99 protein-coding genes, 1 tRNA gene, 3 pseudogenes and 1 riboswitch (2 of these 104 only partly in view) are annotated in these 115,343 nt (G+C 69.7%); of the genes and pseudogenes, 55 read left to right on the forward strand and 48 right to left on the reverse strand.

All coding sequences use genetic code 11. The annotated features are described in order from the left end of the window. A protein-coding gene (locus tag ACFO6S_RS07930; RefSeq protein WP_378415727.1) for an ABC transporter substrate-binding protein crosses the window boundary here: on the reverse strand, positions 1–189 show its 5' end (the start). 1,026 nt of this gene lie to the left of the window's left edge; only the first 189 of its 1,215 coding nucleotides appear in the window; its start codon is at positions 187–189; the stop codon falls past the left edge of the window. 230 nt (positions 190–419) lie between these two features. On the opposite strand from ACFO6S_RS07930, the gene ACFO6S_RS07935 reads away from it, so the two are divergent. Both ACFO6S_RS07935 and ACFO6S_RS07940 read left to right on the forward strand, forming a co-directional pair. Next, positions 420–941, forward strand: coding sequence for a nuclear transport factor 2 family protein (locus ACFO6S_RS07935; RefSeq protein ID WP_378415729.1), 522 nt, complete (start codon positions 420–422; stop codon positions 939–941). 124 nt (positions 942–1,065) lie between these two features. Beyond that, a complete protein-coding gene (locus ACFO6S_RS07940; RefSeq protein ID WP_378415731.1) occupies positions 1,066–2,208 on the forward strand; it encodes an oxidoreductase in 1,143 nt (380 codons plus the stop codon). Positions 2,209–2,334: 126 nt separating this feature from the next. On the opposite strand, the gene ACFO6S_RS07945 is transcribed toward ACFO6S_RS07940, so the two are convergent. Then, positions 2,335–2,943 carry a hypothetical protein gene (locus tag ACFO6S_RS07945; protein ID WP_378415733.1) on the reverse strand — a complete coding sequence of 203 codons (609 nt, stop codon included), beginning with the start codon at positions 2,941–2,943 and terminating at the stop codon, positions 2,335–2,337. A 171-nt stretch (positions 2,944–3,114) separates the two neighbouring features. On the opposite strand from ACFO6S_RS07945, the gene ACFO6S_RS07950 reads away from it, so the two are divergent. Beyond that, positions 3,115–3,879 carry a histidine kinase gene (locus ACFO6S_RS07950; protein WP_378415735.1) on the forward strand — a complete coding sequence of 255 codons (765 nt, stop codon included), beginning with the start codon at positions 3,115–3,117 and terminating at the stop codon, positions 3,877–3,879. A 105-nt stretch (positions 3,880–3,984) separates the two neighbouring features. Here the strand turns inward: ACFO6S_RS07950 and ACFO6S_RS07955 are convergent. Beyond that, a pseudogene (locus tag ACFO6S_RS07955) lies at positions 3,985–4,056 on the reverse strand (hypothetical protein); the annotation flags it as partial. A gap of 1,203 nt (positions 4,057–5,259) precedes the next feature. Then, positions 5,260–5,640, reverse strand: coding sequence for an LGFP repeat-containing protein (locus tag ACFO6S_RS07960; RefSeq protein WP_378415737.1), 381 nt, complete (start codon positions 5,638–5,640; stop codon positions 5,260–5,262). Between the two features lie 83 nt (positions 5,641–5,723). Between ACFO6S_RS07960 and ACFO6S_RS07965 the strand changes: the two are divergent. After that, positions 5,724–5,897 (forward strand): annotated as a pseudogene (locus ACFO6S_RS07965) (response regulator); the annotation flags it as partial. A 62-nt stretch (positions 5,898–5,959) separates the two neighbouring features. Here the strand turns inward: ACFO6S_RS07965 and ACFO6S_RS07970 are convergent. Further along, entirely contained in the window at positions 5,960–7,387 is a 1,428-nt protein-coding gene (locus ACFO6S_RS07970) for a sensor histidine kinase (protein WP_378415739.1), read from the reverse strand. Positions 7,388–7,395: 8 nt separating this feature from the next. Continuing rightward, positions 7,396–8,112, reverse strand: a complete 717-nt coding sequence (locus ACFO6S_RS07975; RefSeq protein ID WP_378416115.1) for a response regulator transcription factor — start codon at positions 8,110–8,112, stop codon at positions 7,396–7,398. Between the two features lie 112 nt (positions 8,113–8,224). Next, positions 8,225–8,289: riboswitch (guanidine-III (ykkC-III) riboswitch) on the forward strand. A gap of 16 nt (positions 8,290–8,305) precedes the next feature. Between ACFO6S_RS07975 and ACFO6S_RS07980 the strand changes: the two genes are divergently transcribed. Together ACFO6S_RS07980 and ACFO6S_RS07985 are read left to right on the forward strand one after the other, a co-directional pair. Further along, complete coding sequence (locus tag ACFO6S_RS07980; RefSeq protein ID WP_378415741.1) at positions 8,306–8,620, forward strand: DMT family transporter; 315 nt, start codon at positions 8,306–8,308, stop codon at positions 8,618–8,620. 79 nt (positions 8,621–8,699) lie between these two features. After that, positions 8,700–9,491, forward strand: a complete 792-nt coding sequence (locus tag ACFO6S_RS07985; protein ID WP_378415743.1) for an ABC transporter — start codon at positions 8,700–8,702, stop codon at positions 9,489–9,491. Here ACFO6S_RS07985 and ACFO6S_RS07990 read toward each other — a convergent pair. The 4 genes from ACFO6S_RS07990 to ACFO6S_RS08005 all read right to left on the reverse strand — a co-directional run bounded on the left by ACFO6S_RS07990 (position 9,488) and on the right by ACFO6S_RS08005 (position 11,158). Further along, a complete protein-coding gene (locus ACFO6S_RS07990; protein WP_378415744.1) occupies positions 9,488–10,234 on the reverse strand; it encodes a dienelactone hydrolase family protein in 747 nt (248 codons plus the stop codon). The genes ACFO6S_RS07985 and ACFO6S_RS07990 overlap by 4 nt on opposite strands. A gap of 80 nt (positions 10,235–10,314) precedes the next feature. Further along, positions 10,315–10,737: a tail fiber domain-containing protein gene (locus ACFO6S_RS07995; protein ID WP_378415746.1), complete on the reverse strand. Its 423-nt coding sequence runs from the start codon at positions 10,735–10,737 to the stop codon at positions 10,315–10,317. Between the two features lie 11 nt (positions 10,738–10,748). After that, positions 10,749–10,910, reverse strand: coding sequence for a hypothetical protein (locus ACFO6S_RS08000; protein ID WP_378415747.1), 162 nt, complete (start codon positions 10,908–10,910; stop codon positions 10,749–10,751). A 176-nt stretch (positions 10,911–11,086) separates the two neighbouring features. Beyond that, positions 11,087–11,158: transfer RNA gene (locus tag ACFO6S_RS08005), tRNA-Thr, on the reverse strand. Between the two features lie 177 nt (positions 11,159–11,335). Here ACFO6S_RS08005 and ACFO6S_RS08010 point away from each other — a divergent pair. From ACFO6S_RS08010 to ACFO6S_RS08045, 8 genes are all read left to right on the forward strand, one after another. Continuing rightward, on the forward strand, positions 11,336–12,232 hold the full coding sequence (locus ACFO6S_RS08010; RefSeq protein WP_378415748.1) for an FAD binding domain-containing protein: 897 nt from the start codon (positions 11,336–11,338) through the stop codon (positions 12,230–12,232). A gap of 1 nt (position 12,233) precedes the next feature. Then, a complete protein-coding gene (locus ACFO6S_RS08015; protein ID WP_378415750.1) occupies positions 12,234–14,960 on the forward strand; it encodes a molybdopterin-dependent oxidoreductase in 2,727 nt (908 codons plus the stop codon). A gap of 9 nt (positions 14,961–14,969) precedes the next feature. Next, a complete protein-coding gene (locus tag ACFO6S_RS08020) occupies positions 14,970–15,941 on the forward strand; it encodes an antibiotic biosynthesis monooxygenase (protein WP_378415752.1) in 972 nt (323 codons plus the stop codon). Further along, on the forward strand, positions 15,938–17,047 hold the full coding sequence (locus tag ACFO6S_RS08025) for an XdhC family protein (protein WP_378415754.1): 1,110 nt from the start codon (positions 15,938–15,940) through the stop codon (positions 17,045–17,047). The genes ACFO6S_RS08020 and ACFO6S_RS08025 overlap by 4 nt, the downstream gene beginning before the upstream one ends. After that, on the forward strand, positions 17,044–17,595 hold the full coding sequence (locus ACFO6S_RS08030) for a nucleotidyltransferase family protein (protein WP_378415756.1): 552 nt from the start codon (positions 17,044–17,046) through the stop codon (positions 17,593–17,595). Before ACFO6S_RS08025 ends, ACFO6S_RS08030 begins: the two co-directional genes overlap by 4 nt. Positions 17,596–17,625: 30 nt before the next feature. Beyond that, a complete protein-coding gene (locus ACFO6S_RS08035; RefSeq protein WP_378415758.1) occupies positions 17,626–18,216 on the forward strand; it encodes a PepSY domain-containing protein in 591 nt (196 codons plus the stop codon). 36 nt (positions 18,217–18,252) lie between these two features. Continuing rightward, the gene (locus ACFO6S_RS08040) at positions 18,253–18,660 is read left to right on the forward strand and encodes a nuclear transport factor 2 family protein (protein WP_378415760.1); all 408 of its coding nucleotides are present in this window, start codon (positions 18,253–18,255) and stop codon (positions 18,658–18,660) included. A 92-nt stretch (positions 18,661–18,752) separates the two neighbouring features. Beyond that, positions 18,753–19,229, forward strand: coding sequence for a hypothetical protein (locus ACFO6S_RS08045; protein WP_378415762.1), 477 nt, complete (start codon positions 18,753–18,755; stop codon positions 19,227–19,229). Here the strand turns inward: ACFO6S_RS08045 and ACFO6S_RS08050 are convergent. From ACFO6S_RS08050 to ACFO6S_RS08060, 3 genes are all read right to left on the reverse strand, one after another. Further along, positions 19,226–20,167 carry an alpha/beta fold hydrolase gene (locus ACFO6S_RS08050; protein WP_378415764.1) on the reverse strand — a complete coding sequence of 314 codons (942 nt, stop codon included), beginning with the start codon at positions 20,165–20,167 and terminating at the stop codon, positions 19,226–19,228. The two genes, ACFO6S_RS08045 and ACFO6S_RS08050, sit on opposite strands and share 4 nt — an antisense overlap. 4 nt (positions 20,168–20,171) lie before the next feature. Next, entirely contained in the window at positions 20,172–20,327 is a 156-nt protein-coding gene (locus ACFO6S_RS08055) for a hypothetical protein (protein ID WP_378415766.1), read from the reverse strand. Between the two features lie 313 nt (positions 20,328–20,640). Beyond that, positions 20,641–21,498 (reverse strand): DUF6597 domain-containing transcriptional factor, encoded by an 858-nt coding sequence (locus ACFO6S_RS08060; RefSeq protein WP_378415768.1) that lies wholly within the window; start codon positions 21,496–21,498, stop codon positions 20,641–20,643. Positions 21,499–21,556: 58 nt separating this feature from the next. Between ACFO6S_RS08060 and ACFO6S_RS08065 the strand changes: the two genes are divergently transcribed. The 5 genes from ACFO6S_RS08065 (at position 21,557) to ACFO6S_RS08085 (ending at position 25,219) form a co-directional block, all read left to right on the forward strand. Then, complete coding sequence (locus ACFO6S_RS08065; protein WP_378415770.1) at positions 21,557–21,925, forward strand: VOC family protein; 369 nt, start codon at positions 21,557–21,559, stop codon at positions 21,923–21,925. Between the two features lie 341 nt (positions 21,926–22,266). Further along, a complete protein-coding gene (locus ACFO6S_RS08070) occupies positions 22,267–23,088 on the forward strand; it encodes a CPBP family intramembrane glutamic endopeptidase (RefSeq protein WP_378415772.1) in 822 nt (273 codons plus the stop codon). 50 nt (positions 23,089–23,138) lie between these two features. Then, entirely contained in the window at positions 23,139–24,296 is a 1,158-nt protein-coding gene (locus ACFO6S_RS08075; RefSeq protein WP_378415774.1) for a sensor histidine kinase, read from the forward strand. Then, positions 24,293–24,961 carry a response regulator gene (locus ACFO6S_RS08080; RefSeq protein WP_378415776.1) on the forward strand — a complete coding sequence of 223 codons (669 nt, stop codon included), beginning with the start codon at positions 24,293–24,295 and terminating at the stop codon, positions 24,959–24,961. The genes ACFO6S_RS08075 and ACFO6S_RS08080 overlap by 4 nt, the downstream gene beginning before the upstream one ends. Positions 24,962–25,006: 45 nt before the next feature. Beyond that, positions 25,007–25,219: a GNAT family N-acetyltransferase gene (locus tag ACFO6S_RS08085; RefSeq protein ID WP_378415777.1), complete on the forward strand. Its 213-nt coding sequence runs from the start codon at positions 25,007–25,009 to the stop codon at positions 25,217–25,219. Positions 25,220–25,384: 165 nt separating this feature from the next. Here the strand turns inward: ACFO6S_RS08085 and ACFO6S_RS08090 are convergent, their stop codons facing one another. Further along, positions 25,385–28,561: a multicopper oxidase family protein gene (locus ACFO6S_RS08090; protein WP_378415779.1), complete on the reverse strand. Its 3,177-nt coding sequence runs from the start codon at positions 28,559–28,561 to the stop codon at positions 25,385–25,387. A gap of 167 nt (positions 28,562–28,728) precedes the next feature. Here ACFO6S_RS08090 and ACFO6S_RS08095 point away from each other — a divergent pair, with 167 nt between their 5' ends. Together ACFO6S_RS08095 and ACFO6S_RS08100 are read left to right on the forward strand one after the other, a co-directional pair. Beyond that, a complete protein-coding gene (locus ACFO6S_RS08095; protein ID WP_378415781.1) occupies positions 28,729–29,103 on the forward strand; it encodes a nuclear transport factor 2 family protein in 375 nt (124 codons plus the stop codon). 1 nt (position 29,104) lies between these two features. Next, positions 29,105–30,562: a threonine/serine exporter family protein gene (locus tag ACFO6S_RS08100; protein ID WP_378415783.1), complete on the forward strand. Its 1,458-nt coding sequence runs from the start codon at positions 29,105–29,107 to the stop codon at positions 30,560–30,562. On the opposite strand, the gene ACFO6S_RS08105 is transcribed toward ACFO6S_RS08100, so the two are convergent. The 5 genes and pseudogenes from ACFO6S_RS08105 to ACFO6S_RS08120 form a co-directional block, all read right to left on the reverse strand. Further along, a complete protein-coding gene (locus ACFO6S_RS08105) occupies positions 30,559–30,792 on the reverse strand; it encodes an MbtH family protein (protein WP_378415785.1) in 234 nt (77 codons plus the stop codon). The genes ACFO6S_RS08100 and ACFO6S_RS08105 overlap by 4 nt on opposite strands. Continuing rightward, positions 30,789–32,162: a lysine N(6)-hydroxylase/L-ornithine N(5)-oxygenase family protein gene (locus ACFO6S_RS08110; protein ID WP_465269190.1), complete on the reverse strand. Its 1,374-nt coding sequence runs from the start codon at positions 32,160–32,162 to the stop codon at positions 30,789–30,791. The genes ACFO6S_RS08105 and ACFO6S_RS08110 overlap by 4 nt, the downstream gene beginning before the upstream one ends. A 115-nt stretch (positions 32,163–32,277) precedes the next feature. Continuing rightward, entirely contained in the window at positions 32,278–36,741 is a 4,464-nt protein-coding gene (locus ACFO6S_RS21265; RefSeq protein ID WP_417715000.1) for an amino acid adenylation domain-containing protein, read from the reverse strand. A gap of 75 nt (positions 36,742–36,816) precedes the next feature. After that, a pseudogene (locus tag ACFO6S_RS08115) lies at positions 36,817–49,158 on the reverse strand (amino acid adenylation domain-containing protein); the annotation flags it as partial. Positions 49,159–49,245: 87 nt separating this feature from the next. After that, complete coding sequence (locus ACFO6S_RS08120) at positions 49,246–50,046, reverse strand: alpha/beta fold hydrolase (protein ID WP_378415791.1); 801 nt, start codon at positions 50,044–50,046, stop codon at positions 49,246–49,248. A 122-nt stretch (positions 50,047–50,168) separates the two neighbouring features. Between ACFO6S_RS08120 and ACFO6S_RS08125 the strand changes: the two genes are divergently transcribed. The 4 genes from ACFO6S_RS08125 (at position 50,169) to ACFO6S_RS08140 (ending at position 53,849) form a co-directional block, all read left to right on the forward strand. After that, a complete protein-coding gene (locus tag ACFO6S_RS08125) occupies positions 50,169–51,107 on the forward strand; it encodes a methionyl-tRNA formyltransferase (protein ID WP_378415793.1) in 939 nt (312 codons plus the stop codon). Between the two features lie 121 nt (positions 51,108–51,228). Continuing rightward, complete coding sequence (locus tag ACFO6S_RS08130; RefSeq protein WP_378415795.1) at positions 51,229–52,122, forward strand: bile acid:sodium symporter family protein; 894 nt, start codon at positions 51,229–51,231, stop codon at positions 52,120–52,122. Between the two features lie 104 nt (positions 52,123–52,226). Beyond that, positions 52,227–53,135 (forward strand): tyrosine-protein phosphatase, encoded by a 909-nt coding sequence (locus tag ACFO6S_RS08135; RefSeq protein ID WP_378415796.1) that lies wholly within the window; start codon positions 52,227–52,229, stop codon positions 53,133–53,135. 321 nt (positions 53,136–53,456) lie between these two features. Continuing rightward, the gene (locus ACFO6S_RS08140; protein WP_378415797.1) at positions 53,457–53,849 is read left to right on the forward strand and encodes an AMIN-like domain-containing (lipo)protein; all 393 of its coding nucleotides are present in this window, start codon (positions 53,457–53,459) and stop codon (positions 53,847–53,849) included. A gap of 259 nt (positions 53,850–54,108) precedes the next feature. On the opposite strand, the gene ACFO6S_RS08145 is transcribed toward ACFO6S_RS08140, so the two are convergent. The 5 genes from ACFO6S_RS08145 to ACFO6S_RS08165 form a co-directional block, all read right to left on the reverse strand. Continuing rightward, positions 54,109–55,608, reverse strand: a complete 1,500-nt coding sequence (locus tag ACFO6S_RS08145; protein ID WP_378415799.1) for an HNH endonuclease signature motif containing protein — start codon at positions 55,606–55,608, stop codon at positions 54,109–54,111. Positions 55,609–55,728: 120 nt separating this feature from the next. Further along, a complete protein-coding gene (locus tag ACFO6S_RS08150; protein WP_378415800.1) occupies positions 55,729–56,586 on the reverse strand; it encodes a hypothetical protein in 858 nt (285 codons plus the stop codon). After that, positions 56,583–57,386: a MerR family transcriptional regulator gene (locus ACFO6S_RS08155; protein ID WP_378415802.1), complete on the reverse strand. Its 804-nt coding sequence runs from the start codon at positions 57,384–57,386 to the stop codon at positions 56,583–56,585. Before ACFO6S_RS08155 ends, ACFO6S_RS08150 begins: the two co-directional genes overlap by 4 nt. A 60-nt stretch (positions 57,387–57,446) precedes the next feature. Then, positions 57,447–59,201, reverse strand: a complete 1,755-nt coding sequence (locus ACFO6S_RS08160; protein WP_378415804.1) for an ABC transporter ATP-binding protein — start codon at positions 59,199–59,201, stop codon at positions 57,447–57,449. Continuing rightward, positions 59,198–60,919 (reverse strand): ABC transporter ATP-binding protein, encoded by a 1,722-nt coding sequence (locus ACFO6S_RS08165; RefSeq protein WP_378415806.1) that lies wholly within the window; start codon positions 60,917–60,919, stop codon positions 59,198–59,200. The genes ACFO6S_RS08160 and ACFO6S_RS08165 overlap by 4 nt, the downstream gene beginning before the upstream one ends. A gap of 138 nt (positions 60,920–61,057) precedes the next feature. Here ACFO6S_RS08165 and ACFO6S_RS08170 point away from each other — a divergent pair, with 138 nt between their 5' ends. Together ACFO6S_RS08170 and ACFO6S_RS08175 are read left to right on the forward strand one after the other, a co-directional pair. After that, on the forward strand, positions 61,058–61,228 hold the full coding sequence (locus ACFO6S_RS08170) for a hypothetical protein (protein ID WP_378415808.1): 171 nt from the start codon (positions 61,058–61,060) through the stop codon (positions 61,226–61,228). Positions 61,229–61,274: 46 nt separating this feature from the next. Then, on the forward strand, positions 61,275–62,735 hold the full coding sequence (locus ACFO6S_RS08175) for an alpha,alpha-trehalose-phosphate synthase (UDP-forming) (protein ID WP_378415809.1): 1,461 nt from the start codon (positions 61,275–61,277) through the stop codon (positions 62,733–62,735). A gap of 77 nt (positions 62,736–62,812) precedes the next feature. Here the strand turns inward: ACFO6S_RS08175 and ACFO6S_RS08180 are convergent, their stop codons facing one another. The 12 genes from ACFO6S_RS08180 to ACFO6S_RS08235 all read right to left on the reverse strand — a co-directional run bounded on the left by ACFO6S_RS08180 (position 62,813) and on the right by ACFO6S_RS08235 (position 74,843). Beyond that, positions 62,813–63,373 (reverse strand): h domain protein, encoded by a 561-nt coding sequence (locus ACFO6S_RS08180; RefSeq protein WP_378415810.1) that lies wholly within the window; start codon positions 63,371–63,373, stop codon positions 62,813–62,815. After that, a complete protein-coding gene (locus ACFO6S_RS08185; RefSeq protein WP_378415812.1) occupies positions 63,370–63,942 on the reverse strand; it encodes a hypothetical protein in 573 nt (190 codons plus the stop codon). The genes ACFO6S_RS08180 and ACFO6S_RS08185 overlap by 4 nt, the downstream gene beginning before the upstream one ends. A gap of 242 nt (positions 63,943–64,184) precedes the next feature. Beyond that, entirely contained in the window at positions 64,185–65,603 is a 1,419-nt protein-coding gene (locus ACFO6S_RS08190) for an MCE family protein (protein WP_378415813.1), read from the reverse strand. Next, positions 65,600–66,838 carry an MCE family protein gene (locus tag ACFO6S_RS08195; protein WP_378415815.1) on the reverse strand — a complete coding sequence of 413 codons (1,239 nt, stop codon included), beginning with the start codon at positions 66,836–66,838 and terminating at the stop codon, positions 65,600–65,602. Before ACFO6S_RS08195 ends, ACFO6S_RS08190 begins: the two co-directional genes overlap by 4 nt. After that, on the reverse strand, positions 66,835–68,118 hold the full coding sequence (locus tag ACFO6S_RS08200) for an MCE family protein (RefSeq protein WP_378415816.1): 1,284 nt from the start codon (positions 68,116–68,118) through the stop codon (positions 66,835–66,837). Before ACFO6S_RS08200 ends, ACFO6S_RS08195 begins: the two co-directional genes overlap by 4 nt. Next, entirely contained in the window at positions 68,115–69,173 is a 1,059-nt protein-coding gene (locus ACFO6S_RS08205) for an MCE family protein (protein WP_378415818.1), read from the reverse strand. Before ACFO6S_RS08205 ends, ACFO6S_RS08200 begins: the two co-directional genes overlap by 4 nt. Beyond that, positions 69,170–70,198 (reverse strand): MCE family protein, encoded by a 1,029-nt coding sequence (locus ACFO6S_RS08210; protein ID WP_378415820.1) that lies wholly within the window; start codon positions 70,196–70,198, stop codon positions 69,170–69,172. The genes ACFO6S_RS08205 and ACFO6S_RS08210 overlap by 4 nt, the downstream gene beginning before the upstream one ends. Further along, positions 70,198–71,376, reverse strand: a complete 1,179-nt coding sequence (locus ACFO6S_RS08215; RefSeq protein ID WP_378415822.1) for an MCE family protein — start codon at positions 71,374–71,376, stop codon at positions 70,198–70,200. The genes ACFO6S_RS08210 and ACFO6S_RS08215 overlap by 1 nt, the downstream gene beginning before the upstream one ends. A gap of 4 nt (positions 71,377–71,380) precedes the next feature. Continuing rightward, a complete protein-coding gene (locus ACFO6S_RS08220; RefSeq protein ID WP_378415824.1) occupies positions 71,381–72,232 on the reverse strand; it encodes an MlaE family ABC transporter permease in 852 nt (283 codons plus the stop codon). 3 nt (positions 72,233–72,235) lie between these two features. Continuing rightward, positions 72,236–73,000, reverse strand: coding sequence for an MlaE family ABC transporter permease (locus ACFO6S_RS08225; RefSeq protein ID WP_378415826.1), 765 nt, complete (start codon positions 72,998–73,000; stop codon positions 72,236–72,238). Between the two features lie 602 nt (positions 73,001–73,602). Next, on the reverse strand, positions 73,603–74,511 hold the full coding sequence (locus ACFO6S_RS08230) for a 3-oxoacyl-ACP reductase (RefSeq protein WP_378416117.1): 909 nt from the start codon (positions 74,509–74,511) through the stop codon (positions 73,603–73,605). A 140-nt stretch (positions 74,512–74,651) separates the two neighbouring features. Then, positions 74,652–74,843, reverse strand: a complete 192-nt coding sequence (locus tag ACFO6S_RS08235; protein ID WP_378415827.1) for a ferredoxin — start codon at positions 74,841–74,843, stop codon at positions 74,652–74,654. 225 nt (positions 74,844–75,068) lie between these two features. Here ACFO6S_RS08235 and ACFO6S_RS08240 point away from each other — a divergent pair, with 225 nt between their 5' ends. The 5 genes from ACFO6S_RS08240 (at position 75,069) to ACFO6S_RS08260 (ending at position 80,278) form a co-directional block, all read left to right on the forward strand. After that, on the forward strand, positions 75,069–76,244 hold the full coding sequence (locus ACFO6S_RS08240; RefSeq protein WP_378415829.1) for an acyl-CoA dehydrogenase family protein: 1,176 nt from the start codon (positions 75,069–75,071) through the stop codon (positions 76,242–76,244). A gap of 69 nt (positions 76,245–76,313) precedes the next feature. Then, complete coding sequence (locus ACFO6S_RS08245) at positions 76,314–77,432, forward strand: acyl-CoA dehydrogenase family protein (protein ID WP_378415831.1); 1,119 nt, start codon at positions 76,314–76,316, stop codon at positions 77,430–77,432. Between the two features lie 15 nt (positions 77,433–77,447). Then, complete coding sequence (locus ACFO6S_RS08250) at positions 77,448–79,070, forward strand: long-chain-fatty-acid--CoA ligase (protein ID WP_378415832.1); 1,623 nt, start codon at positions 77,448–77,450, stop codon at positions 79,068–79,070. 198 nt (positions 79,071–79,268) lie between these two features. Continuing rightward, positions 79,269–79,622, forward strand: a complete 354-nt coding sequence (locus tag ACFO6S_RS08255; protein ID WP_378415834.1) for a PadR family transcriptional regulator — start codon at positions 79,269–79,271, stop codon at positions 79,620–79,622. Further along, entirely contained in the window at positions 79,619–80,278 is a 660-nt protein-coding gene (locus tag ACFO6S_RS08260; RefSeq protein WP_378415836.1) for a hypothetical protein, read from the forward strand. The genes ACFO6S_RS08255 and ACFO6S_RS08260 overlap by 4 nt, the downstream gene beginning before the upstream one ends. 126 nt (positions 80,279–80,404) lie before the next feature. Here the strand turns inward: ACFO6S_RS08260 and ACFO6S_RS08265 are convergent, their stop codons facing one another. After that, a complete protein-coding gene (locus ACFO6S_RS08265; protein WP_378415838.1) occupies positions 80,405–81,520 on the reverse strand; it encodes an NAD(P)H-dependent flavin oxidoreductase in 1,116 nt (371 codons plus the stop codon). Next, on the reverse strand, positions 81,520–83,166 hold the full coding sequence (locus ACFO6S_RS08270) for an acyl-CoA synthetase (RefSeq protein WP_378415840.1): 1,647 nt from the start codon (positions 83,164–83,166) through the stop codon (positions 81,520–81,522). Before ACFO6S_RS08270 ends, ACFO6S_RS08265 begins: the two co-directional genes overlap by 1 nt. 79 nt (positions 83,167–83,245) lie before the next feature. Here ACFO6S_RS08270 and ACFO6S_RS08275 point away from each other — a divergent pair, with 79 nt between their 5' ends. Beyond that, positions 83,246–84,070 carry a crotonase/enoyl-CoA hydratase family protein gene (locus ACFO6S_RS08275; RefSeq protein WP_378415842.1) on the forward strand — a complete coding sequence of 275 codons (825 nt, stop codon included), beginning with the start codon at positions 83,246–83,248 and terminating at the stop codon, positions 84,068–84,070. 106 nt (positions 84,071–84,176) lie between these two features. Here the strand turns inward: ACFO6S_RS08275 and ACFO6S_RS08280 are convergent, their stop codons facing one another. Then, positions 84,177–85,136: a hypothetical protein gene (locus tag ACFO6S_RS08280; protein ID WP_378415844.1), complete on the reverse strand. Its 960-nt coding sequence runs from the start codon at positions 85,134–85,136 to the stop codon at positions 84,177–84,179. A gap of 208 nt (positions 85,137–85,344) precedes the next feature. Further along, entirely contained in the window at positions 85,345–86,385 is a 1,041-nt protein-coding gene (locus ACFO6S_RS08285) for an LLM class F420-dependent oxidoreductase (protein WP_378415845.1), read from the reverse strand. A 106-nt stretch (positions 86,386–86,491) separates the two neighbouring features. Between ACFO6S_RS08285 and ACFO6S_RS08290 the strand changes: the two genes are divergently transcribed. The 5 genes from ACFO6S_RS08290 to ACFO6S_RS08310 are packed head-to-tail and all read left to right on the forward strand — an operon-like array spanning position 86,492 to position 91,041. Beyond that, complete coding sequence (locus ACFO6S_RS08290; protein ID WP_378416119.1) at positions 86,492–87,442, forward strand: Zn-ribbon domain-containing OB-fold protein; 951 nt, start codon at positions 86,492–86,494, stop codon at positions 87,440–87,442. A gap of 13 nt (positions 87,443–87,455) precedes the next feature. Next, positions 87,456–88,523: a thiolase domain-containing protein gene (locus ACFO6S_RS08295; RefSeq protein WP_378415847.1), complete on the forward strand. Its 1,068-nt coding sequence runs from the start codon at positions 87,456–87,458 to the stop codon at positions 88,521–88,523. Continuing rightward, complete coding sequence (locus ACFO6S_RS08300; protein ID WP_378415849.1) at positions 88,523–89,698, forward strand: thiolase domain-containing protein; 1,176 nt, start codon at positions 88,523–88,525, stop codon at positions 89,696–89,698. The genes ACFO6S_RS08295 and ACFO6S_RS08300 overlap by 1 nt, the downstream gene beginning before the upstream one ends. 13 nt (positions 89,699–89,711) lie before the next feature. Continuing rightward, on the forward strand, positions 89,712–90,575 hold the full coding sequence (locus ACFO6S_RS08305; RefSeq protein WP_378415851.1) for a TIGR03619 family F420-dependent LLM class oxidoreductase: 864 nt from the start codon (positions 89,712–89,714) through the stop codon (positions 90,573–90,575). Positions 90,576–90,627: 52 nt separating this feature from the next. After that, positions 90,628–91,041, forward strand: coding sequence for a nuclear transport factor 2 family protein (locus ACFO6S_RS08310; RefSeq protein ID WP_378415853.1), 414 nt, complete (start codon positions 90,628–90,630; stop codon positions 91,039–91,041). 181 nt (positions 91,042–91,222) lie between these two features. Here ACFO6S_RS08310 and ACFO6S_RS08315 read toward each other — a convergent pair whose 3' ends face one another. Then, complete coding sequence (locus ACFO6S_RS08315; RefSeq protein ID WP_378415855.1) at positions 91,223–92,476, reverse strand: cytochrome P450; 1,254 nt, start codon at positions 92,474–92,476, stop codon at positions 91,223–91,225. Between the two features lie 174 nt (positions 92,477–92,650). On the opposite strand from ACFO6S_RS08315, the gene ACFO6S_RS08320 reads away from it, so the two are divergent. The 3 genes from ACFO6S_RS08320 to ACFO6S_RS08330 all read left to right on the forward strand — a co-directional run bounded on the left by ACFO6S_RS08320 (position 92,651) and on the right by ACFO6S_RS08330 (position 95,067). Continuing rightward, the gene (locus tag ACFO6S_RS08320; protein WP_378415857.1) at positions 92,651–93,814 is read left to right on the forward strand and encodes a steroid 3-ketoacyl-CoA thiolase; all 1,164 of its coding nucleotides are present in this window, start codon (positions 92,651–92,653) and stop codon (positions 93,812–93,814) included. Between the two features lie 7 nt (positions 93,815–93,821). Continuing rightward, a complete protein-coding gene (locus ACFO6S_RS08325; RefSeq protein WP_378415859.1) occupies positions 93,822–94,286 on the forward strand; it encodes a nitroreductase family deazaflavin-dependent oxidoreductase in 465 nt (154 codons plus the stop codon). A gap of 109 nt (positions 94,287–94,395) precedes the next feature. Next, positions 94,396–95,067 (forward strand): GNAT family N-acetyltransferase, encoded by a 672-nt coding sequence (locus ACFO6S_RS08330; RefSeq protein WP_378415861.1) that lies wholly within the window; start codon positions 94,396–94,398, stop codon positions 95,065–95,067. A 74-nt stretch (positions 95,068–95,141) separates the two neighbouring features. On the opposite strand, the gene ACFO6S_RS08335 is transcribed toward ACFO6S_RS08330, so the two are convergent. Continuing rightward, positions 95,142–96,056 (reverse strand): SDR family oxidoreductase, encoded by a 915-nt coding sequence (locus tag ACFO6S_RS08335; RefSeq protein ID WP_378415863.1) that lies wholly within the window; start codon positions 96,054–96,056, stop codon positions 95,142–95,144. Further along, positions 96,053–96,829, reverse strand: a complete 777-nt coding sequence (locus tag ACFO6S_RS08340) for an SDR family oxidoreductase (protein ID WP_378415865.1) — start codon at positions 96,827–96,829, stop codon at positions 96,053–96,055. Before ACFO6S_RS08340 ends, ACFO6S_RS08335 begins: the two co-directional genes overlap by 4 nt. Positions 96,830–96,986: 157 nt before the next feature. Here ACFO6S_RS08340 and echA20 point away from each other — a divergent pair, with 157 nt between their 5' ends. The 4 genes from echA20 to ACFO6S_RS08360 are packed head-to-tail and all read left to right on the forward strand — an operon-like array spanning position 96,987 to position 100,469. Further along, a complete protein-coding gene (echA20, locus tag ACFO6S_RS08345; RefSeq protein ID WP_378415867.1) occupies positions 96,987–97,772 on the forward strand; it encodes a (7aS)-7a-methyl-1,5-dioxo-2,3,5,6,7,7a-hexahydro-1H-indene-carboxyl-CoA hydrolase in 786 nt (261 codons plus the stop codon). After that, entirely contained in the window at positions 97,772–98,662 is an 891-nt protein-coding gene (locus ACFO6S_RS08350; protein ID WP_378415869.1) for a CoA transferase subunit A, read from the forward strand. Before echA20 ends, ACFO6S_RS08350 begins: the two co-directional genes overlap by 1 nt. Beyond that, positions 98,659–99,408, forward strand: coding sequence for a CoA-transferase subunit beta (locus tag ACFO6S_RS08355; RefSeq protein WP_378415871.1), 750 nt, complete (start codon positions 98,659–98,661; stop codon positions 99,406–99,408). Before ACFO6S_RS08350 ends, ACFO6S_RS08355 begins: the two co-directional genes overlap by 4 nt. Continuing rightward, positions 99,405–100,469, forward strand: coding sequence for an NAD(P)H-dependent flavin oxidoreductase (locus ACFO6S_RS08360; RefSeq protein WP_378415872.1), 1,065 nt, complete (start codon positions 99,405–99,407; stop codon positions 100,467–100,469). The genes ACFO6S_RS08355 and ACFO6S_RS08360 overlap by 4 nt, the downstream gene beginning before the upstream one ends. Positions 100,470–100,565: 96 nt before the next feature. On the opposite strand, the gene ACFO6S_RS08365 is transcribed toward ACFO6S_RS08360, so the two are convergent. Then, positions 100,566–100,838, reverse strand: a complete 273-nt coding sequence (locus ACFO6S_RS08365) for a DUF2277 domain-containing protein (RefSeq protein WP_378415874.1) — start codon at positions 100,836–100,838, stop codon at positions 100,566–100,568. 191 nt (positions 100,839–101,029) lie between these two features. Between ACFO6S_RS08365 and ACFO6S_RS08370 the strand changes: the two genes are divergently transcribed. Beyond that, the gene (locus ACFO6S_RS08370; RefSeq protein ID WP_378415876.1) at positions 101,030–101,575 is read left to right on the forward strand and encodes a TetR/AcrR family transcriptional regulator; all 546 of its coding nucleotides are present in this window, start codon (positions 101,030–101,032) and stop codon (positions 101,573–101,575) included. A 101-nt stretch (positions 101,576–101,676) separates the two neighbouring features. Here ACFO6S_RS08370 and ACFO6S_RS08375 read toward each other — a convergent pair whose 3' ends face one another. Next, positions 101,677–102,828 carry an acetyl-CoA C-acetyltransferase gene (locus tag ACFO6S_RS08375; protein ID WP_378415878.1) on the reverse strand — a complete coding sequence of 384 codons (1,152 nt, stop codon included), beginning with the start codon at positions 102,826–102,828 and terminating at the stop codon, positions 101,677–101,679. A gap of 10 nt (positions 102,829–102,838) precedes the next feature. Then, a complete protein-coding gene (locus ACFO6S_RS08380; protein WP_378415880.1) occupies positions 102,839–103,492 on the reverse strand; it encodes a TetR/AcrR family transcriptional regulator in 654 nt (217 codons plus the stop codon). Positions 103,493–103,532: 40 nt separating this feature from the next. Here ACFO6S_RS08380 and ACFO6S_RS08385 point away from each other — a divergent pair, with 40 nt between their 5' ends. Next, positions 103,533–104,294 carry an SDR family NAD(P)-dependent oxidoreductase gene (locus ACFO6S_RS08385; RefSeq protein ID WP_378415882.1) on the forward strand — a complete coding sequence of 254 codons (762 nt, stop codon included), beginning with the start codon at positions 103,533–103,535 and terminating at the stop codon, positions 104,292–104,294. Positions 104,295–104,411: 117 nt separating this feature from the next. Here ACFO6S_RS08385 and ACFO6S_RS08390 read toward each other — a convergent pair whose 3' ends face one another. Together ACFO6S_RS08390 and ACFO6S_RS08395 are read right to left on the reverse strand one after the other, a co-directional pair. Then, positions 104,412–105,221, reverse strand: coding sequence for an SDR family oxidoreductase (locus tag ACFO6S_RS08390; protein WP_378415884.1), 810 nt, complete (start codon positions 105,219–105,221; stop codon positions 104,412–104,414). Continuing rightward, positions 105,218–106,423 (reverse strand): acyl-CoA dehydrogenase family protein, encoded by a 1,206-nt coding sequence (locus ACFO6S_RS08395; protein ID WP_378415886.1) that lies wholly within the window; start codon positions 106,421–106,423, stop codon positions 105,218–105,220. Before ACFO6S_RS08395 ends, ACFO6S_RS08390 begins: the two co-directional genes overlap by 4 nt. A gap of 45 nt (positions 106,424–106,468) precedes the next feature. On the opposite strand from ACFO6S_RS08395, the gene ACFO6S_RS08400 reads away from it, so the two are divergent. From ACFO6S_RS08400 to ACFO6S_RS08435, 8 genes are all read left to right on the forward strand, one after another. Beyond that, a complete protein-coding gene (locus ACFO6S_RS08400; protein ID WP_378415888.1) occupies positions 106,469–108,022 on the forward strand; it encodes a FadD3 family acyl-CoA ligase in 1,554 nt (517 codons plus the stop codon). 92 nt (positions 108,023–108,114) lie between these two features. Continuing rightward, complete coding sequence (locus ACFO6S_RS08405) at positions 108,115–108,924, forward strand: enoyl-CoA hydratase (protein WP_378416121.1); 810 nt, start codon at positions 108,115–108,117, stop codon at positions 108,922–108,924. A 2-nt stretch (positions 108,925–108,926) separates the two neighbouring features. Beyond that, positions 108,927–110,087 (forward strand): acyl-CoA dehydrogenase family protein, encoded by a 1,161-nt coding sequence (locus ACFO6S_RS08410; RefSeq protein ID WP_378415890.1) that lies wholly within the window; start codon positions 108,927–108,929, stop codon positions 110,085–110,087. Continuing rightward, positions 110,084–111,040, forward strand: coding sequence for an acyl-CoA dehydrogenase family protein (locus ACFO6S_RS08415; RefSeq protein ID WP_378415892.1), 957 nt, complete (start codon positions 110,084–110,086; stop codon positions 111,038–111,040). Before ACFO6S_RS08410 ends, ACFO6S_RS08415 begins: the two co-directional genes overlap by 4 nt. Then, positions 111,037–112,167 carry an acyl-CoA dehydrogenase family protein gene (locus tag ACFO6S_RS08420; RefSeq protein ID WP_378415894.1) on the forward strand — a complete coding sequence of 377 codons (1,131 nt, stop codon included), beginning with the start codon at positions 111,037–111,039 and terminating at the stop codon, positions 112,165–112,167. The genes ACFO6S_RS08415 and ACFO6S_RS08420 overlap by 4 nt, the downstream gene beginning before the upstream one ends. A gap of 188 nt (positions 112,168–112,355) precedes the next feature. Beyond that, positions 112,356–112,703 carry a DoxX family protein gene (locus ACFO6S_RS08425; protein ID WP_378415896.1) on the forward strand — a complete coding sequence of 116 codons (348 nt, stop codon included), beginning with the start codon at positions 112,356–112,358 and terminating at the stop codon, positions 112,701–112,703. Positions 112,704–112,883: 180 nt separating this feature from the next. Next, positions 112,884–113,627, forward strand: coding sequence for an acetoacetate decarboxylase family protein (locus ACFO6S_RS08430; protein ID WP_378415898.1), 744 nt, complete (start codon positions 112,884–112,886; stop codon positions 113,625–113,627). A gap of 228 nt (positions 113,628–113,855) precedes the next feature. Next, positions 113,856–115,343 carry the 5' portion of a neutral/alkaline ceramidase gene (locus ACFO6S_RS08435; RefSeq protein WP_378415899.1) on the forward strand. It continues 570 nt past the right edge of the window, so 1,488 of the gene's 2,058 nt are visible here — the first part of the coding sequence; the start codon lies at positions 113,856–113,858; its stop codon lies off the right edge, out of view.

The following is a 115,343-nucleotide window of genomic DNA, read 5'->3' on the forward strand; positions in this document are numbered from 1 at the left end:
GGCGCTGGCCTCGACCGCGAGTGCGGAGGTCTTGGCGTTCTTCGCCAGCTGGTCCGGACCGCTGATGGCGGCGGCCACGTAGACGTTGAACTCGCCGTTCGAGCCCGCGTCTGCGCCGCCCGAACAGCCGGCCAGGGTCAGCGCGCCGACTCCGACCATGGCGAGCGTCGAGACTTTCAACTTCTTCACTTCGGACTCCTACCTCGTTTCCGGACTGGGCGTTGTGCGGCCCACCCCGGAGGGCAACTGGACGTGGCACGGACGGCGACCGGCTCGGCCGACTGACGCACCCAAGCGCTTGATTGGGCCACCAATCAAGCGCTTGATCGATCTAAGCGTATGATCTACGTCATATCAACCGGTTGACCGAGACTTAGCCCACCGGCAACCGGAAATACCGCTACTGACCAGGAGAAACCGTGAACGAAATCGGATCCGCTCCCGCCGAGTTGGCCGGCCGACTCGCCGATGTCGAGGCCATCAAGCGACTTTTCGCGGCCCGACTGCGGTGCATGGACACCAAGCAGTGGGACCTCTACGCGTCGTTCCACACCGACGACATCGTCAGCCAGTCCTGGGGCGGGCTGCCGGCGGACAAGCAGCCCAGCACTGACGGCCAGTCCAATCGCGTCGTCGGCGGCGAGGCGCTCACCCGCGCCATCAGCGGGCTCCTCGACGGCCCGGTCTTCGTGACCACCGTCCACCACGCCCACTGCCCCGAGATCGCCCTCACGTCCGCGACCACCGCGACCGGGATCTGGTCCATGGAGGACAAGCTCTGGTGGTCGGACGAGACCACCGAGCACCATCTGCACGGGTACGGCCACTACCACGAGGAGTACCGCAAGGTCGACGGGGAATGGCTGATCAGCTACCGCAAGCTGACCCGGCTGCGCGTCGACGAGACGCCCGGATTCTGGTCGTTCGTGGAGGGCCTGTGAGCTCCCCCCGGACGGCCCTCGCGAGGGCCGGCGCGTGCGTCACGCGGCTGTCCCTACCCGGCCGCGTGTCCCGCTAACCGGGATTCGACGTGCATTCAAGCCCCCCGAACGATTGGTTGTTAGCGTGACCACGACTGCATCCCCGCTCCACCAGCCCCTGCGCATCCGGGGGCTCGAGCTGCCCAACCGCATCGCCATGTCCCCGATGACCCGCACCTTCTCCCCCGGTGGGGTGCCGACCGAGGACGTCGCGCAGTACTACCGCCGTCGGGCCGAGGGCGGCACCGGCCTGATCGTCACCGAGGGCGTCGGCATCGACCACCCCAGCGCGATCGACCACCCGGATGTGCCGAACATGCACACCCCCGCGTCCCGCGAAGGCTGGCGCCGCGTCGTCGACCAGGTGCACGAGGCCGGTGGCCGGATCGTCCCGCAGCTCTGGCACGTCGGCCCCCTCTTCGGCGCGATGGTCGACCTGCCGCACATCGCCCCGATGCGCCCGTCCGGCGTGTGGGGCACGCCCGGCGTCACCTCGTACCCGCAGGAGTATGTCGACCGGGCCGTGCCGGAGACCGCCGCGATGACCGAGGACGACATCGCCGCCGTCATCGCCGCCTACGCCGACGCCGCCCGCACCTCCGTGGAGCTGGGCTTCGACGGCATCGCGATCCACGGTGGCCACGGCTACCTGCTGGACTCGTTCCTGTGGTCCTCGACCAACCTGCGCGACGACGCCTGGGGCGGAGACCTGGAGCGCCGCACCGCGTTCCCCGTCGCCGTGGTCCGCGCGATCCGGGAGGCCATCGGCGACGAGCTGCCGATCGTGTACCGGTTCTCGCAGCACAAGCAGCAGGACTTCACCGCCCGGATTGCCGAGACCCCCGAGGAGCTCGGCGCGATCCTGGGCGCCCTCGTCGACGCAGGCGTGGACGTCCTCGACGCCAGCTCGCGCCGGTTCGACGCCCCCGCCTTCGAGGGCAGCGACCTGTCGCTGGCCGGCTGGGCGAAGAAGACCACAGGGGCCCTCACCATGAGCGTCGGCTGCGTCGGTCTCGGTAAGTCGCTGCGTGACGGCCGACTGGCCGGCGGCAGCGTGGAGAGCGTCGACAACATCGACGAGCTCGAACGCCGCATCGGGGCAGGCGAATTCGACCTCGCCGCCATCGGCCGGCTGCACCTGGCCGACCCGCGGATCACGGAGACGCTGCGCAACGGCGGCCCGCTGCCGACCTTCGACCGCGCCGTGCACGAGTCCGTCCTGACCTAGGCTGCTCCGCCGCTCGCGAGTCCTTCTGGTCCCCCCTGAGGGCCAGAAGGACTCACGAGCCGGGCTGTCCGTGGTTTCGGACGAGGCCGCCGCGATCGTCGCGCGGCGGCCTCGTACGACTCGGCGCTAGATCGTGTTGATCCAGGCGACCCGGTCGGAGGACATCGATGAAGGTGTCCTCGAACAGCACGACGTAGGTTCCGGCCGAGGCACCTTGGCGGGCGTCGAAGCAGACGCTTCCCGATGCCTGCCCGCCCGGCGCCAGCTGTCCGGACTCCAGCAGTTCGTGATCGGGGCGTAGCTGGCGTCGCGGATCGCGCCGTTCGCGTCCTGCATGCTCCAGTCGTTGTAACCGTTGAAGTCGTTCTGTTTGTCGCCGACATTCTTGATGGTGACGTTGCTGCACATGTAGTCGCCGATGACGCTGCTCCCCTGCTCAAGCGGCGTCACGGTGTACGCAAGACCGTCCCGGGTAATCGTGTCGCCGGCCATCGCGGACGTGTCCTTGGCGAGCTTGCCGGGGAATTCCGGTCCGCGGTTCGCCGCGGCAGCGCCGCCACCGTCGCTCGAACCCGAACTGACGGTGGCTGTCTCGTCGCCGCCGACTGCGGAGACCATCGCAACCGTGCAGCCGCCGAAGAGCAGCACCGGGACCCCGATGACGATCCACGGCCAGATCCTGCGCTTGTTCTTCGCCGGCGGCTGCTGCGGGTAGGTCTGATTCGGGCCGGTCATCGGTGAGCTCCTTTGCGGCGGATTCGGTAGTGCTCACAGCTCACTCGACCAGCGGCCGCGGCGCCTCGTCCGATCGGGCGGAACGGGTCGTCCTTTCGGTCGGACCTCGTCCCGGAACTCCATCTTTCGGGTCCTGCCGGGCAGCCGTGGTCATTGCGTAGCCTCCACTCGGTGACTGCGAACATCGAGATCATCAGTCGCCGTGCCTGGACGACGGGCGCAGTGGCACTGAGCGTCTTCTGCACCCTGATGGCTCTCGGGCAGTCCGCCGACTCCGACAACGTCGATGGCTGGAACATCGCCGTCGGGTTCCTGCTGAACCTCGGCGCCGCCGTCGCACTGGTGTGGCGCCATGAGCGCCCCTGGCTGGTCCTCGCACTGACACTGGCTGGGCCACTGTTCTTTTCGACCGACGCCACGGCCGCGCTGATCGTGCTCTACGCGATCGCGAAGACCGAGCGGGGCGAGCGACTGGCCGCGGCGGCGATCGCGGTGTTCCTGGCGTGCGCCGCGTCGCTGACCTACGACGCCCACCGCACCCGTGACAACTCGGTTCTGACGATGGGCGCCACCAGACCGGAGGCGGGTGCGCCGAAACCGGAATGGGATATCGCACCATGGATTCCGTGGTTCGTCGCCGCCCTGCTGGTTGCGCTCGTGGTCGGCGGGGTGATGCTCAAACACACCCGGTCCGAGTTGGCCGAAGCCGAGCACAGCCGCGACGTCGCGACCGAGCAGACTTCGGTGATGCGCGACGAGGTGATCCGGACCGAGGAACGCAGCCGCATCGCCCGGGACATGCACGACACCCTCGCTGCGAGCCTGAGCCGAATCTCGCTGTTCGCCGGTGCTCTCCACGTCAACGGAGCCGACAACCAGGAAAAGGTTGCCGACACCGACTCGGTGATGCGCGAGTGGGTCAACGAGAACGGATAGCCCAGCCGACCTGGCTTCACCAGCGCAGGAGGTCGGCCATCGCGGTCGGACCGTCAGCGTGCGTAAGTACGGGAACTTCTTCCCATCCTCGCCTTTCAGCCACTCGTAGTAGCCGTCGCAGGCAAGGACGCAACGCCGGCGGGCCGCAGCGGCCTTGAACCCGGAACCGGCCTCCACAGGTCGTCACACTTGCACGGGCACTCCGTGCCGTCGGGATGAACGGCGACTGTGCAACGCTGCCAACACCAGAGCAGCCAACACCACCGGCATGTATGTAACACCAATCGAGGCTGTCGTTGATATCCGTATAAATGACCATGAGAACAGTGCAAGCAGCATCAGTGCCGCGCCCCAGACAGCTCCGCGAACGGGCATCGCAACAGGGGTCAGACACAGGATCACAGGAATTGCCAGCGGGACCAGAAGCGATGGACCGTAGTGCGCGAGGGTCGATTCTTCGCACTCAGGACCCCCTGTGCCTATTTCGCAGTCCGTGTACTGCAACATCGGCTCCGACGCCACGAATGCACTGATCGCAAAAGCGACGACCGCGAGTAGCAACCATTCGATTCGAGTCCGGTTCATAGATTGATCCTGTCATCCATAGGTAACCGCTGAAGCGAACGCTTCCATCTGGCAAGGTCACGGCACACAAGGCCGGGTGACTCAGCGGGGGTTCTGAGCACGGATCGTCGCTGACCGGCGTGGCTTTCACGTCCAGTCTCGAACATCACCTTCCGAGTCCAGCATTGTCTGTGATCGTGTAGACCGCTTCTCCACTCTCGGTAATTGAATCGACGATCGATGTGAGCCAGGGCAACTCAATCGGACCTCTGATTCGCGCTCCACTGCGCAGATCGTACTCCGAGAATCGTGGGACGTCTTGGAACGCGATCTGCGTGACCCTATTGTTGTTGATTGAAATCTGACTTCTGGGGACCCCCGTCCGGAATCTTCCATTCAGGCGTCACTTGAGGAGATCCATTCAGCGATACCGACAGTATGTCACCATTGGTCGTGGACCAAAACAACCTGTCAGCGACGGCTGCCACAGAGCCGCGTGGCGTGCGCCATGTAAATCCCGGCATTTCGAGTTCCGTTTGTTTCCGTGATGCATCATGAGTATTGATCTGGACCAGAGATAGTCCTGGCGTGCCCAATTCGGTACCTGCCGCTTCGTTAGATGCGTAAAGCGATGAAATCGTCGTCGCATCATCGGAACAGGCTGCTGCTCTCGATACCGGCCGGAAGCCTTCTTGATACTCCCATTCACCGCGTACAACGGGGTTGCCACCCGGGGGCACCTCATACAGCCAACTGCGGACTGGGTTTCCCAACTGATTGACTCGAGGCCACCGACGCGCCGCATCTTCAGATCCATCAGCACCACACGGGGGTGGTTCGTCGGTCTTCGGGTACTTGAGGAAGCCTCCCTCCCAGCCCTTCTCGGCCCACTTCTGGTTGAAGACGTTGACGACGGGATGCTCGCCCAGTGGCGGCAGACCAGTAGATCGGGCCGTTGGCAAAGAGGTTTCGGCGCCCGAACCCGTCCGGGTTGACCAACTCGCCCGATGTCGGGAGAAGCAGGAAGCTCAGGGCGCCGCCGAGGGAGTTGTACTTGTCCAAGGAACAGGCCGACGAGGCCGAGATGAAGGAGGCCCGGACGCAGAAGGCCCGGACGCAGAAGGCCCGCGTCGGTCTGCGTTTGGCGCCGGGCTGCCAGCAGTACTGGCCACCGGTATGGGAGGTGTGCGGCGCCATTGGCGAAGTGTGCGCATGGTGTCGTTGGTATTAACCCAACCCAACTTTGGGCTTCGCATCTTCCGTCCACCACCGTCCCGCATATCGAGGCCACCCGTCACCTGATGACCCTTCCGGATCCACCGCGCGTGATCGCCATGACCGCGATGGACGTCGACGACCTCGTCATCCAGGCGGTCACCGCCGGAGCCCACAGCTTCCTCTCGAAGGACGAAGCCCCCGAAACCTTCCACCAGTCGGTGCGTGCGGTGGCCGCCGACCAAGCTCGGCACCCGAAACCGAGTCGAGGCGGCACTCTCCGCATTCCGTGCGGGCCTGGTCACTTGAGCTCCGCCGCCCGTGAGTCGTCCCGGTCGGCGCGCGGCAGCAGCACCCGGAACACCGCACCCCCGGCCGCGGGCGAGTCCACGGTGACGGTCCCGCCGTGCGCGGCGACGAGGGCCGCCACGATCGACAGGCCCAGGCCGCTGCCCCCGGACTGCCGGGTCCGCGAGGTGTCCGCACGGTAGAACCGCTCGAAGACTCGTTCGCGGGCCTGCTCGTCCAGGCCGGGACCGGTGTCGACGACCTCGAGCATCGCGCGGCGCCCGACGGTGCCTACGCGCACGGTCACCGAGGCCGAGTCCGGGGTGTGGCCGAGCGCGTTGCCCACCAGGTTGGAGAGCACCTGCCGCAGCCGCGCGTCGTCACCGAGCACCTGCGGCCGGCCCGGGCCGTCCACCACCGCCAGCGTGATCTCGCGGTCCGGGCCGATCGCGCGGGCGTCGTGCACGGCGTCGGCCGCCACCGCCAGCAGGTCGACGTGCTCGCGCGCGAGCGGTCGCTGCGCGTCCAGTCGGGCCAGCATCAGCAGGTCCTCGACGAGCAGGCCCATCCGCGACGCCTCCCCCTCGATCCGCGCCATCAGCATGTCCGTGTCGGTGGTCGCGCCCTGCCGGTACAGCTCGGCGAAGCCGCGGATGGTGGTCAGCGGGGTGCGCAGTTCGTGGCTGGCGTCGGCGACGAACCGGCGCATCCGGTCCTCGGAGCGCCGCGCCGACTCCTCGGACGCCTCGGTGGCGGCGAACGCGGTCTGGATCTGGGCGAGCATCCCGTTGAGCGCCACCGACAGTCGGCCGACCTCGGTCCGCTCGTCGCGCTCGGGGACCCGGCGGTGCAGGTCGCCCGCCGCGATCGCCGCCGCCGTGTGCTCCACCTCCACCAGCGGACGCAGGCTGCGACGCACCACCAGGTAGCCCGCGACACCGAGCACGCTGAGCACCACCACACCGATCCCCACCTGCAGTCCGACCAGCCGCTCCACGGTCTGGTCGACGTCGGCGAGCCGGATGGCGACCGTGACGGTGCCCTCGGGGGTGACCGCGGTCAGCGCCCGCCAGTGTTCGTCGGGGTGCCCGACCGAGCCGACCGTGACCGGATCCGAGCCGGGGGTCGCCGGCAGATCCGGGTCGAGCGTGCCGTCGTTGATCGGCGGGTTCACCGTCCCGTCGTCGGTCACTGTGCGCACGTAGAACTGGGTGGGCGGCCGGTCCGGCCCGGCCGCGCCCGGCGGCGGCAGGGGCCGGTCCCCCCGCGGCCGGGCCCAGCCGTGCGCGGCGTCGCGCAGCGTCGTGTCGGTGCGGGCGATCAGCGAGTTCTCCAGGGCCGAGGTCACCGCGACGCCCGACGCCAACAGCCCCAGACCGGCGAGCACCAGCAGCGCGGCGACCAGGGTGAACCGCAACGGCATCCGGCGCAGGCGGCGCATCGCGGCCGCTACCTGGGCTCGCGCATGACGTAGCCGACGCCGCGCAGCGTGTGGATCAGCCGGGTGTCCCCGGTGTCCACCTTGCGACGCAGGTACGACACGTAGGACTCGACCACGCCGACCTCACCGCCGAAGTCGTAGTGCCACACGTGGTCCAGGATCCGCGGCTTGCTGAGCACCACGCCCGCGTTGACCATGAAGTACCGCAGCAGGGTGAACTCGGTCGGCGAGAGGGCCACCGGCTCGCCGGCCTTCCACGCCTCGTGCGTGTCGTCGTCGAGTTCGATGTCCGCGAACCGGATTCGCGACGGCGCGACGGCGGCGTCGCCGTCCCGGTGGGCGCGGCGCAGGATCACCCGCAGCCGCGCCACCACCTCCTCCAGGCTGAACGGCTTGGTCACGTAGTCGTCGGCGCCGAGCGTCAGACCGGTGACCTTGTCCTCGACGGCGTCCCGCGCGGTGAGGAAGAGCACCGGTGCCTCGACGCCGTCCGCGCGCAGCCGGCGCAGCAGGCCGAAGCCGTCCATGCCGGGCATCATCACGTCGAGAATCAGGGCGTCGGGCCGGAACGTCCGCGCCCGGTCCAGTCCCTCCGCTCCGGTGGACGCGGTCGCCACCTCGAATCCCTGGAAACGCAGGCTCACGGACAGCAGTTCGACGATGTTCGGCTCGTCGTCGACGACCAGCACCCGGGCTTCGGTTCGGTTGGCGCTCACGTTCCCCATCATCGCCGCGGCCCCTGTCCGTCGGCTGACGGTTCGCTGGGAACTTCCTGTGAGCCGCCCCTGGCCAGATTGCTCACAGTGGCTTCTACGGACGTGTGAGCTGTTGCTACGGTGGTGGCGTCACTCTGACACCCCGGACGAGCGCACCGTACCCGGACAGCGACAAGACGGTGCCTTGGGAGAATCAGTAACCATGGCATGGATCATTCTCGTCATCTCCGGTGTCCTCGAAGCAGTCTGGGCCACCGCACTCGGCAAGTCCGACGGCTTCAGCCGTCTCACACCCACCGTGGTGTTCGGCGTCGCGATCGCCGCCAGCATGGCCGGCCTGGCCTACGCCATGCGCACCCTGCCGATCGGCACCGCCTACGCGGTCTGGGTCGGCATCGGCGCCAGCCTCACCGTGGCCTACGCAATGGTCACCGGCAGCGAGTCCGCGTCGGTGGTCAAGGTCCTGCTGATCCTCGGCATCGTCGGCTGCGTGGTCGGGCTCAAGGTCCTGCACTGACGGGTCCTGCTCCGACGGGTGCAGCGTCTGCGCCTGTCGGAGCCCGAATCGGCCACCGGCACCGGGTTACAGTTACCGCATGAACCTGGTGGCGCTCGTCACACTGCCGGCGCGGGCGAGCCTCGCGCTCGCCGACTCCGCCCTCGGCGTGACCGCGACCGCGCTCGGCGCCGCCCGGCTGCTGTTGTCGGCGTCCGCGGGCGGCGGGGCATCGCAGGTCGGCGCGTCGGGCCCGTTGAAGCTGCTGCAGCAGGTCTCCGAACTGGCCTCCGACCAGCGGCCGCTGGGCCAGGCCATGCGCCCGGGCGGACCGCTGGACCGCCTGCTCGAACCGGGCGGCGTGGTCGACCGGCTGACCGCACCCGGCGGCACCCTCGAGCGGATCATCGAACCCGGCGGACCGCTCGAACGGGTGCTCGCCACCGGCGGCCCGGTGGACCGCCTGCTCGACGAGGACGGACCGCTCGAACGGCTGCTGGCCCCCGGTGGCCTGCTCGACCGGATCACCGCGGAGGACGGCCCGCTCGAACGCCTCACCGCCAGCGCGGGACCGCTCGAGACCCTCACCAAGGAGGGCGGCCTCATCGACCGCGCGCTCGAGGAGGGCGGCATCCTCGAGACACTGCTCGCCGAGGAGGGCGCCGTCGAACGCATCATCGCCGAGGGCGGCCCGCTGGACCAGATCGTCTCGCTCTCGGAGACGCTGGCCGCGCTGGCGCCGAACCTGGAGAAGATGAGCGACAGCATCGAACTGCTCCGCGAGACCGTCGGGGTGCTCAGCTCCGCGGTCGGGCCGCTCGGCGACCTCGCCGGCCGGCTGCCCGGGCGATGGCTCAAGGGCGGCCGCGCCTACGGGACCGAGCTGACCTAGTCCCCGGGCGCCTTCGGCGGCAACCCGCCCGGTTCCGCCGGAGGCGACGGCAGGTGGGCGTCGAGGAATGCGAATACCCGACGCCAGGCGTCCTCGGACTGCTCGGCGCCGTAGCCCATCCCGACGACCCGCAGCAGCGGCGCCGCGGGCCCGACCGGGAACTGGTTCGCGAAACTGTGGCCGACGCCCGGGTAGGTCACCACGTCCTGCGGCACGTCCAGGCGCTCGAGCGCTGTCGACAGCTTCGGCCCGGCTCCGCGCAGAATCGGATCGCGGGCACCGAAGCTGGCCACGATCGGGCAGGCCCCGTCGAGGGCTTCGTCGAGGTGCCGGGGCAGCAACCCGTAGAAGGGCACCGCGACGTCGAAACCCTTGGGCGCCATGACCAGTGCGAAACCCCCGCCCATACAGAAGCCGACCACTGCGACCGCCCCGTCGCAGTCCGGTCGGGCAAGCAGCATCTCGCGGGCGGCGTTCAGGTCGTCGACCGACCGGCCGTCACGCCGGACCAGCTCCCGGAACGTCCGCGTCACGCAGCGAACCATGCCGCCGCGCGAGTACAGGTCGGGCGCGAGGGTCACGTAGCCGCGGTCGGCGATCCGGCGGACGATGGCCCGGATGTCGCGGCTCAGCCCGAGCGCGTCGTGCACCACCACCACACCGGGCCACGGACCGGACCCCGACGGAACCTCGAGCACCGCGTCGATCGGCCCGTCGGGTGCGTCGACCGTTGATTCAGGCATCACGGATCCCGGACATCTCGCTCCTTCGCCGAAAGGACGGTGTGCGACGAAGGGTAGTGCCCGATTCAGCTGTCCGCGGCTCAAGCCTCCCGGTCGACCGATTCGACCGATTCGGACAGCGCGGCACGCAACTCGGCCAGCTCGGCCTCGGCCGCCACGAGGCGCCGGTGCAGCGCCTGGATGCTGGCCATGCAGACCCCGTTGGCGTCGACGACCGCGATGGCGCGCTCGCTCGACCCCAGCCCGAAGGTGCTGGCGAAGTCCTGCGCCATCGGGCCCAGGTGCCGTACCGAGTCGTGGTCGAACCGGTAGGTCCACACGCTGACGGGCAGCTCGGCAAGCCGGTCGAGCACCTCGTTGGCGCCGACCGGAACCGGCCGAGCGCCCCGGACCCCTCGTCTGTGGGTCAGGTGCGAGCGCAGCCAGGCAAGCGGGTGCGGGGCGGCTCCCGACTCCCGGTCCGCGGCGTCACCGCGCGCGGGAGCATTCGCCGCTTCGGTCACCACGTCCGCGGTCAGGATTCGAGCGGGCGGATGTGGTGCTTGGCGTTCTCGTCGCTGAGCAGAAGTCCGATGCCGCCGCCGAGCAGGCCGAGTCCGAGTCCGGCCGCCGCGCCGAGCAGTCCGAGTCCGATGCCGATGCCGGCACCGCCGAGTCCGATCACGAGTCCGAGCATGATTCCTCCAGAGCTACCGTCAGGACGATTGCGGAGCGACCTCGACGGCGTGCTCCGCAATGGTGGAGCACTACCCACGCTCGTCCTCGGGCCCGACGAATGCAACAGTCCGGGGGCGTGAATGCGACGAACGGGCGCCCACCGCATCAGTGCAGGTGGACGCCCGTTCCGCTCGGAGCCTCCTGTCGGGATTGAACCGACGACCTTTCGCTTACAAGGCGAGTGCTCTACCACTGAGCTAAGGAGGCGTACGCAAAGCGCGGCCAATCATATCCACCCCGCCGCGGCGCCGGTGAACCGACGGGTCCGACGGGCCGACCCGGCCGGGCGGGGAGCGAACCGGGACGACCTCGCCAATCGGCGACCTGCGCGGACCTGCTCCGATATCGTCTAACACGACGCATTCCCTTGACGGGAGCTGTCCAATGGATCTGAACACCGTCACCGAGGTCGTCCGGCGACCGTACGACCGGCCGGGCGCCCACTGGCGCGACGGGGACGCCTGGCTCGCGGGCGGGACGTGGCTGTTCTCCGTCCCCCAGCCCGATCTGCGGCGCCTCGTCGACCTCACCGCCCTCGGCTGGGACGCCCTGACGGTCACCGACGCCGGCCTCGAGATCGGCGCGACGTGCACGATTGCCGAACTGTATGCCTTTGCGCCTCACTGTGACTCGAATGCGGCCTCGCTGATCACCACCAGCTGCGAGGCCTTCCTCTCCTCGTTCAAGGTGTGGCACTCGGCGACGGTGGGCGGCAACATCTGCCTGTCGTTGCCTGCGGGGCCGATGATCACCCTGGCGGTCGCGCTGGACGCGACGTACACGCTGTGGGCGGCCGACGGGTCGCACCGCACCGTCGCGGCGGCCGACTTCGTCACCGGCGACCACCGCAACGTCCTCGGTCCCGGCGAGATCCTGCGCAGCGTCGACGTCCCCGCCGCCGCGCTGCGCAGGCGCCACACCCACCGCCGCTTCACCCTGACCCGGCTGGGCCGCTCGACGCTGTTCACGGTGGGCACCCAGACGCCGGGCACCGACGACCTGACGCTCACCGTCACCGCGGGCACCACCCGTCCGATCCGGCTGATGTTCGACTCGATGCCCGACGCCACCACGCTGCGGCGGAGCCTCGACGCGCTCCCGGACGACGTCTGGTTCGACGACCCGAACGGCGCCCCCGACCACCGTCGGCACCTGGCCCGGCACTTCGCCGAGGAGATCCGTGCCGAACTCGCGGGCACCGGCCCGCCGAGTGAACGGCACGTTCATTCGATTGGATCGAATGAACGCTTCCGTTCATTCGATGGCGGGGCGGGGTCGTGACGTGACGTACACCGTGAACGGGACGGCGTTCGACGAGCAGCCCGAGCCTGCGCAATGCCTGCGGACGTTCCTGCGCGCGCTCGGCCACCACGGCGTCAAGAAGGGCTGCGACGCGGGCGACTGCGGCGCCTGCACGGTGTGGCTCGACGGCGATCCGGTGCACAGCTGCATCACCCCCGCGTTCCGGGCGGAGGGCCGGGCGGTGACGACGATCGAGGGCCTCGGCTCCCCCGGTGACCTGCACCCGATGCAACGGCAGTTCCGCGACGCCCCGGGCTTCCAGTGCGGCTTCTGCACCGCCGGAATGATCATGACCTGCGCGAGCCTCACCGACGCGCAGAAGGCTGACCTGCCACGCGCGCTCAAGGGCAACCTCTGCCGCTGCACCGGCTACCGGGCGATCGAGGACGCCGTGCGCGGGGTCGCCGCTGTCGAGGACCCACTGCCCGGCCGCGCCGTCGGCACCAGCGTCGGCGCCCCGGCCGCCGACGACGTGGTGACGGGCCGCGCCGAGTTCACCATGGACACCGAGATCGACGGCCTGCTGCACCTGAAGGTGCTGCACTCGCCGCACGCGCACGCCCGAGTTGTCTCGGTCGACAGGACCGCCGCGCTCGCGGTGCCCGGCGTGCACCGCGTCTACACCTGGGAGGACGTGCCGCGCAGGCCCTTCACCACCGCGATCCACACCGACCACCTCGTCGATCCCGACGACACCTACATCCTCGACCGCACCGTGCGCTTCGTCGGGCAGCGGGTGGTCGCGGTGCTGGCCGACACCGTCGCGGCCGCCGAGGAGGGCTGCCGCCGGGTGGTCGTCGAGTACGAGCTGCTGCCCGCGGTGTTCGACCCCGAGGCCGCGATGGCCGACGGCGCGCCCGCGCTGCACGGATCGCACGACCCGTTCGTCCGCGATCCCGTGCACAACATCCTGCTCGAACTCCACGGGCAGGTCGGCGACGTCGAGGCCGGTTTCGCCGAGGCCGACGTGATCCACGAGGGCACGTACTCCTCCCCGCGCGTGCAGCACGCGCACCTCGAGACCCACGGGTCGATCGCGTGGATGGAGGACGGCCGCCTGCACGTGCGGACCAGCTCCCAGTCGCCGTCGATCGCCAAGGTCAAGCTGGCCCACCTGTTCGCCCTGCGCCCCGACCAGCTGCGGGTGTTCTGCAAACGGGTCGGCGGCGGGTTCGGCGGCAAGCAGGAGGTGATCTCCGAGGACCTGGCGGCCCTCGCCGCGCTGGACACCGGCCGACCGGTCTGCCTCGAGTTCACCCGCGAGGAGGAGTTCACCACGGCCTCCCCGCGGCACCCGATGACGCTGACCGTCCGGCTCGGCGCGAAGGCCGACGGCACCCTGACGGCGCTGCAGGTCCGCAACGTCTCCAACACCGGCGCCTACGGCAACCACGGCGGCGAGACGCTGTTCGCGGGCGGTGCAGCGGTCTCGATCTACCGCTGTCCCAACAAGAGGTACGACGCCTACTCCGTCTACACGAACACCGTGCCCAGTGGCGCGCTGCGCGGCTACGGCATGACCCAGCCCGCATTCGCGGTGGAGTCCGCCGTGGACGAGCTGGCGGTCGCGCTCGGCATGGACCCGCTCGAGCTGCGACGCCGCAACATCGTGCGCCCCGGCGACTCGCTGGTCGCGTTCGAGGACGGGCCCGACGACGTGGTGTTCGCGGAGGACGGGCTCGGCAGGTGCATCGACCTCGTCGACGAGGCGTTGCGGGCCGACGGGCCCGAACCGCCGGACGGCGACGACTGGCTCGTCGGAACCGGCGCTGCGAGCTCGCTGCACGAGACCGCTCCCCCGACCGAGCACCTCTCCGAGGCGTGGGCAAGCATCGGCGCGGACGGCATCTACGAGCTCGCCGTCGGCACCGTCGAGTTCGGCGAGGGCACCTCCACCGCGCACGTGCAGATCGCGGCGAACCAACTCGGGACGACGCCGTCGCGGATCCGGCTCGTCCAGGCCGACACCGACCGCACGGGATTCGACACCGGCGCGTTCGCCAGCGCGGGCCTGTTCGTGTCCGGCAACGCCGTGCTGCGGGCGACAGAAGCCCTGCGCCAGCGGATCCTCGCCTTCGCCGCCGCGCACACCGGCGTCGACGTCGCCGACTGCGCGATGGACGACGACGTCGTCGTCTGCGGCGGCACCCGCCTGTCGCTGGCCGGACTGGTGGACGCCGCGCGCGGCCGCGGCATCCGGTTCACCGCGGCACGCAAGGCGTACGGATCGCCGCGCAGCGTGGTGTCCAACACGCACGGATTCCGCATCGCCGTGCACCGGGTGACCGGGGAGATCCGGATCCTGCGCAGTGTCCAGGCCACCGACGCGGGGCTGGTGATCAACCCGGCGCAGGTGCGGGGCCAGGTCGAGGGCGGCGTCGCGCAGGGCATCGGCTTCGCGCTGACGGAGAACTTCCACGTCGACGGCTCCGGGGCGATGGTCAACCCGAACCTGCGCAACTACCGCATCCCCACCTACGCCGACGTCCCCCGCACCGAGGTGCTCCTGGTCGACTCGTCGGACTCCGTCGGGCCGATGCGCGCGAAGGGCATGGCGGAGTGCTGCATCAACCCGGTCGCCCCGGCGCTCGCCAACGCCCTCGAGAACGCGACCGGGGTGCGCTTCCGGTCGCTGCCGCTCACCCCGGAACGCATCTACGGCCGACTCGGCGGCGCGCCGGACCACCGCCCGCAGGCGCGACCGTAGGCGGGCGCGATGACGGCCGAGGAACGCACCCGGGACACCGCCACGGTGATCATCGGGCAGCGGGTTCGCCCCGGCTTCGAGTCGGAGTTCAAGGCCTGGCAGGAGGAGATCAACGTCGCCGCGTCGCACTACGCCGGCTTCCTCGGCGCCCAGATCGCCGCGCCCACCGACGTCCAGCCCGACTGGGTGGTGGTCTACCGCTTCGACTCCGTCGCCAACGTGCAGGCCTGGGTCAACAGCGCCACCCGCCAGGCCTGGCTCGACCGGGGGCAGCAGTACCTCGACGGCCCGGCCACCCAGCAGGTCATCACCGGCGGGTCCCGGCCGACCGATCAGCTGGTGACGGTGGTCGTGACCCACCGCGTGGCGCCGGACAACGTCGACGCCTTCCTCGAGTGGCAGAACCGGATGCGGCTGGCGGAGTGCAAGTTCGAGGGCTTCCGCGGCAGCGAACTGTTCCGGCCGATCGAGGGCATCCAGGACGAGTGGACCGCGCTCTACCGATACGACAACGCCTCGAACCTGTTCACCTGGCTCACCTCCGACAAGCGTCGCCTGCTCCTGGCCGAGGGCGAGCGGTTCCACGAGTTCTCCTCCCGCACCGTCGACAACTCCTTCGGCAGCTGGTTCGCGTTCGACGAGAAGGGAAACGAGGCGCCACCGCCGTCCGACATCAAGACCTCCGTCGCCGTCTGGGTGGGCCTCTACCCCACCGTCGTGCTGCTCACCCTCGCGCTGTCGCCGCTGCGGATGCCGCTCTGGCTCGGCCTGCTCGTCGGAAACCTGTTGTCCAGCTTCGCGATGACCTTCGTGACGATGCCGCACTACGTGAACCGGCTGCTCGGGCGGTGGCTTCGGCCGCCGCCGGACGTGCCGGAGTCACGCACGAATCTCCGCGGGACCGTGATCGTCGTGGCGGCAACCACGTTCTGGGCGGTCGTCTTCTACCTGGTCACCAGGCAGTTCTGGACGCTGCCGTGACGACGCGTGAGATCGTGCAGCAGGTCGCCGCCTGGCAGGGGGCCGGAACCGACTGCGCCCTGGCGACGATCGTCTGCGCGAACGGGTCGACCCCCCGTCCGGTCGGCACCGTCATGGCGGTCTCGCGGGACGGCGCGGTGGCAGGCAGCATCTCCGTCGGCTGCGTCGAGAGCGACCTGTTCCACGCCGCCGCCGAGGTGATGGACACCGGTCGGCCCGTCGTCCGCCGATACGCCGTCGGCGACGACGAGTTCGGCGGGGCGGGCCTGATGTGCGGCGGCTCGATGGCGGTGCTCGTGCAACCGGCCGGGCCCGGCGCCCTCCCGGGTCTCGCGCTGGCGGCCGACGCGGTTGCGGCCGGCCTGCCGGTCGCGCTCGGGACGGTGGTCTCGAGCGGCCCGCGCCTGGGCGGGACGGTCGTGGTCACCGCCGACTCCTGCGCCGGGTCGTGCGGCGACCGGATCCTGGACGCCGCGGTGGTGGCCAGGGCGAGGGCGTGCCTCGACGCAGGCGCCGCCACCGTGTGTCTCGATGGGCGCGGCGGGCAATCGGAAATCGTTCTGTCCGTGTTGATCTCGTCGATCATTCCGCCGCCGCGAATGCTGGTGTTCGGGGCCATGGACTTCGCACACGCGCTCACCCGGGCCGCGAAAGCGCTCGGGTACTCGGTGACCCTGTGCGACGCCCGCCCGGTGTTCGCGACCGCGGAGCGGTTCCCCGAGGCCGACGACGTGGTGGTCATGTGGCCGCACCGGTACCTCGGTCAGGCGACGATCGGCCCCACGACGGCGATCTGCGTCCTCACCCATGACCCGAGGTTCGACGTGCCTGCGCTCGCAATCGCGCTGCGGTCCGGCGCAGGCTACGTGGGCGCGATGGGCAGCCGGCGCAGCCACCTCGACCGGGTGGACCGGCTCCGCGCCGCCGGTGTCACCGATGCCGAACTCGCCCGCCTGTCCGCACCGATCGGCCTCGACCTCGGCGCCCGGACCCCGGAGGAGACCGCCGTCTCCATCCTCGCCGAGATCATCGCGCTGCGCCGGGGCGGCTCCGGTAGGCGGCTCGCCGGGCTCACCGGCCCGATCCACGATCGGAGCGCGCCGTGAGCGCGGTGCTGGGCCTGCTCCTCGCCGCGGGCGAGGGCAGGCGATACGGGTCACCCAAAGTTCTGGCACACCAGGGACTCTGGCTCCGGTACGCCGTCGACGCGCTGCGCGACGGCGGCTGCGGACGGGTACTGGTGGCGCTCGGCGCTGCGGACGCGCCGCTGCCCGGCGGCGCCGAGGCCGTGTCCGTCAGCCGCTGGGCCGACGGGATGGGCGAGTCGCTGCGCGCCGGGCTGGCCGCCGCCGCCCGGGTCCCGGATGCGCGGTACCTGGCGGTGCACCTCGTCGACCTGCCGGACGTCGACGGTCGCGTGGTGGCCCGGGTGATCCGGGCCGCCGCCGGGACGCCGAGCGGGATCGCGCGGGCGTTCTTCGGCGACCGCCCCGGCCATCCCGTCGTCGTGTCCCGGCAGCACTGGGTGCCGTTGTGCGCCAGCGCCGCCGGCGACGAGGGCGGCCGGGAGTACCTCGGACGCCAGGGCGAGGCGCTCGTCCGGGTGCAGTGCGAGGACCTCGCCTCGGGGAGGGATCAGGACGTTCACGGGTAGTCAGTCAGCCGACCGAATTGAGGAGCCACCATGACCACGAAGACCATTCGATACGCGAGCCTCGTCCCCATCGCCGCGGCGTCTGTGCTGCTGCTGGCGGGATGCAGCTCGAACGACGACGAGGCTCCCACCTCGACGAGCACCGCCATGACATCGATGTCCATGCCTCCGGGAACGGGCACAGGTACGGCGACGGCTCCGGCGGTCGCCAAGGAACAGGCCGAACAGACCGCGGTCGCCACCGTGCCCGGCGGCACGCTCGTCTCGTCCCAACTCGAGCAGGACGACGGCAGGACGGTGTGGCACGTGCACGTCCGCAACGCCCAGGGCTTGGACTACGACGTGGACGTCGACGCCGCCAGCGGCGCCGTGGTACCGGACGACGACGACCGGAACGACGAGGGCTCGCCGCCGCCTGCCACGCCGAACGCCGGAGTGACGGTCACCAAGGAACAGGCCGAACAGACCGCCGTCGCCACCGTCCCCGGCGGCACCGTCGCCCAGTCCAATCTCGAACAGGAGGACGGAAAGACCGTGTGGCACGTGCACATTCGCAACGCCCAGGGCTGGGACTACGACGTGGACGTCGACGCCGCCAGCGGCGCCGTGGTACCCGACTGAGCCGCGTGGCTCGACCCAGCGGAACGGAGCACTGAAATGGATCACGACCTGATCGACGGCGCCGGGGCGGACCTCGTCACCGTCTGCGACGACTGGTACGCGGCGATCGTCTCCAACGATGCCGACCGGATTGCCGCGTTCATGGCGGACGACTGGGTGATCGTCTCCGAGTCGGGGATCTCACCGAAGTCGCAGTTCCTGGACTACGTCAGATCGGGCGAGCTGACCCATTCCGCCATGGACCGGGCCGGTGGGGCGAGGATCCGGATCTACGGCGGAACCGCGGTGTTCACGGCGAGGGTGACCAACACCGCGCACTACGGCGGCCGACGGTTCGACGCCGACGAATGGACGTCGGACGTGTTCGTCCGACGCGACGGCCGCTGGCTGTGCGTGCTGACCCACATCACGGCGGCTCGGGTGTCGACGGAGGGTGAGCAGTGACAAGACCCATGCGACCTCGACATCTCCCGGAGGCTGACGCCCTGTGCCGCACAGCAGTTCGTCGATCGTTCGTCGCCCGGATCGCGGTATCCGTGGCGGCTCTCACGCTCCCGCTCTGCGCGGCCGCCGCGGCGACGGCGAACCCACCGCCGACGCCGACGGCGTTCCAGGTCCCGATGCGGTTCGTCGTGGGATGCGCGTTCAGCATGTTCCCGTGCTGGAACCTGCCGACACAGACGACCGTGACGCCGACGGCAGCGCCGGGTGCACCCGGCGTGGTGACCTTCGCGGCGGAGCGAGCAGCCCCGTGGTCCTACTGCTTCGACATGACGGTGAACTGGCGGAATCTGACCACCGGTACCGCCGGCACCACCACGCTCCGGATCGTGGAGCGGGACTACACCCGGGACCCCGGACCGGAGGACTGGTGCCGTTACGCCCCCGCGACGGCGGTCACCGGCGGCGGCACGGTCGCCGCGATCGCCGCCGTCGACACGGTCGTCCCCTACGGCATGTGGGGATACAAGTTTCTGGTCAACCCGGGGCTCGGCACCGTTCAGGTCCCCTAACGGCTCGGGACCTGCTCGACCACGTCGCGAATCGCGTCGATCACCAGTTGCGGTGACTCGTTGTGGACGTTGTGGCCGCTGTGGGTGTTCGTGACGTGGCGCGCACCGGGAAACACGGCAGCAAGGCGGTCCTGCGACGCGAGTTGCGCCCGCCAGAACACCTCCGGGTAGTCGGCCGGCGCATCCTCGGGAAGCCGTGCGCGGAAGGCCTCGGCGTCGAACGTGTCGCCGCTGAGCACCACGACCGGCATGGCCGGCACCGGAGCGGCAGCACGGAGCTGGTCGAATGTGGTGACGGGGTCGAACTGTTCGACGTCCTTCCACTGGGCGGTCCGCGATTCGTTGTCTCGCGCACTCAGCTGGAGGAACACCGCGAACTCGTCGGGAGTCAGCTCGCTCTGGAGGAACTCCGAGGTGCCGTCGACGAGGACAAGACCCGACACGTCGTGGGGGTAGGTGCTCGCATAGATCCTCGCGATCGGTCCCCCGAACGACCACCCGGCGAGAACGTACGGACCGGACACCTCGGCGGCCGCCAGCAGCGCATGCAGGTCGGCCGCATCGCCCTCCGGAGTGGTCGGCTGCGGCACCGGCGTGGAGGGCGTGAACTCGTCGTTCGCGCGCGCGGTTCCTGGGCGGTCGTACGAGCAGACCCGGGTGAAGGTGCCGACCTCGGGGTAGACGGCGGAATCGCTCGGCGCGGCCACACCGGACGAATCGGTCACCTCGTGCCAGGTGTCGGCCGCCGCGACGGCGCCGGGCACGAGTACCACCGTCGGAGATCCGGCGCCCCGGCACTCCAGGTACATCTGCCGGCCGCCGCCGATGTCGAATGTCCGGGCAAAGTCCGGCTGGGGCTCGCTGCCGGTCGTCTCGGTCGAACTGTTGCACCCAGCGAGCAGCATCGTGGCAGCGAGAAGAGCACCGACGAAGCGCATCACATCAGCGTGTCACACCGTCGCGGACCGCGGAACGGTGTGCGGCGAACGCCCCTGGGTGATTGGCCCGGAGATTCATCTCTGCGAAGGCGACCGTCCGATCGATCCGGCACTGCCGGGTCTCCGGCTTCTTCTCCGCTGCAATCCATTCCAGAATCAACCGCTTCGACGACGGCGGGAACTTCTCGAAATCTGTCCGGGCCCTCGCCGACAGCTATCGCCGGCTGGGATCCTTCGAAGCCGCCCGTGAACACATCGACGCCGCCCGGGAGCGCTCGTCTGCGCTGTCTCCCGATTCATATGGGAACTCATTCGTGCGGCGATCGACGAGGTGACCACGGCCGTCGAGAACCAGGAGACCGCGGTCCTCGCTTCGGCCCTTCAACGGCTGCGGTCGACGGCGTAGTTGCTGTGGTCAGCAAAATGCAGCGAGACGTTTCAGCAAGCGATGGCGATGGCCGCACGAAATCCGCCTACTTCGCCCGCCTGTAGCGGCTCGGCGGAAGGCCCACCAGGGCGGTGAAATCCCTCGTGAAATGAGCCTGGTCGTACCACCCGTGCTGCAGCGCGAGGTCGGTCAGCGCCCCGTCAAAACCACCGTCGAGGGCTTCGACGACGTCATGCATCCGATAGCGGGCGAGGACCCACTTGGGCCCGACGCCGACGTAGTGCAGGAAGTCGCGCTGCAGCGTCCGAGCCGAGACACCATGCCGTCTCTCGAGGTCGGCCACCGAGAGGATCGACCGGTCCTCGAGCATGTCCGCGACGACTCGCAGCACCCGGTGATAGCGGGCGTCCTGGGCCGCTCGTTCCGGGAACCCGTCCTCGACCGCGCCCGTGCCCGCCTCGACATCACCCGCCAGGTCCAGGGCCGCGAGCGCCGCCACGATCGCCTCGGACACGATCGGCCCGGCGCCCAGGGTGCGATTGGTCCAGGCCTTCGCCGACTGACCGGTGAGCGCCGCCAGCCCTCCCGGTCGGAACCGAAGCCCCGCGACCCGCCCGCTCCCCCGGATCTCCACGTCGAACCGCCGCGTCACGACGCCGGTCACAACGACCTCTTCGCCGGCGAGTTCGGGCCGCGGGTGGTCGCCGCGCTCTACCGTGAGCGAGCAGGTCGGGTGTGGCAGGACCTCGCTAGCGAACGACGCCCCCTCGGGCAGGTCCCAGCGCAGGGACCAGTAGTTCTCCACCCAGTGCGACACCCGGGGCGACGCGGGCCAGCGCCGAAGCTGGACGTGCTCCGCCAACCGCTCCGGTCGCAGGATCCCTGCGAACGTCGCCGTCGGTGCCGCAACAGGCGGTTGTGGCGGGTTTGTCCTATCGGGCACCCACCCAGCCTAGGCACGCTGGGTGACACGCAACCGATCCGACGAAGGAGCCCTTCACATGGCCGTCGCCACCCTCAAGATGCTCACCCTCGACAGCTCCGGCGCGAGCCGCGACGCCGCCTTCTGGTCGGCCGTCCTGGGCTGGGACGTCGCCGTCGAAGGCGACGGCTACGCGATGCTCACCGGCCCCGACCACGCCCTCGGTTTCGGCACCGTCCCCGACCACCGGGCCCCGGGCTGGCCCAACGAGAACGGCACGAAGCAGTTCCACCTCGACCTCGCCGTCGACGACCTCGACGCTGCCGTAGCCGAGTGCGTCAAACTCGGCGCGACCCTGCCCGACGAGCAGCCCGGCGAGACCTGGCGCGTCCTCCTCGACCCGAGCGGACACCCGTTCTGTCTCACCAAGGCCGAGAACTGGGGCTGAGCGGGCGTCAACTACTCGCGACCGCTCACCCCGCTCGCCGCAGTGCCGGCACCGCTCGGCTAGCACCTGTGCCAGTACTCGTCTGCAGGAAACAGCACTCGGGTCCGATCGGCCGTCCGCGAGATCGGGCAGCGACTGTGGTGCCGCGACACCACTGCCGGCGGACCGGTCCCGTACTCCGGGTCGTCCGCCAGCCACCGCGCCGCCACGCTCGCAGGTAGCGTGCACGCCACCCCGAGACGGTCGCATGGGCTACAGCCTTTCCGTTCACCATGTCGTGAAGTGGAGGCATGACCACTGCTTCGACCTTTCGGCCATCGGCAACCGTCCTCGATTCGTCCGTGCGCGCACGTGGGGTTCTCTGGTTCCTCGTTCTCGCGTTCGGGGCTTCCTGGATTCCGTGGGCAGTCGTGTGGGCCGCCGGCTACTCGCTCGACGACCCAGTCGTCCAACTGCTCACCGCCGCGTTCGTGCCCGCCGTCGCCGCGATCGTCACCCGCCGGTGGATCACTCGCGAAGGGTTCTCCGATGCGGGGCTGAGGCCCCGACTGCGTGGGGCGTGGTCGTCGTACCTGATCGCCGCGCTGCTTCCGGTAGTGGTTCTCGCGGTCGCGTTGGCAGTGGCCGCGGTGACGGGCGTGTGGGACGTCGCGGCGTGGAACTTCGGGCGGGACGACCTGACCTTCGTGGCGATCGCGGTGGTGGTCCCAATTGTGGCTGCGCCCGTGTTCTGGGGAGAGGAGTTCGGCTGGACCGCTTACCTGCGGGATCGTCTCGTTCCGGGCAGGCCGTTCGCAACGACGGTCGCGACCGGCCTGATCTGGGGTGTGTGGCACTGGCCGCTGCCCTGGGTGGGGTACTTCGGCGCCGGCGGTACCGCCACCGATGCGGTCGTGGCGATGCTGATGTGGCTTCCGTTGTCGGTGCTGCTGGAATTCGTGATCGGTTGGCTGTGGAGTCGAAGTGGGTCCGTGTGGCCGCCCGCAATCCTGCACGGCGGCAGCAACCTCGTCGTGGCCGTCGGTCTCGAGCGTTTCGTGGATCCCGGTGCCAACGCGAGTGCCATTACGCTTCTCATGTGCGCCGCCTACGTTCCCGTCGTCCTCCTCATCGTCGGGACGACGCGGGTCCGTCGGCGTGCGACGATCGGGGCCGAGCAGTGAGGGGTGGCGTGTCGGCGGCACTGCGGTCTGGTCCTCGGTACCTCCGCACCGTGTGGCCCTGGCGGTCGTTGGCCTGCCTCGCCACCGCGGGCGTCCTCTCGGTTGCCACCGTGATCGGCATCCTCCCTGTCGTGCTGTTGGGCATGACGCGTCGACTGCGGACGGCGTTGTGGGAACCGATGCTTCGCGCGCACAGCGCGCGACTGCGGCTGGTCGATCGGTCGATCGCTGACCGTGTGGACGCCGAGGTCACGGCGTCCGCGAACGAGGAGCGACTGCCGACGATGCGGCATGTCGCGTACGTCCTCGGTGCGACGATCTCCGGCGGCGTCGCCACCCTCCTGGCGATCTTCGGCGTCACGATCGTGGGGATGCTTCTGGCCGCGCCCGTGGTCATCCGCGACGACCACTTCGACCTCGGCGCATGGACTGTCGAAACCAGTTCGGGTGCCTGGGGTCTGGCCCTGGCCGGGGCGGTCGGCGCGGCGCTGCTGTTGGTGGCCGGCGGCGCCTGGGCCACGTTCGAGGCGTCGATGGCCCGTCGCCTCCTCGGGTCCGATGCCGATCCGTGGCGTCTCGAAGCGGCCCGCCTCGAGACGACCCGTTCCGCACTACTCGACGCAGAGGGCTCGGAGCGGACGCTCCTGGAATCGGAATTGCACGACCGGGTACAGCACCGACTGGTTGCGCTGTCGATGAACCTCGGACTGGCCGAAGCAGCCGACTCGGACGGGCCGACGGGCCTGCTCGCCGCCGATGCTCACCGGCAGGTGGACGAGACGCTCGCGGAGTTGCGGGCCGTGCTGCGCGGCTACTCGCCGCGGGCATTGATCGAGCGGGGCCTCGCCCCCGCGCTGACGGATCTGGTGGCAGACTTCCCGCTCGAGGTGACCATCGCGCTCGACGGTGTCACCGGCGCGAGGGAACGACTGTCGCCTCCGGTCGAGCACATGTCCTACGTGCTGGTGTCCGAGACGCTGACGAACGCCGTGCGACACACACAGACTCGACATGTCGCCGTTCAGGGTGACCGCGTCGGGGACATGTGGCTGTTGACCGTCACCGACGACGGCGCGGGCGGCGCACACATCACTGCCGGTGGCGGCCTCGACAGACTGCGTAGTCGTGTCGGCGCTCTCGACGGAAACCTTTCTGTGACAAGTCCTGTCGGGGGTCCCACGACAATTCGGATGGAGTGTCCGGTGTGAGTCCGACCGAACGGCCGCTGCGGATCGTGCTCGCAGAGGACAGCCCACTGCTTCGGGCCGGCGTGGAGAGTGTGCTGGCGTCCGCCGGACACGTGGTGTGCGCGGGTGTGGCGGATGCGCAGGGGCTCCTCCACGCGTGGGAGGCGCACCGACCGGACCTCGTGGTGACCGATGTCCGGATGCCGCCGACCAACACCGATGACGGACTACGCGCGGCGGCGGCACTCCGCCAGCGCGATCCGGACCTCCCGATCGTCGTACTGTCCCAATACGTCTCGGTCGCCTATCTCGACGAGTTGCTCGGCGACGACACCGCACGGGGCGGCGTGGGATACCTCCTGAAGGAGCGCGTCGGACATGTCCGTCAGTTTCTCGACGCCGTCGATCGGGTTGCTCGTGGTGAGACCATCGTCGATCCCGACGTCGTCCGGGCCCTCGTCAAGGCCGCCCGCAGCCGCACGCCGCTGGCGGTTCTCACAGACCGCGAGCGGGAGGTCCTCTCACTGGTTGCCGAGGGACTCACCAACCCCCTTATCGCGCAGCGGTTGACGGTGTCCGAAGCCGCCGTGCGCAAGCACGTCGGGTCCATCTTCTCGAAGTTGCCGCTGCAGGACGGTGACAGACGGGTGCAGGCGACGCTCATCTACCTACGGTCGCTGGGCTGACGAAGAGCGGCGCGGCCGGTCAACGCCGACCTGAGCCTTCCCCCGTTGACGCAGTCCTTGGACGAATTGACGAGCGAGCTGTCCCAGCCCGAAGTGACCGCAATCGGGTTGCGCAGCGATGCCGACCGCCTCGTCGCTGCCGTGCGCGTGTTCCTCCCGTCGACCGATTCGCATACGGCTGAGTTGAGCAGGCTGGTCGTGGCCCCGGATGCGCAGGGGCGAGGGTTGTGCAGTCGGTTGCTCGAACTCGTGCGCTGAGCGCTGCGAAAGAGCTCTTCTCTCCCACGCATTCCCGCATCTGAGCTGGCTCTTCGCCTCCCGCCACTCTGCGTAGGGCACTGACTGGATTACTCGACTGGCACAACGATTCACATCGTGCGCCGCCACCGTGCCGTGAGCACAGAACCTCAACTCGTCGGGACGCTACCGACCGCCCAGCGGAACCGATCCAACCGCTGCAAATGGCGAAGGAAGCGCACCCACCGCCGTCGGCACCACCGTCGTCGCCTGCGGATCCGCCCGGCCCAGCTCGATCTTGCGCACCTCGGCGCCACCCGCACCCCCGCCACTGACCAGTAGGTCCGCGCCGGTGGTGGTGCTGGTGGTGGCCACCTGCACGCCGCCACCCGCGAACGGCTCGAACGAGGCGATCTGCCGGAAGTCCACCGTGCCCGAGTGGTGGTCCGGGCTCTCGGTGTACATCCCCGGTTCGCCGTCGAGGCGCGACCCGCTCGAGAACGCCCGGACCGTGCCCGCCCCGCCGGCCATGCCGGTGACGATGCTCTTCGCGCCGCCCTCGGCGCCGGCCACCCAACCCGTCGCGAGCGAGACACCCCCGGTGTACCCCTCGTCGAAGGCCAGGAACTCCGACGTCACCGTCGGCTCCCCCGGGCCGCCGCCACCGATCACCGGCCCGCCGTGTGAGCCGTGCCCGCCCCTCGCCGACGCGGCCGCGGTCGGCTGGAACAGGTCGTACCGAAACGTCTTCACCCGCGGCGCCTCCCCCGGCCCCGGCGCCGTGACGATGCTCGCCCGGCCCGAGACGGTGTCCACCAAACCGGTGGCGAGGGTGACCCCGGCCGCGGACCCGGGGTAGGGCGCGAAGCTCGCGAACACGTCCGGCGCCGTTCCATGCTCCGCCTGCAGCGTCGAGGAGAACACCTTCACCTGCGACGGGGTTCCGGGGCCTGCCCCCACGATGATGTTGTCGGCCAGGGAATTTCCGTCGATGTCGGCGCCGGCGACGCTCACCCCGCCGCGGAGGTCCTCGTCGAACGGCGCGAACCGCGCCAGCTCGGCGGTGAACGGCCCGTCGTCGCGATCGGCGCCGTCGTAGACGGCCACCTCCGGCGAGGCACCCGCACCGGTCCCGGCCACCAGGTCGAGCACCATGTCGCCGTTGACGTCGGCCATCGCCACCGCCGGGGTTCCCTCGAAGGACGGGAACGGCACGACGGCCGCAATCACCCTGTCGCCGTTGCCGTCGTGCACCCGCACCGTCGCGGGGGTGCCCGCCGACCCCGGCACCGCGACCGCGTACGTGGACACCTCCGGGATCACGCTGACGAGCGCCATCAGCCCGTTGTCCTCGTGGTTGAGGCGGTGACAGTGGATCACGAAGGTGCCGGTGTACTCGGTGAACTTGGTGCGCAGCGTCACCGAGGCCGGCTCGAGGGCGGCCTCGTTCTCGTCGGTAACCGGCGCGGGCACGTTCACGTTGTCCATCCCCCACGGCTGCACGCCGGTCCTGGTGCCCGCCACCGGGTCCACAATCTCCATCACCTGAAAGTCGTTGACGTGGATGTGCATCGGATGCTCGTCGTTGTTGAGGTTGGTGATCGTCCACTCCTCCACCGAATTCAGCCTCGGCTGGATCAGCGGGATGTTCGGGAAGGTGTTGTCGTCGAACTCGTAGGTGAAGGCCTTCGGGTCGCTCTTGCTGGCCTTGTCGTTGCCGAAGCCGCCCGAGACCGTCAGCGTGCGCTTGACGTCCGGAGTCATCACCGAGGTGTCGACGAAAGACGTGTAGGCGCCCAAGTTCTGGCCGAGCTCGAAGGCCGTCGTCCGCCCCTGGCCGCCGCCGGGGGTCGCGCGCAGCAATGTCTGGGTGGGGAAGGTGAAGAAGCCGTCGGCGTAGCTGATCACCGACGGGTCCACGATCACCGTGCCCAGCACCGCGGGCGGGTTGTCGGTGCCGTCGTTGGTGTAGAGCACGCCCGGATTGGTGACGGGCTCGGCCCCCTCCAGCGGCGGGATGTCGAGGACGAGATCGCCGGTCTTCGGCATCGTCACCGCGATCGCGAACCTCGACCCGGGCGGGACGACGAGCCGGGTGCCGTCGCCGCCGACCGGCGGCTCGACCCGCGTGAAGGGGTTGCCGTCCTGCCCGACGATCGCGAACGTGGGGTGCTTCCCGGTGGCCGTCTCGGTCAGACGCAGTGGCAGGTAGGCGAAGTCGCTGACGTTCGCGAGCACCCAGATCTCCGTCTGGCCGGGGTCGAGTTCCAGCTCCGGCTGGAACTGTCCGTTGACCGTGTACTGCACGTCGCGCTCGTTCTCGGGCAGCGACGGGTCCGCCGGGACGGTCGTCGAGTCACTGGTGAAGGTCTGCAGGTTGCCCGGCACGAACTGGTTCTGCCCGCGGTGGTTGGCCGGCGAGAGCGGCCCGCTGTACCAGTTGGTGACGTACCGGGAGCCGGGTGTCGTCTCCGCGAAGTTCACCGGGGCCAGGCTCGGCCGGTAGCTGCCGTCGGCGAGCTGCGAGCCCGTCGGCGGCGCCAGCGTGCTCACGTACTGCGGCCAGTTCGGGTCGTTGAGCTGGTGGCCGCCGCCCCTGCGGTCGAAGACGAAGTTGTACTGCAGCGCCATGTCGCGGATCGGGATGTCGTGCTGCGTGACCAGCGGCAGGTTGCCGTCGGGCCGCCCGATCTCGAGGAGGCCCGCGAGCCCGGCGTACGTCTGCTGGGCGGTGAGGGTGTGGCGGTGACTGTGGTACCAGTACATGCCGTTGGGCATGTCCGTCGGCACCGCGTAGTCGTAGACGTTGCCCATCCCGGCCGGAATGTCGAGCAAGACGTTGTCGGCGTTGCCGTCGGGGCTCACGTGCAGCCCGTGGGTGTGCAGGTTCAACGGCGCGGACGCCAGCGGCGGCGGGTAGACCGGCACCTCGCCACCTGCGGGGGTGAACGCCGGGTCGTAGAAGTCCTCGATCGTCAGGTCCTGCAGATCGTTGTCGTAGTGGATGATCAGGCGCTCGCCCGGGTCCACCCGCAACGTCGGCGCGGGATAGACGTCGGAGCCCCTCGTCGAGCCGTCCGACGCCGTGCCCCGGATCACCTCGTACCCGAAGAGCAGGAAGTTCGAGACCGGCGCCGCCGCCGTGTCCAGAGCGACCGTGCCCTGGTGGGCCGACAGGCGCACCTCGAGCACGCCGTCACTGCTCGACAGCCGAACCGGCTCCCGGTACCCGACCGGGGTTCCGTCGGCGCCGAAGTGTCCGCCCGGCCCCGTCGATACCGCGGTGCATCCCGCCAGGACCAGCAGCAACGACGCCACCAGCGACGCGATGACAACTGTCGGCCTGTTGCGATTGACGACCATGGTCGCTGCCCCGTTCGGCGGATACTGCATCCGCCGGCGCGCGTGCGGCGGCGCCTTCGAAGCATAGATCCTCGATCGGCGGGGCGGCGGTGACGACCGTCCGGAATTCGACGCGCGAGCACCGCGCCACCCGCCCACCGGACGCGGGAAAGACTAGCGTGAGCTCCATGAGCACCTCAGAAATTGCCACGGTCCTCGCGTGGCACGACGCGCTGAACGACTCCGACCTCGACACCCTCCTCGCCCTGTCCAGTGACGACGTGGAGATCGGCGACCCGACCGGCGCCCGCCAGGGGCTGGCCGCGTTGCGGGACTGGGCATCGACCGCGGGGCTGACCCTGAACCCGGGGCGGATGTTCGTCCACGAGGGCGTGGTGGTTGTCGAGGAGGAGGCCACCCTCGCCTCCGCCCCCGACGTGAAGTCGACGTCGGCGGCCGCCTTCCGGGTGGTGCACGACCAGGTGACCTCGATGTTCCACCACGACGACCTCGAATCTGCCTTCGCCGCAACCGACCTCAGCGAGCAGGACGCGGTGACCTGACGTGTGGGCGTGGCGCCCGAGGGACGCGTTCGCCTGGCTGAACCGCCTGATCGGCGAGGAACGGTCGGTGATCGACGCGCCGACCGCCGCACCCGCGCCGCTGCAGCCGATCGACCTCACCGAGGACGCCCGGGTCGCCGAGGTGCTCGACATCGCGGTGCGCTCGGGCGAGGTGCTGCTGGCGTCGGGCACCTCCGCGGTCGACACCGCCGCGCAGGTGCAGTTCGTCGCCGCGACCTACGGCCTGGCGCGCTGCGACGTCGACGTCACCTACAACTCGATCCGCATCAGCGCCTATCGCGGCCCGACGATGCCGCCCGCCACCACCATGCGCATCGTGCACTACCGGTCCCTCGACTTCACCCGGCTCGCCGCGGTCGACCGGCTGACCCGGCGCCTGCGAACCGAGGCCGTCGGCCCCGGCGAGGCGCACGACACGCTCGTCGCGATCAACGAGGCCCCACACCCCTACAACCGATGGACGGCGACCTTCGCCTGGGCGTCGATGGCGGCCTCGGCGGCGGTGCTCCTCGGCGGCGGCGTGCTGGTCGCGATCGTCAGCTTCTTCACGACGATGGTCATCGACCGCACCAACCGACGACTCAACTCGATCGGGCTGCCGTTCTTCTACCAGCACGTTGTCGGCGGGCTGATCGCCGCCGCGCCGGCGAGCCTGCTCTACACCTTCCGCGACGCACTGGGCATCAGCATCCGGCCGTCGCTGGTCATCGCGGCGGGGATGATCGTGCTGCTGTCGGGGCTGTCGCTGGTCGGTTCCGTGCAGGACGCCATCACCGGTGCACCGATCACCGCGGCCGCCCGCTTCTTCGAGGTGGTGATGATGACCGGTGGCATCATCGCGGGCGTCGCGCTCTCGTTGCGGGTCGCCTCGGCGCTGGGGTCCACGCTGCCCAGCACCACCCCTGCGGAGGCGCCTGCATTCGCGCAGATCTCGATCCGGGTGGTCGCGGGCGCCTTCACCTCGCTGTTCTTCGCGGTGGCCTGCTACGCGGAACGTCGGGCGCTCACCGCCGCCGGGATCGGCGGCGCCGTGGGCATCGCGGTGTACTCGGCAACCCAGTACTACGGAATGGGGCCGGTCGTCGGCTCGGCGATTGCGGCGACGGTGGTGGGATTCGGTGGCGGCCTGATGGCCAGGCGGGCGTTGACACCGCCGCAGGTGGTCGCGGTCGCGGGCATCACGCCACTGCTGCCCGGACTCTCGCTGTACCGGGGTCTGTACTCGCTGCTGCAGAACCAGTTGTTGCTGGGACTGAGCGCGCTGCTGTCCGCGTTCGCCATCGGGGTGGCCCTCGCGTCCGGCGTCACGCTCGGCGAATGGGGGGCACGGACACTTCGTCGGCCGCGGATTCTCCGACGGACCGGTTCACTCCGGCGCCCGACGCTGCGTCGCCACAGGTCGGGCGGCCAGGAGTGGCCGAACGATCAAGCTCGCTAGCTGTTGCCGGCGGCCTTGTCCTTCTCCATGGCCTCACGCAGACTCTTCGGCCGCATGTCGGTCCAGTTCTTCTCCACGTACTCGACGCAGGCCTGACGACTCTCCTCGCCGAACACGACGCGCCAGCCCTGCGGCACGTCAGAGAAGGTCGGCCACAGCGAATGCTGGTCCTCGTCGTTCACGAGGACGTAGAAACGGCCGTCTTCGTCGTCAAAGGGGTTGGTGCTCATCTGGCCTCGCTTGTCGCAAACTCGTTCTTCGAATTTTCCACCCGCGTGGAAAGCTTGACACTATCAAGACTGCCGCGTTCCGATCGGTTTTGCAGCAGAGAAGTGAGAATCTCCCCGGCGCGTACGGCCACGTTGGACAGCAGCGACGCGGTCAGGCCGTGCGTCTTCTCCGTGCCGCCCTGGAGGTAGATGCCGCCGCTCACCTCGGGCGCGGTCACCAGCCGGTAGTCGCGGTCCACCTCGGTCACCGCGTCGTCCGCCGGGGCCAGGTCGCCGAGCAGGCTGCTGAGCGGGGTCGGCGTGAATCCCGTCGCCAGCACCACCGCGTCGCACATCAGGGTATCGGTGAGGTTGTCGAGCCGGCTCCGGACGCGCACCTCGATGCCGTCGTCACCGTCCGTCACCTGCGTGATCTCCGCTGCCCGGCGCATGAACAGCCGCCGTGGCCCACGGACCATCTCCTGGTACTCGGTGGTGTACAGCTCGTTGATCAGCTCGATGTCGACCACCGAGTAGTTGGTGCTGCGGTGCAGGTCGAGCAGCCGCTCGCGTTCCGTGCGCTCCGCGCCGTGCAACTCGTCGACGGTGGACGGGTCGAAGATCCGGTTTGCGTACGGGCTGTCGTCCGCCGGGCTGTAGCCGTAGCGGGAGAACACGCTGTGCACCTCGGCCTGCGGGTAGTTCCGGTGCAGGTACTGCACCACCTCTGCCGCACTCTGCCCGGCGCCGAGCACCACGAAACGCTGGTGGACCAGCTCGGGCAGCTCCTCGATCCGGAACAGGAACTGATGGTTGTGGAAGCAGCGCGTCGACGGGGTGGCCCAGTCCGGTATCCGCTCCTGCAGCCCCGCACCGACGGCCAGGTTACGGGCGCGCACTGTCTGCCCGTCCGCGGTCTGGACCTCGAACTCGTCGACGGCACCGTCCGGTCCGGACACCCCGGCGACCCGGGTGACCGGCGACCCGTAGCGCACGTCCGCGTCGACCCGCTCGGCCGCCCACTGCAGGTAGTCGTTGAACTCGTGCCGGGCCGGGAAGAAGGTCTGGTGGTTGACGAAGTCGACCAGCCGGCCCTTGTCGAACAGGTAGGAGAAGAAACTGAAGGTGCTCGCCGGGTTCCGGAAGGTCACCAGGTCCTTGGGGAAGGCGATCTGCATGGTGGCACCGTCGAGCAGCATGCCCGGGTGCCAGCGGAAGGTGTCCTGCCGCTCGAGGAAACGCGCCTCCACCCGCTCGCCCGGGGCACACACCCTGTTGTGTTCCTCGATGGCGATGGCCAGGGCGAGGTTGGACGGGCCGAACCCGACGCCGACCAGGTCGAGCGACTGCGAACGGTCACCCTCGGCGTGTGTCGATTCCATGGCGGTCATCCATCCTCGCCGGAACGGCCGGCGGCTGCGGTAGGTGCAGGAGAGCGTGCGGACCAGGCAATCGATCCGTGCCGAATAGTAGCGCAGCCTACCCTAAATCGAAACGCCCACCCGGTCACTCCCCTGCCCTCCCGACCCGCAGACCCTCGTCCTCGCACACCGCCGCCAGCAGCGCCGCCAGTCGGTCGGCGAGTTCCGCCGCCACCGCGGGCTCGAGCACGTCGGTGCGGTAGCCGAGGAAGGCGTGCACCGGACCCGGCCCGACCGGCTCGTAGAAGCTCAGCGTCAGGTCCGCGGCCGGCACCCCCACCGGCACCGGGAGCAGCGCCCCGAACGCGTCGTCGACGGCGCCGAGGTCGGCCTGTTCGTGGTGCACCACCAGCACCTGCGGCCGCAGCACCTCGCCGCCGAGGTCCGCCGCCACGGCGGCGAACCCGATGTCCTGATGGTCCAGGGCCGCCAGGTTCGACGCCCGGACCCGGCCCAGCAGTTCCGCGAAGGTCGGCCCGCCCGAGGTGTCCGTGCGCAGCACGACGGTGTTGAAGAAGCAGCCGACGAGTCCGCCCAGCGCTTCCTCCGCCCGGCCGGCGACCAGCGATCCCATCGGGAGGTCCTCGCCCACACCGGATTCGGTGAGCACCGCCGCCAGCGCCGACTGCAGGACCATGAACATCGACGTCCCGGTCCGGCGCGCCAGCGCGTCGATCCCGACGTGCAGGTCCGCATCGATCGGCAGGGCCACCAGGTCGCCCCCGGCGGGACGCGTCGGCCGCTCCCCCGGCAGGTTCAGCCGCTGCGGGATGCCGTCCAGCCGCTCGCGCCAGTAGCTCAGTTGCGTTGCCTGCCTGCTGGACTCGTCATCGGCATCGCCGAGCACCCGGCCCGTCCAGGTGACGTAGTCCGCGTAGCCGACCGGCAGCGCGGGCAGTTCCGGTTCGGCGCCGGCGAGCAGCGAGAGGTAGCCCGCCAGCAGCTCGCCGAGCAGCGGCACCACCGACCACTCGTCGACGGCCAGGTAGTGCATCGCCAGCAGCAACGCCTGCCTGCCGTCGGCCGTCTCGAGCAGCGTCACCCGCAGCGGTGCGTCCGCGTCCAGGTCCATCGGCCGCTGCGCGAGCTCGAAGACCTGCGCCGCGAGGTCGCCGTCCCCGACGTCGACGCGCTCGAGACGCGGACCCGAAACCGGGACGCCCCGGACCACGTCGCCGTCGACGACGAACGCCGTGCGCAGCGGCTCGTGCCGGGACACCACCAGCTCCAGCGCCCGCGCCAGCACCGCCGCGTCGACGGGCCGCTCCGGGTAGAGCGAGAGCGCATGGCTGGCCACACCGGAGTCCCGGTACGCCGACCACTGGTGACGCTGCACCGGTGCCAGCTCCCCCTGGACGTCCGACGCGGCACCCACCCGCGCCGTCAGGGCAGGCCGGTCACCGTCCGCGGTGACCGTCAGCGCCGCCAACTCGGCCACGGTCGGCGCCTCGAACACCTCCCGGATGCTCAGTTGCGCACCGAGTTCCGTGCGCACCCGGCCCACCAGCTGCATCGACGCCATCGAATGGCCGCCGAGGTCGAAGAAGCTGTCGTGCACGCCGACCGACGGCAGGCCCAGGATCTCCGCGAACAGCCCCGCGATCACCGCCTCACGGTCGGTGCGCGGCGCCACGTCGCCGGTCAGCTCCGACCAGTCCGGCGCGGGCAGCGCCTTGCGGTCCAGCTTCCCGTTCGGGGTCAGCGGCAGCGGCCCGTCGAGCACCACCACCACGGACGGCACCATGTAGTCCGGCAGCGACGCCGCCACGTGGGCGCGGACCGCCGCCGGCTCGACGGCCGCGCCGTCGAGCGGGACCACGTACCCGATCAGTCGGGCGATCGCCCCGTCCCGGTCGGTGACGACGGCGGACTGGTTGACGCCCGGGCTGTCCGCGAGCGCGGCGACGATCTCGCCGAGTTCGATGCGGAAGCCCCGGATCTTCACCTGGTCGTCGACGCGGCCGAGGAAGTCGATGTTGCCGTCCGTACGCCAGCGCGCCAGGTCGCCGGTGCGGTACATCCGTCCGGGCCCGAAGGGGTTGGCGACGAAGCGACCCGCCGTCAGCGCGGGCTTGCCGAGGTACCCGCGGGCCAGGCCGCGACCGGCGATGTACAGCTCGCCCGCGACGCCGACGGGCACCGGCCGCAGCCGCGAGTCGAGGACGAACGCCTGCTCGTTGGGGTCCGGGATGCCGATCGGCACGGCCTGGTTCCAGCCCGGCTTCGCCTGCCAGAGCGTGTTGTTCACCGTCGCCTCGGTCAGGCCGTAGGCGGCGAGCAGGTTCAGCCGCTCCGCCCACCGACCGATCAGGTCCGGCGGCACGGTCTCGGTGCCGACCAGCACCGTGCAGCCCTCGGGCACCAGGGCGCCCGGCGGCAGTGCCGCCATCAGCGACGGCGGGACGATCGCGTGGGTCACCGCGTGCTCGTGCATGAAGTCGGTGAGCTCCGGGCCCGCGACCCGGGACCGGTCCGGCACGATCACCAGGCGTGAGCCGGTGCACAGGGCCATCGACAGTTCGAACACCGCGACGTCGAAACCGACCGAGGCGAACTGCAGCACGGTCGAGCCCGGGACCAGTTTCATCCGGTCCTCGGCGGTGGCGACCAGGCTGGAGATGCCCTCGTGCGAGACCACCACGCCCTTCGGCCGACCCGTGGATCCGGAGGTGTAGATGACGTAGGCGGCGTGGTCGATGCCCGCGGGCACCGCGGCTACCGGCTTCGATGCCGAGGCCAGTTCCGCTGCCGTCCCCGGATCGTCGAGCAGCACCCGGGCCAGGCCGGGCGCCTCCTCGATCCGCGCGGACTCCGCGGCGGTGCTCAGCAGCACGCCCGCGGCCGAGTCGACCAGCATGTACGAGATCCGGTCGGCGGGGTGGCTCAGGTCCAGGGGCAGGTACGCGGCCCCCAGCTTGAGCACCGCCAGCACCGAGGCGACCATGTCCACCGAACGCGGAACCGCGAGGCCCACCACCGATTCCGCGCCGACGCCGCGGCCGGCGAGCACCGCGGCGATCCGGTCGGACCGCTCGTCGAGCTCGGCGTAGGTCAGGCTGCCGTGCTCGTCCAGCGCGGCCGTCGCGTCCGGGGTTGCCGCCACCCAGCGCGCGAAGGAGGCGTCGAGGGTCTCCTCCGGCACCTCCCGGCCGGTGTCGTTGAACTCCACCAGCACCAGCTCGCGCTCGCCCGGCAGGAACACGTCCACCGCGCCGATCTGGGTCGACGGATCCTGCGCGACGGCGTCGAGCAACGCCAGCTGTCGGCGGGCGATCGCGTCGGCTGTGGACCGGTCGAACAGGTCGGTGCCGTACTCCAGGCGCAGCGTGATCCTGCCGTCGTCGTCGCCCGACCCCCCTGCCGCGGGCAGGAACTCGGTGAAGTTGAACACCAGGTCGAACTTCGCGGTCCGCTCCTGCAGCGGCACCGGCTCCAGCGTCAGGCCACCCAGCTCGGTGATGTCGGCGGCCCGGCTGTGGTAGCCGACCATCACCTGGAACAGCGGGTTCCGTGCCAGCGTGCGGGCCGGGTTCAGGCGCTCCACAACGGATTCGAACGGGACGTCGGCGTGGGTGAACGCCGCGAGGTCGAGCTCGCGGACCCGGCCCAGCAGCTCGCCGAAGGTCGGGTTGCCGCTCACGTCGGTGCGCAGCACCAGGGTGTTGACGAAGAAGCCGACCAGCTCGTCGAGGCCCTGCTCGGTGCGCCCGGCGATCGGGGCGCCGAGCGGCAGGTCCTCGCCCGCACCGATTCTGTTGAGCAGCGCGGCGGCGGCCGCGTGCAGCACCATGAACATGCTGGCGCCCGAACGGGCGGCCAGCGTCCGCAGTGCCGCGGTGGTGCCGGGGTCCAGGTCCAGTTCGACGGCGCCGCCGGCGAAGCTCGGCCGCGCGGGCCGGGCCCGGTCGGTGGGCAGCGTCAGCTCCTCCGGCGCTCCGGCGAGCGTCCGCTCCCAGTACGAGAGCTGGGTGCTCAGCACCGACTCCGGGTCCGTGGCGTCGCCGAGCAGTTCGCGCTGCCACAGCGTGTAGTCGGCGTACTGCACCGCGAGCGGCTCCCACTGCGGGGCCTGACCGTGTGCCCGGGAACCGTAGGCGAGCATCAGGTCTCGCAGGAACGGCCGGTCCGACCACTCGTCGGTGGCGATGTGGTGCAGCACCAGCGCCAGGACGTGATCGTCCGTATCCAGCCGGATCACGGTGCCGCGCACCGGGATCTCGCGGGTCAGGTCGAACGGCCGCAGCACCGCGCCGCGGACCAGGTCCGCGACCTCGGCCTCGGTTCCGTCGAGCACCGTCAGCTCCGGGGTCGCCTCGTCGAGGACCCGCTGCACGAGCAGCCCGTCGACCTCGCCGAAGACCGTCCGCAGCGACTCGTGCCTGCCGACCACGTCGGCGAGGGCGGCCGCGAACAGGGCGGTGTCGAGTTCGCCCCGCAGTCGCAGCACGATCGGGAAGTTGTAGGCGGCCCCGGCGGGCACGCCGTCCGGGGACACCGAGTCCGCCTCGATCTGCTGGATCAGCCAGAGCCGCTGCTGCGCGGAGGACATCGGCAGGTGCGCCGGCCGGACCGCGGGGGCCAGCACCGGGCGGACCGCGTCGCCGCGGGCGCGGACCCGCTCGGCGAGCTCGGCGACCGTTGGCGCCTCGAACAGGTCGCGCATGGACAGCTCGGTGGACAGGGCGGTGCGGGCCCGGCTGATCAGCCGGGTCGCGAGCAGCGAGTGCCCGCCGAGGTCGAAGAAGCTGTCCTCGACACCGAGTTCGGCGACGTCGAGCACCTCACCGAACAGCGCGCACAGCACCTCCTCGACGTGGTCGGCCGGCGGGCGCGAGGCCCCCGACCCGACCGCCTCGGGTACCGGCGGCAGCGCGCGCACGTCGAGCTTGCCGTTCACCGTCATCGGCAGGGTCTCGGTCGGCACGAACGCCGCGGGCACCATGTAGTCCGGCAGGCAGGCGCGCAGCGCCTGTGCGTACTTCTGGCCCCCGCCGAAATCGCTCACGGGCCCGGAGGGCACCACGTAGGCGAGGAGCCGCTTGACGCCGCCGGGTCCGGGCGCCGCGATGACGGCGCACTGCCGCACGCCGTCGAGGCCGGACAGGACCGACTCGATCTCGCCCAGTTCGACGCGGTGACCGCGGATCTTGACCTGGTCGTCGGTGCGGCCGAGGAAGTCGATGCACTGCATCTCCCCGGCCGTGCCGGTAGCCGGACGACGGCGGACCAGGTCACCGGTGCGGTACATCCGCGCGCCCGTCAGGAACGGGTCGGCCACGAAGCGCTCGGCGGTCAGGCCGAAACGGTCCAGGTAGCCGCGGGCCAGGCCCACACCGGAGATGTACAGCTCGCCCGCGACACCGTCCGGCACCGGCCGCAGCCAGCCGTCCAGGATGTGCGCGCGGGTGTTCCAGATCGGGGCGCCGACGGTGGAGGTCGCCGAGTCGCCGGTGCCGCCGCCGAGGGTGTTGATGGTGTACTCGGTGGGCCCGTACAGGTTGTAGCCGAAGGTTCCGTCGGTATCGCGCAGGCGATTCCAGACGGCGTCGGGCACGTTCTCGCCGCCGAGCAGCACCAGCGGCGGCCGGTGTTCGCCCGGACCGTCGTCGAGCAGGCCCTCCTCGAACAGGTGCTGGGCGTAGGTGGGCGTCACGTTGACGACGTCGATGCGGTGCGTGTTGCAGTACGCCACCAGCGATTCCGCGTCGCGGCGCAGGTTCTCGTCGCAGATGTGCACCTCGTGTCCCTCGACGAGCCAGAGCAGCTCCTCCCAGGACATGTCGAACGCGAACGAGACCGTGTGCGCGATCCGGAGGCGCCGGCCGCCGGTCATCGAGATCGTCGGCTCGAATATCTCTGCGCGGTGGTTGAACTGCATGTTGGTCAGGCCGCGGTAGCCGGTGACCACGCCCTTGGGCTTGCCCGTCGACCCGGACGTGTAGATCACGTAGGCCGGGTGGTCGAGCCGGCCGGGGGTTCCGGGCGCGAACCCGCCGAGCTCGTCCGCCGTCAGCGGGCCGGTGGCGAGGCCGCGTGCGGACTCCGCACCGAGCAGGACGACGTCGCCGGAGTAGCCGACCAGGCTCTCGCGCACGGCCTCGGTGGTCACCAGGGTCACCGGTCGCGCGTCGTCGAGCATCCCGACGAGCCGCTCGGCGGGGTGGTCGAGCTCGAGCGGCAGGTAGGCCGAGCCGGTGCGCAGCACCGCGAACAGCGCCACCACCATCTCCACCGACCGCGGCAGACCCAGGGCCACAATGCGTTCCGGTCCGGCGCCGTGCGTCAGCAGCCGCCGGGCCACCGCGTTGATCCGGCCGTCCAGGTCCGCGTAGCTGACCCGGTCGGCGCCGAACACCAGCGCCACCTCGTCCGGGGTGCGGGCGGCGGCGTCGGCGAACAGGTCCGCGATCGTCGCCTCCGGCAGCTCCCTGACCGTCGGCGCCGCGGTCAGCGCGGCCCGCTCGACCGACAGGGACAGGTCAAGCCCGCCGACCAGCCCGGACACGTCGTCGGCGAACGTCTCGAGCAACCCGACGAAGCGGGCCAGCAGCGCCTCGACCGCAGGCTCGCCGATCGCCTCGGGCCGGAACTCGAACTTGACCCGCACCCGGGTTCCCGGGGTGACCACCACGGTCAGCGGGTAGTGGGTGTGGTCGATGCTGTCGCCGCCGCTGATGTCGTGCGCGCTGTTGAGCGCCGACACCTGATCGTCGTCGACGAAGTTCTGCAGCACGTAGAGCACGTCGAAGAGCTGACGGTGCTCGGACTCGCGCGCGATCGTCGCCAGCCCGAGGTAGTCGTGTGCCGTCAGCGCCAGCCGCTCGGACTGGCTGCGCCGCAACAATTCCTCGACCCGCTCGCCGGGGCGCAGCGTGGTGCGTACCGGCACCGTGTTGAGGAACAGGCCGACCACCGAGTCGAGTCCGTCGACCTCGGGCGGACGCCCGGCGACAGTGATGCCGAACACCACGTCGTCGCGACCGGTGGCCGCGCCGAGCACCAGCGCCAGCGCGGCGCCGAGCACGGTGTTGAGGGTGACCCCGCTCGCGGCGGCGCGGGCGCCGAGCCGCGCGGTGAGCTCGGGCGTGAGCACCGCGTCGCGGCGCTGCGGCGGCTGCGGGACGCCGGGCACGGCGGCCCCGAGCAGCGTCGGCTCCTCGATCCCGGCCAGCCCGTCGCGCCAAGCCGCCCGGCCGGACTCGTCGTCGCGTCCGGCGAGCCAGTGCAGGTAGTCGTCGAAACCGCCTGCGGGCACCGGGAAGGCGGAGTCGTCCCCGGCCAGGTCGTAGAACGCCAGCAGCTGGCTGACCACCAGTCCGTTGGACCAGCCGTCCCAGAGCAGGAACTGACGGTTGACCACCAGCCGGTCGCGTTCGTCGTCCAGCCGGATCAGCATCACCCGCCACAGCGGCGGCGCGGTCAGGTCGAACGGGGTGAGCCGGTCGCGGGCGGCCAGTTCCGCGGCGTGCGGCTCCCGCAGCTCCTGGTCCAGCTCGCGCAGGTCGTACTCGGTGATCGGAACGTCCAGCCCGGCGGTCAGGAACTGCACGGGCTCGCTCAGCCCGTCGCTGACGAAACCCGCTCGCAGGGTGGGGTTCCGGCGCTGCAGGGTGCGCAGCGCCGCGGCCAGCCGGTCCACGTCCATCCGGTGCTCGAAGTCGAGCGTGAACTGCGCGGTGTAGATGTCGGCGGGAGCGTCATCGGTCGCGGCAGGCGACGCGTCGTAGGTGGCCTGGAAGTACAGGCCCTCCTGCAGCGGGGAGAGCGGCCACACCGCGTCGACGCCGTCGGGGCTGGCGGCCGCGATCCGGTCGAGTTCGCCCTGGCTGAGCGAGACCAGCGGCACGTCGGACGGGGTCAGTGCGCCCGGCCCGTCGCTCTCCCGCGCAGTCTGCGCGAGGTCGCTCAGCGCCGCCGCCCAACCCGCGGCGAGGGCGTCGCCGTCGGCGGCGGTCAGTCCGAGTTCGGAGCGGCCGAACACCGCCCGCAAGACCGGGCCGTCGACGGTGTCCTCGCAGTAGGCGTTGACGATCAGCCGGTACGGCCCGCCCATGTCCGCGTCGGGATCGGCTGCCAGCACCGCGGTCTCGGGCGCGGGCGTCCAGGCGATCGCGGCACCGGCCTGCGTCGAGGGCATCCGACCCAGGTAGTTGAACAGCACCTGCGACTCGGCACGAGCACCGAGCAGTCCCGCGGTGCGGGGGTTGGCGTAGCGCAGCATGCCGTACCCGATGCCGCCGTCGGGCGCGGACCGAAGCCGTTCCTTGACCGCCTTGAGCACCTCCAGCGGGTCCGACGCGGCCGGCAGCCTAACCGGGCTGATGCTGGTGAACCAGCCGACGGTGCGGGAGAGGTCGACACCGGGCTCGAGTTCCTCCCGACCGTGCCGTTCGAGATCCACCAGCAGGTCCGCGCCCGCGTCCCGGCCGGTCTCCGCGTGCCACCCGGCGACGGCGATCCGCAGCGCCGCGACCAACACATCGGTGACGTCGGCGTGAGCCAGCGCGGGGACCGCCGTCAGGACCGCGGTGGTGTCCGCGACGGAGAGCGAGACATCGTGCTGGGCACCGGTTCCGATGGTGGCCGCCCCGTCGACCTCCGGTACCAGGGCTGCGCCGGGCGCGGTGACCGCGGTCCAGTGCGCGAGCTCGGCGATCCGGTCGGCGCGCTGGGCGTGGTCGGCGACCAGGCGGCCGTACCCGCGCAGCGAGGTTGCCACCGGGTCCAGCGCGGGCGCCTCCCCCGCGGCGGCTGCGACCGCGGCCATGGCCAGGTCCTCGAGCAGGATTCGCCAGGACACCCCGTCCACGACGAGGTGGTGCGCGATCAGCAGCAGCCGGCCCGGGTTCCCGGAGCCGGTGTCGAACCACACCGCCTGCACCATCACGCCCGCGGCGGGGTCGAGTCGGTCGGCGGCGGCGTCGGACTGCTCGGCCACGGCGGCGCGCAACGCGTCCGGGTCGGGACTCGTCGCAACCACGTGAAACATCGCCGCGGCGGCGACGCTGCCCGGCGCGGTGGTCTCGGTGGTCCACACCCCGGGCGCATGCCTGGTCAGCCGGGCGCGCAGGCCGTCGTGGTGGTCCAGCACGGCCTGGAGGGCCGCGGTCAACGTGGCCGTGTCGGCGCCGACCGGGGTGTGCACCAGCATCGCCTGGTTGAAACGGTCTGTGCCGCCCGACCATTCGGAGAGCCGGTGCACGACGGGCAACGCCGTCACCTCGCCGATGCCGTCGACGACCGCAGCGGACCCGTCGTCGACGGCGTCGGTCGGCGCGTCGCCGATCAGCCTGGCCAGCGCCGCCGGGGTGCGGTGCTCGAAGATCTGCCGGGGAGTCAGGGTGACGCCCGCGCGGCGGGCCACATTCACCAGCCGGATAGCGACGATGCTGTCGCCGCCGAGGGTGAAGAAGTCATCGTCCGCGCCGACCCGCTCGAGGCCCAGCACCTCGGCGAACTGCGCCGTCAGCCGCGCCTCGACGGCGGACTGCGGGGCCCGCCCGGAGACCACAGCCGCAAAGTCGGGAGCCGGCAGCGCCTTTCGGTCGAGCTTGCCGCTCGGGGTCAACGGCAACGCCGCGAGTTCCACGAACGCGCTGGGCACCATGTGCTCGGGCAGTGACGCCCGCAGCCGCTCGGCATGGTCGCTCGTGCCCGCCGCGCCGGTCGGCACCACGTAGGCGACGAGCTGGCGACGTCCCGGGACGTCCTCGCGGACCACCACCGCGGCCCGCGCCACCGCCGGTCCGGCCAGCAACGCGGACTCGATCTCGCCCAGCTCGATCCGGAATCCGCGCAGCTTCACCTGGTCGTCGGCTCGACCGACGTAGTCGAGGGTGCCGTCCGTCCAGCGCACCAGGTCGCCGGTCCGGTACATCCTCGCGCCGGTGACGAACGGGTCCGCCACGAACCGGTCCGCGGTCAACCCCGCCCGGCCCAGGTAGCCCCGGGCCAGCTGCGGCCCGGACAGGTACAGCTCGCCCTCGACGCCTGCCGGGACCGGGTTCAGGTACTGGTCGAGCACGTACAGCCGGGTGTTGGCCACCGGCAGGCCGATCGGCACCGAAAGCGCCCGGGCCGCGATGTTCTGCGCGTCGAAGTGGTAGCTGACCTCCACCGCGGCCTCGGTGGGGCCGTACAGGTTGTCGAGCCGGACCCCCGGCAGTACCTCCGCGAACCGGCGGGCGCTGGCGGCGGGCAGGGCTTCGCCCGAGCAGGCGACCACCCGCAGCCCGGAGCACCGCGCGGCGGCCGGCTCGGCGAGGAACAGCTCGAGCATGGAGGGCACGAAATGCGCTCGCGTGACCGCGCGTTCGCGGATCAACTCGGCCAGGTAGCCGGGTTCACGGTGCCCGCCCGGCCGGGCCAGCACCACGGTCGCACCGGCGATCAACGGGCCGAAAAACTCCGGCACCGAGACATCGAAGCTGGACGGCGTCTTCTGCAGCACCAAATCGCCCACCGCCAGCGGGTTCACGTCCTGCATCCACAACAGCCGGTTCACCACACCCGCGTGCGGCACCACGACGCCCTTGGGACGCCCGGTGGAACCGGACGTGTAGATCACGTACGCGGGGTTGGCCGCGCCGACACGGCCCGCCGGGCCCTTGCCCTGCGCCGCCGCGGCGTCGGTCGCGACCAGGTCGGCCAGCACCACCGGGAGCTGCGGGACCGCGGTGTCCGCCGGGAACGCGGCGCCGTCGGTGAGCAGGCACACCGGTGCCGCGTCGGTGAGCATGTAGGCCAGCCGGTCCGCCGGGTAGTCCAGGTCCAGCGGCAGGTAGGCGCCGCCGGCCTTCCCGATCGCCAGCAACGCGACCATCAACTCGAGCGAACGCCCGAGCGCGACGGCCACCACCGACTCCGAGCCGACGCCGCGGCCGACGAGGACGCGCGCCAACGCATCTGCCCGCGCGTGCAGCTGCGCGTAGGTCAGCTCCTCGCCCTCGAACTCCACGGCCACCGCGTCCGGGGTACGGACGGCCTGTTCGTCGAGCAGGTCCGGCAAGGTGCGGGTCTCCGCGACCCCCACCGGCGCCGCCCAACCGGCCTCGAGTTCGCCGCGCTCCGACTCGGACATCAGGGCCAGCGTCGCGATCGTCCGGTCGCCGCCCGCCGACAGCGCCGTGAGGAAGGCCGTCATCCCCCGCGCCAACCTGGATGCGGTCGCCGAATCCACCACGGACGCCTGGTACTTCACCTCGATCTGCAGCTGCTCGCCCGGCACGACGATCAGCGTCACCGGGTAGGCCGGGTTCTCCTCGAAGGTGATGCCGGTGATCTCCAGCACGCCGCTGGGATCGGCGACCGCTCCGGCGCCGAGCGGGTAGTTCTCGAACACCACCAGGGTGTCGAAGAGGTTGTGCAGGCCGGTGAGCCTGCGCAGCTCGCTGAGCCCGACGTACTGGTGGTCGAGCAGAGCGGACTGCTCGTCCTGCCAACGGGTCAACGCGTCGACCACGGATTCGTCTGCACGGTAACGCATCCTGGACGGAACGGTGTTGATGAACAGGCCGACCATCGACTCGATGCCGCGCAGGTCGCCGCCCCGGCCGGACACCGTCGAACCGAACAGCACGTCGTGGCGCGCGGACAGCCGGCCCAGGAGCAGACCCCAGGCACCGTGCACCAGGGTGCTCAACGTCAGGCCGTGCGTGCGGCCGAAGTCCACCAGGTCCGCGGTCTGCGCCGCGGTCAGCCGCACCCGCAGGTCCCGCGCTCCGGCGTCGGCGTCGACTGCCGTCGCACCCACTCCCGCAGGCTCCTCGACCCCGGCCAGCGCGGTCTGCCACGCCCCGAGCGACTGCTCGCGGTCGCGGGACGCCAACCAGCCCAGGTAGTTCCGGTACGGCACCGCCGCGGGGAGGGCGGGCGGCGTGGTGTCGGCGGGGGCGTACAGCGCCATCAGCTCGCGCAGCATCACCGGCACCGACCAGCCGTCGGCCACGATGTGGTGGATCGACTGCAGCAGCAGGTGGCGTCCGTCGTCGAGGACCACCAGGGTGTACCGCAGCAGCGGCGCCCGCTCGAGGTCGAACCCGCGGATCCGCTCCTGCGCGAGCAGCTCTCGTACCCGCTCGCGTGCCGCATCCTCGCCGAGCCCGCGCAGGTCCTCGACCGCCATCGGCACTCGGGCACCGGCGGCCACCACTTGCACCACCCGGCCGTCGGCGAGCGCATGCATCCCGATCCGCAGTGCGGCGTGCCGGTCCACCACCGCCTGCAGCGCCGCGTGCAGCGCGTCCGCGTCGACCGGGCCGGTCAGCTCGATGGCCTGCTGCACCACGTACGGGTCGGCGCCCTCCTCCTCGAATGCGCTGTGGAAGTAGATGCCCTCCTGCAGCGGGGTCAGCGGCAGCACATCGGCCACCGTCGGCACGTCGGTGCGCAGCCGGTCCACGTCGAGCTGGGTCAGCGCCGCGTGGGGGAAGTCCGACGGGGTGGCGCCGCCGAATGCGGCGGCGGCCGCGAGCGCGGTCAGCGCCCGCGTCCAGTCGGCCGCGAGGGCCTCGACCTGCCCCCGGGTGCACACCCCCGGCGCCCAGGTGAGGGTGGTCCGCAGCGTCGGCCCGTCGGGGCCGTCCGCGGCGACGGCGTCGAGCGCGAGGGCGTGGCCCATCGGCGCCGCCGGGTCCTGGGCACCGGTCATCGTCAACGGCAGCCAGTCGCCGGCGCCGGCCGCAACCCGGCCGAGGTAGTTGAGCAGCACCTGCGGCTGCGCCGCCGATTCCAGTTCGAGGCCGGCCGGACTGAGGTATCGCAGTGCGCCGTAACCGATTCCGTTTCCGGGCACCGCCCGCAACTGTTCCTTGACCGCCTTCAGCGCGGCCGCCATCGCCGCCGGGTCGTCGAGGTCGACGCGACCGGCGTCCAGGCGCACCGGGTACAGGCTGGTGAACCAGCCGACGGTGCGCCCGAGGTCCACGGGCCGACCGGCGGCGTCCTCCTCGCGGCCGTGGCCCTCCAGGTCGATCAGCACCTGGGTGCTCGGGGCCGATCCGCCGTCCGCCACGCGGCCGTGGCCCGCGGCCAGGGCCCCGGCCAGCGCGGTGAGCAACACGTCGTTGACGCCGCCGCCGAACGCCGCGGGTACCGAGGCGAGCAGGGGCGCGGTCAGCTCCGGCGCCAGCTCGACGGTCAGCGTCTGCGACTGGCCGCAGGTGTCGCGTACCGGGTCGAGGCGACCGGCACCGAGCGACGGCTCGGCGGCGGCGGTGACGCCGCGCCAGAAGTCCAGCTCGTGGTCGAAGGCGCCGGCCCTGGCCCGCTCCCCCAACAGCTGCGCCCAGCGGCGCAGCGACGTACCCGCCACCGGGTCCGGGTCCGCGCCGTGTGCCGCCCGGGCCAGGTCCTCGAGCAGGATCCGCCACGAGACCCCGTCCACCACGAGGTGATTGACCACGAGCAGCAGCCGACCGGGCCGCGCCTCGCCGGCGTCGAACCAGACCGCCTGCAGCATCACACCGGCGTCGGGGTCCAGTCGGTCGAGGGCCGATGCCGCCGCCCCCGCCACCACGTCCTCGAGCGCGTCCGCGTCGTAGGAGGCCGCGTCCACCGTCTGCAGCAGCTCCGCCGCGTCGGGCACGCCCGGCCCGGGCACCGCCAGCACCCACTGCTCGCCGCGGTCCAGCCGCGCCCGCAGCGCGGGGTGCCGGTCCAGCACCGCCTGCAGCGCGGTCCGCACCGCGTCGCCGGTGAGCCCGGCCGGGGTACGCACCTGCACCGACTGGTGGAACCGGGCGACGGCGTCGCCGAAGGTCCTGGCGCGAGCCACGATCGGGGTCTCGGGGATGTCGCCGGTCGGCACGTCCGCCACGTCCACCTCGGCCGCCTCGCGGCCCTCCACCTCGCGGGCCAGCGCCTCGACCGTGCGCAGCGCGAACACCTCGCGGGCACTGAAGTGCAGCCCGGCGGCGCGTGCCTGGTTCACCAGCGCAATGGCCACGATGCTGTCGCCGCCGAGCGCGAAGAAGTCGTCGGTGACGCCCACCTCGTCCTGCCCGAGGACGCCCGCCACCACCGTCGCGAGCCGCCGTTCCAGCTCGGTGCGCGGCGCGAGACCCGAGAGCCCGTCGCGCAGGTCCGGTTCCGGAAGTGCGCGACGGTCCAGCTTGCCGTTCGCGGTGAGCGGGAAGACGTCCATCACCACCACGGCCGTCGGCACCATGTACTCGGGCAGCCGGGCGGCCACCCAGGATCGCAGCGCGACGGCGTCGACCGCGCCGTCGGTGACCACGTAGCCCGCCAGGTACTTGGCGCCGGCCTGCTCACGGACCAGCACCGCGCACTGCCGAACCGCGGGGTGCGACGCCAGCGCGGCCTCGACGTCCTCGAGCTCGAGGCGCATGCCGCGGATCTTGACCTGGTTGTCGGCGCGGCCGATGAAGTCGAGGGTGCCGTCCTCGGTCCAGCGCGCCAGGTCGCCGGTCCGGTAGAGGCGGGATCCGTTCTCGTCGAACGGGTTCGCCACGAAGCGGGTCGCGGTGAGCGCCGGTGCCCCCACGTAGCCGCGGCCCAGCAGGTAGCCGGCCGCGTACAGCTCGCCACCGACGCCCGGCGGGACCGGCCGCATCCGGCCGTCGAGGACGTAGAGCTCGGTGTTGGGGTTCGGCCGTCCGATGGACGAGGCGATCCGCTCGGCCCGGTCCCGGTAGATCACGTGGGAGACACCGATGGTCGCCTCGGCCGGCCCGTAGCCGTGGTAGAGCGTGGTGGTGAGCTGGCGGCGGAACCGGTCGAACAGTTCCGGGGTCAGCACCTCGCCGCCGCACCACACGTGCCGCAGTCCGTCGAGCGCGGGCGTGCCCTCGGCCAGGTCCAGCAGCACGCTGAGCATCGAGGACACCAGGTACACGAAGGTGACGCGTTCGCGTTCGATCAGGTCCAGCAGGTACTGGGCGTCACGTTCGCCACCGGCCTCGGCGACCACCAGTCGGCCGCCGGACACCAGCGGCAGCAGCACCTCGTTGACCGAGATGTCGAATGCCAAGGGCGCCTTGAACAGCGACGCATCATCCGCACCGAAGCCGAGCACCTCGTCGACCTGCCAGCCCAGCCGGGCGCAGATCGCCTCGTGCCGGATCATCGCGCCCTTCGGGCGGCCGGTGGATCCGGAGGTGAAGATGACGTACGCCAGCGACCGGCCGTCGATCCGGCGATCCAGCGGCCCGTCCGCCAGGTTCGGGTAGGCCCAGCCGTCCAGGCTCACCGGGACGGCTGCTGCCCCGACGTCGATTGCGTCGGCCGCGGTGAGCACCAGCCGGACGGCGGCGTCGGCGAGCACCTGGGATCGGCGCTCGGCCGGCCAGTCCGGGTCCAACGGGACGAAGGCGCCGCCCGCCGTCATGACCGCCAGCAGACCGACCACCATCTCCGCGGAACGCGGAAGCCCCACCGCAACAACTTCTTCCGAACGCAGACCGCGCTCCAGGAGGTGCCTCGCCAACTGGTTGACGCGGGCGCCGAGCTCGCCGTACGTCAGCCGGACCTCGCCCGCAATCAGCGCCGTCGCGTCCGGGGTCGCGGCCACCTGCGCGGCGAATAGTTCCGGCACCGTGCGCGAGTCCTGCGGCGCGGCGGTGTCGTTCCACCCGACCAGCACCTGCCGGCGCTGCCCGGCCGACATCGCGTCGTACTCGCCGACCGGACGCGACGGGTCCGAGATCAGCTCGTGCAGGTAGTGGGAGAGCTGCTCGCGGTGCCTGCCGAGCTCGGCGTCCAGTCCGGCACCGGCGCGCAGGTCGATCCGGATCGGCTCCGCTTCCTGACCGTCCGCGGCTTCCTGGCCACCCTGCACGGTGAAGTCGAGATCGTTGACCGCACCGGTCACCGAACTCTCTGCGCGCACCGGGTTCCCGGCGAAGGTCAGCACGTGGTCGAACATCATCACGTTGATGCCGGGCCCGAAGACCCGCCGCGACGGGTCGGTGGCGCGCAGCTCCCGGGCCAGGTCCTCGCCTCGGTAGCGCCCGCGCCGCAGCATGCCGACCAGCGCGTTGTCGATCCGGCGGACCAGTTCCGCGAGCGTGGTGTCCGCGTCGACCCGCACCCGAAGCGGCAGGATCGTCGATGCCATCGAGGGGAGGTTGCGCAGCGCACGGCCGGTGCGGCCGGTCAGCGGCACCGACAGCAGCAGGTCCGACACCCCGGTGATCCGGTGGATGTAGGCCACGAGCATCGCCATCGGCACCCGGGTGCGCCGGATGCCGGCGTCGTCGGCGAAGCGGTAGAGCGCAGCGACGGTGTCCGGGTCCAGTTCGACGGTGCTGACGACCGGCGGAGCCGTCGGGTCCAACGGCGCCGGCAGCAGGCTCGGCGGCTCGGGCGCATCGGCCAGCACCTCGAGCCAGTGGTCCCGGTCCGCCGCAAACCGAGCGGAGGACCGGTAGTCGGCGTCGGCGTCGATCGCGGTCCGCAGCGACCAGTCCTGTTGCGGGGTATCGAGGTTCGGGTCGTCCTGCCGGGCCGCGACGTCCGCGACCAGCAACGAGATCCCGTACCCGTCGATGAGGCTGTGGTGGTAACGCTGGTACCAGCGCAGGTCCTCGTCACCGACGCGCAGCAGCGCCTGGGTGAACAGCGGACCGGCGCCGCCGAGTTCGGCGACGGTCGCCAGGTCGCGCGCGACCCAGGCCCGGGCGGACGCGTCCGGGTCGGGTTCCGCGCGCAGGTCCAGCACCTGCAGCTTCCACGCCTCGGGGTCGGTCGGCTGCTGCCGCAGCACCCGGTCCGCGCCGAGCTCGAACCGCACGTGCAGTGCCTGCGCGGCGGTGATCGTGCGACGTACCGCGGCGGCGGACCGCTCGACGTCCGCAGGTCCGTTCACCCGGACGGTGAGGGCGATGTTGTACGCCGCGCTGCGCGGTGCCAACTGCTGCGCGACCCACACCTCCGACTGGGCGGCCGAGACGGGCAGCCAGGTGCCCGTCATCGGAGCGGGTGCCGACGAGTCGTGGAGGGAAGCCATTGATGTCCGATCATCGTTGCGCGACGCCCACGAGCTGCGTCAGATACCGGACCTTAGGATAGGCTATCCCCCATTAGGGTAGACAAACTACCTCTTCAGGAAGTCCAGGATCGCGGCATTGACCACCTCTGGCCGTTCGAGGTAGCCGTAGTGACCGCAGTCCGGCAGCTCCAGGTACTCGGCGCCGGGGATCGCCTTGCCCACCTCCGCTGCCAGGTACGCCGGCACCAGGCGGTCGTCGGCGTAACCGACGGACAGGCACGGAACGGTGATCCGGCCGTAGGCCGCAAGCCGGTCGCCGAAGTCGTCGAGGTTGCGCTGCGCCCGCACTCCCGGCGTGGTGTCCGCCTTGGAGAACGCGAAGATGTCCAGCCAGTCCTGCGCCGCCATGGGGTCGACCATCGACGCCGGGGACAGGTTCAGCACGGCGGTGATCGCCGCCCGGTACTCGGTGGGCAGCGTGATGCCCTTGCGGTCCATCTCCCGCTCGCCCTCGGACAGCGCCTTCTGCAGGGTGTCGCGGCGACCGTGCGCGGCCAGGAAGATGGCCTTGCGGACCAGGTCCGGACGGGTCAGCGCGAGCTCCTGCGCCACCCGGGCGCCGAGCGAGGTGCCGATCACGTGGGCGGGGCCGCCGAGGCGCTCGATCAGCGCGGCGGTGTCAGCGACCAGGTCCTCGATGGTGATGCCGTCCGCGCACTCGTCGGTCGGCGCGATGCCCCGGTTGTCGAACGTGCACACCCGGTAGCCGGCCGCGACGAGCGCCGGCACCTGGTGCAGTTCCCAGACCCGGCCCGGACTGCCCGTGCCCATGATCAGGACGACGAGGTCGCCTGAGCCCTTGACCTGGTAATTCAGTTGAATCCCATTGATCGTGGCGAGCGGCATGAACGGACCTTTCTGACGGCAACTGGGGAGAGGTCCGCACCCGAAGCATATGGTTAGCCTAAGCTAGCCCCGCGTCGATCAGTATCGACGGCAAGCACCCGCGCTCGTCCAGGAGGAACCCGTTGAGAGTCGCCACGCTCGGATACCAGACCTGGGGTCACCGTACCCTGCAGGCCCTGCTCGCCTCCCGGCACGAGGTGGTCCTCGCGGTCACCCACCCGAAGAGCGAGCACGCCTACGAGCGGATGTGGGCCGACTCCGTCGCCGACCTCGCCGCCGAGCACGAGGTCCCCGTGCACATCTCCAACAAGCCGGACGCGGACTTCAAGGCGGCTCTGGCGGACGCCGACCCGGACATCATCATCGCCAACAACTGGCGCACCTGGTTGCCCAAGGACGTCTTCGACCGCCCGCGCTACGGCACCCTCAACATCCATGACTCGCTGCTGCCGAAATACACGGGCTTCTCGCCGCTGATCTGGGCGCTGATCAACGGCGAGTCCGAGGTGGGCCTGACCGCGCACCTGATGGACGAGGAACTGGACGCCGGCGCCATCGTGCTGCAGCGCACCACGCCGGTCGGCGCCAAGGACACCGTCACCGACCTGTTCCACCGGACCGTCGACATGATCGGCCCGATCACCCTCGACGCCCTCGACCTGATCGAGTCCGGTCGCACCGACTGGACCCCGCAGGACCGCTCGCAGGCCACGTTCTTCCACAAGCGGGCCGCCGAGGACAGCCGCATCGACTGGACCTGGCCTGCCGAGGTGCTCGAACGCCTGGTCCGCGCGCAGTCCGACCCGTACCCGAACGCCTTCACCACCTTCAAGGGCCAGCGCGTGCGCGTGCTGGAGTCCTCGGTGTCCAAGGGCTACTACGGCGGCACCCCCGGGCGGGTGTTCATCCACGAGGGCGACGGCATGGTCATCGTCGCCGGGCCGGACGCCTGGAGCGGACGCAACCACGGGCTGTCCATCGAGCGGGTGCGCCTCGACGACGGCACCGAGATGACGGGCAAGGAGTTCTTCCCGCACGGGGGCGGGTACCTGGGCGTCTGAGCCCGCGGGGCCGCACCGGGCGGGCGACCGAACAACCCTCACCGAAATGACCCCGACATATCGGACGGCACTGTAACTTCGGGCGGACATCCAACGCCGAGCCCGGAAGCAGTGACACACCATGGATTCCGCCCTCACCTCGGTCGCGTTGCCAGCCGCGCTGGCGATCATCATGTTCGGCCTGGGCCTGTCGCTCACCGTCGAGGACTTCGCCCGGGTCGCCCGTCACCCCAAGGCCGTGGCGATCGCGTTGGTCTGCCAGCTGGTGCTGCTGCCCGCGATCGCCTTCGGCCTGGTGGCGGCATTCGACCTCGATCCACTGCTGGCCGTGGGCATGATGCTGCTGGCCGCCTCCCCCGGCGGCACCACCGCCAACCTGTTCAGCCACCTGTTCCGCGGCGATGTCGCCCTCAACGTCACCTTGACCGCGGTCAATTCGGTGATCGCCGTGGTGACCTTGCCGCTGATCACCAACTTCGCACTCGTTTACTTCGACCCCGCGGACGGCGACGGCAGCCTCGGCCTGCAGTTCAGCAAGGTCCTGCAGGTGTTCGCCGTGGTGCTGATTCCGGTCGCGCTCGGTATGTTCACCCGCCGTCGGTCCCCCGGGTTCGCCGAGCGCGCTGACCGTCCGGTGCGGATCGGATCGGCCGCCGTGCTGGCCCTGGTAATCGTGGGCACCATCGCCGCCGAGCGGGAGAACATCGCGGACTACGCCGCGCAGATCGGCCTCGTCGCCGTCGCGTTCTGCGTGCTGAGCCTGACTGTCGGATACCTGGTGCCGCGACGACTGGGCGTCATGGACCGCCAGGCCGTCGCGTGCTCGATGGAGATCGGCATCCACAACAGCACCCTCGCCATGACGATCGCGATCAGCCTGCTCGACAACGTCCAGCTCGCCGTGCCGGCGGCCGTGTACGGGGTCGTGATGTTCCCGATCGCGGCGGCCTTCGGCTGGCTGATCACCCGCACGTCCCGAGCCGACGAGGACGAGGCGGTGCCCGTCGCACCGTGACGGATACGGGCGAATTTCGTCCCGGACCGGCGGGCCGACTTGTAATCTCGCACGAGCTTGCAGGGGGCGCGTCGCCCGAACTGCGCGTACCAGGGAGCTCAACGATGACCGCACGCCGGACCGCCCGCCCGTTGGGCCTCGCGTTTGCCGCACTGCTGGCGCTGACGCCCGCGCTTGCCGGACCGGCGCTGGCGTCCGCGCAGTCGTCAGACATCTCGACGGGGTCGATCATGTCCGGGTCGTCCCACTTCGGTTCGAGTGAGCCCACGACGCTGCCCGAACTTCCCGCGCCGTCCCCCGACGCCGTCCGCCTCGAAGCGGCCAGGAACTTCCGCGACGTCGGCGGCTACACCACCACCGACGGCCGGAAGGTGCGCGAGGGCCTGGTCTACCGCTCCAACAAGCTGAGCACGCTCACCGACGCCGACCAGGCCAAGCTGACCGCCGCGAACCTCACCCTCGACGTGGACCTGCGCAACGCCGGCGAACGCAAGGAGGCACCGGACCGGATTCCGGCCGGCGTGCGGTACCAGGTGGCCGACGTCGTGGGCATCGACAGCGGCGTCTGGTTCCACGAGTCCGTGCCGGTGACCCTGGGCCGGGCGATGATCGACGCCGCGGTCAGCGGGTCCTCCGACATCGGGCAGTCCATCGGGTACCCGTTCATGGTCAGCTACCACGGCTCCGACATCGCGTTCGCCGACCTGCTGAAGGCCATCGCGCAGAACGACACCGGCGCAACCGTCTTCCACTGCAGCGCGGGCAAGGACCGCACCGGATGGGCCACCGCGGTGCTGCTCACCCTGCTCGGCGTCCCCCGCGACATGGTCAGCGCCGACTTCATGGCATCGAACACCTACCTCGGTCGCACGGACGCGGTCGACCTGTCCTGGCTCGACGCCGCCTTCGCCCAGATGAACCGGCTCTACGGCAGCTTCGACAACTACGTGCGGGACGGACTAGGACTCGATCAGCCGACGATCGACACGCTGCGAGCCAAGCTGCTGGTCTGACGGAGTCGCTGAACGACGGGGCCAAGCTGTCGAGAGGCATACGCGACGAGTCGACCACTTCTCAGAAGGAAACAGATGAGTCGAAGTGCACTACTGGCCGGGTCCGCGGCCGCACTCCTTGCCTGCGTTGGTTGCGGCGGAGTCGATGGCCAGGATTCATCCGGTCCCGAGTTGCAGTCGACACACTGTGGCAGATCCGAGTCGTGGTCAGGAACGGTTCCTGTCGGGGCGGGCAACGTACCGACTCTCCCGAAGGTCGTCGTCCCGCAGAAGGACTCCACCGAGGCCAACCCTGCACCTCTCCCTGGATCGACCGCAGCCGTGGCAGGAGTCTCGATCGCACCCCGCGGCGAATCCGCAGCGCGGGAGGAGCAAGTCGTCTATTCGTTTACGGGCGATGGCCGACTCGGGTGGTCGGTGCGCTTCGTTGGGATGCCATTGCGGCTTGGCGGTAGTGGCGTCGTGGACGTCGCGGGGACATGTGTACTGCAAGTCGACTTCACCGGCATGACCGCGGCCGAGTCGGCCGATGACGGCGCCGATGTCGGTACCAGGTCTGCCCCGTTGAACGCAACGGAAATCGTTGAGGTACTGATCTTCCCGCCTCGCACGGGCGTGGACCAGTCCTTCATTGGGGTCCGATCCAAGGATGTGAACGTGGTGATCGAGCAGGAGCCAGATCCGGCCCGTCTCACCATCTCGTTCGACTCGTAGCTGTACCGGCGCCATCAGGCGACGGTCGACCCGGCGTTCAGTGCCGGGAGTGAACGGTCCTGCTCATGATCGCTGCCGGTCCCGCCAACCCGTACGCGGCGCCATCGGAAAGAGCCGTCGTCGATCATCGCTTCGGACCCAAGAACGACGCGAGAACCCCGCAGTAACTATCGCCGCAAGCAAAGGGCTGCATCCGAGAGCTCCTCGGACGCAACCGGTCCAGTTGTCAGCGGGTGTTCAGGCCTTCGCCTGGTCAGGCTCAGTGGATCGCGCGCCGGTCATGAGCCGGCCGGGGTCTTCGCGCCGGGTCGACCCAGGCGGGTGGGGTGAACCACGGGTGGCCGTCGTCGCCAATGGCCACTGCCCAGTGGTTCTTGTGGATGATCGTGTGGTGCTTCTTGCAGAGCAGCACCAGGTTCGACAACGCGGTGGGACCACCCCTGGACCAGTGCCAGATGTGGTGCGCGTCGGTCCACGCCGCGGGTCGTCCGCAGCCGGGGAACGCGCAGCCGCAATCCCGGGCGACGAGCGCCTTACGCAGGCTTGGTGTGACGAAGCGGGTGCTGCGGCCGACATCGAGGGGGTTGCCTTCCTTGTCGACGAACACCGCTGTGACTTGGGCGTCGCAGGACAGGCGTGCGGCGATGGCGGCGGAGACGGGTCCGGCCCAGGGCATGCTGGCGTGCCGGACTCGGCGGTATCGGCGGGGTGGTCTGGATCCGGCGGGACTGGTGCAACCGGCGTTGCCCTGGCAGTCCTTCCCGGTGATGCAGTTCTGGCAGGTCCCGCAGGCGTGGCTGTCGGGTTCCCCGCCGATGGGTCCGGTTGCATTGGCGGAGTGGTAGTCCCAGCCCGTCTTCGTCCAGGCCCCGGTCGCGGGTGCCGTCGCGGTCTTGGCGACAGCCTCTTTCAGTGCGTCGAGGTCGATGGTCACGGTGACGTGTGGTTGTTCGCCGCCCTCGACCGGTCCTCGGGCGTTGTCGAGGTGGCCGCGGATGATCTGCTCCAACGCGTCCGCTCGGCGTTTGGCGGCGGATCGGGGGTCGCGGATGGGGTTGCCGTCGTCGTCGGTGCTGGGGTGCGGCGTGGACAGGCCGGACAGTGCGGTGTTGAGGGCTTCGCCGACCTCGGCGTCGAAGGAGCCCTTCACGTGCACCCGCCCGCCGAGTGTGGCGGAGGCGTGGAACTCGTTGAGTTCGGGGTTCTCTCCGTCCGGTGGCACGGTCCCGTCGAGCTGCAGCAGCAACTCCAGCGCGCGGGCGCGCCGTCGCAGGACGGTGGCGTTCTCGAGCTGGGCGGCGATGAGGAGGTAGGCCTGGCAGTCGTCGGGCCGGCCGGTCTCTGGATCGGGTTGGTCCCAGTCCGTCTCCACCGCATCGACATTCGGTAGGTCGGAGGTGAGTCGTTCGAGGCGGGCGAGGAAGTCGACGATCACCTGGACGTGCCCGAGTTCGATCTGCCCGGCGTCGAGCGCCGCGGCCATCCGCGGGTGCAGGGGGAGTTCGCGGCCGAGCCGGACGATCTTGCCGACGTGCCCTGCCGTCATGCGGGTGGTGTCAGATAGCCAGGAGGTGGTGTCGGATGCACCGAGGTGGTTCGGCACGCATCGCTGGTCGGCCTCGTGGACCAGGCGCACCCGCAGCGCCTCCAACTCGCGGATCTTCTCCGACAGTTCGGGGACGGTCGCGGCCAGCTCGGTTTCGTCGAGCCTCCATGCCTCGACCCCGGTGGGGTCGGTGAGCATGGCGTCGAGTTCCATACACCAGATACTACTCGTACATAAGTTCGATGGCTAGAGCATTTTCGCTGGTTAAGAGGCATGCAAAGCGAAATTCTTTCGGTGCGCGACGCACCGACACCTCCGCCACGAGGCAAGGTGCTAATCGCCGGCCACCCGGCTCACGTCCACGTCGCCCCGCAGCGCAGCCACAAACCGAGCAGGTTCGTCGACGTACACGCTGATACGGCTGACGAGTTCGACTTTGCGCCTACTCGGCAACAGCGCCGGCAGATTCACCCGAACGGGGCGGCCGAGGTCGATGTCGATGGTTGTCCCGTCCGCGTTGGGCAGGTGCAGTCGGCCGTCGACCACAGTCGGTGCAGTCTCCGAGAAGCGCAGACACCGCGACGCTGCCATAACCTCCGCGCGACCGATGGAGGCAATCACCGTGCCTGACTGCCGAAGCACCAGGTGGGTATCGGTCAGGTAGTGCGGGTGGACACGCTCGACAGCGAGGAATCCCAACAGCGCCAGCAGCGACCAGATCGAGAGCACCGCGACTACGACTCGAAGCCAGGCCCACGGCAACAGGAGGTGCAGCACCCCCACCTCGACAACGGTCGCGGCCGCGAAGGCGACCGGAACGACCATCGATCCGCGGCTCGAACTGAATGCAACTGCTCCACGTTCCACACCGTCGACACGACCGCTCAACCACAGCCACAACGCCCGGTACCCGCGGATCTCCGCCCGGACGATCGGCCAGAACGGCGAGTCGCCGAGTACCGCCGAAATCGACTCACGCGTACCGGAACCGGCCCGTCGCTGCGCAACGAATCCGACTGCCAACCCGGCGACCACGGCACCCGCGAGTGGCAATTCCACACCGACGAACAGCAACACGGCCGTGTGCGGCGAGATCGAATGCGTCGCCAGCAGGATGCCGTTCACCGCGAGAACAACGAGGGTCACCCACTGCGCCGTCCCATGGAAGCGCCTGCTCCACGGGAACTTCATCGCCGCTCCTCGCGTCCGGCGAGAACTCGCTGCACCCGGAGCACCACCTCACGCTGGGACGGATCGGGAATGACCTCCTCGAGACTCACCACCATCTCCGCTGCGTCGCTGGTGTCGATCTCCCCGGACTCGAGCGCTGCCGCCACGTCCTCGTCCGTGAACCAGTCGATCAAGCGCCTGGCGAGCGCGTCGATGTCCGCTTCCGCCGAATCTGGCTCTCGCCCCTCGAGGGCAGACCAATCCGCGAGGAGCGAGAGATACCGGGGGCGCCGCTCGTCGTCGGCCACCACCGCCGCGTACGAGGCCAGGTAGCTCTCCGGGACGCTTCCGGACAGTGCGAGCATCTCGAGCAGGTCCCACTCGCGGCGGAGAGCCGCGACCACGACGGGCGCCTCGGCAGCCGCCACCGCCACCGCGAGCGCTTCGGCAACCTCGGCGGGAAGCGCCGACAGCGGGCGACCCGCCTCGACATCCGCCAGCATCGCGGTAAGGCGAGTCTGCCTACGAGCCAGACGTTCCCGCTCACCGTCCAGGGCATCGATCAACGCCCGCAGGTCGACTGCCGGGTTGCTGCCGCCGTCGCCGACGGCATCGTCGGACAGGATGTTCGGTACGGCGGACAGCGGAACCCCGCTGTCTGCGAGCCACCTGACCCTCATCAGCCGGAGGACATCGCCGACGTCGTACTCGCGGTACCTGTTGGAGCGACGCCGTGGCTCCTCGAGCAGGCCGAGCCGGTGGTAGTGCCGCACCGTCCTCGTGGTGGTCCCCGCCGCATCCGCCAGCTGGCCGATTCTCATGGGCCCAGTGTCAACCATGACCCAACGTCAAGGTCAACGGTCGAGACGATGGCGAGTCCGCTACCGCCCCTCCCAGGCCGCCCACAACTGCGCGTACCGCCCACCCGCGGCGACCAGCTCCGCATGCGTGCCGTCCTCGACCACCTCGCCGCGTTCGAGCACCAGCACCCGGTCCGCGGTCACGGCCTGGGTCAGCCGGTGCGCGACAACCAAAGTCGTGCGGCCCTCGGTGGCGGCCGCCGCTGCGTCCTCCAGGTCCCGGGCGCCGGCGCTACCGGCCTCGGCGGTCGCCTCGTCGAGGACCGCGACCGCCGGGTCCGCCAGCACCAGCCGGGCCAGCGCCAGCTGCTGCGCCTGCGCCGCCGTCACCTGGTGACCGCCCTCCCCGACCACCGTGTCCAGCCCGTCGTCGAGGGCTCGAACCCAGTCCAACGCGCCGACGGTGCCGAGCGCCGCCTCCGCCTCCGACGGCGTTGCCTCGGGCCGGGCCAACCGGAGATCCTCCAGTAGCGTCCCGGAGAACACGTGGACCTCCTGGCTGACGATCACCACCTGCCGCCGCAGACCGTCACCCAGGTCCCGCAACGGAACTCCACCGATCGTGACCACGCCGCCGGTCGGCTCGATCGAGCCGGCCGCGATCGCGGCCACCGTGGTCTTTCCGGCACCGGTGGATCCGACCAACGCCACCCGTTGTCCCGGCTCCAGGTGAAGGTCGATGCCGCGCAGCACCTCCCGGCCCTCGTCGTAGCTGTGACGAACCCCGGTGAGCCGCAGCTCCGACGACGCCGGCGACTTCGCCGTACCCGGCCCCGGCCCGACCTCCGGGATGTTCACCACCCCGACCAACCGGGCCAGGCTCGCGCCGGCGGACTGCACCTCCCCGAAGGTGAACATCAGCATCCCGATCGGGTTGAACAGCCGGTGGAACAGCAGCGCGGCCGTCGTGGTCTGGCCCACCGTCACCAGATCGCTTCGCACCAACAGGAACCCGGCCACCAGAATTGCGGACAGGCCCACGAACTCGGCGCGGTTGCCGCGCCCGGCGAACCTGGTGAACAGTGTGAACACACCGATCGCAAGGTCCCGTGCGCGACCCGACGCCCGGTCGATCTCGTCGAGGTGCGCGTCCTCGAGCCCGTAGGCCCGCACGGTGCGCGCCCCCGTCATGCTCGACACCAACGCCTGCGACCGCTCCCCCATCGCCACCCGCTCGGCCGCGAACATCGGACCCGACCGCGGCAGGTACCAGTGCAGGCCCAGGGCGTACATCGGCAGCGCCACCGCTCCGGCCAGGCCGAGGCGCCAGTCGATGCCGATCATCGTGACCATGCTCAGCGCCACCAACAGCACCGCGGACACCACGCTGGGCACCACGTCGGAGACCGCCTTGCCGATCACCGAGACGTCGTCGCCGACGCGGGAGAGCAGGTCGCCCTTGCCCACTCGCTCCACCGTCGACAACGGCAGCGTCAATGCCCGGCCGACGACGCCCTCCCGCAGTCGCGCCAGCATCGTCTCGCCGAGCCTGCTGATCAGCACCGACGCCCAGCCTGCGAACACACCCCCGATGATCGCGGCGACGGTGATCACCGCGACCACGCCGACGATGATCTCGGTGGGCGCGTGCGCGCGCACCCGGTCGACCAGGACACCGAACACATAGATCGGGACCAGCGAGACCGCGGCGCCGACGAGTCCGACGCCCACCGTCAGCGCGGTCAGTCCCCGGTGCCGCCCGAACTCGGTCCGCAGCCACGACCAACTCTGGGCCGCAGTCGCGATCGGGAGCAGTTCGTTCGCCGGCGCACTCACCGCAGCACCGCCTTTCGGTAGTCGGGATCGGTTTCGAGCAGTCCGGCATGGGTGCCCTCGACGACCACCCGTCCGTCGCTGACCACCAGCACACGGTCCGCCGCGGACAGCAGCGCAGGACTGCTGGTGATCAACACCGTGGTGTGCAGCAGCGGTTCGGCCTCCCGGTGCCGCAACCGCGAAATCCCCTCCGCGATGGCCTGTTCCGTCACCGCGTCGACCGCGGTGGTGGGATCGTGCAACACCAGCAGCGGAGCCCCGGCGACGAGCGCCCGGGCCAGCGCCACCCGTTGCCGCTGCCCGCCGGACAGGCTGGCGCCGCGGTCGGTGACCACGAGGTCGAGGCCGTGCGGGTGGGCATCGACGACGTCCGTCGACGCCGACGCGACCAGCGCCCGCTGCACGGCGTCGGCATCCGCGTCGGGACGGCCCGCGACCACATTCGAGTGCAGGGTTCCGGCAAAGAGGTCGGTGTGGTGCGGTTCCACCAGCAGCACCCGGCGCGCGTGCCCCAGGTCCAGCTCCACGAGGTCGGTGCCGTCGATGCGCAGGGCGCCGTCGTAGTCGGCGGGCGGTACATGTCCGGAGAGCAGCTGCGCCAACGCCTCGCCGTCCTGTGGGCGACGCGCGAGCACCGCGACCAGCTCACCGGGACGGGCGCGCAGACTCAGTCCGCTCAGCGACCGGTAGTTCACGTCGGCAAGCTCGAGGTCGGCGGACGCGGGCGCGGCGCCGTCCCCAGACGGCACCAGCGGCTCCGCATCGAGGACGAGAGCCAGCCGGTCCGCGGAGGCACGCGAGTCCGCCAGCACGCCGGGTAGCCGGGCCAGCACGCCGAGCGGCTCGATGATGAACTGCGAGAGCCCGACCACGGTGATCAGCTCCCCGACCCCGATCCGCCCCTGCAGCGCAAACAGCCCGGCGAAGCCGGCCACCCCGACCGCAAGCAGCGCACTGACCGTCACCGAGGTCCCGATGTACACACCGGTGGTGCGGGCCGCCCGCAACCGCGCACCGAGGGCCTCGGTGCTCGCCGCGCGGTAGCGCTCGGCGGCGACCGCTTCGGCGCCCAGCCCCCGCAGCGGCCGCAGACCACTGACCAGATCGGTCGCCATCCCGGTCGCCCGCGCGGACGCCGCCTGCTGGTCCGTCGCGCGGCGGGTGATCAACGGCGCTGCCAGCTGCATGAGGCCGAGGATCACCGGGGTCCCGATCAGCACGGCCAGGCCCAGTGTCACGTCGATCACCAACAGCGTGACGGCCGAGGCGACCGCCGCGGTCAGCGCGGCCACCGCCCACGGGAGAACCTCGAGCACCCAGACCGCCCGGTCCGCGTCCGAGGTAGACACGGTCAGCAGCTCCCCCGAGCGCAGCTCGGTCCGCACGCCCCGGGGGTGCAGGATCCGGCCGGCCACCTCCACCCGCAGTCGGTGCGCCTCCCGCTGCTGGGCGACCGTCAGCACCCGAGCACCGGTCCGCCAGGCCGACGTGAGCAGTACAAACAGCGCGCCCAGGCCCACCACCGACCAGATCATGGCGGCCGTGTCCCCGGTGGACACCGCCTGCCCGATGATCCATCCGATGGCGATCGGCACCGCCGTCTCCGCCATCTGGTGGACCATCAGCAATGCCGCGCCGAGCGCGAGTCGGCCGCGGTTACGGGCCAACATTCGTCGCAGGACCGCCGCGCCGCCGGCACGGTCGGAAGTGAGCCCCATCGTCGTCTCCATCCAGGGTCTAGATAAGCGAACCCTAACCCAGCCGGAACTAGCGCAGGACAGCACCATTCTCATAGAGTCGCTCAGCAAGAACGACCCGCTGCGCAGTCCGCAGCTCCCCCGGGAGGAATCACACCCATGTCCACCAAGCCCACCGACAACGACATCGCGGACGAGGAACTCGAACCCGTCGCGGACGAAACCGCGCGGCAGGCTCAGCGCGTCGTCGCCGCATATGCGGAAGACGCCGACGAATGCCGGATGCTGCTGTCTATGCTCGGGATTGGCCCCACAGCCAAGATCGACTAGACCGCCGGCGCCCCAGCGCGGTTCCGGCTCCGAACGAAGGAACACAGTGGGCTCAGGAGCCTCGGAATTTGTCGTCGTCGCGAACCGGTTGCCCGTAGACCTGGAGACCCTGCCCGACGGCAGCACCCGCTGGAAGCGCAGCCCAGGCGGCCTGGTCACCGCGCTCGAGCCCATCCTGCGTGGCAAGAGCGGCGCCTGGGTCGGCTGGCCCGGCGTCGCCGACACCGACCTCGGCCCCATCGTCGAGGACGGCATCGAACTCCACCCGGTGCGGCTCAGCGCCAAGGAGGTCGCGGACTACTACGAGGGGTTCTCCAACGCCACCCTGTGGCCGCTCTACCACGACGTGATCGTCAAGCCCGTCTACGACCGGACCTGGTGGGACGCCTACGTGGAGGTCAACCGGCGGTTCGCCGAGGCCACCTCGAAGGCGGCCGCCCACGGCGCCACCGTCTGGATCCAGGACTACCAGCTCCAACTGGTCCCGAAGATGCTGCGAATGCTGCGTCCCGACCTGACCATCGGCTTCTTCCTGCACATCCCGTTCCCACCGGTCGAGCTGTTCATGCAGATGCCGTGGCGCACCGAGATCGTCGAGGGTCTGCTGGGCGCCGACCTGATCGGCTTCCACCTGCCGGGCGGCGCCCAGAACTTCCTGTACCTGGCCCGCCGCCTGGCCGGGCAGCCGACCTCGCGCGGCAACGTCGGCGTCCGGTCCAAGCTCGGCGTCGTCCAGGTGGGGTTCCGCAACGTGCGGGTCGGGGCGTTCCCCATCTCCATCGACTCCGGGAAACTCGACGAACTGGCCCGCACCAAGTCGGTCCGCGACCGCGCCAAGCAGCTCCGCAAGGAGCTCGGCAACCCCCAGCGGATCATGCTCGGCGTGGACCGCCTGGACTACACCAAGGGCATCGACGTCCGGCTCAACGCCATTCGTGAGCTGCTCGAGGAGGGCCGGATCGACCCGGCCGAGAACATCATGGTGCAGCTCGCGACCCCCAGCCGGGAACGCGTCGAGAGCTACGTCCAGATGCGCGGTGACATCGAGAAGCAAGTCGGCCGGATCAACGGCGAGTTCGGTCAGGTCGGGCGGCCGGTGGTGCACTACCTGCACCGGGCCATTCCCCGTGAGGAGCTGACCGCGTTCTTCGTCGCCGCCGACGTCATGCTGGTGACCCCGCTGCGTGACGGCATGAACCTGGTCGCCAAGGAGTACGTGGCCTGCCGCACCGACCTCGGCGGCGCCCTGGTGCTCAGCGAATTCACCGGTGCCGCAGCGGAACTGCGCCAGGCATACCTCACCAACCCGCACGATCTCGAGGACGTCAAGGACTCGATGGTCGAGGCGCTGACCCAGGACCGGGAGGCCGGCCGACGCCGGATGCGCGGTCTGCGCCGTCAGGTCCTCGCACACGACGTGGACCGCTGGGCCAAGTCCTTCCTCAGCGCCCTGGCCCGGGACTCGGTGGCCGGCGCCGCACTGCTTGGCGACGAGGTTCAGGCCTAGAAGCGACGAAACACGGCGCCGGCCACGGGAATCGATCCCGCGGCCGGCGCCGTTTGTCCTGTGTTGCGGTCGATCGGCTAGATCGGGGTCAGCCGCTCCGTGAGCCAGCGCCCGTCGACCTTCTGCATCTCCATCCGCACCCGGCTGCCGGTGGTCGCCGCGTCCGGGGCGTCCGCGCTGGTGGTGACCTGGTTCAGGTACAGCAGCACCACCGCGTCGTCCGGGCTCGCCGAGACCGGGGCCGCGCCCTGCACGCTCACCTGGACGGTGAGCTTCTTGTCCTTGGCACCCGGCGCGATGACCTCGTCGGCGAGCTTCTGGTAGTCGTCCCGGAACGAGCCGGTCAGCCCGTCCCCAGCGGCCGCCAACTGGTCGTCGACCCTGTTGTAGTCGTAGGAGAGCATCGCGACCGCCTGCTCGCTCGCGGCCCTGACGGCATCCGTCCGGGCCTGCTCGGTCGCCACGTCCTGGCGGTGCTGGTAGAAGAGCACCCCCACCCCGACCGCGAGCGCCAGGACCAGCAGCGCGGCCACGGCCGTCAGCACGATCCGCCGCGAACCGCGACCACCGGCGGGTCCTGTCGCCTCGTCCGGCTCGGCCGCAGTCACGGACTCGGCCGACTTGTCGTCTTCACTCATGGCACAAACTCCACCTTCGACGCCGTCATGGTCCCGCCGTCGTCCGTCACCGTCACCCGCATGCGGAAGTCACGCGGACCGCCCTGGGCCTGGTCGGGCATGGTCACGTTCGCACGCGCCGCGACGAGCACCGTGGCGGAGTTTCCGTCGTCGCTCTCGCTCTCCAGACCGGCCTCGACGATCGAACCCTCGGTGGTCACGCCGGCCTCCTTCACCACGCTGACGAAGGGGTCCTGGCGGCCGTCGAACTCGGACTTGAACGTACCGCTGGCGCCGGCCAGGATGCGGTCGACGTCGTCCTTCGCGGTGTCCGGCTTGATCGTGGTCAGGTTCAGCATGGTCTGACGCGCGGTCTGTACGAACGCATTTCGCCGGGCATCACGCTCGTTCGCGGAGTTCCGGTCGACAAGCAGCACGACTCCGGCCACGACCAGCGCCGCGACCAGGACTCCGGCCACGACCGCCGCGAGCCCCGGGCGCCTACGGCTCGGTGCCGCCGACAACGCCTCCTCGTCCGAGACGGTCTCGTCCGCGGCCGTCTCGGCCCCGTTCTTCGCAGGCTCAGCCACCTTCGGCTCGGCCTTCGACAGATCCGGCTTTGTCGGCTCGGGCTTCACCGGCTCAACCGCCGCCGGCTTCACCGTCTTCGGTTCAACGGCCTTCGGCTCAACCGTCTTCGGCTCGGACTTCGTGAGATCGGCCTTGACGTCCGAACCACTCTCGCCCGATGCCGCGCCCGCGGGCACGTCCTTCGGCGGCCCCGCGGGCCGGCCGGCGCGCCTACGCGGCGTCGGCCTGCTGTCCTCGGGGGTCAACCCTGCTGACGTGTCATCATCGTCTGCCACGTCGAATCCTCTCTCGGCTTGCCCCCGGTCGCGAGCGCCGGCTGGGCGTACAGGCGGCCGTCAGTGCCGGTGTACTTGCCCGTTGTCGGGTCGTACGGGCGTGCCGTCGCGGGCACCCCGGACGTTCCCTCGTAAGAACTTGGAACTGTCGTGTACGAGGGTACAGACGGATCCTGGACGGGCCCGTTGGGCGGGTTGTTGCCCTGGGCAACGTAACCGGCCTCGCTGCGGCACTCCTCGGGCGTCCCCGCACGCCTGCCGGGGAACTCCATGCACGGCGAGTTCCGAGCGCCGCGCACGACGGTCGGATCGTCCGGCGCCACCTTGCAGAACAGGTCCGACGGTGTAGTCGGGGTGTCCACCTGGCTGGGGTCGCGCCACTGGTCCGCCGGGAGGAACCCGGTGGTGCACGCAGGCGGGTCGTTCACCTGGAGGTAGAAGTTCACCAGCGCACCCTCGTCGATCGGCGCACCGTAGAACGCGGTCATCAACGCGGTGGCCAGCGGCGGATACAGCACCAGGACCTGCTCGACGCTCTTGTTGTAGATCACGCCCACCTCGCCGACGCTGACCAGGTTGGCCAGCAGCAGCGGCAGCGTCGGCTTGAGCTCCTGGAACAGCTCGTTCGCCTCCGCGGCGGCCGCAGGCCCCTTCTCCAGGAGGCTACGCAGCTGCGGGTCGCTGGCCCGAATCTGATCCGAGAACTTCACCAGGTCCTTGGTCCAGGACCGAATGGCGTCGCTGGTGACCACCTGGGTGTCCAGCAGCGGACCGGCCTGCTCGATCAGTGTCTTGGTGGCGTCCGTGTTCGCGTTCGCCTCCTGAATGAACAGCCGCGCCGAGTCGATCAGCCGCTGCAGGTCCGGACCCGCGCCGTTGAACGCCTTGAACGCCTCGTCCACCACGAGCTTGAGCCGGGTGTCGGAGATGCTGTTGACGAGCGAGTTCGCCTGGTCGAGCATCGAGCCGATCTCCTGCGGGATCGTCGTGCGATCCACCGGGACCACGTCGCCGTCGGCGAGGTACGGCTCACTGTCGGTTCGCGGGACCAGGTCCACGTACTGCTCACCGATCGCGGACACGCTCTTGACGTGCGCATCGAGGTCGGCGGGGATGTCGTAGCTGCTGCTGATCGTGAGCTTGGCGTCCACGCCGGTCTCGGTGAGCACCACCTCTTCCACGGTGCCGACGTTGGTGCCACGGAAGGCCACGTTGGCGTGCGGGTACAGCCCGCCCGTGGACGGCAGCTCCACGGTCACCCCGATCTGTCCGATCCCGAACAGGGCAGGCAGCTTCACGTACTGGGTGGACATCACCACCAGTCCGATCACCGTCAGGACGGAGAAGATGGCCAGCTGGATGCGGACGAACTTCGTGAGCATCATGGCGTGGTCGCTCCTAGCTGCTGCAGGCCGGGGATCTGGGACAGGTCGGCGAGACTCGGAAGGCCCGGGATCAACGGCGCCGCATCCGGTTTCGGCTCCGCGTTGGCATCGGCCGGCTTCGGCTTCGGGCTGGCCAGCGGGTTCGCCGCCTGGCCCGCTGTTCCGGCCGTCGTGCCGAGCGCGCCCTCGACCCCGCCGAGCGTGCCGGCGAGGCCGGTTCCGGTGAGGAAGCTCTTGTCCAACCGCTTGTTGGTCATGTCGATGGTCATCATCAGGTTCGCGTAGTCGCCCCGGACCACCTGGTCCAGGTTCTTCATCGGGAACGGGAAGGTGAGCAAGACGGACAGCGCATTGGTGAGCGCGTTTCCGGTACCGGCGAGCTGGTTGAGCAGCGGCGCCAGGGAATGCAGGTTGGCCTTCAGGTCGTCCCCACTCTGGTTGATCACCCGAGTCGCGACGTCACTCAACTCACCCAGTGAGACAAGCGCATTGGTGAGGTTCTGCCGCTGACCGACCAGCACCTCCAACGCCGGCGGTACCGCGTCGAGCGCCGCCGTCAACGTCTCACTCTGCTGGTTCACGGTGGTCGAGAGCCGGTCGATCCCCTCCATCGCGGAGACGATCTGTCCGCGCTGGTTGTCCAGGCTGCCCACCAGCTGGTCGAGCTGCGGCAGCAGGTCCCGGATCGAGTCCTCCCGGCCCAGCAGGGCCGAGTTGAGTTCGGTGGTGATGTCGTTGATCTGCGCCAGGCCGCCGCCGTTGAGCACCACCGACAGCGAGGACAGCGTCTGCTCCGTCGTCGGGAAGGCCCCGGCCCGCTCGATCGGGATCAGGTCACCGTCCGCGAGCGTGCCCTGCGGCGCGATGCCGATCGGCGGCGCCAGCTCCAGGTGCTGCGAGCCGAGCAGGCTGGTCTGGCCGATCTTCGCGGTCGCGTTGGCGGGCAGCACGGTGCCGGGGTTCAGGGACACCGTCACCAGTGCGTGCCAGCCGTCGACCTCGATGCCCGAGACCGTGCCCACCGTCACGTCGTTCACCCGGACGGGCGAATTCTGCGACAGGGTGGTCACATTGGGCATCTCGATCTGGACCGTGTACGAGCCGTCCTGTCCGCCCTCGGTGCCGGGCAGCGGAAGCGAGTTCAGTCCGTTCCACTCGCATCCGGTGAGGGTGAGCGTCAGTCCGAGCGCCGTGGCCACGATCGCGGTACGGCGCCGGTGTGTCCTGCGGGTCATCGGCCGCCTCCCGGCTTCAGCAGGCCCTCGAGGTCCTTGGGCACGTCAATGGTCGGCAGTCCCGCGAGAGGTCCAGCGATCGGCTTTGCGGCACGGGCCGGCACCTGCCCCTCGAGGCTCGGCGGGGTGTACGCCATCTGGCCCGGATTGGCGCCGGCCCCGATGGCCGGGTTGGTCAGGAATCCCGGGTAGTTCACGGCAACCGAGTTGAGGACCGGGCCGAAGAACTCGGTGCACAGGTCCGCGGTGCGATCCGAGTCGTTGTTCTCGAGGCCGCGGACCATGCCGCAGATCGCGTTGATCGGGTTGGCTGTGTTGCTCGTCGCGAGCGCACCCTGGAGCGAACCCTGTGCGGGGTTGTAGATGTTGTTGAAGTTCGCGAGGGCATTCGGCGCGATGTGCAGGACGCGCTCGATCTCCGGCCGCTTCTCCACGAGCACCTGGGTGGCATCGGCGAGCCGGCCCACCTGCTCGGTGATGCCCTCGCTGTTCGCGGAGACGAACCGCTGGACGTCGCCCATCGCCACGTCCAGGTCGGTCAGCGCCGTCCCGAGTTCGTCGGAGTTCTCTGCCAGCAGCGACGACACCGAGGCCAGGCGGCCACCGAACTGGACGATCTGCTCGTTGCTCGACGACAGCGCGGTCACGAACGTCTGCAGGTTGCGAATGGTGGAGAACAGGTCCGTGCGGCCGTCCGAGAGGGTGTTCATGGTGTCCGAGAGCTCACGCAGCGTGGCTCGCAACGAGTCGCCGTTGCCGTCGAGGTTGTTCGCGGCGGTGTCGATGAAGATCCCGAGCGAGCCCTGGTCGGCGCCGCCCTGCGGGCCCAGCGCCGTCGACAGCTTGGTCAGCTCGGTCTTGATCTCGTCCCACTCCACGGGGATCGCGGTGCGCTCGACCGGGATCTCGGCGCCGTCGGACATCTCCTCGCCACCCTCGAAGACGGGGGTGAGCTGGATGAAGCGCGCCGCCACCAGGCTCGGCGCCACGATGATCGCCTTCGCATCGGCGGGGATCTCCACCGAGCGGTCGACGTTCATCACCACCTTGGCATTCTCGCCGGAGGGCTCGATCGTCTCGATCTTGCCGACCGAGACACCGAGCACTCGCACGTCGTCGCCGGCATAGATGCCGGTGGTGGTCGGGAAGTACGCGGTGATCGTGTTCTTGCCGAGCCCGGGGAACAGGACCAGCGCGCCTGCGACGAGCGCGGCGACCACCACGGCGGCGACGCCGCCACGCAGCAGCCACTTCTTGCGGTTGTTCATCTGCTCGCTCATGGTCGGTTCGGATCCTTCAGCTCAATCTCGGGCACCGGGAACTGCTGCAGGTCCGACGGCACGTGCTCGGGCCAGAGCAACGAGTCGGTGAAGGTCTGCGTAATCTGGCCGACACCGAAGTTCGCCACATAGGCCATGAAGAAGGGCCCGCTGCCGACGGCCTCGCCGAGCGTCGTCGCGTACGGGCCGAGTCCGTCGAGCGCCTGGCTGATGTTGTCCTTGTTCCGCTGCAGGATGGCCACCGTCTGGTTCAACTGCTCCAGCGTCGGACCCATCTGCTGCTCGTTGTCCTGGACCAGGCCGGTCAGCTGCCGCGACACCGCCGAGACGTTGACGATGAGCTCGCTGATCGCGTTGCGGCGACGGTCGAGCTCGGCGAGCAGGCGGTTTCCGTCGACCAGCAACGAGTTGATCTGACCGCTGCGCTCGCCCAGGATCCCGGTGACGCTCTCCGCCTTGGTGAGCAGGTCACGCAGGCTCTCGTCGCGCGTGTTGATGCTCTGCGAGAGCCGGGTGACGCCGGCCAGCGCCGTCCGCAGCTCCGGCGGGGTGTCGGCCAGCGTCTCGGACATCGCGTTGAGCGAGTTGTTGAGCTGGTCGGTGTCGAGGTCCGACGCCGTCGTCGCCAGGTCGCCCAGCGCGTCGTTGAGCGAGTACGGCGAGTTGGTGCGCTCCAGCGGGATCGTGCTCCCGACCTGCAGCGTGCCGAAGCCGTCCGACGCCACCTGCAGGGACTTGCGCCCGAGGATGGTGTTGGTCTTGATGTCGGCTCCGGTGGAGTCGCCGAGCTCGATACCGTCGTCGACGGTGAAGGTCACCAGGACGTTGGTGTTGTCGAGCTCGACCTTCTCCACCTTGCCGACGTTGACGCCTGCGACGGTGACGAAGTCGCCGACCATCAGGCCGCCGGCGTCCGCGAACTGCGCCTGGTAGCGCGCCCCGCCGGAGAGGAAGGGCAGCTTGTCGTACTGCAGGCCGGCAAGGACCAGCGAGACCGCGACGACGAGTCCGATGATCCCGATCTGTACGGGGTTTCTTTCACGAGGCTTGTTCATGACAGCGGCTCGCACCTTCCCGTCGTCTGCTCTGGGGCCACCGGAGCCGGCAGGACGATGTCCTTGCCGTCCGGACCGGAGAACTTGAAATTGACAGCGCATGTGTAGAACTGGAAGAAGCTGCCGTACGCGCCGGTTCGAATCAGTTTCCGGTAGGTCTCCGGCAGCCGCTCGAGTACCCAGTCGACCTGGTCCTCGCCGAGGTTGACCTGGGTCGCGACGCGATTGGCCTCCGCGATGGTGCTCTGCAGGTCCGGCCGTGCGCCCTCGAGCAGCTGGGCCAGGTCGCCGGTGGCGGTGGCGATCCTGGGGATCGCGTTGCCGATCGGGTCGCTGTCCTGGGCCAGCCCGCTGACCAGCTGCTGCAGCTGGTCGATGGTCGACGAGAACTGATCGCCCTTGTCGTTGATCGTGGTCAGCGTGGTGTTCAGGTTGGTGATCACCTCGCCGATCAGCTGATCCCGATCGGCCAGCGTGGTGGTGAACGAACTGGTGCTGCCGAGCAGCGAGACCAGCGTGTCGCCCTGCCCCTGGAAGACCTGCAGCAGCGCCCCGGTCAGGTCGTTGACCTGGTTCGGGTCGAGGCCACGCAGCAGCGGCTTGAACCCGCCGAGCAGCAGGTCCAGGTCGAGTGCCGGTGCCGTCTGCGACACCGGGATGGTGCCGCCGTCGGCCAGCGACTCCGTCGAACCCGCGCCCTCCAGGAGCTCCAGGTACCGGTCGCCGACCAGGTTCTCGTAGCGCACCGTGGCCTTCGTGCTCTGCAGCAGCGGGTACTTCGCGTCGACGCTGAAGCTCACCTCGGCGAGGTTGTCGTCACCGATCTCCACGCCCTTGACCGAGCCCACCGGCACGCCTGCGATCCGTACCTTGTCGCCGGGCATGATGCCGGAGGCGTCGGTGAACTCGGCGTTGTAGCCGTCCGAGCTGCTGAACCGGACCTGGCTGAACACCACGGCCAGGCCGGCGAAGATCAGTGCCATCGCCGTGGTGAAGACGAGCAGTTTGACCGTCGTCGCCCGCATTACTTCTGCCCTCCTACGGGGACACCGGCGTAGAGCCACTGGAACAACTTGGGCACGTTCGTGCCCGTCGTCGTGGACGGCTGATAGGGCACGGTGCCGGTGTCCGCGACCACGAACGGAGCGTTGCCGTTCTTCTTCGGGTGGAAGTCCGGCAGGCCCCAGCAGTTCGGGCCGCCGGAGGCGTTCACCTTGGGCAGGTCCTTCGGGTAGGTGTACGGCTCGGTTCCGGGCAGGAAGTTAGTGCTCAGCGCGAATCCGGGCTGCAGGCCGCCGACCGCCTTCTCGGCTTCCGGCAGCATCCTGCCCATCCCGGAGATCAGGCAGGCGATGGACGGTGAGTACTCGGAGAGCAGCGCCGTGGTGGGCCGCAGGTCCGCGAGCGACTTCGTCAGGTTGGCCTCGTTCTCGGTCAGGACGTCGGTTGCGGTGTTCGCCAGCCCGGTCACGTTCATCAGCAGCAGGTCCAGGTTGGCCTGCTCCTCGACGATGGTGCCGCTGGTGGCCGTGGCGTTGTCGAGCAGGTGCATCAGGTCCGGGGTGACGTCGGCGTAGAGGTTGGTGACCTGCGCCGCCTTGTCGAGGTCCTGCTGCAGCTGCGGGAGCACCGGGTTCATCGTCTTGAGGTAGTGATCCGTCTCCTCGAGCAGCTCACCGAGCTGCTCGCCGCGGCCGTTCAGCGCCGACGAGATGGCGCCGAGGGTGGCGTTGAGCTTCTCCGGCTCGATCTGCTGGAGCAGGGTGGACAGGTTCTGGAAGAGGGTGTTGAACTCCACCGTCACCGAGTCCGCCGCGATGGTGGTGCCCGCGGACAGCGACTTCGAGGACGGGTTCTCGGGCACCACGAAGTTCACGTACTTGGCGCCGAACACGGTGGTGGACTTGATCTCCACCGTCGCGTTCGACGGGATCAGGTGCATCGACGACGGGTCCATCGCCAGGTTCAGCTGGGCCTGCCCGTTCTCGTTCTCGATCGACGCCACCTTGCCCACCTGGACACCGCGCAGCTTCACCTTGGCGTCGGGGTCCATCACCAGGCCCGAGCGCGGGGCGGTGATCGTCACCGGCTCACTGTCGGTGAAGCCGCCGGCGAACATGGTCAGGGCCACGGTCGCGATCGCGACCAGGCTGCCGACCAGCACCAGCGCCGCGGTCTTCTTCTTCAGACTCGAATCAGCCATGCCGCTATCCCGAAAGGTTGAAGTTGCCGGACCCGCCGTAGATGGCGAGCGAGATGAGCAGGGTCACCGTGACCACGGCGATCAGCGAGGTGCGGACCGCGTTGCCGACGGCCACGCCGACGCCGACCGGGCCGCCGCTGGCGTTGAAGCCGTAGTAGGTGTGGATCAGCATGACGGCCAGACCCATCACGATCGCCTGAGCGAACGACCACAGAATGTCCGTGGGCATCAGGAACGTCGAGAAGTAGTGGTCGTAGACACCCCCCGACTGGCCGTTGATCACGACGGTGGCGAACCGGCTGGCGATGAACGAGGCGATCACGGCCAGCGAGTACAGCGGGACGATCGCGATCATGCCGGCCATCACGCGGGTGCTGACCAGGTACGGGATCGACGGGATGGCCATCGATTCGAGCGCGTCGATCTCCTCGGAGACCCGCATCGCGCCGAGCTGCGCGGTCGAGCCGGCACCGATCGTCGCGGCGAGGCCGATGCCCGCGATGACCGGCGCGGCGATGCGCACGTTGATGAAGGCGGCGAAGAAGCCGGTCAGCGCCTCGACGCCGATGTTGCCGAGCGAGCTGAAGCCCTGAACCGCGATCACGGCGCCGGAGAACAGGGTCAGGAAGGCGACGATGACAACGGTGCCGCCGATGATCGCGAGGGCGCCGGAGCCCATCGCAATCTCCGCGATCAGCCGGATCGTCTCCTTGCGGTAGTGGATCAGCGCGCGGGGTGCCGAGGCCACCGCGCGCCAGAAGAAGAGCGCCTGGTCGCCGATGGAGTCGATGGCGCCGGAGAACTTGCGCGCCCCGCGTCGGGTGCCCCGGAAACGTCCGGTCAGTGCGAGTGCCATGTGTCAGCCTGCCGTCAGCTTGATACCGACCGCGGTCACCAGGACGTTGACCACGAACAGCGCCATGAAGGCGAAAACGACGGTCTGGTTCACGGCGTCACCCACGCTCTTTGCCCCGCCTTTCACGTTGAGACCCAGGTAGCAGGCGACCAGGCCGGCAATCATGCCGAACAGTCCCGCCTTCAGCTGGGAGAGGAGCAGTTCACCGAAGCCGGTCAGCAGCGTGATGCCGTTGACGAAGGCGCCGGGGTTCACGTCCTGCAGGAAGACCGAGAACAGGAAGCCGCCGAGGATACCGATCGTGCAGACCAGTCCGTTGAGAAGCAGCGCGACCACGGTCGACGCCAGCACTCGCGGCACCACCAGTCGGTGGATCGGATTGATGCCGAGCACCTTCATCGCGTCGATCTCCTCGCGAATGGTTCTCGCCGCGAGGTCCGCGCAGATGGCGGTGGCGCCGGCACCCGCGACGATCAGCACGGTGACCATCGGGCCGACCTGGGTCACCGCGCCGAGCGCGGCACCGGCCCCGCTGAGGTCGGCCGCGCCGATCTCGCGGAGCAGGATGTTGATGGTGAAGCTCACCAGCACGGTGAACGGAATGGCAACCAGGACGGTCGGCACCATCGAGACCCTGGCGACGAACCAGGACTGGTCGACGAATTCCTGGCGCTGGAACGGGCGTCGGCCCATCGCGCGGAAGGTCTCCCCCGTCATCGCGAAGAAGCCACCCACGGCGCGCAACGGCACCTCGAGGAGATCGTTCATCAGCCCTCCTCGTCAGTTCTCGCACACACGGCTCGACGGAGGTCGCATGGACGCCCCCGAGGAGTCTGTGATCCAGGTCATATTAACTAGAACACGTTCTCGTGTCAAAGCAGGTCACCCTCCGAGCCATCCCGGCCAGTCATTGCGGGTTTACGGTTGGCCGACGACGCGGATGCGTTGGCCTTGTTCAACGATGACGCCGGGGTTCGCGGCAGGTCCTCCACCGCGGTCAGACCCAGGACTGCGCACAGATTCGACAGCGATCGCCGCACCCCAATCCAGCGAGCCATGTTCTACCCCATTGCCTTTCACGAGCCGAACGCGATCGGGACCGACCGCTCGACGAACAAGCCTCGTGGCAGGTGACGGGGCGGGGAGCCGATTCCACTCCCCGCCCCGCCATCCGACCTCGCCCTTCGTGGCGGTCCGCATCCGGCCTGCGCCGAATCCCGAACTGCCGGAATTTCTAGAACACGTGCTGACATACCACGGTACGAACAGAGCTCACGCAGGACCACCATCTTGTCTCAGAATGCACGTCTCGTATGCGAATTCGAGATGATTGCTTCGTTACAACTAACGAGTTGGCGGTCGAGCGGGCATCAGCCCAGGGACTTGACCGCGGCGGTGGCAGCGAACATCTTGCCCGGGTCGCGACCGTCGAAGTAGCCGCCGAGCTGGTCCGCGAGGGCCGCGGGGCTGAACTGCGCGTCGTCGGCGTCGAACCGCTGCTCGACGACCGGCGCCGCCATCAGCGCGACCATCGGGCCGTAGACGACGAAGACCTGGCCGTTGATCGCGTCCGCGGCCGGGGAGGCCAGGTAGGACACGAGGTTGACCACGTGCTCGGGCGAGAGCGGATCGATGCCGTCCTCCGGCGCGTCGCCGAAGACGTTCTCCGTCATCGCCGTGCGCGCCCGTGGGCAGATGGCGTTGGCGCGGACGCCGTAGCGCTCGAGGCCGCGTGCCGCCGAGAGCGTGAGAGCGGTGATGCCGGCCTTCGCGGCGCCGTAGTTCGGCTGTCCGGCGGGCCCGAGCAGGCCGGCCTCCGAGGAGGTGTTGATCAGTCGGCCGTAGACGGGGGCGCCTGCCGCCTTGGACTCGGCGCGCCAGTGCACGGCGGCGTTGCGGCAGAGCAGGAAGTGGCCACGCAGGTGCACCTTGAGCACCAGGTCCCAGTCCTCGTCCGACATGGAGAAGAGCATCTTGTCGCGGACGATGCCGGCGTTGTTGACCACGATGTCGAGGCCGCCGAACTGCTCGGTGGCGGCCGCCATCAGTGCGTCGGCCGTCGAGCGCTCGCCGATGTCGCCGGCGACGAACAGCGCCTTGCCGCCGAGCGCCTCGACCTCCGCCAGCACCGCGTCCGCGTTCTCGTCGGCGCGCAGGTCGTTGATCACGACGTTCGCACCCTGCCGGACGAGCCCGAGGGCCTCGGCCTTGCCCAGGCCCGACGCTCCGCCGGTCACGATCGCGACCTTGCCGTCCAGACTTACCTCGCGACTAGCCAATCCCACCACTACCTTCGTGAATTGAATTCGGACCCCGACGGGCGCGCCCGCCAGTTCGACAGGCGGCGCGCCCCGGGGATTCCAGTCACGTTCGTGACGACAGTCACTGTAGAACGTGTTCCTGTTTGCGGCAAGAAGTCTTAGAGCTCGAGACGCAGAGCGGCCCGCGGGCACTGGTTGACGGACTCCTTCATCAGGGCCACCTGCTCCGGGGTGTCGTCGGGCTGCGTGATCAACAGCTGCTCGTCGTCATCGAGGTCGAAGACGTCGGGCGCGATGCCGACACACACACCGTTGGCTTCACAGAGGTCCAAATCGACTGTGACCTTCATTGATGATCCTCACTTCTCACTCATGTCATGCGGTTGCGACGCTCGGGTTCCGGGCTGGGACCGAACGCGGATCCAGCATAAGACTAGAACCCGTTCCACTCCTGTGCAATGATGCGAAAAACGCCCTTAATCGGGCCGAAAGTGTGCTGCGTCCGCTTCACTACCGGGCCGAGCCGAGCAACCTTCCCAGCGACTAGAACCTGTGTCAGAGACCGGAGAGGCACCATGCACATCAACTACAGCGCGGAGCAGCAGAAGTTGCGCGAGGAGCTCCGCGCCTACTTCGCCAAGCTCATCACTCCCGAACGCCGGGAGGCGCTCTCCGCGACGACCGGCGAGTACGGATCGGGGACCGTCTACCGCGACATCGTGCGTGAGATGGGCAGCGACGGCTGGCTCACCCTCGGGTGGCCCAAGGAGTTCGGCGGCCAGGAGCGGTCGCCGATCGACCAGCTGATCTTCACCGACGAGGCCGCGATCGCCGGCGCCCCCGTGCCGTTCCTGACGATCAACTCCGTCGCGCCGACAATCATGCACTACGGATCCGAGGAGCAGAAGAAGTTCTTCCTGCCCAAGATCTCCGCGGGCGAGATCCACTTCTCCATCGGCTACTCCGAGCCCGGCGCAGGCACCGACCTGGCCAGCCTGCGGACCACCGCGGTCAAGGACGGCGACGACTACGTCATCAACGGTCAGAAGATGTGGACCAGCCTCATCGCGTACGCGGACTACGTCTGGCTCGCCGTCCGCACCGACCAGAACGCCAAGAAGCACAAGGGCATCAGCATGCTCATCGTGCCGACCACCGCGGAGGGCTTCTCCTACACGCCCGTGCACACGATGGCGGGCCCGGACACCAGCGCGACCTACTACCAGGACGTCCGCGTGCCGTCGTCCGCGCTGGTCGGCGAGGAGAACGGCGGCTGGGGTCTGATGACCAACCAGCTCAACCACGAGCGCGTGGCGCTGGTCTCCGCCGCACAGATCCAGGGCGCGCTGCGCGACACCATCGAGTGGGCGCAGAACACCAAGATGGCCGACGGTCGCCGCGTCATCGACCAGGAATGGGTGCAGATCAACATCGCCCGGGTGCACGCCAAGGTCGAGTACCTCAAGCTGCTGAACTGGGATGTCTCCTCCGCCGATGCCCCGAGCAAGGGCGACGCGTCGGCCTGCAAGGTGTTCGGCACCGAGTTCGCCACCGAGGCGTACCGACTTCTGATGGAGGTCCTCGGACCGCAGGCATACCTGCGCCAGGACTCGAAGGGCGTCGCCGTGCGCGGCCGCCTCGAGCGGTGGCACCGGTCCGCGCTGATCCTGACCTTCGGTGGCGGCACCAACGAGGTGCAGCGCGACATCCTCGCCATGACGGCACTGGGCCAGCCGCCCGCCAAGCGGTGACTTTCACCGCCGACCCGGCGCCGACCCCGGCCCCCATCCTGCGCTGACCGCGCGAGTCAAAGGAACATCATGGACTTCACCCACACAGAGGCCCAGCAGGACCTCGAACAGCTCACCCGGAGCATCGCCGAGAAGCTCACCACCCCGGAGCGACTCAAGGAACTCGACGGCGCGCAGGACCGCTTCGACGACAAGCTCTGGAAGGCACTCGCCGACGCGGGCGTGCTCGCCGCGGCGCTGCCGGAGTCGGTCGGCGGCGGCGGATTCGGCATCCTCGAGCAGTGCTCGGTGCTGCGCGAGATCGGCAGGCCCCTCGCGCCGGTGCCGTACCTGTCCTCGATCGTCCTCGCCGCCTCGGCACTGGCGGAGTTCGGCGACGAGGCCCAGCGAGAGTGGGCGCAGCGCGCCGGCGCCGGCGAGGTCGTCCTCACCGTCGCGCTCGCCGAGGAGCTCAACGACAACCCGGCCGCCCCGGTGACCACGGCGACGCGCAGCGGCGACGACTGGGTGCTGACCGGCACCAAGATCACCGTGCCTGCGGCGACCTTCGCGGACCTGATCCTGGTTCCCGCCACCACCCCCGAGGGTGTCGCGGTGTTCCTGGTGCAGCCGTCCGACGCCGGGGTCACCGTCGAACGCCAGCGCGTCACCGACTTCAGCGCGGAGTCGATCGTCGAGTTGTCCGGCACCAAGGTCGGGTCGGACCGAGTGCTCGGCAGCCCCGCGAACGGCGCCGAGATCATGGACTGGATCCTGGCCCGCGCCGCCGTCGCGCTGAGCGCGACCCAGCTCGGCACCCTGGAGCGGGCCCTGGAACTGGTCGCGGAGTACGCGCGCGAGCGGGTCCAGTTCGACCGCCCGATCGGCAGTTTCCAGGCCGTGGCCCAGCGGCTCGCGGACGCCTTCATCGACGTGAAGGGTGCCCGGCTGACCCTCTGGCAGGCCGCCTGGCGTCTGAGCGAGAACCTGCCTGCCGAGGAGGAGGTCCGGACCGCGAAGTTCTGGGCAGCCGACGCCGGTCACCGGGTGGCGCACACCGTGATCCACATCCACGGCGGCGTCGGACTCGACCGCGAACACCCCGTCCACCGTTACTTCCTGGCGGCCAAGCACAACGAGTTCGCACTCGGCTCGGCCACCGAGCAGTTGCGTCGACTGGGACAGATCCTGGCCGACGTGCCTGCCTGAACCTAGGCTGCAACCATGACGACCGCCACGCCCACTGTCACCGATCTGCTGCTCCGCCTGCGAGACGACGAAGATCACGGAATTCTGTTCGAGGACAAGAAGATTTCGTGGTCCGAGCACGTATCACTCAGTGCCGATCTGGCGTCGGGCCTGGCGACCATGCTTGATCCGGCAGCACCCCGGCACATCGGGGTGCTGCTGGACAACGTGCCCGAGTTCTCCCTCCTGCTCGGCGCGGCCGCGCTGGGCGGATCTGTCGCGGTGGGACTGAATACCACCCGCCGCGGCGAGGCCCTCGCCGGTGACATCGCCCGGGCGGACTGCCAGGTGGTCGTCGCCGACTCCTCGACCGTCGGCCTGCTCGACGGGCTCGACCTCGGCGGGGTCCGCGTGCTCACCGTCGACTCCCCGGACTGGACGGACTTGCTCTCCGCCCACCGCGGCAGCGCCGTGCCCGACCGGGTCGCGGCAGGCGACGACCTGTTCATGCTGATCTTCACCTCCGGCACCAGCGGCAACCCGAAGGCCGTGCGGGTCACCCACAAGATGGTCGCCGGTCCGGGACGGATGCTGGCGGACCGCTTCGAGCTCAGCTCCGCCGACACCACCTACGCGTCGATGCCCATGTTCCACTCCGGCGCGGTCATGGCGTGCTGGTCCATCGCCCTGGCCGTCGGCGGGAACTTCGCCCTGCGACGCAAATTCTCGGCGTCCGGGTTCCTGCCCGACGTGCGCCGGTTCGGCGCCACCTTCGCGCACTACGTGGGCAAGCCCCTCGCCTACGTGCTCGCCACCCCCGAACGGGCCGACGACGCCGACAACCCGCTGAAGGTCGTCTACGGCAACGAGGGCTCCGCGTCGGCGATCGCCGAGTTCGGACGCCGATTCGCGACCCGGGTAGTCGACGGCTTCGGCTCCACCGAGGGCGGCGTCCTGATCTCCCGCCCGCCGGGCACCCCGCCCGGCGCGCTGGGCCCGCTGCCCGCCGGCATCGCCATCCTCGATCCGGACCACGGAACACCCTGCCCCATTGCCGAATTCGACGAGCGCGGCCGCATCACCAACGCCGACAAGGCGACCGGCGAACTGGTGAACACCGCCGGCACCGGTAGCTTCGCCGGCTACTACAAGAACCCCGAGGCCGAGGCCGAGCGGGTCCGCGACGGCCAGTACTGGAGCGGCGACCTCGCGTACGTCGATGCCGACGGCTACGTCTACTTCGCCGGCCGCAGCTCCGGATGGATGCGGGTGGACGGCGAGAACCTCGGCACCGCGCCGATCGAGAACATCGTCTCCCGGCACCCGCGGGTGCTCGAGGCCGCGGCCTACGCGGTCCCGGACCCGCAGGTCGGCGACCGCGTCGCGGTGGCGCTGGTGGTCGCGGACGGCTTCGATGTCGCCGAGTTCGCCGAGTTCCTCACCCACCAGCACGATCTCGGCCCCAAGCAGGTCCCGACGCTCGTCCGGGTGAGCCCGGACCTGCCCAAGACCGCGACCTACAAGGTGCTCGGCCGTTCGCTGAGCGCGCAGCGGTGGAACTCCCCCGACCCCACCTGGTTCCGCGCCGCCGGCAGCACCACCTTCGCCCCCGTCACCCCCGAGTTCGCCGCCGCACTCGACGCCGAACTCGACAGCTGACCCCTCCCTTCCCCTTCTCCCCTCCCGCCCCGCCTGCCTACCGAATGAACGGAAGCGTTCATTCGATCTAATCGAATGAACGTGCCGTTCACTCGGGGCGGACGGGCGCGGGCGGGACGAATTCCTCCCCAGCCCACCCGGCCGGGAACCCTCGTGATCCGCTACCTTGCTCAGCATCCTAGTGGTACCTTGCTGTGCATGAGTCCATCCGTCGACCGACGCAGCCTCGTCCTCCGTGGCGTGCTCGACCTGTGCCTGCTCTCGCTCCTGCGGGAAGGCCCCATCTACGGCTACGAACTGACAGAGCGACTCGCCGAGCGCGATCTGCTGGTCGCCGGCGGCTCGTCGTACCCACTCCTCGCGAGGCTGGAGAAGGCCGGCCTGGTGGAATCCGAGAGCAGACCGTCCAGCTCGGGCCCACCCCGCAAGTACTACTCCGTCACCGAACTCGGCCTCGACGCACTCGAGGACGGCGCCACCGAATGGCTGACACTCGCCTCGAGCGTGAACTCACTACTGACAGAGACAAATTCGACCAGGAGCGCGCGATGACCTCACCTGCTGCCCAGACCTGCGAGACCGTCGACATCACGACGATCGAGCGAACCGCGACTCGGCTCTGGCGTCGCGCCGGGGTCCGCAGGAGCGACCGCATCGCGCTGCTCGGCGAACTGACCGGCGAACTCGACGCGGCGGTCGCGGACGGCGTCGGCACCAGCGGAGTTGTCGGCGACGACCCTGCCACCACGCTGCGGGAGTGGGCGGACGAGCGCGAACTGTCCGGCCGCGCTTACCGTTTGGGACTAGTCGTCCCGGCAGTACTACTCGGCGCCACGGTGGGCCTCGGCGCGATTCTCGCGCTGCTCTTCCTGGCCTTCCGTTCGATCGCCACCGTCGAACCGGGGAACATCCTGATCGTCGTGTACGCCCTCAGCGCCGCACTCGCCTACCTGTGCGCGTTGGCCGGCACCTGGGGCGCCCTGCGACTCGGCGGCGATCCCCACGCAACGAGCACCGCCCTGACCCTCTCGTGGGTGCTACCGCTCACCGGACTCGCCGCCCTCGCAGGCGGCGTAGGGACGGCCTGGATTCAGGGCTTCAGCACGACCCCCACCACCTTCGTCACCACCGTGACCGCGGTGTGCCTGGTGATCAGCGCGGGCGCGGCGGCGGCACGGCACCTCGCGCTTCGAGGCAGCCCTGCCTGATTCCACCGACGGCGCGCCGCGACCCGCGGTCGCCACGGAGTACTCGACACACACGAAGGCCGGGTGCGAGTATCGCACCCGGCCTTCGTGTGTGGCCTTGCCTGTCACGCCCGGAGGCGTGGATACCTACTTGAGCTTCTCCAGTCGCGCAACGGTCGCGTCGAACTCGGCGACCAGTTCGGCCATCGACTCGGCGACCGGGCGGATCTCGTTCATCCGACCGACGATCTGACCGGCCGGCATCGCGACAACCTCGGGATTCTCCGAGGCGACGATCCGCTGGTGCGCCTCGGCGACCAGGAGGTTCTGCAGCGGCATCGGCAGCGCGTCCGGTGCGCCCTCCGCCGACCACGCCTCGGTCCACTTGGTCTTGAGCAACCGGGCCGGCTTGCCCGAGTAGATCCGCGAGCGAACGGTGTCCGCGGAGGTCGCGTCGAGCAGCGCGCGCTGGATGGCCGACGGGCCCTCACCCGACGCGCTGCCCAGCTTGTACTCGGCGGCGGTGAGCCAGTACGAGCCCATCCAGACGCCGGATGCCCCGAGGCTCATGGCTGCGGCGATCTGACGACCACTGCCGATTCCACCGGCGGCCAGCACGGTCGCGGAATCGCCTACCGCGTCGACGATCTCGGGAACCAGGACCATCGAGGCGATCTCGCCGGTGTGCCCGCCGGCCTCGTAGCCCTGGGCGATGACGATGTCGACGCCGTTGGCAACGTGGCTGAGCGCGTGACCGACCGCCCCGGCGAGGGCGGCGACCGGAACCCCGTGCGCGTGCGCCTCGTCGATGATGTCCTTCGGCGGCGACCCGAGCGCGTTGGCGATCAGTGCCGGACGGTGACGCAGTGCCACGTCCACCTGCGCCCGTGCGACGGAGTGCAGCCAGCCCAGCACGCCGGCGGCCTGCTCGATGTCGTCGGACAGCGGCGGCACGCCCAGTTCGTCGAGCGTGCGGTTGACGAACGCGCGGTGCTCGGCCGGGATCAGCTTGTCCAAGTCGACGGCCGCACCCTCGGTGGGCACCTTCGCAGGCATGACGATGTCGACGCCGTACGGCTTGCCGTCGGTGTTCTCGTCCATCCAGGCGAGGGTCGCCTCGAGCTCTTCCGGATCGTTGAACCGCACGCAGCCCAGCACGCCGAGCCCGCCGGCCCGCGAGACCGCCGCCGCCACGTGCTCGGACGGGGTGAACGCGAAGATCGGGTACTCGATGCCGAACTTCTCGGCCAGTGCGTTACGCATCAGGAGTTTCCGTTGGAGTAATGATCGTCGGCCTCGCGCTGCACGGTCTGCTCCTTGGCCCACTGGTAGTTCGGCTTACCGGCCGGGTTGCGCTTGATCTCGTCGACGAACCAGACGCTGCGCGGCACCTTGTAGCCGGCGATCTCCTTGCGGCAGGCCTCGATGATCTCGTCCATGCTCGGGCGCTCTGCATCCGGGCGCACGGCGATCACCGCGGCGACCCGCTGTCCCCAGCGCTCGTCCGGGATGCCCACGACGAGTGCGTCGAACACGGCGTCGTGCGTCTTGACCGCGCCCTCGACCTCCTCGGGGTAGATCTTCTCGCCGCCGCTGTTGATCGAGACCGAGCCACGCCCGAGCATCGTGACGGTGCCGTCCTCCTCGACCCGCGCGAAGTCGCCCGGAATGGAGTAGCGCACGCCGCCAAAGGTTTTGAAGGTCTCGGCCGTCTTGACCTCGTCCTTGTAGTAGCCGAGCGGGATGTGGCCGTGGCGGGCCAGCAGGCCGACCTGTCCGGAGCCGGGCACGACCGGGACGCCGTCGTCGTCGATGACCACGGTCGCGGCGTCGATCTTTACGCGCGGGCCGCCGGAGTGCTCGAAGCCCTTGGCGATCACGCTCAGGCCGCCGAAGCCGGTCTCGGAGGAGCCGATCGAGTCGGTGAGCAAGCGGTTCGGCAGCAGGTCCAGGAACTGCTCCTTGAGCACCGGCGAGAACAGCGCGGCACTGGAGGCGATGACGTACAGCGAGGACAGGTCGTAGGGCTCACCCGTCTCGGGGTTGCCCTGGACGAGTGCGTCGAGCATCGGGCGGGCCATGGCGTCGCCGGTGATGAAGATGAGGTTGATCTTGTGCTTGTCGATGCACTGCCACACCTCGTGGCCGTCGAACTCGGGGTGCATCACGAGGGTGCCACCGCCGAAGAGGCTGTGGAACACCGCGGACTGCGAGCCGCCGTGGATCATCGGGGGGATCGGGAAGCGGACCATCGCCGGGTTCGCGGCGCCGACCTTGGCCATCTCCCACTCGTCCTCGACGCGCTCGCCGGTGACGAAGTTGACGCCGCCACCGAGCACGCGCCACCAGTCCTCGTGGCGCCACATGACGCCCTTCGGCATGCCGGTGGTGCCGCCGGTGTAGAGCATGAAGATGTCGTCCTGGCTGCGCTCGCCGAAGTCGCGCTCGGGAGAGCCCTCGCTCAGCGCCTGCTCGAACTCGACGCCGAACTCGGCGTAGTCGAGATCGGTGCCGTCCTCGACGACGATCACGGACTTGACCAACGGCGTGTTCGGCAGCACGTTGGCCACCTTGTCCACGTACCGGCGCTCGACGACGAGCGCGGCCATGTCCGAGTTCTCGAAGATGTACTGCAACTCGTTCTCGACGTACCGGTAGTTGATGTTGACCATCACCGCACGGGCCTTGAACACCGCCACCATGGCCTCGATGGCCTCGATGGTGTTGCGGCTGTAGATGCCGACCTTGTCGCCGGGCTGGACGCCGTGTTCCAGCAGGTAGTGAGCCAGACGGTTGGTCCGCTCCTCCAGCTGCGCGTACGTCACCTCGCGGGTGCTGTCCAGCAGCGCGATGCGTTCGGGATTCAGGTCGATGGAATGCTCAACGAAGTCTGCGATATTAATGGCCACGCCCAACAAAGTAGAACGTGTTACCGTTTCATGCAAGGGTCAGTTTGAGACCCAACTCACACAAGATCGGGAGCTTTCAGTGTCCTCCACCACATCCGAGATCGCCGATGTCGCCGCGTCCGCCCCGCACTGCCTCGTCGAGAAGCGCGGTCACGTCCTCATCGTGACGATGAATCGGCCGGCAGCGAGGAACGCTCTCTCCAGCGAGATGATGGCGATCATGACCGAGGCCTGGGACCAGGTCGACGCCGATCCCGACATCCGGGTCGCGATCCTCACCGGCGCCGGTGGCACGTTCTGCGCAGGCATGGACCTCAAGGCGATGAACAAGAGCGCCCCCGGCGACAAGTTCGTCAAGGGCGGAATGGACCTGACCAAGCTGCCGGCGCTGCTCAAGGGCCGTCGGCTCACCAAGCCGCTGATCGCCGCGGTCGAGGGCGCGGCCATCGCGGGCGGCACCGAGATCCTGCAGGGCACCGACATCCGCGTGGCCGGCGAGAGCGCCAAGTTCGGCGTCTCCGAGGCCCGGCTGGGACTGTTCCCGCTCGGCGGCTCCGCGGTCCGCCTGGTCCGCCAGATTCCCTACACCGTCGCGGCCGAAATCCTGCTCACCGGCCGGAACGTCCCGGCGTCCGAGGCCAAGGAGCTCGGCCTGATCGGCCACGTCGTGCCCGACGGAGAGGCGCTGACCAAGGCGCTCGAGATTGCCGACGCCATCGCCGCCAACGGCCCGATCGCCGTCCAGGCCATCCTCAAGACCATCCGCGTCACCGAGGGCATGCACGAGGAGGACGCCTTCAAGATCGAGGCCGAGATCGGCGCCGAGGTGTTCCGCAGCGCCGACGCCAAGGAGGGTCCGCGCTCGTTCGCCGAGAAGCGCACCCCGGTCTTCGAAGGCCGCTGAACCTCCCAGCACTGTCCCCTCGCCCCGGCGAGTGAACGGAAGCGTTCATTCGATTGGATCGAATGAACGTGCCGTTCACTCGCCGGGCACGGGCCGAATCTGCCCTCTACTCGCCGGTCGCCGGCAGCAGTCGCACCGACGGGCGCGGTCTGGCCAGAGCCACCGCATAGTGCGCGCGCAACGCGTCGATGACCGCGCTCGGATCGTCGCGAACCTGTGACGGGCGCGTCGCCAGCACCACGATCCCCTTCCCCTGCATCCGCGTACGCCGCTCGAGCGTCGCCGCGTGCTCGGCCGGCGACAGATGCCATTCGATCGAATCGATCTCCCACGCCAGCCCGACGTCGTCCATCCACCCGTCCGGGACCGCGATGAAGTCTCCGTCACCCGTGACGACCGTCCGGTTGAACACCATCGGGGGCAGCCCGCTCTTGAGCCAGAGGTTCCGCGCTTCCGCCTCCGGCACGGAGTGCACGTGCGCAGTGACCTCCTCAATCACCCTGCGCGGCAAGGCAGAGCCACGCTTGCTGCCCGCTGACAGCTCCGCTGCGAGCTCATCGGGCGTCACCTCTCCTCGCTGCACGATCTCCGCGATCAACGCACGTGCGGCATCCAACGAGGTGCACCGGCGGGCAGCGTCGAGCAACGCCCGCCGGAGGGGCGCACACGGCAGACCGCTGCGAACCTCAGGCTCGGGCAGACGCGTAGTGCGCTCGACATGGACGAACGCGACGGACTGCACACGACGGCGATCCGGCAGCAGCACGTGCACGTCGCCGGCGTAGTGCCCGAACCCGTATTCGCGCAGCGCAGACCGACCGCTGAGCATCGCGCCGTTTCCGGCGTACATCAGCGCCGCGACCGTCCGCTGCCTGGCCGTCGGATGGCCGTTGGTCAGCTGGACCACCCCCGGCAGCAGGTGGGACCAGGGCCCACCCGGTCGACAGCGCGCCGCGACGGTCGACGTCGAAACACCGAGGCCGCCCATCTCCGACACCTTGATCACACCGCTGTCGCTTGCCTCGACCAACAGGCGCTGATGTGTCTTCCACTGTCCCCCGCGCATGCTCCGATCGTGGACCACGCGGGATGCCGCGAGGCCAGGAAAACGGTCGAGTGACGGCTGCCTGTGGATGGATTCGCGGCCTGTGGACAACCGGCCGGTCCCGATCCGCGCCGAGTGAACGTACCGTTCATTCGATCGCATCGAATGAACGCTTCCGTTCATTCGATGCGTGGGTGCGGACCGGGAGCCGGGGACGGGGCTGGGCTGGCTAGGCGGGCCTGACGGCCGCCGCGAGCTGACGCATGTGCTCGACGTCGCGGCAGGTCACCAGCAGCATGGTGACACCCGAGTCCTCCCACACCTTGACCTGTTCGCGGACCTCCTCGAGGTTGCCCAGGATCATCGTGTCGGTGACCATCTCGTCCGGCACGATCGCGGCGGCCTCGTCCTTGCGGCCGGACAGGAACAGGCGCTGGATCTCCTTGACCTCGTCGCCGTACCCCATGCGGGTGTACACCTGGGCGTGGAAGTTCACCTCGGCCGCACCCATCCCGCCGACGTAGAGCGCCGTGATCGGCTTGAGCTTCGCGATAGCCGCCGCCCGGTCGTCGGTGATGACGACCTGGCAGGTGGCCGCGACCTCGAAGTCCTCCCGGCTGCGCCGCGCACCCGGGCGGGCGAAGCCCTCGTCGAGCCACTCGTTGTACATCGGCGCCAGTCGCGGCGTGTAGTAGATCGCCAGCCAACCGTCGGCGATCTCCGCGGTCATGGCGACGTTCTTCGGGCCCTCCGCGCCCAGCCAGATCGGCAGGTCCGCGCGCAGCGGATGGGTGATCGGCTTGAGCGGCTTGCCCAGGCCCATCGAACCCTCGCCGGTGTACGGCAGCGGGTAGTGCGGGCCTGCGTTGGTCACCGGCGCCTCCCGCGCGAGCACCTGCCGCACGATCGAGACGTACTCCCGGGTGCGCGCGAGCGGCTTCGGGAAGGGCTGGCCGTACCAGCCCTCGACGACCTGCGGCCCGGAGACACCGAGACCGAGGATCGCGCGACCACCGGAGAGATGATCGAGGGTCAGCGCGTGCATGGCGGCGCCGGTCGGCGTCCGCGCGGACAGCTGCGCCACCGAGGTGCCCAGCCGGATCCGCTCGGTGCTCGAGCCCCACCAGGCCAGCGGGGTGAACGCGTCGTTGCCCCACGACTCGGCGGAAAAGACGGCATCGAACCCCGACCGATCCGCTTCTGCAACAAGTTCAGCCGCGTTGGCCGGCGGCTGTGCGCCCCAGTACCCGAGTTGCAACCCCAGCTTCATGTGTGCGCCTCCGTGTTTTCCCATTTCCACCGCACTATGCCGGTGACTCTTGCCACAGTAATAAGAACCTGTTCTACTCGAACTTGTGACCCCTGAAAAGACCCAAGTGGCCGAGCAGCCGCTGAGTGCACCACTAAATCTGAAATTCGACTACACGCGGTCCGTCGGACCGACCATCGGAGCATTCGTGACCGGTCTTCGCGACCGTCAGGTCGTGGGCGTCCGTGGGTCCGACGGTCGCGTCCACGTGCCGCCGCCGGAGTTCGATCCCGCCACCCACGAACCGATGACCGACTTCGTCGACGTCTCCGACACCGGCACGGTGGTCAGCTGGACGTGGATGCCGGAACCCATCGAGGGCCAGCCGCTCCGCCACCCGTTCGCATGGGCACTGGTGAAGCTCGACGGCGCCGACACCTCGATCCTGCACGCCGTCGACGCCGGCACGCCGGACGCGATGAGCACCGGGATGCGGGTGCGGGTGCGCTGGGCGGACGAGCGAACCGGCCACATCCGGGACATCGCCTGCTTCGAACCCGGCGAGAGCGAGTCCACACCGGCGCAGCCCGGCGGTGACCCGGTCACCGACATCGTGACCCCGATCGACCTGCACTACAAGCACACCGCGTCGCTCGAGGAGACCTACTACCTGCGTGGCCTCATGGAGGGCAAGATCATCGGCGGCCGCACCGATGCGAACGGCAAGGTCTACGTCCCCCCGCGTGGCGCGAACCCCACCGACGGTGTCCCCACCAAGGAGCAGGTCGAGGTGTCCGACAAGGGCACCATCACCACGTTCTGCATCGTCAACGTCCCGTTCCTGGGCCAGTCGATCAAGCCGCCCTACGTGGCGGCCTACGTCCTGCTCGACGGCGCCGACATCCCGTTCCTGCACCTGATCCTCGATGTCGATCCGGCCGACGTGCGGATGGGCATGCGCGTCGAGGCCGTCTGGCGGCCCAAGGAGGAGTGGGTGTACTCGCTCCGGAACGTCTCCCACTTCCGTCCCTCCGGTGAGCCGGACGCGGACTACGACACCTACAAGCACCACCTCTAGGAGCCGAAAGACCATGACAGACATTGCAGTCGTCGGCTTCGCACAGGCCCCTCATGTGCGCGAGACCACCGGCACCACCAACGGCGTCGAGATGCTCGTCCCCTGCTTCCAACAGTTGTACGCAGAGCTCGGAATCACCAAGTCCGACATCGGGTTCTGGTGCTCAGGATCGTCCGACTACCTGGCCGGCCGCTCGTTCTCGTTCATCTCCGCGATCGACTCGATCGGGGCCGTGCCGCCGATCAACGAGTCGCACGTCGAGATGGACGCCGCCTGGGCGCTGTACGAGGCCTGGGTCAAGCTCATGACCGGCGAGGTCGAAACCGCCCTCGTGTACGGCTTCGGCAAGTCGTCCGCCGGTAACCTCCGCCAGATCCTGGCCATGCAGACCGACCCGTACCTGGTTGCCCCGTTGTGGCCGGACTCCGTCTCGATGGCGGGCCTGCAGGCCCGGCTCGGACTCGACGCCGGCAAGTGGACGGCCGAGGACATGGCGCGGATCGCCCAGCGCAGCCGCGCCGCGGCCAAGGACAACCCGAACGCGCAGTTCTCCGGCGACGTCGACATCGAGACGCTGCTGGCGTCCGAATACGTCGCCGACCCGCTGCGCACGCACGACTGCGCGCCGATCACCGACGGTGCGGCCGCGATCATCCTGGCCCGCGGCGACCGTGCCCGCGAGCTGTGCGAGCGGCCGGCCTGGATCACCGGCATCGAGCACCGGATCGACTCCCCCAACCTCGGGTCGCGCGATCTGACCATCTCGCCGTCGACCGCGGCCGCAGCGCGCGCCGCAAGCGGTGGCGACGTCTCGAACATCGACGTCGCCGAACTGCACGCCCCGTTCACCCATCAGGAGATCATCCTGCGTGAGGCGATCGGCCTGACCGATGCCACCACGATCAACCCGTCGGGCGGACCGCTCACCGGCAACCCGATGTTCTCCGGCGGTCTCGAGCGCATCGGCTACGCGGCGCGCAAGATCATGAGCGGCGACGCGCAGCGCACACTCGCACATGCCACCAGCGGCCCTGTGCTGCAGCAGAACCTGGTCGCAGTCATGGAAGGACGCAACAACTGATGGCAAAGCAGAATGCCGCAGTCCTCGGCACCGGTCAGACCTACTACGTCGCCAAGCGCCACGACGTCACGATGGCCGGCATGATCCGCGAGGCGATCGACCGCGCGATGGCCGACGCCCACGTCGGCTGGGACGACATCGACGCCATCGTCATCGGCAAGGCCCCCGACCTGTTCGAGGGTTCGATGATGCCGGAACTCGCAATGTCGGATGCGCTGGGCGCCAACGGCAAGCCGCTGCTGCGCGTGCACACCGCCGGATCGGTCGGCGCCTCGACGGGCAACGTCGCGGCCAGCCTGGTGCAGGCCGGCGTCCACAAGCGGGTGCTCGCGGTGTCGTGGGAGAAGCAGTCCGAGTCCAACGCGATGTGGGCACTGTCCACCCCGGTGCCGTTCACGATGCCGGTCGGCGCGGGCGCGGGCGGCTTCTTTGCTCCGCATGTGCGCTCGTACATCCGCCGCTCGGGCGCCCCGGACCACATCGGTGCGATGGTCGCTGTCAAGGACCGCCGCAACGGCGCGCTGAACCCGTACGCGCACCTCAAGCAGGCGGACATCACCCTCGAGTCCGTGATGGCCTCCCAGATGTTGTGGGATCCCATCCGTTTCGACGAGACCTGCCCGTCGTCTGACGGCGCATGTGCAATTGTCATCGGCAACGAGGACGCCGCGAAGGCTGTCGAGGCCGACGGCCGCAAGGTGGCGTGGATCCATGCGACCGCGATGCGCACCGAGCCGCTGTCGTACGCCGGCCGCAACGTCGCGAACCCGCAGGCCGGCCGGGACGCCGCTGCCGCTCTCTGGAAGGCCGCGGGCATCACCGATCCGGCAACCGAGATCGACGCGGCCGAGATCTACGTGCCGTTCTCGTGGTTCGAGCCGATGTGGCTGGAGAACCTCGGGTTCGTGCCGGAGGGCGAGGGTTGGAAGTTCACCGAGGCAGGCGAGACCGCTCTCGGCGGGCGGTTGCCGGTCAACGCATCGGGTGGCGTGCTCTCGTCGAACCCGATCGGCGCGTCCGGCATGATCCGGTACGCCGAATCGGCGATGCAGGTGATGGAGCGCGCAGGCGACCATCAGGTCGACGGCGCCCGCAAGGCCTTCGGCCATGCGTACGGCGGTGGCTCGCAGTACTTCGCGATGTGGGTGGTCGGCGCCGACCGCCCGACCAACTAGAAGGGACACCACCGTGAAGTTCACCGTCGGAATCGCGATGAGCCCGCTCGACCAGCTCACCGCACTCGCCCAGACCGCGGAGGAGTGCGGATTCGCCAACATCGCGCTGCCCGACTCGCTGTTCTACATGGAGACGGCCGCCGCGGACTACCCATACACCCCAGACGGCTCGCGCATGTGGAATGCCGAGACGCCGTGGGTGGACCCGTTGATCGCGGCGGCTGCTATGGGTGCCGCGACCTCCACGATCGGCTTCTACACGAACGTGCTCAAGCTCGGCTCCCGCAATCCCCTGCTGCTCGCGCGGCAGGTGGGTTCGGTGGCCAACCTGACCGGGAACCGGTTCGGGTTCGGTGTCGGGATCGGCTGGGCACCTGAGGAGTTCGAGTGGTGCGGCGTGCCGTTCAAGCGCCGCGGCGCCCGGGTCGACGAGATGATCGAGGTCATCAAGTTGACCCTGGCGGGCGGCATGGTGGAGTACCACGGCGAGTTCTTCGACTTCGACAAGCTGCAGATCAGCCCCGCCCCCACCAAGCCGGTGCCGTTCTACGTCGGTGGACACACCGACGTGGCTCTGCGCCGTGCGGCCCGGGTGGGTGACGGCTGGACCTCGGCGATGATGAAGTTCAAGGATCTCGTCGAGACCAAGCGCAAGCTCGACGATCTCCTCGCCGAAAATGGCCGGGAGGGAGAGCCTTTCGAGATTCAGGCGGTGTGCATCGACCGTTTCGGCAAGGATGGGTACCAGGAGCTCGCCGCGGCCGGCGTCACCGACACTATCGTGGTGCCGTGGCTCTTCGACGGCGTCGCGTTCGACGGCCCGCTCGAAGCCAAGCAGGACTCGTTGCGCAAGTTCGCCGCCGCGTACATCAACTAGCTCCACATCTCCGCCCGTATCCAGCCCGAGCCCGTCACCGAAAGAGAGCACAATGCCGTCCGCCGAACACCCTGCCCGCATCGCTTCACTCGCGTCTCAGTCGGCCGCGAGCGGCAAACGAAAGCAGGAGTGGCTCGACCTCTTCGCGGAGGACGGCTGGGTCGAGGATCCCGTGGGGCCCTCGGGATTCGACCCGGAAGGCAAGGGCCACCACGGTCGTGAGGCGATCGCGAGGTTCTACGAGATGACCATCGCGAACACCGAGTCGATCGAGTTCATCGTCGACGACTCCCTGCTCTGCGGTGACGAGGTGGTCAACGTCGGCAAGATCCGCACCGTGCTCGCCGGGTCCCAGATCGACGCCGAGGGCGTGTTCGTCTACCGGGTCAACCCGGAGGGAAAGCTGCAGTCCCTGCGGGCTTTTTGGGAGGTCGAGCGGGCGATGAAGACCGCCGTCAAGCTCTGACCGAGGCGCCGACGCTCTGAGTCGGCGGAGCACACACGAGAATGGGCCGCACAGGAATTCCTGTGCGGCCCATTCTCATTGATCCCTGGAAGGAAGATCACCGACAGGGTAACAGCAGGCAGCGCCGACGAGACCGTGGTCTCGCCGGCGCTGCCGGGGTGTATCTGTGGTGCGGGGCGACCTAGTGGTCGACCGGGCAACCGCCGGTCTTGTAGTCGACCTGGTACTCCTTGATGCCGTTGAGCCAGCCGGAGCGCAGACGGCGGGTCTCGCCGACCTGCTTGATGTCCGGGAGGAAGTCGGCGATCGCGTTGAAGATCAGGTCGATCTCCATGCGGGCCAGGTTCGCGCCGAGGCAGTAGTGCGCGCCGGTGCCGCCGAACGAGAGGTGCGGGTTCGGGTCGCGGAGGATGTCGAACTTGTCCGGGTTCTCGAACACGTCCTCGTCGAAGTTGGCCGAGACGTAGCTCATCACCACGCGCTGGCCCTTCTTGACCGCGACGCCGCCGATCTCGGTGTCCTCGAGCGCGGTGCGCTGGAAGGACGCGACCGGGGTGGCCCAGCGGATGATCTCGTCCGCCGTGGTCTTCGGGCGCTCCTTCTTGTACAGCTCCCACTGCTCGGGGTTGTCCATGAAGGCCTTCATGCCGTGCGTGGTGGCGTTGCGGGTGGTCTCGTTGCCGGCCACCGCGAGCACGATCACGAAGAATCCGAACTCCTCCGGGCTGAGCTCGTCGCCGTCGACGTCCGCCTCGATGAGCGTGGTGACGAGGTCGTCACCCGGGGTCTCCTTGCGGGACGCGGCCAGCTGGTACGCGTAGCCGAGGATCTCCATCGACGCGGCGGCCGGATCGACGTCGGCGAACTCGGGGTCGTCGTACGAGGTCATCTGGTTGGACCACTCGAAGACCTTGCCGCGATCCTCCTGCGGCACACCGATCAGCTCGGCGATTGCCTGCAGGGGCAGCTCGGCCGCGACCTGGGTGACGAAGTCGCCGTTGCCCTCTGCGGCGGCGGCCTTCACGATCGCCTCGGCCCGGTCCTTGAGCTCGGCCTTGAGGCCGTTGATCGCGCGGGGGGTGAAGCCACGGGAGACCAGCTTGCGCAGCTTGGTGTGCTCCGGCGCGTCCTTGTTCAGCAGCACGAAGCGCTGAAGCTCGATGGCCTCGCGCTGCATGTCGTCCGCGAAGCGCGGGATGGCGGTGTTCTCCCAGGTGGAGAAGACCTCGCTGCGCATCGAGACGTCGCGGATGTCCTCGTGCCGGGTGACCAACCAGTAGCCACCGTCGTTGAACCCACCGACGCCGTCGGGCTGGTCGACCCAGAACACCGGCTCGGCCTTGCGGACCTCAGCGAGCTCCTCGACGGGGATCCGGTGTGCGTAGATGTCGGGGTCCGTAAAGTCGAAACCCGCGGGAATGTTGGGCTGTGCCACTGCTGTCTCCTACCCTCGCGACCCATGCCGCCGGTGATGTGGAACACGTTCTATTAACATTGAATCACAGAGCTCACGCAAGGGAAAGGTCTGCACCTCGCACCCTTGCCCTATCGCGAGAACCTGTTCTACTTTCAGTGTTACCTGAAGGAACTTGAAGGAAAGGAGCCCGCCGTGGGCACACCAGTTATCGTCGAGGCCGTCCGTACGCCGATCGGCAAGCGGGGTGGCTGGCTGTCCGGCCTGCACGCCGCGGAGACCCTGGGCGCCGTCCAGGTCGGGCTGCTCGAGCGCGCCGGCCTCGACCCCATGCTCGTCGAGCAGGTCATCGGCGGCTGCGTCACCCAGGCCGGTGCCCAGTCGAACAACGTCACCCGGGTGGCCTGGCTCGCCGCCGGACTGCCCTGGCAGACCGGCGCCACCACCGTCGACTGCCAGTGTGGCAGCGCGCAGCAGGCCAACCACCTGATCGCCGGGCTGATCGCCACCGGCGCCATCGACGTCGGCGTCGCCTGCGGCATCGAGCAGATGAGCCAGGTTCCGCTCGGCGCCAACGTCGGCACCGAGGCCGGACCGCGGCGCCCCGCGTCGTGGGACATCGACATGCCCGCGCAGTTCGAGGCGGCCGAGCGGATCGCGAAGCGCCGCGGCATCACCCGCGAGGACATCGAGGCACTCGGCGTCCGCTCGCAGGCGCTGGCCAAGCAGGCCTGGGCCGAGGGCCGCTTCGACCGTGAGGTGCTGCCCCTGACGGCCCCCGTCATCGGCGAGGACAAGCTGCCGACCGCCGAGACCACGCTGGTCTCCCGCGACCAGGGCCTGCGCGACACCACGCTCGAGTCGCTGGCCAAGCTCAAGCCGGTCATCGAGGGCGGCATCCACACCGCCGGCACCTCGTCGCAGATCTCCGACGGCGCCGCCGCGGTGCTGCTGATGGACTCCGACCGCGCCCTGGCGCTCGGCCTCAAGCCCCGCGCCCGGATCGTCTCGCAGGTGCTGGTCGGTGCCGAGCCCGAGTTCCACCTCGACGGCCCGGTCCAGGCCACCGCCAAGGTGCTCGAGAAGGCCGGCATGAAGATGGGCGACCTCGACCTGTTCGAGGTCAACGAGGCCTTCGCGTCCGTCGCCCTGTCCTGGGCCCGGGTGCACGGCGCGGACATGGACAAGGTCAACGTCAACGGCGGCGCGCTGGCCCTCGGCCATCCCGTCGGCAGCACCGGTTCGCGCCTGATCACCACCGCGCTGCACGAGCTCGAGCGGACGGACAAGTCCACCGCGCTGATCACCATGTGCGCAGGTGGCGCGCTGGCCACCGGCACCATCATCGAGCGGATCTGATCCGACGATGAACCGCCCACCGATGCTCGATACGAATTTCACCCGCGCCATCATCAAGTGGATGTCGAAGTCGAATGTGTTCGCGTACCGGGCGACCGGTGGGCGCATCGGTGGCAAGTGGCGGGTCGGCAGCGCCGCGAAGACGGGGCTGCCGATCTGCCTGCTCACCACCACCGGCCGCAAGAGCGGCGAGCCGCGGGTGAGCCCGCTGCTGTTCCTCGAGGAGGACGGCCGCGTCGTCCTCGTCGCCTCGCAGGGCGGGCAGCCGAAGCACCCGCAGTGGTACTTCAACATCAAGGCGAACCCGCGGGTGAAGATCCAGATCCGTTCCGACGTGCGCGAACTCGTAGCCCGCGTGGCGGACGACGACGAACACGCACGGCTGTGGCCGAAGCTGGTGGCGATGTACCCGGAGTTCGACGACTACCAGTCCTGGGTCGAGCGGAAGATTCCCGTCATCGTGTGTGCGTAGCAATCACGACGCATCTGACAGAGAATGCAGTGGGAGGACGCGTGCCACCGGACACCACCGCGTGGCACCCGTTCTGCTGTTGCACACTCAACGGACAGGGAGACGCGACATGACGGCAGGGCCACAGGACCAGATCATCGACCGGCGGCAGATCGCCAAGGCGCTGCTGCGGGCACTCGAGATGCGTCACGAGATCCTCGACGCCATCGTCGACAGCGATGACCATGCGGCCGCGGTCCGCACGGTGGCGGACCTGCTCGGCACCACCGAGCCCAACGCCAACGCCGTCCTGGGACTTCAGCTCGGGCGGCTGACGAAGCACGAGCGGGACCGGCTCGCCGACGAGGTCTCGAACCTCGACGCGACGCTCAAGTGGCTGCCGGAGCAGCGGCCGTTCAGCACCGGCGAGGGGGTCTCCCTGCGTCCGTTCGGCCAGGGCAAGGGCGACACCGACCTGTTCCGTCGCCGCTCCACCGAGCAGCTCGGCGACGACGGCCAGCCGTGGTCCGCCGATCGGGTCGAGGACGAGCGCCGCGCGGGGCTGCGCCGGGTGGACGACGAGACCGCGGCATGGTTCGTCTGCGAGCGCGCCGCGGGCGACCACTCCGAGTGCGTCGGCCTGGTCTTCGGCGAGCTGAGCGGCAGCGAGGTCGAGCTCGCTGTGTGGGTCGCCCCGGAGGCGCGGAAGCAGGGCGTCGGCACGGCCGCCATCAAGCAGTCGCGGCCCGAGCTCGCCGCCTACTTCCCCGGCAGCATCGTCGTCGTCCGCACGCCGGCGTAGCACGGGCGGCCGCACGCAGAAACGCCACTGGGCGCGTCCGTTCCGGACGCGCCCAGTGGCGTTTGTGGCGGGTGTTACGCGCCGTAGACCGGGGTCGGAACCTCGGCCTTGGCCAGCAGGTCCGCGACGACGGGACCGATCTCCTTGGGGTCCCAGCGGTCGCCCTTGTCCTGGCTCGGGCCGTGCCGCCAGCCCTCGGCGACGGTGATCTTGCCACCCTCGACCTCGAACACCCGGCCGCTGACGTCCTTCGCCTCGGCGCTGGCGAGCCAGACCACCAGCGGGGAGATGTTCTCCGGCGCCATCGCGTCGAAGCCCTCCTCCGGTGCCGCCATGGCCTCGGCCATCGCGCCGCCGGCGCCGACCGTCATCCGGGTACGGGCGGCGGGGGCGATCGCGTTGACCGAGACGCCGTAGTTCTTCAGCTCGGCCGCGGCCTGAATGGTCATCTCGGCGATGCCGGCCTTGGCCGCGGCGTAGTTGCCCTGGCCGATGGAGCCCTGCAGGCCCGCGCCCGAGCTGGTGTTGATGATGCGGGCGTCGACCGGGCGACCGGCCTTGGCCTCGGCGCGCCAGTAGGCGGCCGCGTGCCGCAGCGGCGCGAAGTGACCCTTGAGGTGCACCCGGGTCACCGAGTCCCACTCCTCCTCGGACATGCCGACGAGCATGCGGTCACGCAGGAAGCCCGCGTTGTTGACCAGCACGTCGAGGCCGCCGAAGGTGTCGATGGCCGTCTTGACCAGGTTCTGCGCACCGTCCCAGTCGGCGACGTCGTCGCCGTTGACGACGGCCTGGCCGCCTGCCGCGATGATCTCCGCGACGACCAGCTCGCCGGGGCTCTCACCGGTCGCGGCACCGTCGCCGCCGACGCCGATGTCGTTGACGACGACCTTCGCGCCCTCGGCCGCGAACGCGAGCGCGTGCGCCCGTCCGATACCCCGGCCCGCACCCGTCACGATGACGACGCGGCCGTCCACCAATCCACTCACTTGTTCTCCTCTGTGTCTGCCGCCGCCAGGAAGGCGGGGCGCTCGCCGCCGCCGTGGACGGTCAGTGTCGAACCGCTGACGTAGGACGCCAGCGGTGATGCCAGGAATGTCGCACAGTTGCCGATGTCCGCGGGCTGCGCCATCCGACCCAGCGGGACCGTCTCGCCGACCGCGGCGACGCCGTCCGGCCCGCCGTAGTGCAGGTGGCTCTGCTCGGTCTCGACCAGCCCGACGACCACCGAGTTGACCCGCACCCGCGGCGCCCACTCGACCGCCAGGCTCGCCGACAGGCTGTCGATGCCGGCCTTCGCCGCGCCGTAGGCCGCGGTGCCCGGAGACGGGCGGCTGCCGCTGACGCTGGAGATGTTGACGATCGAGCCGCCGGTCTCCTGCCGCTGCATGACCGCGTTTGCGGTCTGCGCGACGAGCAGCGGCGAGAGCAGGTTCAGCTCCACGATCTTCGAGTGGAAGCGGGGGCTGGCGTCCGCGGCCAACGCGAACGGCGCGCCGCCCGCGTTGTTCACGACGGTGTCCAGACGCCCGTGGGTGGCGACGATCTGGTCGATCATCGCCTGCACCTGCTCGGGGTCGCGGACGTCACAGGCGATGAACTCGGCGGTCCGTCCGGCCACCTCGATCGGCTCTTCCGCGGGTCGTCGCGCACACGTCACCACGGTCGCGCCCGCGTCCAGGAAGGCGCGGCTGATGCCGGCCCCGATCCCGCGTACACCGCCGGTGACCAGCACCACGTTGCCGTCCAGACCCAGATCCACCTGTTACCTCCGCTGTCTTACGAACTCCACTGCGCACCGGGCTGGGCCCGGCACCGACCGCGTGGCTGTCCGCCCGGCGACGAACTCCGGCCCTGCCCGCAGGTGTGCTAACTTACCAAGCAATCGCTTGGTTTGGCGACCTACCTAAGGAATCACGATGGGAATCACTTCCAAATCCGACGGGTCCGGCATCACCACGGTCACCGTCGACTACCCGCCTGTGAACGCAATCCCCTCCGCGGGATGGTTCGAACTGGCCGACGCAATCCGCGAAGCCGGCAAGGACATGGACACCCACGTGGTGATCCTTCGCGCCGAGGGACGCGGCTTCAACGCCGGCGTCGACATCAAGGAGATGCAGGCCACCGAGGGCCACGGCGCGCTGATCGACGCGAACCGCGGCTGCGCGGCCGCGTTCTCCGCGGTCTACGACTGCGAGGTCCCCGTCGTGGTGGCGGTCAACGGCTTCTGCGTCGGTGGCGGCGTCGGCCTGGTCGGCAACGCTGACGTCATCGTCGCGTCCGACGACGCGATCTTCGGCCTGCCCGAGGTCGACCGCGGCGCACTGGGCGCGGCCACCCACCTGGCCCGCCTCGTCCCGCAGCACATGATGCGCACGCTGTACTACACGGCCAAGAACGTCGACGCCCAGACCCTCAAGCACTTCGGGTCCGTCTACGACGTCGTCCCGCGCGAAGAGCTCGACGCCTGCGCGCTGAAGATCGCCGGCGAGATCGCCGCCAAGGACACCCGGGTGATCCGGCGTGCCAAGGAAGCGATCAACCGCATCGACGTGATGGACGTGCACACCAGCTACCGGATCGAGCAGGGCTTCACCTTCGAGCTGAACCTGGCCGGCGTCGCCGACGAGCACCGGGACGAGTTCGTCGCCACCGGCAAGCCGAAGTCGAACACCACCGCACCCAAGGGAGACAGCAACTAATGGCCGAGAAGCGCGAAAAGCGCCGCTCACTGGACGAGGCCGTCGCCGGCATCCAGAGCGGGATGACCATCGGCATCGGCGGCTGGGGCTCGCGGCGCAAGCCGATGGCCCTGGTGCGCGCCCTGCTGCGCAGCGACGTCAAGGACCTGACCGTCGTCGGGTACCTCGGACCGGACCTCGGCCTGCTGATCTCCGCAGGCAAGGTCAAGCGCGCCTACTACGGCTTCGTGTCCCTGGACTCGGCGCCCTTCTACGACCCCTGGTTCGCCCAGGCCCGCGTCGCCGGGACCATCGAGTCCCGCGAGATGGACGAGGGCATGGTCAAGGCCGGCCTGCAGGCCGCCGCCGCGCGCCTGCCGTTCCAGCCGATCCGCGCCGGCCTCGGCTCGGACGCGCAGACCGTCTGGGGCGACGAGCTCAAGACCGTCGCGTCCCCGTACCCGGATGCCGACGGCCGCATCGAGTCCGTCATCGCGATGCCCGCGCTGAACCTCGACGCCGCCCTGGTCCACCTGGACCTGGCCGACGAGCGCGGCAACGCCGCCTACACCGGCGTGGACCCGTACTTCGACGACCTGTTCTGCCTCGCGGCCGAGCAGCGCATCCTCAGCGTCGACAAGATCGTCTCCACCGAGGAGCTCGTCAAGTCCGTCCCGAATCAGGCGCTGATCCTGAACCGCGCGATGGTCGACACCGTCACCGAGGCCCCGAACGGCGCCCACTTCACCTTCGCCGGCGGCTACAAGCGCGACGAGAAGTTCCAGCGCCACTACGCCGAGTCCGCCAAGACCCCCGAGGCGTGGCAGGCCTTCGCCGAGACCTACCTGTCCGGCAGCGAGGACGACTACCAGGCCGCCGTGCGCAAGTTCGCAGAGGAGCAGAAGTCATGACCGAGGTAACCCGCGCGGAGTACTGCGCCATCGCCTGCGCCGAGTTGTTCGCCGACGCCGGCGAGATCTTCGCCTCGCCCATGGCAACGCTGCCGCTGATCGGTGCCCGCCTGGCCAAGCTCACCACCGAGCCGGATCTGATCATCACCGACGGCGAGGCGCTGATCCTGGCCGAGGCCCCGGCCATCGGCGGCACCGCGCCGATCGAGGGCTACATCCCGTTCTCGAAGGTGTTCGACGTGGTCGCGTCGGGTCGTCGCCACGTGGTGATGGGTGCGAACCAGATCGACAAGTTCGGTAACCAGAACCTGTCGGCGTTCGGCCCGCTGGACAAGCCGTCCCGCCAGATGTTCGGCCTGCGCGGCGCCCCCGGCAACACCATCAACCACGCCACCAGCTACTGGGTCGGCAAGCACTCCAGCCGGGTGTTCGCCGATCAGGTCGACGTGGTGTGCGGCGTCGGCTACGACAAGGTGGACCCGGAGAACCCGGCGTTCCGCTTCCTGAAGAACCACCAGGTGGTCACCAACCTCGGTGTGTTCGACTTCCAGGGCCCCGGCCAGACGATGCGCGCCGTGAGCCTGCACCCCGGCGTCACCGCCGAGGACGTCGCCGCCAACACCTCCTTCGAGATCGCGGGCCTCGCCGAGGCCGGCGTCACCCGCGAGCCGACCGCCGAGGAACTGCGCCTGATCCGCGAGGTCATCGACCCGCGCGGCCTGCGTGACCGCGAGGTCTCGCTGTGACCGCCCAGCTGCGGACGCCGCTGACCGAACTGGTCGGCATCGAGCACCCGATCGTGCAGACGGGCATGGGCTGGGTCTCCGGACCGGGCCTGACCGCGGCCACCTGCAACGCCGGCGGTCTCGGCATCCTCGCCTCGGCGACGATGACGTACGAGGAGCTCGAGGTCGCGATCAAGAAGACCAAGCAGCTCACCGACAAGCCGTTCGGCGTCAACATGCGCGCCGACGCGTCGGACGCCGGACAACGGTGCGACCTGCTGATCCGCGAGGGCGTCAAGGTTGCCTCGTTCGCGCTGGCTCCCAAGAAGGACCTGATCGCCAAGCTCAAGGATCACGGCATCGTCGTGGTCCCGTCGATCGGTGCCGCCAAGCACGCCGTCAAGGTCGCCTCCTGGGGCGCCGACGCGGTGATCGTGCAGGGCGGCGAGGGCGGTGGACACACCGGCGGAGTCGCGACGACGCTGCTGCTCCCCTCCGTGCTCGACGCGGTCGACATCCCGGTCATCGCAGGCGGCGGCTTCTTCGACGGTCGCGGCCTGGCCGCGGCGCTGTCCTACGGCGCCGCAGGCGTCGCGATGGGCACCCGCTTCCTGCTCACCAGCGACTCGGCGGTGCCGGACTCGGTCAAGCAGCAGTACCTGCAGCGCGGCCTGACGGACACCACCGTGTCCGTGAAGGTCGACGGCATGCCGCACCGCGTCCTGAACACGGACCTGGTGAACGCGCTCGAGAAGTCCAGCTACGCCAAGGGACTGGTCGCGGCCACCAAGAACGCCATGAAGTTCAAGGCCATGACGGGCATGAAGTGGTCGACGCTCGCCAAGGACGGCCTCGCCATGAAGAAGTCCGGCGACCGCACCTGGCAGCAGATCATCATGGCCGCCAACACCCCGATGCTGCTCAAGGCCGGTCTGGTCGAGGGCAACACCGAGGCGGGCGTGCTGGCCTCCGGCCAGGTCGTCGGCATGATCGACGACCTGCCCAGCTGCGAGGAACTGATCAACCGCATCGTCGCGGATGCCTGCGAGCGCATCGACTCGCTGGCCGCACTGCGCGTCTGACGCACCAGCTCGTCGCGGACCCAGGTCACGACGAGCACTGAGGGGCACCCCCGCACGCACAGCGTGTGGCGGTGCCCCTCGGTCGTTTCGTCGGGTTCAGCCGCTCCGCGCGGCGATCCGGGCCCGAACTTCGGGGCGACGCAGCGGCGGGATCGTCGGCGGCGGCTGCCGTCGCGCGGGCAGCGCGTCGAGCAGTCGCGTGGTGGTCTCGGTGACCTCCGCGACCGCGGTCTCGAATGCCTCCCGGTTGGCCTCGGAGAGTTTCGCGATTCCGCTGACCTTGCGGACGTACTGGCGCGCGGCCGCCTCGATCTCCTCCGCGGTGGCCGCCGGCTCGAGCCCGCGGAGCTCGGTGATGTTTCGGCACATGACCCGACGATAGCCCCGCATCACGAGCCGGGGACATCCCCGCGGACATCGCCCGCCGCCGGTCCGCATCATGGACACCTGTCCAGGTTGTGACGTTGCGGGGCAACCACTCCGGTAAGGTCCGCCGTGTGAAGCAGTCGTCAGATCGTCCCATCGAAACGAGCGGCCCCGGCCGGCCGCGAGATCCACAGGTGGATCGGGCGGTTCTGCAGGCCACCGTCGAGTTGCTGGTCGAGTGCGGCTACCAGAAGACCACCATCCAGGCGATCGCGCGTCGGGCCCAGGTCAGCGCGCCCGCGATCTACCGTCGCTGGTCTACGCGCGAGATGATCATCGAGGACGCGATCTACGAGCTGCAGACCGGCGAGGTGCCGCCGGCCACCGACGACCTGCACGCCGACCTGCTCGCCTGGACCCGGCAGTTCCTCGGCCGCACCGCCGACCCGGCCGCCCGGTCGGCCATCCCCGGACTGCTCTCCGCCTACCACCATCACGACGGCGTCCACGAACGCCTCGTCGAGCGTGCCGAGCTGCCCACCCGGACCGCGTTCATCGCCCGGGTCCTCAAGGAGGTGCCGAATGCCGGCGCCGGCGCGGCCGCCACCGCGGACACCGTCTTCGACCTCCTGTTGTCCGCCACCATGATTCGTGGCGTCTCCCGTGGCGACGAGGACGCCGACGAGTGGAGCCGCCGGATCGCCGACGCGCTGTACGCGCTGATCGGCACCCTCGCCTGATCCCGTTCCGCCGTCGTCCGACCGCGTGAACGACTGCAGGGCACCCACATCCGGTCGAACCGGATGCGAATGCCCTGCAGGACCGCAGCAGTGAGCCGGTGTCAGCCCAGTCGCTCGATGATGGTGACGTTGGCGGTGCCGCCACCCTCACAGATGGTCAGCAGGCCGTAGCGTCCGCCGGTGCGCTCGAGCTCGTTGAGCAGGGTCGCCATCAGCTTGGTGCCGGTCGCGCCCAGCGGATGGCCGAGGGCGATGGCGCCGCCGTTGACGTTGACCTTCGCCGGGTCCGCGCCGATCTCCTTGATCCAGGCGAGCACGACGGGCGCGAACGCCTCGTTGATCTCGATCAGGTCGATGTCGTCGATCGTCAGTCCGGTCTTCTCCAGCGCGTGCTTGGTGGCCGGGATCGGCGCGCTGAGCATGAAGATCGGGTCGTCGCCGCGGGCACTCATGTGGTGGATCCGCGCGCGGGGCTTGAGGTTGTGCTTGGCGACGGCCTCCTCCGAGGCGAGCAGCAGCGCGCTGGCACCGTCGGAGATCTGGCTGGCGACGGCAGCGGTGAGGCGTCCGCCCTCAACCAGCACGTTGAGCGAGGCCATCTTCTCGAGGCTGGTCTCACGCGGGCCCTCGTCGGTGGTGAACTCACCGACCGGGACGATCTCGCTCTCGAAGCGACCCTCGGCGATGGCCGCCTTCGCGCGCTCGTGGCTCTGCAGGGCCCACTTCTCGAGCTCCTCGCGGCTGACGTCCCACTTGTCGGCGATCATCTCGGCGCCGCGGAACTGCGAGACCTCCTCGTTGCCGTAGCGCTCGGTCCAGCCCTTCGACTCGGCCGTGGGAGTGGTGAAGCCGTACTGCTGGCCGACGATCATCGCGGCGGAGATCGGGATCTGGCTCATGTTCTGCACGCCGCCGGCGATGATGAGGTCGGCGGTGCCGGACAGGATCGCCTGCGCGCCGAACTGGATGGCCTGCTGGCTCGAGCCGCACTGGCGGTCGACGGTCACGCCGGGCACGTGCTGCGGCAGGCCTGCGGCCAGCCACGACAGGCGCGCGATGTTGCCGGCCTGGCCACCGATCGCATCGACGCAGCCGAAGATGACGTCGTCGACGTCCGACGGGTCGATGCCGGTGCGCTCGACGACGGCCTTGATGACGTGCGCGCCCAGGTCGATCGGGTGAACCGGAGCCAGGCTGCCGTTCTTCTTGCCGATCGGGGTGCGGATCGCGTCGACGATGTATGCCTCGGACATTGTTGAGCTCCTAATCTTCTTGTGCAGCAGTAGTTGTGGTAGCGAGCCTGCGTGGTCCGGCCAGCCCGTCGAGCACGATGGCGAGGTATTCGGCGGCCACCACGCCGGCAGGCAGCGGACCACCCGGCCGGTACCAGCGGACGGCCACCCACACGGTGTCCCGCATGAACCGGTAGACCAGTTCGACGTCGATGTCGGGACGGAAGCTGCCGTCCTCGATCCCGGACTCGAGCACCGAGACCCACAGTCCGCGGAACTCCCGGTTGCGCTCGGTGATGTAGTCGAAGCGCTCGTTGCCGACGAGGTGCTTGGCCTCGTCCTGGTAGATGGCGACGGCGGCGTGCGAGCGGTCGATCGACTGGAAGGACGCGATCACCAGGGCCTCGAGGGTGGCGCGCGCGGTCAGCCCGGCCGCCACGATCTCGCGGTAGCGGCCGAAGAGCTCGTCGAGGAACCGCTGGAGAATCTCGTCGACCATCGACTCCTTGGAGTCGAAGTGATGGTAGAGACTCCCGGAGAGGATGCCTGCGGCATCGGCGATGTCCCGGACCGTCGTCGCGCGCATCCCGCGCTCGGCGAACAGCGAGGCCGCCAGTTCGAGTAGCTCGGCCCTGCGACCGGACTTACTGGCGGACTCTTCGGCAGCGCGAGGCGGAGGGGTCACCGTCCCAGCATATCAACCAAGCGCTTGTTAGGGTACCGACATGTCTGAGAACCCCACGTGCGCGGTTGTGACCGGCGGATCCGGCGGCATCGGGATCGAGATCAGCCGACGCCTGGCCGTTTCCGGTCTGCCGGTCGCCGTCACCTACCGCGCCAACGCCGCCCGCGCGAACGCCCTCGTCGAGGAGATCACCGCGGCAGGCGGACGCGCCCACGCAGCCCGCGTCGACCTGGCGGACACCGACCGGGTCGCGGTCTGGGCGCAGCAACTGTGCGCCGAGTTCGGCGACCCGTCCGTCCTGGTGCACGCGGCCGGGCCGCACATCCCGATGGTGCACCTGTCGAAGGTCTCCCCCGCCACCTACTCCGAGCACCTGGGCGCCGAGGCCACCGCCTTCTTCGCCCTGGTGCACGCGTTCCTGCCTGCCCTGCGCCGCACCGCCGGCTCGGTCGTCGCGGTCACCACCGCCGCCACCGACCGGTACCCGGTCCGCGACGGCCTGTCCGCAGGCACCAAGGGCGCGGTCGAGGCGCTGGTGCGCGGGTTCGCCGCCGAGGAGGGCCGGTTCGGGGTCCGCTTCAACGCCGTCGGCCCCGGCATGCTCACCGACGGGATGGCCGAGCGACTGATGGGCGGCGGCGACCTGGACGAGCGCGCCCAGGCCGCGGCCATGAGCCGGATCCCGCTGGGCCGCTTCGGTTCCGCCGCCGACGTCGCGGAGGCGGTCTGTTTCCTCGCGAGCGACAGGGCTGGGTTCGTCACGGGCCAGAAGCTGAACGTCGACGGCGGCTACACGGTCTAGGCGGCTTCGCCTCGATTGCCTCCCCCGAACGAGGCGAGTGCGGCATTCGTTCAGTCTGGACTGAACGAATGCCGCACTCGGCAGCACTGCGGGGCCGGGCCGACGCCCGACCGACGCCTACGCGCGCTGGCTGGAGATCGAGACGATCTCGCCGGTGAGGTAGGTGGTGTAGTCGCTGGCCAGCATCGCGATGGTGGCGGCGATCTCCCAGACCTCGGCGGCGCGGCCGAAGGCCTCGCCCTCGGCCAGCTTGTCGAGCAACTCCTCGCTGGTGACCTTCGCCAGGAACGCGTGCCGGGCGATGGACGGGGCCACGGCATTGATCCGGACGCCGTACTCGGCGGCCTCGATCGCGCTGCAACGGGTCAGCGCCATGACGCCGGCCTTGGCCGCGGCGTAGTGCGCCTGCGAGTGCTGCGCGCGCCAGCCGAGCACCGACGCGTTGTTCACCAGGACGCCGTTGTGATCGACGGACTTGAAGTAGCGCAGCGCCGCGCGGGTGGCGCGGAAGGTGCTGGTGAGGGTGATGTCGAGGACGCGGTCCCACTGCTCGTCGGTCATGTCGACGACCGGGGTCTCGCCGCCGAGGCCGGCGTTGTTGACCAGGACGTCGATCCGGCCGAGCTGCTCGGCTGCGGAGGCGATCAGTGCGTCGACCTGCTCGGTGCTCGAGACGTCGCAGACGAACGAGGTGACCTGCTGGCCCGGGAACTCCGCGGCGAGCTTGTCCACGGTCTCGCCGAGGCGACGCTCGTGGAAGTCGGAGACCAGCACGTCGGCGCCCTCGAGCAGCGCGCGACGGGCGGTCGCGAAGCCGATGCCGGTGCCTGCGGCGGCCGTGACGACAACCTTCTTGCCCTTGAGCAGGTTGTGGCCCTCGATCTCCTCGGGAACAGCGGACAGGGGGGACTTGACGGGTGCGGTCACGGGCGTGCCTCTCGGGGAAGTCCGAGCACGCGCTCGGCGATGATGTTTCGTTGGATTTCGTTGGAGCCGCCGTAGATGGTGTCGGCGCGGCTGAACAGGAACAGGCGCTGCTCGTCACTGAGGTCGGCGTCGGCGCCGAACGCGCCGTCACCGGCGAGCAGGGACTGCGCCCCCGCCACCTCCATGGCGAGTTCGCCGAGGCCGCGGTGCCAGTTGGCCCACAGCAACTTGGCCACGGACGCCTCGCCGCCGTTGCCGGTGGCGTCGACCGAGGACAGGGTGCGCATGGCGTGCGCCCGCATCACCTGCAGGCCCAGCCAGGCCCGGGTCAGCTTGTCCTTGATGACGGGGTCCTGGGCGGCGCCGTTGCGCTCGGCCAGTTCGACGATCGCGGACAGCTCCTTGGCGAAGCCGACCTGCTGACCGAGGGTCGAGATGCCGCGCTCGAAGGTGAGCGTGCCCATGGCCACGCCCCAGCCCTGACCGACCTCGCCGACGACCAGGTCCGCGTCGGTGCGGGCGTCGTCGAAGAACACCTCGTTGAACTCGGAGGTGCCGGTGAGCTGGACGATCGGCCGGACCTCGATGCCCGGCTGGTCCATCGGCACCAGGAGGTAGGACAGGCCCTTGTGCCGCTGCGAGCCGGGCTCGGTGCGGGCGACGACGAAGCACCACTGCGACAGGTGCGCGAGCGAGGTCCACACCTTCTGGCCGTTGATCCGCCACTGGTCGCCGTCCAGGCGCGCGGAGGTGGTCACCGCGGCCAGGTCGGAGCCGGCGCCGGGCTCGGAGTAGCCCTGGCACCACAGCTCGGTGACGTTGTTGATCCCGGGCAGGAAGCGCCGCTTCTGCTCCTCGGTGCCGAACGCGATCAGCGTCGGGCCGAGCAGTTCCTCGCCGAGGTGGCTGACCCGGGCGGGCGCACCGGCGCGGGCGTACTCCTCATGGAAGATGACCTGCTGGCTCAGCGTGGCCTCTTTGCCGCCGTACTCCTTGGGCCAGCCGAGGCACGTCCAGCCGGCGGCCGCGAGATGGCGGTCCCAGGCCAGTCGCTCCTCGAAGGCCTCGTGCTCACGGCCGGGTCCACCCTTGCCGCGCAGCTCGGCAAACTCGCCGGTGAGGTTGTCGGCCAGCCACTCGCGAACGGTGGCGGCGAACTGGTCGTCGTCTTTGGCTGAGTCCAGCCCCTGGCTTACATCCACACCGGTAGAGTAACCTACCAAGCACTTGCTTTGTAGAGGAGTCCAGTGACCAGTGAAGTGAATACCACCCCCGCAGCCCTGCTGCGCGCGGCCAGAGAGTTCGGCGATGCGGAGGCAATGGCCGACGGGGACACCCGGCTCACATACGGCGACCTCCTCGACCGCGTCCGCACCACCGCACGGGCGCTGATCGCCCGCGGCATCGAGCCCGGCGACCGCGTCGCAGTCTGGGCGCCGAACACCCACCACTGGGTGATCGCGGCGCTCGGGGCCCAGTTCGCCGGCGCGGTGATCGTCCCGATCAACACCCGCTACACCGGCAGCGAGGCCCTCGACCTCGTGGTCCGCACCCAGGCGAAGGCGATGTTCGTGGTCGGGCCGTTCCTCAAGGCCGACCGCTACGCCGAGCTGGTCCGGGCCGCCGCGCCCGGCGACCTCGACAACCTGCACACGGTGATCCGGATCCCGTTCGACGACGCGCCACAGGCCGACGGGGTGATCGAGTGGTCCGCCCTCGACGCGCTGGCCGAGTCGGTCGCGCCCGAGGTGGCCGACGCCCGCGCCGCCGCGGTGGGCCCGGACGACCTCGCCGACATCCTGTTCACATCCGGGACCACCGGGAAGAGCAAGGGCGTGATGACCGCGCACCGCCAGACGGTCGGCGTGGCGCGGGACTGGGCGGCCTGCGCGGAGGTCACCTCCGACGACCGCTACCTCATCATCAACCCGTTCTTCCACACCTTCGGCTACAAGGCCGGGTTCCTGGTGTGCGTGCTGCACGGCGCCACCATCGTGCCGATGGCCCTGTTCGACGTGCCCACCGTGATGGCGACCATCGCGGCCGAGCGGATCTCGATCGTGCCCGGCGCGCCGACCATCCACCAGTCGATCCTCGACCTGCCGACCCGCGACGACTACGACCTGTCGAGCCTGCGGATCGCCATCACCGGCGCCGCCGCGGTCCCCGTCACTCTCGTCGAGCGACTGCAGTCCGAGCTCAGCTACAAGGCGGTGCTCACCGCGTACGGCCAGACCGAGGCGGTGGTGGCCACCATGTGCCGCACCGACGACGACCCGGTCACCGTCTCGACCAGCTCCGGGCGCGCGGTGCCCGGCATGGAGGTCCGGATCGGCGAGCAGGGTGAAATCCTGGTCCGCGGCGGGAACATCATGCTCGGGTACCTCGACGACCCGGAGGCCACCGCCAAGACCATCGACGCCGACGGGTGGCTGCACACCGGCGACGTGGGCGTGCTCGACGAGCGCGGCTACCTCGACATCACCGACCGGCTCAAGGACATGTACATCTCGGGCGGGTTCAACGTCTACCCCGCCGAGGTCGAGAACACGCTGGCCCGGATCGACGCGGTGGCCGAGTCCGCCGTGATCGGCATCCCGGACGAGCGGATGGGCGAGGTCGGCTGCGCCTACCTCGTCGCCAAGCCGGGCCGCACCCTCGACGAGGCCGAGGTGCTCGCCTTCTGCAAGGAGCACCTGGCGAACTTCAAGATCCCGCGCAGCGTGCGGATCGTCGACTCGCTGCCGCGCAACCCGTCCGGCAAGGTGCTCAAGAACGAACTCCGCGAGGCGAATTCGTGAGTGCCGACGCCGGCACCCCCACCGCGGGACCGGTCCCCGACGAGGGCGAGGTCGTCACCTACGAGGTGCGCGGCCAGGTCGCGGTCGTCACCATGAACCGTCCGCGGTTCCGCAACGCGCAGAACTCGGTGATGACGTACGCCCTGGATGCCGCCTTCCAGCGCGCGGTCGAGGATCCCGAGGTGGGCGCCATCGTGCTGGCAGGCAACGGCGATCACTTCAGCGCCGGCCACGACATCGGCACCGTCGGCCGCGACCACCACGTCAACTACGACAACAAGGCCGTGATGTGGTGGGACCACGTCGACCGCGAGGGCGGCGACCAGCGGTTCGCCCGTGAGATGGAGGTCTACCTCGGGATGTGCCGGCGGTGGCGAGAGCTGCCCAAGCCGACCATCGCGATGGTGCACGGTGCCTGCATCGCGGGCGGGCTGATGCTGTCCTGGGTGTGCGACCTCATCGTCGCCTCCGACGACGCCTTCTTCGCCGATCCGGTTGTCCGGATGGGCATTCCCGGTGTCGAGTACTTCGCGCACCCGTGGGTCCTCGGGGTGCGCGGGGCGAAGGAGATCCTGTTCACCGGTGACCGCTTCAGCGCGCAACGCGCGTACGAGTGGGGCATGGTCAGCCGGGTGGTCCCGCGCGAGGAGCTCGAGGGCACCGCGATGGACCTGGCCGAGCGGATTGCGACCATGCCGCAGTTCGGTCTGGCGCTCACCAAGAAGGCCGTCAACCAGTGCGAGGACCTGATGGGCGTGCGCGCCGGCATGGACTCGGTGTTCGGTCTGCACCACTTCGCGCACGCACACAACGCCGAAATCGGCATGGGGCCCCTGGGCGGCATGGACGCCACAGCAATGAAGCGCGGCACAGCCGCGACGATGAAGAAGGCTGGAGAATAGTAGTGGATCTCGACTTCGACGACGCCACAGTCGCATTCCGCGACGAAGTGCGCGCGTTCCTCAAGGAGCACGTCCCCACGACGCCGCTGCCGCACATGGACACGGCCGAGGGCTTCGAGGCGCACCGGCAGTGGGAACGCACCCTCGCCGACGCCCGCCTGTCGGTGGTGTCCTGGCCGGCCGAGTTCGGCGGCCGCGACGCCACTCTCGAGCAGTGGGTCGTCTTCGAGGAGGAGTACTACCGCTCCGGCGCACCCGGCCGGGTCAGCCAGAACGGCATCTTCCTGTTGGCGCCCACGCTCTTCGAGCACGCCAAGCCCGAGCAGCTCGCACGCATCATGCCGCGCATGGCCCGTGCCGACGACATCTGGGCCCAGGCCTGGTCCGAGCCGGAGTCCGGCTCCGACCTCGCCAGCCTGCGCGCCACCGCGACCAAGGTCGACGGCGGCTGGCTGCTCAACGGCCAGAAGACCTGGAGCTCGCGCGCCAGCTTCGCGGACTGGGGCTTCGGCCTGTTCCGCTCCGACCCGGAGGCCCAGCGCCACAAGGGCATCACCTACTACATGTTCGACATGCGGTCGAAGGGCGTCACCGTGCGTCCGATCGACCAGCTCGACGGGCTGCCCGGCTTCGCCGAGGTGTTCCTCGAGGACGTCTTCGTCCCCGACGACCCGGCGAACCCCGCCGAGTCCGGCGTGATCGGCGCGGTCAACGAGGGCTGGCGCGTCGCGATGAGCACCGCCTCCAACGAGCGTGGTCTGTCGCTGCGCAGCCCGGGCCGCTTCCTCGCCGCCACCGACCGGCTCGTCGAGTTGTGGAAGCGCAACGGCGATCCCTCGGACACCGCGCTGCGCGACCGCGTCGCCGACGCCTGGATCGGTTCCCGCGCGTACGAGCTCCACACCTGGGGCACCGTGACCCGGCTGGCCGACGGCGGCCAGCTCGGCGCGGAGTCCTCGATCAACAAGGTCTTCTGGTCCGAGTGGGACGTTGCGACCCACGAGACCGCGCTGGACCTGCTGGGCCCGGAGTCGGAGCTGCTCGACTCGTGGATGGACGGCTACCTGTTCTCCCTCTCCGGTCCGATCTACGCCGGCACCAACGAGATCCAGAAGAACGTCATCGCTGAGCGACTGCTCGGCCTACCGAAGGCAGACCGTTGAGATTCGCACTCGATTCTTCGCACACCGACTTCGCGGCGAGCATCGACTCGCTGCTGACCAAGTCCGACCTGCCGGCGGTTGTCCGGTCCTGGAACGCCGGTGACACCGAGCCCGGCCTGAAGGTCTGGCAGCGACTGGCCGAGACCGGCCTCAACGCGCTGATCATCCCCGAGGAGCACGAGGGCATCGGCGCGGACGCGATCGACCTGGTGGTCGCGGTGGAGCAGCTGGGCCGGCACGCGATGCCCGGCCCGGTGGCCGAGACCCTGGCCGTGGCCCCCACCCTGCTGGCCGCCGTTGCACCCGAGCGGCTCTCGGCGCTGGCCGAGGGCAGCCTGGCCACCGTCGCGGCCCCGCCGCGGGTGCCGTTCGCGGTGGACGCGAACGTCGCCGACCTGGTGCTGCTGGTCGAGGGCGAGAACGTCTCGTTGGCCACCGCCGGCGAGTCGAAGGTCTCCGTCGACCAGTCCCGCAAGCTCTCGGTCGTCACCGCGACCGAGTCGCTGGGTACCGCCGACACCGAGCACGCCTTCGACCTCGGCGCACTGGCCACGGCCGCGCAGCTGATCGGACTCGGCTCGACCATGCTCGAGCTCAGCACCGAGTACGCCAAGGCGCGCAAGCAGTTCGGCAAGGCGATCGGCAGCCAGCAGTCCATCAAGCACCACCTGGCGGGTGTCGCGGTGAAGCTGGAGATGGCCCGGCCGCTGCTGCGCGGTGCCGCGATGTCGGTGCGCGACGGCTCGGTCGACGCCCGCCGCGACGTCGCCGCCGCGAAGGTCGCCTGCGGCGACGCCGCGTACCACGCGTCGCGGATCGCCCTGCAGGTGCACGGCGCAATCGGCTACACGCAGGAGCACGACCTGTCGCTGTGGCTGACCAAGACCCGCGCGCTGCTGACCGCATGGGGCACCCCCGCCCTGCACCGCGGCCGAGTGGTGGACGCACTGTGAGCGCCGTCGCCGCCGTCGGCGCCTTCACCGAGGAGCAGCTCGAGCTGCGCAAGACGGTGCAGGCGCTGCTGGCCAAGCACGCGACGCCGACCGCCGTCCGCGCGGCCGCGGACTCGGAGCTGGGCTACGACGCCGCCCTCTGGGACCTGCTGTGCCAGCAGGTCGGGGTCGCCGCACTGGCGATCCCCGAGGAGTTCGGCGGAATCGGCGCCACCGCCGTCGAGACCCACGTGGTGCTCGAGGAGCTCGGCGCCGTCCTGGCCCCGACGCCGATGCTCGGTTCTGTCGTCCTCGCCGCACAGGCGATCCTCGCCAGCGGTGACACCGACGCCTGCGAGCGGCTGCTTCCCGGTATCGCCGAGGGCGAGTCCATCGCGGCCCTGTGCTGGACCGACGCGTCGGGCGCCTGGGACACCACCGGCGCAGGCGTCACGGCGTCGGCGTCCGGGGACGCGTACGCGCTCACCGGCGCCAGCCACTTCGTGCTGGACGGGTCCTACGCGGACGTGTTGGTCGTCGCCGCCACCATCGACGGTGCGGTCGCACTGTTCGAGGTCGACCCGACGCAGGAGTCGGTCAGCCGACGCCGGGTGCCGACGATGGACACCACCCGCTCGCTGGCCGTGGTCGAGTTCGCCGGGGCGTCCGCGCGACTGCTCACCGCGGACGGCACCGCGGCGCTCGAGCGGGTCCGCGAGATCGCCTGCGTCGCACTGTCCGCCGAGCAGGTTGGCGCCGCGGCCAAGGCTCTCGAGGACACCGTCGAGTACTCGAAGTCCCGGGTGCAGTTCGGCCGGGCGATCGGCAGCTTCCAGGCGCTCAAGCACCGGATGGCGGACCTGTACTTCCAGGTGGAGACGGCTCGTTCCGCGTCCTACGCGGCGGTGCGTTCGCTCGCCGACGGCGCACCGAGCGTGGGTGTCGACGCGGCGGTCGCCAAGGTGTACTGCTCGGAGGCCCTGCAGGCCGTGGCCGGGGACAGCATCCAGCTGCACGGCGGCATCGCGATCACCTGGGAGCACGACGCCCAGCTGTTCTTCAAGCGTGCGCACGGCAGTGCCCAGCTCTTCGGGCAGCCGCGGGCGTACCTGGCCCGGATGGGGTCGGCAGCCGGCCTGACCGCCTGATCGAACCCACTGCGGCCGAGGGCCGGTCCGGATCTCTTCCGGGCCGGCCCTCGTCGTTGCAACGCCGGGCAATCCGGCAATTCGGAAGCACTGGCCCAGCCCGTCCGAGCGGCGGTAGGTTTCACGGTGTACTCGTTCTTCCGGAGGGGCCGCGACGCGTGTCGGCCCCGATCCACAAGGAGTCACCCATGTTCGCCGCCGCCGCCATCGTGTCCGTGCTGCTCGCCCTCCTTCTGACCTTCTCCGCGGTCGGCAAGCTGACCAAGAGCGACATGCAGGTCGAGAGCATGACCAACGTGAACTTCCCCGTCGACAAGATGTGGATGCTCGCCATCGCCGAACTCGCAGGCGCGGTGGGCCTGATCGTCGGACTGTTCTGGTGGCCGATCGGACTCGCCGCCGCGCTCGGCGTCGCCGCCTACTTCCTCGGCGCCGTGGTCATGCACGTGCGCGCGAACGACAAGGCTGTCGCCCCCGCCGGCGTCCTGGCGATCGTCGCCCTCGCGGCCGCGGTCCTGATCGCCCTCGCCGCCTGAGCCTGCGCACCGCTGCCCGCACGCCTGCCCCTTCTGGGCCATTGGCCCGCCCGGAATCCGCACCCGGTGGTAGAACGGGTTGCAGAACGAGGAGGAGTACGCGGTGGAGGCGAAGACAGCAGGCACCCGGTGGAGCAGGTCCGTGCCGTGCACCGACGGCCGACGCGCGGTGACCGCGCCATGACCGGGCAGCACGGAACCAGCCACGAGGTGCTCGGCAGGCAGGTCCGGATGCCGGTCGAGGTCCGGAAGTCGTCGGCCTTCATGGCGATGTACTCGGTGCCGACCGCCGCCGCACAGTCGCTGATCGACTACTCCGGGCTCGAGATCCTGCAGTTCCGGCCGGGCCGTGGCCTCTGCGTCCTGGTCCTCGTCGACTACGTGGACGGAGACCTGGGCCCGTACAACGAGTTCGGCGTCGCGTTCATGGTGCGCGACCACCGGGTGCGCGGCGGCTCGCTCGCCCAGGATCTCAGGGCCCTGGCAACGGGCAAGGCGGGCACCCTGATCCACCAGTTGCCCGTCGACGGCGAGTTCACGATGGCCGCCGGCCGTGGAATCTGGGGATTCCCCAAGACGATCGCCGACTTCGACGCCGACCACACCGGCAAGGTCAAGAACGCCACCGTCAGCCAGGACGGCCGCCTGATCGCCACGCTGAGCGTCAAACCGGGTGTCTCACTGCCCGGATCGGGGGCAGGCACCGCGCTGACGGCATACACGCATCTCGACGGCCTCACCCGCCACACCGCATGGGAGATGAACCCCAGCGGCGTCCGCTCCCGGATCGGCGGTGCAGAGCTGCGTCTGGGGACCCATCCGATCGCCGACGAGCTGCGTGCCCTCGGGCTGCCGCGGCGGGCGCTGATGACCTCGACCATCGAGAACCTGGGGATGACCTTCGGCGAGGCCCAGTCGGCGTGACAACCCGGGACTCGACGACTGTCGTCACCCTGTCCGGATTGCCCCGGTCGACATGCAGACAGCGCTTCGACACGATCGAGTCTCGTTCAGCACCACGGATGCTCGTCGGATCGATCACCCTGCGGAACTCTCGCCCGGCCCTTGCCAACCGGCGCCGATTGGTGTGTGCTGTCTCACTGGACGCTTGACCAGTTCGGCGCCCTTCCCTGCCTCCGAAAGGAATTCCTGGTGACGATCAGTCGACGCAGCGTGCTCGCCGGTGCCGCAGCAGCACCGGCGCTGGCGACGCTGGGCGCAGGCCATGCCGCCGCAGCCCAACCGCGAGCCGCCGAGCGCGTGCGCACCACGCCGGCCGCGGGCGGCTTCCGCGTCGGCGTCGGCCTGTCCGACGTCACCGGCCCCATCGCCGAGAACGGCATGATGGGCTACTCCGAGTTCTCCCAGCGCGCCGAGGGCCTGCACCAGCGCACCCGGGTGCGCGCGTACGTGTTCGCCGACGCACAGGACAACCGGGTGGTCTACACCTGCGCCGACACCTGCATGGTCTTCCAGTCCGTGCACGACGCAGTGCTGGCCCGGCTCGCCGAGCGCTTCGGCGATCGGTACACCGAGCGCAACGTCATGCTCACGGCCGTGCACTCGCACGCGGCCTGCGGCGGGTCGAGCCACGACTACGCCTACAGCCTGGCCACCCTCGGGTTCCAGCCGCTGGCCTTCCAGGCCGAGGTCGACGGCATGGTCGAGGCCATCGTCGCCGCCCACGAGAACCTCGCCCCGGGCGCCCTCGCATACGGCCGCAGCACGCTCTCGGACGCCTCCGTCAACCGCTCGCGGGCGGCATTCGACCGGAACCCGCAGGCGGACAAGGACTACTACCCGCTCGGCATCGACACCGCCATGCGAGTGCTCCGAATCAGTCAGGCCGACACCAACGTCGGCGGCATCGCCTGGTTCCCCACCCACTGCGCGTCGCTGACCAACGAGAACCTGCTCATCTCCGGCGACAACAAGGGCGCGGCCGCGTACTTCTGGGAGCACGACGTCGCAGGCGTCGACTACCTCGCAGGCGCCCCGGAGTTCGTCGCCTGCTTCCCGCAGACCAACGCAGGCGACATGTCCCCGAACCTCGACCTCGAGCCCGGACGCGGCCCGACCGACGACGAGTTCGAGAACGCCCGGATCATCGGCGAGCGCCAGCTGGTCGCGGCGCGCAGCGCCTTCCGCGACGCGGCGCCCCTGTCGAAGCTCGCCGTGGACAGCCGGATGATGTACCTGGACATGGCCGCTCAGCGCGTCGACGGCCGGTTCACCCCGGACGGCACCGTCCAGAACACCTCCCCCGCCTGCATCGGCGCCGCGATGGCCGCAGGCAGCACCGAGGACGGCCCGGCCATCCCGATCTTCCCGGAGGGCACCCGCAACCCGATCATCGACGCGTTCGGCGGCACCGACATGCCGACCCCGCAGTGGCTTGCGGACGCGCAGGCGCCGAAACTGGTCGTGGTCCCGGTCGGGCTGCTGCCCCCGGACGGCTGGGTCCCCCACGTGCTCAAGATCCAGATCATCCGGATCGGCGACATCTACGTCGTCGGCGGGCCTGCCGAGTACACCATCGTCTCGGGCCTGCGGATCCGCCGGACGGTCGCCGACGAGCTCGGGGTCCCGCTGGAGAATGTGATCTTCCAGGGCTACGCGAACTCCTACTCGAGCTACTGC

It is taken from the genome of Rhodococcus kronopolitis (assembly GCF_042654025.1).
In the GTDB taxonomy this organism is placed as follows: Bacteria; Actinomycetota; Actinomycetes; order Mycobacteriales; family Mycobacteriaceae; genus Rhodococcus_G; species Rhodococcus_G kronopolitis.

Bases quoted from the DNA above. Each gene is read 5' to 3' on its own strand.
- ACFO6S_RS08010 (WP_378415748.1), top strand. From the start codon at position 11,336: ATGGATCTGAACACCGTCACCGAGGTCGTCCGGCGACCGTACGACCGG.
- ACFO6S_RS08205 (WP_378415818.1), bottom strand. From the start codon at position 69,173: ATGAACAAGCCTCGTGAAAGAAACCCCGTACAGATCGGGATCATCGGA.
- ACFO6S_RS08385 (WP_378415882.1), top strand. From the start codon at position 103,533: ATGTCTGAGAACCCCACGTGCGCGGTTGTGACCGGCGGATCCGGCGGC.
- ACFO6S_RS08000 (WP_378415747.1), bottom strand. From the start codon at position 10,910: ATGCTCGGACTCGTGATCGGACTCGGCGGTGCCGGCATCGGCATCGGA.
- ACFO6S_RS08310 (WP_378415853.1), top strand. From the start codon at position 90,628: ATGCCGTCCGCCGAACACCCTGCCCGCATCGCTTCACTCGCGTCTCAG.
- ACFO6S_RS08405 (WP_378416121.1), top strand. From the start codon at position 108,115: ATGAACCGTCCGCGGTTCCGCAACGCGCAGAACTCGGTGATGACGTAC.
- ACFO6S_RS08300 (WP_378415849.1), top strand. From the start codon at position 88,523: ATGGCAAAGCAGAATGCCGCAGTCCTCGGCACCGGTCAGACCTACTAC.
- echA20 (WP_378415867.1), top strand. From the start codon at position 96,987: ATGGGAATCACTTCCAAATCCGACGGGTCCGGCATCACCACGGTCACC.
- ACFO6S_RS08240 (WP_378415829.1), top strand. From the start codon at position 75,069: ATGCACATCAACTACAGCGCGGAGCAGCAGAAGTTGCGCGAGGAGCTC.
- ACFO6S_RS08330 (WP_378415861.1), top strand. From the start codon at position 94,396: ATGACGGCAGGGCCACAGGACCAGATCATCGACCGGCGGCAGATCGCC.
- ACFO6S_RS08285 (WP_378415845.1), bottom strand. From the start codon at position 86,385: ATGAAGCTGGGGTTGCAACTCGGGTACTGGGGCGCACAGCCGCCGGCC.
- ACFO6S_RS08430 (WP_378415898.1), top strand. From the start codon at position 112,884: ATGACCGGGCAGCACGGAACCAGCCACGAGGTGCTCGGCAGGCAGGTC.
- ACFO6S_RS07975 (WP_378416115.1), bottom strand. From the start codon at position 8,112: ATGGGGAACGTGAGCGCCAACCGAACCGAAGCCCGGGTGCTGGTCGTC.
- ACFO6S_RS08190 (WP_378415813.1), bottom strand. From the start codon at position 65,603: ATGATGCTCACGAAGTTCGTCCGCATCCAGCTGGCCATCTTCTCCGTC.
- ACFO6S_RS08215 (WP_378415822.1), bottom strand. From the start codon at position 71,376: ATGGCTGATTCGAGTCTGAAGAAGAAGACCGCGGCGCTGGTGCTGGTC.
- ACFO6S_RS08120 (WP_378415791.1), bottom strand. From the start codon at position 50,046: ATGCCGCTCGCCACGATCAATGGGATTCAACTGAATTACCAGGTCAAG.
- ACFO6S_RS08425 (WP_378415896.1), top strand. From the start codon at position 112,356: ATGTTCGCCGCCGCCGCCATCGTGTCCGTGCTGCTCGCCCTCCTTCTG.
- ACFO6S_RS08095 (WP_378415781.1), top strand. From the start codon at position 28,729: ATGAGCACCTCAGAAATTGCCACGGTCCTCGCGTGGCACGACGCGCTG.
- ACFO6S_RS08105 (WP_378415785.1), bottom strand. From the start codon at position 30,792: ATGAGCACCAACCCCTTTGACGACGAAGACGGCCGTTTCTACGTCCTC.
- ACFO6S_RS08325 (WP_378415859.1), top strand. From the start codon at position 93,822: ATGAACCGCCCACCGATGCTCGATACGAATTTCACCCGCGCCATCATC.
- ACFO6S_RS08355 (WP_378415871.1), top strand. From the start codon at position 98,659: ATGACCGAGGTAACCCGCGCGGAGTACTGCGCCATCGCCTGCGCCGAG.
- ACFO6S_RS08250 (WP_378415832.1), top strand. From the start codon at position 77,448: ATGACGACCGCCACGCCCACTGTCACCGATCTGCTGCTCCGCCTGCGA.
- ACFO6S_RS08200 (WP_378415816.1), bottom strand. From the start codon at position 68,118: ATGAGCGAGCAGATGAACAACCGCAAGAAGTGGCTGCTGCGTGGCGGC.
- ACFO6S_RS08235 (WP_378415827.1), bottom strand. From the start codon at position 74,843: ATGAAGGTCACAGTCGATTTGGACCTCTGTGAAGCCAACGGTGTGTGT.
- ACFO6S_RS08245 (WP_378415831.1), top strand. From the start codon at position 76,314: ATGGACTTCACCCACACAGAGGCCCAGCAGGACCTCGAACAGCTCACC.
- ACFO6S_RS08035 (WP_378415758.1), top strand. From the start codon at position 17,626: ATGACCACGAAGACCATTCGATACGCGAGCCTCGTCCCCATCGCCGCG.
- ACFO6S_RS07945 (WP_378415733.1), bottom strand. From the start codon at position 2,943: ATGACCGGCCCGAATCAGACCTACCCGCAGCAGCCGCCGGCGAAGAAC.
- ACFO6S_RS08265 (WP_378415838.1), bottom strand. From the start codon at position 81,520: ATGCGTAACGCACTGGCCGAGAAGTTCGGCATCGAGTACCCGATCTTC.
- ACFO6S_RS21265 (WP_417715000.1), bottom strand. From the start codon at position 36,741: ATGTCCTCCGCGCAGCAGCGGCTCTGGCTGATCCAGCAGATCGAGGCG.
- ACFO6S_RS07970 (WP_378415739.1), bottom strand. From the start codon at position 7,387: ATGCGCCGCCTGCGCCGGATGCCGTTGCGGTTCACCCTGGTCGCCGCG.
- ACFO6S_RS08180 (WP_378415810.1), bottom strand. From the start codon at position 63,373: ATGAGTGAAGACGACAAGTCGGCCGAGTCCGTGACTGCGGCCGAGCCG.
- ACFO6S_RS08255 (WP_378415834.1), top strand. From the start codon at position 79,269: ATGAGTCCATCCGTCGACCGACGCAGCCTCGTCCTCCGTGGCGTGCTC.
- ACFO6S_RS08350 (WP_378415869.1), top strand. From the start codon at position 97,772: ATGGCCGAGAAGCGCGAAAAGCGCCGCTCACTGGACGAGGCCGTCGCC.
- ACFO6S_RS08145 (WP_378415799.1), bottom strand. From the start codon at position 55,608: ATGGAACTCGACGCCATGCTCACCGACCCCACCGGGGTCGAGGCATGG.
- ACFO6S_RS08220 (WP_378415824.1), bottom strand. From the start codon at position 72,232: ATGGCACTCGCACTGACCGGACGTTTCCGGGGCACCCGACGCGGGGCG.
- ACFO6S_RS08260 (WP_378415836.1), top strand. From the start codon at position 79,619: ATGACCTCACCTGCTGCCCAGACCTGCGAGACCGTCGACATCACGACG.
- ACFO6S_RS08065 (WP_378415770.1), top strand. From the start codon at position 21,557: ATGGCCGTCGCCACCCTCAAGATGCTCACCCTCGACAGCTCCGGCGCG.
- ACFO6S_RS08150 (WP_378415800.1), bottom strand. From the start codon at position 56,586: ATGAAGTTCCCGTGGAGCAGGCGCTTCCATGGGACGGCGCAGTGGGTG.
- ACFO6S_RS07990 (WP_378415744.1), bottom strand. From the start codon at position 10,234: ATGCCTGAATCAACGGTCGACGCACCCGACGGGCCGATCGACGCGGTG.
- ACFO6S_RS07980 (WP_378415741.1), top strand. From the start codon at position 8,306: ATGGCATGGATCATTCTCGTCATCTCCGGTGTCCTCGAAGCAGTCTGG.
- ACFO6S_RS08280 (WP_378415844.1), bottom strand. From the start codon at position 85,136: ATGCGCGGGGGACAGTGGAAGACACATCAGCGCCTGTTGGTCGAGGCA.
- ACFO6S_RS08135 (WP_378415796.1), top strand. From the start codon at position 52,227: ATGACCGCACGCCGGACCGCCCGCCCGTTGGGCCTCGCGTTTGCCGCA.
- ACFO6S_RS08375 (WP_378415878.1), bottom strand. From the start codon at position 102,828: ATGTCCGAGGCATACATCGTCGACGCGATCCGCACCCCGATCGGCAAG.
- ACFO6S_RS08170 (WP_378415808.1), top strand. From the start codon at position 61,058: ATGTCCACCAAGCCCACCGACAACGACATCGCGGACGAGGAACTCGAA.
- ACFO6S_RS08210 (WP_378415820.1), bottom strand. From the start codon at position 70,198: ATGCGGGCGACGACGGTCAAACTGCTCGTCTTCACCACGGCGATGGCA.
- ACFO6S_RS08365 (WP_378415874.1), bottom strand. From the start codon at position 100,838: ATGTGCCGAAACATCACCGAGCTCCGCGGGCTCGAGCCGGCGGCCACC.
- ACFO6S_RS08020 (WP_378415752.1), top strand. From the start codon at position 14,970: ATGACGGCCGAGGAACGCACCCGGGACACCGCCACGGTGATCATCGGG.
- ACFO6S_RS08050 (WP_378415764.1), bottom strand. From the start codon at position 20,167: ATGCGCTTCGTCGGTGCTCTTCTCGCTGCCACGATGCTGCTCGCTGGG.
- ACFO6S_RS08110 (WP_465269190.1), bottom strand. From the start codon at position 32,162: ATGACCGCCATGGAATCGACACACGCCGAGGGTGACCGTTCGCAGTCG.
- ACFO6S_RS08225 (WP_378415826.1), bottom strand. From the start codon at position 73,000: ATGAACGATCTCCTCGAGGTGCCGTTGCGCGCCGTGGGTGGCTTCTTC.
- ACFO6S_RS08090 (WP_378415779.1), bottom strand. From the start codon at position 28,561: ATGGTCGTCAATCGCAACAGGCCGACAGTTGTCATCGCGTCGCTGGTG.
- ACFO6S_RS08155 (WP_378415802.1), bottom strand. From the start codon at position 57,386: ATGAGAATCGGCCAGCTGGCGGATGCGGCGGGGACCACCACGAGGACG.
- ACFO6S_RS07960 (WP_378415737.1), bottom strand. From the start codon at position 5,640: ATGGCGCCGCACACCTCCCATACCGGTGGCCAGTACTGCTGGCAGCCC.
- ACFO6S_RS08195 (WP_378415815.1), bottom strand. From the start codon at position 66,838: ATGACCCGCAGGACACACCGGCGCCGTACCGCGATCGTGGCCACGGCG.
- ACFO6S_RS08295 (WP_378415847.1), top strand. From the start codon at position 87,456: ATGACAGACATTGCAGTCGTCGGCTTCGCACAGGCCCCTCATGTGCGC.
- ACFO6S_RS08130 (WP_378415795.1), top strand. From the start codon at position 51,229: ATGGATTCCGCCCTCACCTCGGTCGCGTTGCCAGCCGCGCTGGCGATC.
- ACFO6S_RS08165 (WP_378415806.1), bottom strand. From the start codon at position 60,919: ATGGGGCTCACTTCCGACCGTGCCGGCGGCGCGGCGGTCCTGCGACGA.
- ACFO6S_RS07985 (WP_378415743.1), top strand. From the start codon at position 8,700: ATGAACCTGGTGGCGCTCGTCACACTGCCGGCGCGGGCGAGCCTCGCG.
- ACFO6S_RS08040 (WP_378415760.1), top strand. From the start codon at position 18,253: ATGGATCACGACCTGATCGACGGCGCCGGGGCGGACCTCGTCACCGTC.